The 85,464-nt window shown below is 71.4% G+C and carries 79 protein-coding genes, 2 tRNA genes and 1 pseudogene; 39 read left to right on the forward strand and 43 right to left on the reverse strand.

Annotation, left to right across the window (positions count from 1 at the left end; translation table 11 throughout):
* Nucleotides 1–613 precede the first annotated feature (613 nt).
* The 3 genes from ACFPFQ_RS19475 (at nucleotide 614) to ACFPFQ_RS19485 (ending at nucleotide 3,691) form a co-directional block, all read left to right on the forward strand.
* The gene (locus ACFPFQ_RS19475; RefSeq protein ID WP_379620772.1) at nucleotides 614–1,534 is read left to right on the forward strand and encodes a S1 family peptidase; all 921 of its coding nucleotides are present in this window, start codon (nucleotides 614–616) and stop codon (nucleotides 1,532–1,534) included.
* A gap of 329 nt (nucleotides 1,535–1,863) precedes the next feature.
* Complete coding sequence (locus ACFPFQ_RS19480; RefSeq protein ID WP_379620774.1) at nucleotides 1,864–3,357, forward strand: IS481 family transposase; 1,494 nt, start codon at nucleotides 1,864–1,866, stop codon at nucleotides 3,355–3,357.
* A complete protein-coding gene (locus ACFPFQ_RS19485) occupies nucleotides 3,341–3,691 on the forward strand; it encodes a hypothetical protein (RefSeq protein ID WP_379620776.1) in 351 nt (116 codons plus the stop codon). The genes ACFPFQ_RS19480 and ACFPFQ_RS19485 overlap by 17 nt, the downstream gene beginning before the upstream one ends.
* An 86-nt stretch (nucleotides 3,692–3,777) precedes the next feature.
* Here ACFPFQ_RS19485 and ACFPFQ_RS19490 read toward each other — a convergent pair whose 3' ends face one another.
* The 3 genes from ACFPFQ_RS19490 to ACFPFQ_RS19500 form a co-directional block, all read right to left on the reverse strand.
* Nucleotides 3,778–4,779 carry a hypothetical protein gene (locus ACFPFQ_RS19490; protein WP_379620778.1) on the reverse strand — a complete coding sequence of 334 codons (1,002 nt, stop codon included), beginning with the start codon at nucleotides 4,777–4,779 and terminating at the stop codon, nucleotides 3,778–3,780.
* A 68-nt stretch (nucleotides 4,780–4,847) separates the two neighbouring features.
* Nucleotides 4,848–5,516 (reverse strand): YdcF family protein, encoded by a 669-nt coding sequence (locus ACFPFQ_RS19495; RefSeq protein WP_379620780.1) that lies wholly within the window; start codon nucleotides 5,514–5,516, stop codon nucleotides 4,848–4,850.
* A 10-nt stretch (nucleotides 5,517–5,526) separates the two neighbouring features.
* Nucleotides 5,527–6,297, reverse strand: a complete 771-nt coding sequence (locus ACFPFQ_RS19500; protein ID WP_379620782.1) for a GntR family transcriptional regulator — start codon at nucleotides 6,295–6,297, stop codon at nucleotides 5,527–5,529.
* 173 nt (nucleotides 6,298–6,470) lie between these two features.
* On the opposite strand from ACFPFQ_RS19500, the gene ACFPFQ_RS19505 reads away from it, so the two are divergent.
* From ACFPFQ_RS19505 to ACFPFQ_RS19540, 8 genes are all read left to right on the forward strand, one after another.
* Nucleotides 6,471–6,905: a plasmid replication, integration and excision activator gene (locus tag ACFPFQ_RS19505; protein ID WP_379620784.1), complete on the forward strand. Its 435-nt coding sequence runs from the start codon at nucleotides 6,471–6,473 to the stop codon at nucleotides 6,903–6,905.
* A gap of 110 nt (nucleotides 6,906–7,015) precedes the next feature.
* Nucleotides 7,016–7,393, forward strand: a complete 378-nt coding sequence (locus tag ACFPFQ_RS19510; RefSeq protein ID WP_379620786.1) for a hypothetical protein — start codon at nucleotides 7,016–7,018, stop codon at nucleotides 7,391–7,393.
* Nucleotides 7,390–7,674: a WhiB family transcriptional regulator gene (locus tag ACFPFQ_RS19515; RefSeq protein WP_379620787.1), complete on the forward strand. Its 285-nt coding sequence runs from the start codon at nucleotides 7,390–7,392 to the stop codon at nucleotides 7,672–7,674. The genes ACFPFQ_RS19510 and ACFPFQ_RS19515 overlap by 4 nt, the downstream gene beginning before the upstream one ends.
* Nucleotides 7,671–7,991: a hypothetical protein gene (locus ACFPFQ_RS19520; RefSeq protein ID WP_379620789.1), complete on the forward strand. Its 321-nt coding sequence runs from the start codon at nucleotides 7,671–7,673 to the stop codon at nucleotides 7,989–7,991. The genes ACFPFQ_RS19515 and ACFPFQ_RS19520 overlap by 4 nt, the downstream gene beginning before the upstream one ends.
* Entirely contained in the window at nucleotides 7,991–9,571 is a 1,581-nt protein-coding gene (locus ACFPFQ_RS19525) for an FtsK/SpoIIIE domain-containing protein (RefSeq protein ID WP_379620791.1), read from the forward strand. Before ACFPFQ_RS19520 ends, ACFPFQ_RS19525 begins: the two co-directional genes overlap by 1 nt.
* Nucleotides 9,568–11,214 carry a replication initiator gene (locus ACFPFQ_RS19530; RefSeq protein ID WP_379620793.1) on the forward strand — a complete coding sequence of 549 codons (1,647 nt, stop codon included), beginning with the start codon at nucleotides 9,568–9,570 and terminating at the stop codon, nucleotides 11,212–11,214. Before ACFPFQ_RS19525 ends, ACFPFQ_RS19530 begins: the two co-directional genes overlap by 4 nt.
* Nucleotides 11,211–11,396 (forward strand): helix-turn-helix transcriptional regulator, encoded by a 186-nt coding sequence (locus ACFPFQ_RS19535; protein WP_379620795.1) that lies wholly within the window; start codon nucleotides 11,211–11,213, stop codon nucleotides 11,394–11,396. The genes ACFPFQ_RS19530 and ACFPFQ_RS19535 overlap by 4 nt, the downstream gene beginning before the upstream one ends.
* Nucleotides 11,396–12,760, forward strand: coding sequence for a tyrosine-type recombinase/integrase (locus ACFPFQ_RS19540; RefSeq protein WP_379620796.1), 1,365 nt, complete (start codon nucleotides 11,396–11,398; stop codon nucleotides 12,758–12,760). The genes ACFPFQ_RS19535 and ACFPFQ_RS19540 overlap by 1 nt, the downstream gene beginning before the upstream one ends.
* Before the next feature lie 129 nt (nucleotides 12,761–12,889).
* On the opposite strand, the gene ACFPFQ_RS19545 is transcribed toward ACFPFQ_RS19540, so the two are convergent.
* From ACFPFQ_RS19545 to ACFPFQ_RS19555, 3 genes are all read right to left on the reverse strand, one after another.
* Nucleotides 12,890–12,963 (reverse strand) — tRNA-Leu (locus ACFPFQ_RS19545).
* A gap of 50 nt (nucleotides 12,964–13,013) precedes the next feature.
* Nucleotides 13,014–14,393: an NAD(P)/FAD-dependent oxidoreductase gene (locus ACFPFQ_RS19550; RefSeq protein ID WP_379620798.1), complete on the reverse strand. Its 1,380-nt coding sequence runs from the start codon at nucleotides 14,391–14,393 to the stop codon at nucleotides 13,014–13,016.
* Between the two features lie 97 nt (nucleotides 14,394–14,490).
* The gene (locus ACFPFQ_RS19555) at nucleotides 14,491–15,201 is read right to left on the reverse strand and encodes a uracil-DNA glycosylase (protein ID WP_379620800.1); all 711 of its coding nucleotides are present in this window, start codon (nucleotides 15,199–15,201) and stop codon (nucleotides 14,491–14,493) included.
* Here ACFPFQ_RS19555 and ACFPFQ_RS19560 point away from each other — a divergent pair.
* A pseudogene (locus ACFPFQ_RS19560) lies at nucleotides 15,188–16,550 on the forward strand (S10 family peptidase); the annotation flags it as partial. The gene ACFPFQ_RS19555 and the pseudogene ACFPFQ_RS19560 sit on opposite strands and share 14 nt — an antisense overlap.
* On the opposite strand, the gene ACFPFQ_RS19565 reads toward ACFPFQ_RS19560, so the two are convergent.
* Together ACFPFQ_RS19565 and ACFPFQ_RS19570 are read right to left on the reverse strand one after the other, a co-directional pair.
* Nucleotides 16,532–16,957: a GNAT family N-acetyltransferase gene (locus ACFPFQ_RS19565; protein ID WP_379620906.1), complete on the reverse strand. Its 426-nt coding sequence runs from the start codon at nucleotides 16,955–16,957 to the stop codon at nucleotides 16,532–16,534. The pseudogene ACFPFQ_RS19560 and the gene ACFPFQ_RS19565 sit on opposite strands and share 19 nt — an antisense overlap.
* 102 nt (nucleotides 16,958–17,059) lie before the next feature.
* Nucleotides 17,060–18,013 carry an exopolyphosphatase gene (locus tag ACFPFQ_RS19570; protein ID WP_379620802.1) on the reverse strand — a complete coding sequence of 318 codons (954 nt, stop codon included), beginning with the start codon at nucleotides 18,011–18,013 and terminating at the stop codon, nucleotides 17,060–17,062.
* Between the two features lie 311 nt (nucleotides 18,014–18,324).
* On the opposite strand from ACFPFQ_RS19570, the gene ACFPFQ_RS19575 reads away from it, so the two are divergent.
* Complete coding sequence (locus ACFPFQ_RS19575) at nucleotides 18,325–19,968, forward strand: acyl-CoA dehydrogenase family protein (protein WP_379620908.1); 1,644 nt, start codon at nucleotides 18,325–18,327, stop codon at nucleotides 19,966–19,968.
* Between the two features lie 122 nt (nucleotides 19,969–20,090).
* On the opposite strand, the gene ACFPFQ_RS19580 is transcribed toward ACFPFQ_RS19575, so the two are convergent.
* From ACFPFQ_RS19580 to eno, 3 genes are all read right to left on the reverse strand, one after another.
* The gene (locus ACFPFQ_RS19580; RefSeq protein ID WP_379620804.1) at nucleotides 20,091–20,606 is read right to left on the reverse strand and encodes a DUF501 domain-containing protein; all 516 of its coding nucleotides are present in this window, start codon (nucleotides 20,604–20,606) and stop codon (nucleotides 20,091–20,093) included.
* Nucleotides 20,603–21,115, reverse strand: coding sequence for a septum formation initiator family protein (locus ACFPFQ_RS19585; RefSeq protein ID WP_379620806.1), 513 nt, complete (start codon nucleotides 21,113–21,115; stop codon nucleotides 20,603–20,605). Before ACFPFQ_RS19585 ends, ACFPFQ_RS19580 begins: the two co-directional genes overlap by 4 nt.
* An 81-nt stretch (nucleotides 21,116–21,196) precedes the next feature.
* Entirely contained in the window at nucleotides 21,197–22,483 is a 1,287-nt protein-coding gene (gene eno, locus ACFPFQ_RS19590; RefSeq protein WP_379620808.1) for a phosphopyruvate hydratase, read from the reverse strand.
* 196 nt (nucleotides 22,484–22,679) lie between these two features.
* Here eno and ACFPFQ_RS19595 point away from each other — a divergent pair, with 196 nt between their 5' ends.
* The 5 genes from ACFPFQ_RS19595 to ACFPFQ_RS19615 all read left to right on the forward strand — a co-directional run bounded on the left by ACFPFQ_RS19595 (nucleotide 22,680) and on the right by ACFPFQ_RS19615 (nucleotide 27,402).
* Entirely contained in the window at nucleotides 22,680–23,090 is a 411-nt protein-coding gene (locus ACFPFQ_RS19595) for a tetratricopeptide repeat protein (protein ID WP_379620809.1), read from the forward strand.
* 126 nt (nucleotides 23,091–23,216) lie between these two features.
* Complete coding sequence (gene efeU / locus ACFPFQ_RS19600; RefSeq protein WP_379620811.1) at nucleotides 23,217–24,074, forward strand: iron uptake transporter permease EfeU; 858 nt, start codon at nucleotides 23,217–23,219, stop codon at nucleotides 24,072–24,074.
* Nucleotides 24,075–24,089: 15 nt separating this feature from the next.
* The gene (gene efeO / locus ACFPFQ_RS19605) at nucleotides 24,090–25,247 is read left to right on the forward strand and encodes an iron uptake system protein EfeO (protein WP_379620813.1); all 1,158 of its coding nucleotides are present in this window, start codon (nucleotides 24,090–24,092) and stop codon (nucleotides 25,245–25,247) included.
* An 86-nt stretch (nucleotides 25,248–25,333) separates the two neighbouring features.
* Nucleotides 25,334–26,566 (forward strand): iron uptake transporter deferrochelatase/peroxidase subunit, encoded by a 1,233-nt coding sequence (gene efeB / locus ACFPFQ_RS19610; RefSeq protein WP_379620910.1) that lies wholly within the window; start codon nucleotides 25,334–25,336, stop codon nucleotides 26,564–26,566.
* A gap of 101 nt (nucleotides 26,567–26,667) precedes the next feature.
* Nucleotides 26,668–27,402 carry a lytic transglycosylase domain-containing protein gene (locus ACFPFQ_RS19615; RefSeq protein ID WP_379620815.1) on the forward strand — a complete coding sequence of 245 codons (735 nt, stop codon included), beginning with the start codon at nucleotides 26,668–26,670 and terminating at the stop codon, nucleotides 27,400–27,402.
* Between the two features lie 101 nt (nucleotides 27,403–27,503).
* On the opposite strand, the gene ACFPFQ_RS19620 is transcribed toward ACFPFQ_RS19615, so the two are convergent.
* From ACFPFQ_RS19620 to mfd, 3 genes are read right to left on the reverse strand one after another with little or no spacing between them, the layout of a single operon-like run.
* Nucleotides 27,504–28,427 (reverse strand): MazG family protein, encoded by a 924-nt coding sequence (locus ACFPFQ_RS19620; RefSeq protein ID WP_379620817.1) that lies wholly within the window; start codon nucleotides 28,425–28,427, stop codon nucleotides 27,504–27,506.
* 9 nt (nucleotides 28,428–28,436) lie between these two features.
* Complete coding sequence (locus tag ACFPFQ_RS19625) at nucleotides 28,437–29,339, reverse strand: SurA N-terminal domain-containing protein (protein ID WP_379620819.1); 903 nt, start codon at nucleotides 29,337–29,339, stop codon at nucleotides 28,437–28,439.
* Between the two features lie 29 nt (nucleotides 29,340–29,368).
* Nucleotides 29,369–32,956, reverse strand: a complete 3,588-nt coding sequence (gene mfd / locus ACFPFQ_RS19630) for a transcription-repair coupling factor (RefSeq protein ID WP_379620912.1) — start codon at nucleotides 32,954–32,956, stop codon at nucleotides 29,369–29,371.
* Between the two features lie 292 nt (nucleotides 32,957–33,248).
* On the opposite strand from mfd, the gene ACFPFQ_RS19635 reads away from it, so the two are divergent.
* Nucleotides 33,249–34,040, forward strand: coding sequence for an SAM-dependent methyltransferase (locus ACFPFQ_RS19635; RefSeq protein WP_379620821.1), 792 nt, complete (start codon nucleotides 33,249–33,251; stop codon nucleotides 34,038–34,040).
* Between the two features lie 183 nt (nucleotides 34,041–34,223).
* On the opposite strand, the gene ACFPFQ_RS19640 is transcribed toward ACFPFQ_RS19635, so the two are convergent.
* The 5 genes from ACFPFQ_RS19640 to ACFPFQ_RS19660 form a co-directional block, all read right to left on the reverse strand.
* The gene (locus ACFPFQ_RS19640) at nucleotides 34,224–34,952 is read right to left on the reverse strand and encodes a hypothetical protein (RefSeq protein ID WP_379620823.1); all 729 of its coding nucleotides are present in this window, start codon (nucleotides 34,950–34,952) and stop codon (nucleotides 34,224–34,226) included.
* Complete coding sequence (locus ACFPFQ_RS19645) at nucleotides 34,949–35,863, reverse strand: ABC transporter ATP-binding protein (RefSeq protein WP_379620825.1); 915 nt, start codon at nucleotides 35,861–35,863, stop codon at nucleotides 34,949–34,951. The genes ACFPFQ_RS19640 and ACFPFQ_RS19645 overlap by 4 nt, the downstream gene beginning before the upstream one ends.
* 187 nt (nucleotides 35,864–36,050) lie before the next feature.
* Nucleotides 36,051–39,434, reverse strand: coding sequence for a S41 family peptidase (locus ACFPFQ_RS19650; protein WP_379620827.1), 3,384 nt, complete (start codon nucleotides 39,432–39,434; stop codon nucleotides 36,051–36,053).
* A gap of 87 nt (nucleotides 39,435–39,521) precedes the next feature.
* Complete coding sequence (locus tag ACFPFQ_RS19655; RefSeq protein ID WP_379620829.1) at nucleotides 39,522–40,172, reverse strand: response regulator; 651 nt, start codon at nucleotides 40,170–40,172, stop codon at nucleotides 39,522–39,524.
* On the reverse strand, nucleotides 40,169–41,275 hold the full coding sequence (locus ACFPFQ_RS19660; protein WP_379620831.1) for a sensor histidine kinase: 1,107 nt from the start codon (nucleotides 41,273–41,275) through the stop codon (nucleotides 40,169–40,171). Before ACFPFQ_RS19660 ends, ACFPFQ_RS19655 begins: the two co-directional genes overlap by 4 nt.
* 131 nt (nucleotides 41,276–41,406) lie before the next feature.
* On the opposite strand from ACFPFQ_RS19660, the gene ACFPFQ_RS19665 reads away from it, so the two are divergent.
* Nucleotides 41,407–42,006, forward strand: coding sequence for a hypothetical protein (locus ACFPFQ_RS19665; protein ID WP_379620833.1), 600 nt, complete (start codon nucleotides 41,407–41,409; stop codon nucleotides 42,004–42,006).
* Here ACFPFQ_RS19665 and ACFPFQ_RS19670 read toward each other — a convergent pair.
* From ACFPFQ_RS19670 to ACFPFQ_RS19680, 3 genes are all read right to left on the reverse strand, one after another.
* The gene (locus ACFPFQ_RS19670) at nucleotides 41,994–42,263 is read right to left on the reverse strand and encodes a DUF2277 domain-containing protein (RefSeq protein ID WP_379620835.1); all 270 of its coding nucleotides are present in this window, start codon (nucleotides 42,261–42,263) and stop codon (nucleotides 41,994–41,996) included. The genes ACFPFQ_RS19665 and ACFPFQ_RS19670 overlap by 13 nt on opposite strands.
* A gap of 86 nt (nucleotides 42,264–42,349) precedes the next feature.
* On the reverse strand, nucleotides 42,350–43,021 hold the full coding sequence (locus ACFPFQ_RS19675; RefSeq protein WP_379620837.1) for a PIG-L deacetylase family protein: 672 nt from the start codon (nucleotides 43,019–43,021) through the stop codon (nucleotides 42,350–42,352).
* A gap of 143 nt (nucleotides 43,022–43,164) precedes the next feature.
* Nucleotides 43,165–44,118 carry an acyl-CoA desaturase gene (locus tag ACFPFQ_RS19680; protein ID WP_379620839.1) on the reverse strand — a complete coding sequence of 318 codons (954 nt, stop codon included), beginning with the start codon at nucleotides 44,116–44,118 and terminating at the stop codon, nucleotides 43,165–43,167.
* A gap of 204 nt (nucleotides 44,119–44,322) precedes the next feature.
* Between ACFPFQ_RS19680 and ACFPFQ_RS19685 the strand changes: the two genes are divergently transcribed.
* Both ACFPFQ_RS19685 and ACFPFQ_RS19690 read left to right on the forward strand, forming a co-directional pair.
* Nucleotides 44,323–44,393 (forward strand) — tRNA-Gln (locus ACFPFQ_RS19685).
* 235 nt (nucleotides 44,394–44,628) lie between these two features.
* The gene (locus tag ACFPFQ_RS19690; protein ID WP_379620841.1) at nucleotides 44,629–44,787 is read left to right on the forward strand and encodes a DUF6307 family protein; all 159 of its coding nucleotides are present in this window, start codon (nucleotides 44,629–44,631) and stop codon (nucleotides 44,785–44,787) included.
* Nucleotides 44,788–44,943: 156 nt separating this feature from the next.
* Here ACFPFQ_RS19690 and ACFPFQ_RS19695 read toward each other — a convergent pair whose 3' ends face one another.
* Together ACFPFQ_RS19695 and ACFPFQ_RS19700 are read right to left on the reverse strand one after the other, a co-directional pair.
* Nucleotides 44,944–45,384 carry an OsmC family peroxiredoxin gene (locus tag ACFPFQ_RS19695; protein ID WP_379620843.1) on the reverse strand — a complete coding sequence of 147 codons (441 nt, stop codon included), beginning with the start codon at nucleotides 45,382–45,384 and terminating at the stop codon, nucleotides 44,944–44,946.
* Between the two features lie 176 nt (nucleotides 45,385–45,560).
* Complete coding sequence (locus ACFPFQ_RS19700) at nucleotides 45,561–46,097, reverse strand: L,D-transpeptidase (protein WP_379620845.1); 537 nt, start codon at nucleotides 46,095–46,097, stop codon at nucleotides 45,561–45,563.
* Nucleotides 46,098–46,321: 224 nt separating this feature from the next.
* On the opposite strand from ACFPFQ_RS19700, the gene glmU reads away from it, so the two are divergent.
* The 7 genes from glmU (at nucleotide 46,322) to ACFPFQ_RS19735 (ending at nucleotide 51,571) form a co-directional block, all read left to right on the forward strand.
* Nucleotides 46,322–47,854: a bifunctional UDP-N-acetylglucosamine diphosphorylase/glucosamine-1-phosphate N-acetyltransferase GlmU gene (glmU, locus tag ACFPFQ_RS19705; RefSeq protein WP_379620847.1), complete on the forward strand. Its 1,533-nt coding sequence runs from the start codon at nucleotides 46,322–46,324 to the stop codon at nucleotides 47,852–47,854.
* A gap of 5 nt (nucleotides 47,855–47,859) precedes the next feature.
* Nucleotides 47,860–48,831, forward strand: a complete 972-nt coding sequence (locus ACFPFQ_RS19710) for a ribose-phosphate diphosphokinase (RefSeq protein WP_379620914.1) — start codon at nucleotides 47,860–47,862, stop codon at nucleotides 48,829–48,831.
* Between the two features lie 266 nt (nucleotides 48,832–49,097).
* Complete coding sequence (locus ACFPFQ_RS19715; protein ID WP_379620849.1) at nucleotides 49,098–49,361, forward strand: hypothetical protein; 264 nt, start codon at nucleotides 49,098–49,100, stop codon at nucleotides 49,359–49,361.
* A gap of 191 nt (nucleotides 49,362–49,552) precedes the next feature.
* A complete protein-coding gene (locus ACFPFQ_RS19720; protein ID WP_379620916.1) occupies nucleotides 49,553–50,170 on the forward strand; it encodes a 50S ribosomal protein L25/general stress protein Ctc in 618 nt (205 codons plus the stop codon).
* The gene (gene pth / locus ACFPFQ_RS19725) at nucleotides 50,167–50,757 is read left to right on the forward strand and encodes an aminoacyl-tRNA hydrolase (protein ID WP_379620918.1); all 591 of its coding nucleotides are present in this window, start codon (nucleotides 50,167–50,169) and stop codon (nucleotides 50,755–50,757) included. Before ACFPFQ_RS19720 ends, pth begins: the two co-directional genes overlap by 4 nt.
* Before the next feature lie 65 nt (nucleotides 50,758–50,822).
* Nucleotides 50,823–51,062 carry a helix-turn-helix transcriptional regulator gene (locus ACFPFQ_RS19730; RefSeq protein ID WP_379620851.1) on the forward strand — a complete coding sequence of 80 codons (240 nt, stop codon included), beginning with the start codon at nucleotides 50,823–50,825 and terminating at the stop codon, nucleotides 51,060–51,062.
* Nucleotides 51,059–51,571: a hypothetical protein gene (locus tag ACFPFQ_RS19735; protein ID WP_379620853.1), complete on the forward strand. Its 513-nt coding sequence runs from the start codon at nucleotides 51,059–51,061 to the stop codon at nucleotides 51,569–51,571. Before ACFPFQ_RS19730 ends, ACFPFQ_RS19735 begins: the two co-directional genes overlap by 4 nt.
* 3 nt (nucleotides 51,572–51,574) lie before the next feature.
* On the opposite strand, the gene ACFPFQ_RS19740 is transcribed toward ACFPFQ_RS19735, so the two are convergent.
* The gene (locus ACFPFQ_RS19740) at nucleotides 51,575–53,233 is read right to left on the reverse strand and encodes a fatty acyl-AMP ligase (RefSeq protein ID WP_379620855.1); all 1,659 of its coding nucleotides are present in this window, start codon (nucleotides 53,231–53,233) and stop codon (nucleotides 51,575–51,577) included.
* A gap of 257 nt (nucleotides 53,234–53,490) precedes the next feature.
* On the opposite strand from ACFPFQ_RS19740, the gene ACFPFQ_RS19745 reads away from it, so the two are divergent.
* Complete coding sequence (locus ACFPFQ_RS19745) at nucleotides 53,491–54,837, forward strand: dipeptidase (RefSeq protein ID WP_379620857.1); 1,347 nt, start codon at nucleotides 53,491–53,493, stop codon at nucleotides 54,835–54,837.
* Nucleotides 54,838–54,876: 39 nt separating this feature from the next.
* On the opposite strand, the gene ACFPFQ_RS19750 is transcribed toward ACFPFQ_RS19745, so the two are convergent.
* Nucleotides 54,877–56,343, reverse strand: coding sequence for a carboxylesterase/lipase family protein (locus tag ACFPFQ_RS19750; RefSeq protein WP_379620858.1), 1,467 nt, complete (start codon nucleotides 56,341–56,343; stop codon nucleotides 54,877–54,879).
* Here ACFPFQ_RS19750 and ACFPFQ_RS19755 point away from each other — a divergent pair.
* The 5 genes from ACFPFQ_RS19755 (at nucleotide 56,342) to ACFPFQ_RS19775 (ending at nucleotide 62,647) form a co-directional block, all read left to right on the forward strand.
* Nucleotides 56,342–57,547 carry a hypothetical protein gene (locus ACFPFQ_RS19755; RefSeq protein ID WP_379620860.1) on the forward strand — a complete coding sequence of 402 codons (1,206 nt, stop codon included), beginning with the start codon at nucleotides 56,342–56,344 and terminating at the stop codon, nucleotides 57,545–57,547. The two genes, ACFPFQ_RS19750 and ACFPFQ_RS19755, sit on opposite strands and share 2 nt — an antisense overlap.
* Before the next feature lie 124 nt (nucleotides 57,548–57,671).
* A complete protein-coding gene (locus ACFPFQ_RS19760; protein ID WP_379620862.1) occupies nucleotides 57,672–57,824 on the forward strand; it encodes a hypothetical protein in 153 nt (50 codons plus the stop codon).
* Between the two features lie 118 nt (nucleotides 57,825–57,942).
* Nucleotides 57,943–58,974, forward strand: a complete 1,032-nt coding sequence (locus tag ACFPFQ_RS19765; RefSeq protein WP_379620864.1) for a sensor histidine kinase — start codon at nucleotides 57,943–57,945, stop codon at nucleotides 58,972–58,974.
* The gene (locus ACFPFQ_RS19770) at nucleotides 58,926–59,453 is read left to right on the forward strand and encodes a LuxR C-terminal-related transcriptional regulator (RefSeq protein WP_379620866.1); all 528 of its coding nucleotides are present in this window, start codon (nucleotides 58,926–58,928) and stop codon (nucleotides 59,451–59,453) included. Before ACFPFQ_RS19765 ends, ACFPFQ_RS19770 begins: the two co-directional genes overlap by 49 nt.
* A 32-nt stretch (nucleotides 59,454–59,485) precedes the next feature.
* Nucleotides 59,486–62,647, forward strand: coding sequence for a BTAD domain-containing putative transcriptional regulator (locus ACFPFQ_RS19775; protein WP_379620868.1), 3,162 nt, complete (start codon nucleotides 59,486–59,488; stop codon nucleotides 62,645–62,647).
* Between the two features lie 14 nt (nucleotides 62,648–62,661).
* On the opposite strand, the gene ACFPFQ_RS19780 is transcribed toward ACFPFQ_RS19775, so the two are convergent.
* The 13 genes from ACFPFQ_RS19780 to ACFPFQ_RS19840 all read right to left on the reverse strand — a co-directional run bounded on the left by ACFPFQ_RS19780 (nucleotide 62,662) and on the right by ACFPFQ_RS19840 (nucleotide 78,174).
* On the reverse strand, nucleotides 62,662–63,438 hold the full coding sequence (locus tag ACFPFQ_RS19780; RefSeq protein ID WP_379620920.1) for an ABC transporter permease: 777 nt from the start codon (nucleotides 63,436–63,438) through the stop codon (nucleotides 62,662–62,664).
* A 47-nt stretch (nucleotides 63,439–63,485) separates the two neighbouring features.
* Nucleotides 63,486–64,460, reverse strand: a complete 975-nt coding sequence (locus ACFPFQ_RS19785; RefSeq protein ID WP_379620870.1) for an ATP-binding cassette domain-containing protein — start codon at nucleotides 64,458–64,460, stop codon at nucleotides 63,486–63,488.
* Between the two features lie 245 nt (nucleotides 64,461–64,705).
* A complete protein-coding gene (locus ACFPFQ_RS19790) occupies nucleotides 64,706–64,843 on the reverse strand; it encodes a hypothetical protein (RefSeq protein ID WP_379620872.1) in 138 nt (45 codons plus the stop codon).
* 93 nt (nucleotides 64,844–64,936) lie between these two features.
* Nucleotides 64,937–66,736 (reverse strand): ABC-F family ATP-binding cassette domain-containing protein, encoded by a 1,800-nt coding sequence (locus ACFPFQ_RS19795; RefSeq protein ID WP_379620874.1) that lies wholly within the window; start codon nucleotides 66,734–66,736, stop codon nucleotides 64,937–64,939.
* Nucleotides 66,736–67,707 carry a 4-(cytidine 5'-diphospho)-2-C-methyl-D-erythritol kinase gene (locus ACFPFQ_RS19800; protein ID WP_379620876.1) on the reverse strand — a complete coding sequence of 324 codons (972 nt, stop codon included), beginning with the start codon at nucleotides 67,705–67,707 and terminating at the stop codon, nucleotides 66,736–66,738. Before ACFPFQ_RS19800 ends, ACFPFQ_RS19795 begins: the two co-directional genes overlap by 1 nt.
* A 98-nt stretch (nucleotides 67,708–67,805) precedes the next feature.
* A complete protein-coding gene (locus ACFPFQ_RS19805; protein ID WP_379620878.1) occupies nucleotides 67,806–69,332 on the reverse strand; it encodes a DHA2 family efflux MFS transporter permease subunit in 1,527 nt (508 codons plus the stop codon).
* The gene (locus ACFPFQ_RS19810; protein WP_379620880.1) at nucleotides 69,314–69,883 is read right to left on the reverse strand and encodes a PadR family transcriptional regulator; all 570 of its coding nucleotides are present in this window, start codon (nucleotides 69,881–69,883) and stop codon (nucleotides 69,314–69,316) included. The genes ACFPFQ_RS19805 and ACFPFQ_RS19810 overlap by 19 nt, the downstream gene beginning before the upstream one ends.
* Nucleotides 69,884–70,541: 658 nt before the next feature.
* The gene (gene rsmA / locus ACFPFQ_RS19815) at nucleotides 70,542–71,435 is read right to left on the reverse strand and encodes a 16S rRNA (adenine(1518)-N(6)/adenine(1519)-N(6))-dimethyltransferase RsmA (protein ID WP_379620881.1); all 894 of its coding nucleotides are present in this window, start codon (nucleotides 71,433–71,435) and stop codon (nucleotides 70,542–70,544) included.
* 50 nt (nucleotides 71,436–71,485) lie between these two features.
* The gene (locus ACFPFQ_RS19820; RefSeq protein ID WP_379620882.1) at nucleotides 71,486–73,402 is read right to left on the reverse strand and encodes a transglycosylase family protein; all 1,917 of its coding nucleotides are present in this window, start codon (nucleotides 73,400–73,402) and stop codon (nucleotides 71,486–71,488) included.
* A 220-nt stretch (nucleotides 73,403–73,622) separates the two neighbouring features.
* Nucleotides 73,623–74,480 (reverse strand): TatD family hydrolase, encoded by an 858-nt coding sequence (locus ACFPFQ_RS19825; RefSeq protein WP_379620884.1) that lies wholly within the window; start codon nucleotides 74,478–74,480, stop codon nucleotides 73,623–73,625.
* An 82-nt stretch (nucleotides 74,481–74,562) separates the two neighbouring features.
* Entirely contained in the window at nucleotides 74,563–76,353 is a 1,791-nt protein-coding gene (metG, locus tag ACFPFQ_RS19830) for a methionine--tRNA ligase (RefSeq protein ID WP_379620886.1), read from the reverse strand.
* A gap of 28 nt (nucleotides 76,354–76,381) precedes the next feature.
* Entirely contained in the window at nucleotides 76,382–76,936 is a 555-nt protein-coding gene (locus ACFPFQ_RS19835) for a Uma2 family endonuclease (protein ID WP_379620888.1), read from the reverse strand.
* Complete coding sequence (locus ACFPFQ_RS19840; RefSeq protein WP_379620890.1) at nucleotides 76,933–78,174, reverse strand: FAD-dependent monooxygenase; 1,242 nt, start codon at nucleotides 78,172–78,174, stop codon at nucleotides 76,933–76,935. Before ACFPFQ_RS19840 ends, ACFPFQ_RS19835 begins: the two co-directional genes overlap by 4 nt.
* Before the next feature lie 99 nt (nucleotides 78,175–78,273).
* Here ACFPFQ_RS19840 and ACFPFQ_RS19845 point away from each other — a divergent pair, with 99 nt between their 5' ends.
* Nucleotides 78,274–79,020, forward strand: a complete 747-nt coding sequence (locus ACFPFQ_RS19845) for a TetR/AcrR family transcriptional regulator (RefSeq protein WP_379620892.1) — start codon at nucleotides 78,274–78,276, stop codon at nucleotides 79,018–79,020.
* Nucleotides 79,021–79,090: 70 nt separating this feature from the next.
* Here ACFPFQ_RS19845 and zwf read toward each other — a convergent pair whose 3' ends face one another.
* A complete protein-coding gene (gene zwf / locus ACFPFQ_RS19850; RefSeq protein WP_379620894.1) occupies nucleotides 79,091–80,476 on the reverse strand; it encodes a glucose-6-phosphate dehydrogenase in 1,386 nt (461 codons plus the stop codon).
* Nucleotides 80,477–80,540: 64 nt separating this feature from the next.
* On the opposite strand from zwf, the gene ACFPFQ_RS19855 reads away from it, so the two are divergent.
* Both ACFPFQ_RS19855 and ACFPFQ_RS19860 read left to right on the forward strand, forming a co-directional pair.
* A complete protein-coding gene (locus tag ACFPFQ_RS19855) occupies nucleotides 80,541–81,023 on the forward strand; it encodes a cation:proton antiporter regulatory subunit (RefSeq protein WP_379620896.1) in 483 nt (160 codons plus the stop codon).
* Nucleotides 81,024–81,029: 6 nt separating this feature from the next.
* A complete protein-coding gene (locus ACFPFQ_RS19860) occupies nucleotides 81,030–82,232 on the forward strand; it encodes a cation:proton antiporter (protein ID WP_379620898.1) in 1,203 nt (400 codons plus the stop codon).
* Nucleotides 82,233–82,258: 26 nt separating this feature from the next.
* Here the strand turns inward: ACFPFQ_RS19860 and ACFPFQ_RS19865 are convergent, their stop codons facing one another.
* From ACFPFQ_RS19865 to rsmI, 3 genes are all read right to left on the reverse strand, one after another.
* On the reverse strand, nucleotides 82,259–82,396 hold the full coding sequence (locus tag ACFPFQ_RS19865) for a hypothetical protein (protein ID WP_379620900.1): 138 nt from the start codon (nucleotides 82,394–82,396) through the stop codon (nucleotides 82,259–82,261).
* Between the two features lie 92 nt (nucleotides 82,397–82,488).
* Nucleotides 82,489–82,701, reverse strand: a complete 213-nt coding sequence (locus ACFPFQ_RS19870; protein WP_379620902.1) for a hypothetical protein — start codon at nucleotides 82,699–82,701, stop codon at nucleotides 82,489–82,491.
* A gap of 186 nt (nucleotides 82,702–82,887) precedes the next feature.
* Nucleotides 82,888–83,760: a 16S rRNA (cytidine(1402)-2'-O)-methyltransferase gene (gene rsmI / locus ACFPFQ_RS19875; protein ID WP_379620904.1), complete on the reverse strand. Its 873-nt coding sequence runs from the start codon at nucleotides 83,758–83,760 to the stop codon at nucleotides 82,888–82,890.
* 58 nt (nucleotides 83,761–83,818) lie between these two features.
* On the opposite strand from rsmI, the gene ACFPFQ_RS19880 reads away from it, so the two are divergent.
* Nucleotides 83,819–85,399 (forward strand): dolichyl-phosphate-mannose--protein mannosyltransferase, encoded by a 1,581-nt coding sequence (locus tag ACFPFQ_RS19880; protein WP_379620922.1) that lies wholly within the window; start codon nucleotides 83,819–83,821, stop codon nucleotides 85,397–85,399.
* Nucleotides 85,400–85,464: the final 65 nt, after the last annotated feature.

Here is an 85,464-nt window from a genome sequence, read left to right on the forward strand (position 1 = left end):
CCCCTCGAGCGTTCAGAGGGGTCAGTTTTCCGGCGCCGTCAGGGGGTCAGCCTTCACGAGTCGGCGACATGTGCCCCCGGTGGGAGTCGAACCCACACTGGAACCCTTTTAAGTGGGGGCACTCCCCCGTCGTGATCATGCTCGCGACCTGCCGCTACCCGGCCGCCAAGATCGCTTCGTTCGGAACTTTGGCGCGTATTCGGCACACGGACAGTCGGTCTGACCTCCAGCGATCCATTGTCAACCCAACCTTGACACTCCCACGCGCCGCCCGCCCAGTCCGCTCGCCCCGGGTGCCTACTCCCCTCCGGCTCCCCCTCGTACAGGCCGCTCTCCTCGTCGTGTCGGCTGGGTCAAGGGGGCCGCAGGCATCGCGCAGCGACGGCGCAGCCGCCCTTGACGCGGTCGGCACGGCGTGGACGATCGACGGTCGAGGGACCAGCCTCCCTCCGTAACCCTCAGTCAGTAGGCGGACGTGTGAAGGCCGCGCCGCAACTCATCGATATGGTCGGGCAGGCCCTGCACACTTGCCGGATGCCGCGCCCACCTCGCGCCACCACGGGTCCATCATTGGGCTTTGGCGTGTTCGGGGGTCGGGCATCGTCGTCGGGACATGGGAGGCATGACAGTGGGACGAGACTTTGATCCGCTGGACTTTATCGACGTATCAGACGGCCAGTTCCACGAGCTGCCAATCAACGTGCTGCAGAGCGCAATCTTTCCCGTCGTTGTGATGCGAGAATCAACTATTACCTTGGTTGGTACCGCATTCAACGTGTCACCGACAGGACTGTTCGTTTCTGCAAAGCACGTAGTCGAAGAGGCGATAAGAATTTGCCAGAGTGAGCCAAACTCCTGGATCGCCTTGATATGGATCAAATCGGGAGCAGGATACGAGGACGTTCCGGACCTACTAGGTGGACAACTACCGGTGAATCAGTTTTATGTCAATGACAACCACGATGTAGCGATACTGCACCCGCGACAGCTGCTCGAAGGTGGCCAACCTGTCACCTTCCCAATTGTCGGGCTGGACACTCGCGTGCCACCCATCGGAACTGCCGTTTTGGGCCTCGGCTACACGCGGATGACGATTCAGTCGCACGAGAACTCAGATGCACTCCGCAAGGTAACCACGGATCAAGCGTTCCACGCGTCACATGGCTTTGTAACCCAAGTCTTCCCTGGCGGACGAGATCGCGTGATGATTCCATTCCCAGCCTTTGAGAGCGACGCTCGGTTTGACCCAGGGATGAGCGGTGGTCCAGTATTTGCCGGTGACTCTACGTACGTATGCGGAGTCGTGTGCTCTGGACTGTCCTCCGACGACGAGGCAGCCGGATGGACATCGTTCGCATCAATGGCGCTCAACGCTCTGGTACTCAACGTGACAGTTGATCAATCGACCGACACTTCGGCCACCTTGTTTGAGTTGGCCAAACAAGGCTTCGTCCAGATGGACGAGAACTTCGACCGGCTATCACTGGTCGAGGATGGTGACGCCCCGTACTTGTCCTTCCCAGGACCGCAATAAGACCTGACTGTGCCGTGTGCCGGAATATAGACTCTGAATCTCGCCACCTCGATGGCCAGGCCGGGTGGCCGACCCCCGACGGCCACCCCGGGCCGGAGGTAGAGGGGTGGTCGTCGGGGGCCGGCGTGGCCGGCCCGCGCCGCCGGAGGCGGCGCCTTGATCTCATAGAGGCAGATTCGGCAGCGTAGTCCTCGTCCACCTTGTCCGGTCCCGGTTGATGCTTGACGTTGCGGTCTCACCTGATGCTTGACGTTCGGGCCTGATCGGCTTTCCTGCTCCTCGTCCTGGTGGACGGCGTGGGTGGGAGGCCGGGATTGGCCCTGGTGGACATGACCGTTGTCGAGCAGCGCTACCGCGCCGTGCTGGCTGTGCAGCGCGGTGAGACGAAGACCGATGTGGCCGCCCAGTTCGGGGTGTCGCGCCAGTCGGTGCACTCCTGGTGTGTCCGGTATGCCGCGGACGGGCTGGCGGGGTTGGTCGACCGCTCGCATCGCCCGCAGGCGTGTCCGCACCAGACGTCTGCGGAGATGGAGGCGTGGGTGTGTGAGATCCGCCGGGAACACCCCGGGTGGGGCGCGCACCGCATCGTCCACGAGATCGCCCGACTACTGGCCCGCCCTGAGGTGGTGGTGCCGTCGCGGAACTCGGTGCACCGGATCCTGGTCCGCAACGGCCTGATCGACCCGCGCCGGCGCAAACGTCGCCGAGAGGACTACCTGCGGTGGGAACGCGAGACACCGATGGCGTTGTGGCAGCTCGACATCGTCGGCGGAGTCATGCTGGTCGACGGCGCAGGGAACCTCACCGAGGCCAAGATCGTGACCGGGGTGGATGACCATTCCCGGTTCACTGTGATCGCCTCGGTCGTGACCCGGGCGACCGGGCGGGCGGTCTGCCTGGCGTTCGTCGAGGCGATGCGCCGCTACGGCATCCCCGATGAGGTCCTGACCGACAACGGCAAGCAGTTCACCGACCGCTTCGGGAAGGGAGGAGAGGTGTTGTTCGACCGGATCTGTCGCGACAACGGCATCACCCACCGCCTCACCCAGCCGGCCTCCCCGACCACGACGGGGAAGGTGGAGCGGTTCCATCAGACCCTGCGCCGGGAATGGCTCGATCACGCCGAACCGTTCGGCTCGGTGCTCGCCGCGCAGGCGGCGCTCGACACCTGGGTCACCACCTACAACCTCGACCGGCCGCACCGCTCCCTGGACATGGACTCTCCCGTCGACCGGTTCGCTGCAGGTCAGACCCACCGAGCCGACGCAGAACAGCTGCTGCCGCTGCGGGTCCCCGCGATCCTGGAGCCCGACCCCGCACCGGTCGAACCCGCTGGAGCTGCACCGCCGGCCCGCCCGGTCGAGCCAGTCGCGCCGCTGCGCGAGGACGGTGACGCCGCGCCCGCGCAGTCGGTCTATCGGGGCGGGGCGGTGGAGTTCGAACGGGTCGTTCCCGCTTCGGGGAACCTGGGGGTCGCGGGCAAGCAGTTCTGGCTGGGCCCGGTCCGCGCCGGGATCACGGTCACCTTCTGGGCCGACCACGAACTGATCCACCTCTTGGTGGCCGGGGCGCGGATCAAGACCGTCCGCTCCCACCTCTCCGCGAACGACCTCGCCGCGCTCGCTGCTTCCGGCGGCCGCCCGGCCGGGCCGTCCCCGTTGCCGCCGACCGAACCGGCCGGGACCGCTCTGGAGGTCGACCGCACCGTCAGCAAAGACGGCCTCGTGTCACTGGGGCAGCGGGCCATCCTGGCTGCGGAGATCCTCGGCGGACGCCGGGTCAGCATCCGGATCGAGGAACACGCTGATGTTCTTCGACCCTGAGACCCGCGAGCTGCTGCGCACCCGACCCAATCCGCTCACCTATGAGCAGGCGCGGAAGCTGCGCGGGGCCCGACCAGCAGGCGCGCCGCCCCGGCCCGCGGTCGAGCCGGTGACCGTCCAACGACGGGCGTCCAACAGCGGTGTCGTGATGGTCGTCGGGCAGAAGCTCGCGCTCGGCCGGGCGCATGCCCACACTGTCGTCACCGCCCACGTCGCCGAACACACCATCACCGTCGACTTCCTCGACGGCGGACGCCGCACCTTCCGCCGGACCACCAACCAACCGGTCCGCAGCTGGAAAGCCCAGAAACCCCGCACACCCTCAGTTTCCTAGCCCGAACGTCAAGGATCAGGTGAGAGCCAAACGTCAACCATCAGCTGGGACCAGACAAGTCCTCGTCCACCTTGCCCTCGTCCAGTTCAAACGTCGCCTGCAGCATCCACGATGAAATTCCGAGCCGCATCGATGAACCCTGGAAGCTCCTGCTTCAGGTCGAGCACGTGCACGCCGTACGAGATTTTGTCGTGCAGAATAAGGTCCTGGTAGTCAAAGATTTGAAGCGCAGAGGGATCAACCTTTCCGAATGACTTACCAACCGCGCGCTCTTCTATGTGTTCGTACGCGTCTCGAATTTCCTTAATTGCAGCGTGACTGCTCGTGATCACAGGCGACACCGGCGTCGGAATCTTTGCTATTTTGGCAGCCTTATCAATCATATGCGATACCCTACCGACTGTCACAATCGTGATTTCGACAGTTCGAATTAGGTCTAGCGCGACGCGACGGCGCTTGGCCGCCGTCAGCGTCGAAGGGTCCTCCAGCGAGGATCTCAGCTCCTCGACCCGGTCAAGCAGCGTGCGCGCGGCATCAAGCCGTCGAGCAGCCGCAGACAAGTACCTCGCCTTATCTTGATCATGCGATCCAATCGCGAACCATGAACCGAGCATCGGAGTCAACGGAACGTAACGCGCTCCCTCACTCATCGCCGCTTCGTGCGCATCCAGAGCAGCTATCTCAACGGATAATGCACCCGGCTCAATGGTTACGTCATCGCCCGGTCGGACATGGACCCTCCGGCCATCGTCCGCTTCGCCGTGAGCGAGAGTCCGCACGAATACGTGGCCTGGCTCGCGACGAACCGGGACAATGCGCTTGGCCAGAATCATCTCGTCACTCTCACCTGCCTCTTCGGCCGTGTTCACCGAAGCGTGCGAAAGCGCCGTCATGACGACCAGCTGATCGCCTTCATAAATCGGAACCCGCTCTACGTCGTGGTCACACGGATCCACCTGCCGCACGTACACAACCTGGCCTTCTCGGCCGTCGAGAACCACCCGAACCGGGTCCGGCGAGCCTTCAATCGTTACCGAAGCGAGCCACGCCGTCAGCCGGGAAGGGTCAATTGTCTCATCCGTCGGCATTGACAATACTTCCTTGCGAAGATTTGCAGAGAAAATGCGGACTATCTTACAAAATACAGTTTGCCACATCAACTGATCGCCGAGATGACGCGCTGAGTGAAGCCAGCGGCGACGAGATGGTCATATGCCGTGCGCACACTGGCGGGCACATCCTGGTCAATCGACCATCCGTTCTCGGCATAGACCCAGACGCGTTGGGTGTCGCCGACCAGCATGTTGATGACGCGGTCCGGGTCGCCAATGCCCGCGACATAGTCGTCGAGTGGCGTGCGCTGGGACGCGCAAATGACTTCGACCTCGGGCCAGCGGAGGCGGCACATCGCGTAGGCGCGGCGCTGTTGGTAGGGCCGTGAGATCAGCATGATGGAGCCGACGGTCAGGCCTGCCGCGTCGGTGAGTTCGCGGGTGAAGTCGATGTTCTCGCCGGTGTGTGTGGCTCGCGGTTCGACGAGGATGGCGTCGTCGGGAACGTCGAGGGTGAGTGCGTGCTCGCGGTAGTGGACGGCTTCGCCGCGGGGGAATCGTTCCACGGTTGTGGGTGCGTTGGCGCCGGTGAACGCGATCCTCGGGAACATGCCTCGGTGGTAGAGCTCGGCGGCGTAGGTGGCCACGCCGAGGTCGTGGCTGCCCAGTCCGATGCCGAGGTCGACCGGGTGCAGCTCGTGGTGCATCTGGTTGAAGTCCCACAGCGTGGCGATGTCGGCGCGGTACTCGTCGGGCAGCGTGGCGACTGGCATAGCTCGCTCCTCAGTCCGGAATGTCGAACGAGTAGGTCCAGGAGAACCGGGATGCGGCGTGGACTCCGCGTGCGACCTCGACGAGGGTTCCGTCGGCTGTGTAGGTGCGGCGCTGCAGGATCATCACGGGTTCGCCTGCGGGAAGGTCCAGTTGGGCGATCTCGTCGGGCGTGGGCATCCTGGAGTGGAACGACTCGGTCATGTGATCGGGTTCGAGACCCTGCAGGGTGAGGACTGCGAAGCCGCCGCCCCGTCCCGCCGGTCCTGGCGTGGGGTCGACGAGTGGCGTGTTCTCCACGTGCTCGGGCAGGTAGTAGCTGGTGAGCGTGTGGGTCGGCTGGCCGTCGTCTGTCACGAGCCGCGCGCGTTCGTAGACCGGTGATCCCGGCTCGACGCCGAAGGCCTCGGCGATCTCGGGGTCAGCTTCGACCTGCGCCACAGTCTGTGTCTGGTCGGTTGGCTTCCATGCCCGGCCGGAGGCCTCGCGGTCTGCCGCGAACGCGACGACATCGCCGAACTTCCACTTCTGCTTGCTGTAGCGGTCCACCCCGAGCCGTCGCATCGGCGGCCGCTGCCGCACGACGGTTCCGCGCCGCCGGATCGGTGTCACGAGCCCCTCGGCTTCGAGCAGTGCCACGGCGGTGCGCACGGTCTTGACGTTGACGTCGTACTGGCTGGCCAGCTCTTCCTGCTTGGGCAGGGTCGCGCCCGGCGTGTACTGCCCCTGCTGAATCGCCTCGCGCAGGATCCCGGCCAGTTCCCGGTATCCGGTCGTCCCCATGGCCACCTCCTGGCATCTCCGATAACGGTAGCGGTACCGGTCAGTAGAGGCATGAGTGGCAGATAGAGGTGGTTCTATTGACATGTCGCGTGCATGATGGCCTAATAGAGCTAGCGGTAACACTGCCGCGCTAGATCGGGTCCCAAGCGCCCGACGATGGAGGTCAGTCGCAGATGGCGATCAGTACGCGGTTCAAGGTCAGCCACGGAGACGTGTTCCCGCACGGGGCCTACGTGGTGTCGGAGGTGGAGCCGGTCCGCGACTTCGAGAAGTCCACGCGTGAGCGGCCGGTGCAGGCGGTGGACAAGGAGTCGGGGCTGCTCGTGTGGTCGGTGTCGGTGCTGGATCCCGACCCGGAGGCACGCAAGGACGCCAAGACGCTGACGGTGAAGATCTCGGCTCCGCATCAGCCGATCCCGCCGGAGGCAATCGCGGGGATGCCGTTCCGTCCGGTGGAGTTCGACGGCCTGACGATCACGCCCTACCTCAACGAGAACGGCGGCGGGCGTCCGCGGATCGCCTACAGCCTGCGCGCGTCGGGGATGCGTGCCCCGCAGGTGGGTTCGGCCAAGCCGACGCCGCGCACGAGTTCAGCGGAGGCCGCTTGAGTGATGCCTGCTGAGCGGAGGGGAGCACGGCGGCAACCGGGCTCCCCTCCTGATCTCCCCAACCCCAGCTCCTGGCAAGGAATCCGAGTTCCGGAAGGACACCGAGCGTAATGCTGACCGACGCTGAGCACACTGCTGCCCTGGCACGCATCACCTTCGCTATCGACGCCTGCGACGAGTACCGCCGCGCCGCCCTGGCGATGCCGCACACCTGCGAGATCGAGCACGCGTTCCGGGCGGAGCGGCTCGCGCTGATCCACGCCCGCCGGGCCGGGTGGTGGATCGTCCTGGCTCGCCTGACCCGCCGTGCGGGCAGCCCGTACCGGATCTACCGCACCACGGCGTTGATGGCCGCCGTACAGGACCGGGGCAGCGCGCGGTTCTGGCGGGACGCATCGGCGGACTGGTTCGCCCGGTTCGAGGACCGCCCCACCTCCGACGCGGCGGGTGCCCTGTCGAACTGGCACGAGCTGGGGGTGACGGCATGATCACCACAACCCCGGACGGGCGGGACTGGCGCCTCTCCGCGGTGTGCGCCGAGGTGGACCCGGAGGTCTTCTACCCGGTCGACCTGCGTCCGGACGCACCTGCCGTGCTGGTCGCGAAGCGGGTGTGCGCTGGCTGCCCGGTCCGCACCTCCTGCGCGGTTGACGTGATGGCCGGGGAGGACCCGGCACGCCGCTGGGGAGTCACGGCCGGGATGACCCCGCAGGAGCGCACGGCCCTCTACGCGGCGACGCGCACGGAGCTCGGGGCGGTGGCGGCATGAGCCTCACCAGCGGATCGACCGTCAAGGCCCGGTTGACACCCGACGGGCCGGGGCGGGTCGTGGAGAACGACGCCTTCACCGCATTCTCCCGCCGTGTCGTACGGGCCGCAGGACGCCGCGTGGCCTCCGGTGACGTGGACGCCCTGCCTGCTCTCGCGGCGCTGGCTTCCACGCTCGACGCCGCGATCACCGATGCCGTGACCGGTCTGCGGGCCGCCGGCTACTCGTGGGGCGAGATCGCCTCGCGGCTCGGCGTGACCCGCCAGGCCGCCCATCAGCGCTGGGCCGCTGACTCGACTGCGCGGGAGGTGGCGTGATGACCGAGGCACAGCTGGTGCTACTTCTCGGTGGTGGCGTGGGCGCGCTGTGGGTGCTGCACAAGATCGGGCAGATGCTGACCAAGGTCCTGGAAGCGCTCGCCGCTGCGGCGGTGGTGTTCGTGACCGCGTGGCTGCTGGTCAAGAGCGTGTGGTGGCTCGGCCGATGGGCGGTCCGACACTGGCGCACCACCTTGACCAGCGTCGCGGCCATGGCCTGGCTGTCGTGGCTGGGCTGGCCGTCGCTCGTGATCACGGTCGGGGCGGTCACAGTCGCGCTGCTGCTGTGGCGGGTGGTTGATCGCGGGACGTTCGAGCCGTGGGCCGGACGCTGGGTACGGGCGTGGTGGCAGCGCTGGATGGTCTACGCCCGGCGGATGCCCCGGTGGCTGCGTGCGTGCGGGTTGACCGTGCCGGATCGGGGCCAGCCGGTGACGGTGAACGTGAACCTGTTCCGGCGCTCCGCGGTGCAGCCGAGGGTGAAGGCTCGACCGGACCAGCTCCCGAAGATCGTTGGGGTGCGTGCCGGTCCCAGCTGGGACGAGGTCCGGGTCCGGCTGGTTCCTGGGCAGACCCCGGAGGACTTCGACCTGGCCACGCGCGCACTCGCGGTGGCTCGCGGGGTGTCGCGCTGCCAGATACGCGAGGTGGGCCCGGACCTGGTGTCGATCGACTTCCAGCGCCGCGACCGCCTGGCCAGCTTGGTCACCTGCCAGGACCTCACGGAGTTGGCGGCGGTCAAGGGCGAGCACATCGACCTGCGCAAGGTGTGGTCCGGGCGCACCGAGTACGGCACCGACTGGAATCAACCACTCGCGGGTGGTCACACCCTGACCGCCGGGGCGACCGGGGCGGGCAAGAACTCGGTGATGTGGTCGCCGATCGTCTCGCTCGCTCCGGCGATCCGTGACGGGCTGGTGCGGGTGTCGGGGATCGACCCGAAGGGGATGGAGCTGGCCTACGGGCGTCGGATCTTCGGCCGCTACGCGGTGTCGTCGAAGGACGCTGTGGCGCTGCTGGATGACCTGATCGAGGAGTTGGAGCGGCGCAAGGCCGAGTTCGCCGGTCGGCTGCGCGACATGCCGATCACCCGGGAGTTCCCGTTGGAGCTGCTGGAGTTCGACGAGATCGGCGCCTTGATGCGCTACGTCGGTGACCGCAAGACCCGCGAAGCGATGATCGACCGGGTCGCGGTCCTCAACACCCAGGGCCGCGCGCTCGGCTTCACCGTGCGTGGCTACGTCCAGGAACCGACGAAGGACACCGTCCCGGTCCGTGACCTGTTCCCGCGCAAGATCTGCCTGCGCGTCGCCTCCAAGTCCCACGTGGCGATGGTGCTCGGCGATCACGCATACGACCGCGGCGCCTGGGCCAACCGCATCGGCGAGTCCGAAGCGGGGGTCGGCTACCTGTTCGGCGAAGGAGTCCGCGAACCTCTGCGGGTCCGGGCCGGGTGGGTGCCCGACGAGGTCATCAAGCAGCTCGAAACGTTCGTCACCGGCGCCACCATGCCCGCACAGGCTGGGAAGCTCCTCGCCCTCCCGGCCCCGGTTGGTCAGCCTGCCGGGGGTGTCGCATGAGCACCGACGTCGTGGACCAGGACCAGCTCACCCGCGCACAGAAGGCACTCCTCGCGATCTCCGGGGACGTCGCCCGGCAGCTCGCCGAAGACCACGGCGTGTGCGTGCGCCCGTTGGCCATGCGCCGGATCGACCTGTCCAGCGGTCGGGTCGACGTCGTACCCGTGCCGTGCGGGTCGACCCGGGAGGACGTGTGCCGCCCGTGCTCGGAGAAGGCGCGCCGGTTGCGGATGGTCCAGTGCCGCGAGGGTTGGCACCTCGAGGAAGAACCCGTCCCACCGAACACCGAACCGAACCAGGCGCAGAAGGAGGCGATGGCCACCCGGGCGGACCTGCACGCCGCCTACACCCGCGCTCGCGGCGAGGGTGACGAGGAACTGTGCGATGAGATCCGCGACCTCGTCACACTCCTCGACGAGGACATCCGCGGACTCGGGGTACGCGGCCCGCTCGCTCCGTTGGACCCTCCCGGGCGGGTGGTGAAGCGTTCGACCCGACGTCGCCAGGATGCGCCGAACCTGCCTCGTCGGCCAGTGGAGAAGCGCACCGTCGGGGAGGTGTTCGCCGGGCGCTACCGGCCCTCGACCTTCCTCACGCTCACCCTCGACACCTACGGCCGTGTCGACGGCAACGGGGCCGCGCTCGACCCGGGTAGCTATGACTACCGCCGCGCCGCGCGGGACGCGATCCACTTTCCGCGCCTGCTCGACCGGTTCTGGCAGAACACCCGCCGCTGCGTCGGGTGGGACGTGCAGTACTTCGGCACCGTCGAACCCCAGAAGCGCGGCGCTCCGCACTTCCACGCCGCGATCCGCGGATCCATCTCCCGTGCCGAGCTGCGCGCGATCGCCGCCGCCACCTACCACCAGGTGTGGTGGCCCGCCCACGACCACCAGACCTACAGCGGCAACACAATGCCGCGGTGGGACGACCGCACGAAAGGCTTCGTCGACCCCGAGACCCGCGAGCCGCTACCGACCTGGGATGAGGCCACCGACCCCGACACCCTGCTGATGCCCGCCCACACGGCGGTGTTCGGGGCACAGGTGCACGTGAAGGGCATCCTCGGCGGCACCGAAGAGGCCGGGCGACACGTCGGGTACCTCACCAAATACCTGACCAAGAGCGTCGGCCAGGCCGCTGGGCTCACGGACGACGTCACCGGCAGGCAACGCGAGCACGCCCGCCGGCTCACCGCGGAACTCGCGATCACGCCGTGCTCGCCGACGTGTGGGGTGTGGCTGCGCTACGGCATCCAGCCCAAGGGGGCGCGGCTGTCGATGACACCGGGGCAGTGCAAGGGCAAGGCGCACAAGCCCGAGCACCTCGGCATCGCCGGACGCCGTGTCCTGGTGTCGCGGAAGTGGTCGAACAAGACCCTCGACGATCACCGCGCCGAACGCGCCGCGTTCGTTCGGCAACTGCTCGACAAGGCCGGAGTCCGGCCCGGCTACGCCGTCGACGACGGGCCGTTCGAGTGGGAACGCACCCAAGCCGGAGACCCCGACGTCCCCACCCGGCCGGTGCTGCTCCTGCACGCCATCTCCGAACGACAACGCTGGAAGGCCGACTACGACGCCGCACAGCTCGCGACCGGCGATGACCCGCTCGACCGTTCGGCAACTGCTGTGGAGGCGGCGTGAACAGGTCTGATCGGCTGACAGTGGCGGAGCTGTGCGCTGAGCTCGGGATCTCGCGCTCGACGTTCTACGAGTGGAGGGCGAAGAAGCGGGCGCCGCGCTGCATCAAGCTCCCGAACGGTGACCTGCGGATCCGTCGGGCTGAGCTTGACCGCTGGCTTGATGCGCACGAGGACGCGGCCTGATGGAGACCAGCTACGACGTCAAGGTCTGGAAGATCGAGACGTACCGTGGGGCGCGAGCGACGAGCTACCGCGTGCGCTGGGTCGTCGGCGGCCATCGGCACGGTGAGTCGTTCCTGACGATGCCACTGGCCGATGCCTTCCGATCGGACCTGGTTCGTGCGGCGCGGCAGGGTGAAGCCTTCGTCATCGAGTCCGGGCGACCAATGTCGATGGACCGGGCCCAGCGAAAAATCAACTGGCTGGTGTTCGCCCGGCAGTACGCGGCAGTGAAGTGGCCCACGCTCGCGCCCAACTCACGACGCAACACCGCGCACGCGCTGACCAGCGCCACCATGGCGATGATCTCCGACGGCCGTGGACGTCCGAACGATGCCGAGCTACGAAAAGCTCTCACGGCGTGGGCATTCAATCTCCGGACGAGCGCCAATGGGACTCCCCCGGACAACCTCGTGCAGGCCCTGACGTGGCTGGAACGGAACACTCGCGACGTCGGGGACCTCGACAACGCCGCGATCGCGCGTGCCGTCCTCGACGCGATGACGGTGAACATCGACGGCGGAGCTTCGGCCCCTGCGACGGTGCAGCGGCAGCGCGGAGTGTTGGTGAACCTCGCCGAGTACGCGGTCGAACGGCGCCTCCTGGCGGCCAATCCGATCACAGGGCTGGCGTGGAAGGCACCTCGGATCGTGCAGTCGGTCGATCGGCGGGTCGTGGTCAATCCGACACAGGCTCGCGCGTTGCTCGATGCAGTAGGGACGGTGAAGCCGAGTGGCCCACGTCTGGCTGCGTTCTTCGGGGCGATGTACTACGCCGCGCTGCGGCCCGGCGAGGCGGCGACGCTGCGCAAGACCAACCTGCTGTTGCCCACCGACGGCTGGGGCGAGCTGTTGTTGGAGTCGTCGACCCCCGAGTCCGGCGCGTCGTGGACCGACAGCGGTCGTCGGCGGGAGGAGCGTCAGCTCAAGCACCGTGCCCGCGGTGAGACCCGCCTGGTCCCGTCCCCTCCGGCCCTGACTGCATTGCTGCACAAGCACTTGGAATCGATCAGTACCGGTCCGGACGGGCTGCTGTTCAGTGGCGTGCGCGGGGGCCAGCTCGCCGAGAGCACCTACTGCCGTGTCTGGCGGACAGCCCGGAAAGCCACGCTGTCGACGGATGAAGCGGCGTCTCCGCTGGCCCGGCGGCCCTACGACCTCCGACACGCGGCGGTGTCGACGTGGCTCGGCGCGGGCGTCCCGCCAACGCAGGTAGCCGAGTGGGCCGGGCACAGCGTCGCCGTCCTGCTCCAGATCTACGCCAAGTGCCTGTCCGGCCAGGAGGACGCCGCCCGTCGACGTATCGACGCTGCGCTACGCGAGGACTGAACTTCGGGGCGTATTTGGGGCAGACGGCCGACGTGAGCGGATGCCGACCGGAGAGCACCGGATAGGGAGTGATCACCCGTGATCGACGTAACGCCTGGTCAGGTAGCGATTTTGCATGTCAGGCGCGGGTGCCCCCGGTGGGATTCGAACCCACACTGGAACCCTTTTAAGGGGCCTGCCTCTGCCGGTTGGGCTACGGGGGCGCCGCGCGATCTTACGACCGCGGGCACCCGAGCAGACCAGCCGTGTGGGTTCAGGCCACCGGACGGGTGGTGGTGGCCGGCTCGGCCGGTGGCGTTTCCACCGACGTGGGCAGCGGCCGGGGGCGGCCGCCTGCGACCCGGCTGAAGTCGGCCTTCGGGTCGTTGATCTGCCCGAGGGACACCACCTCGCGCTGCAGGATCAGCGCGCCGGTCCAGTCGAAGACGATGCGGATGCGGCGGTTCCAGGTGGGCATCCGGCTGACGTGGTACGTGCGGTGCATGAACCACGCCACGATGCCGCGCAGCTTGATGCCGTAGATCTCCGCGACGCCCTTGTACAACCCCAGGCTCGCAACCGAACCGGCGTAGCTGTGCTTGTAGGGCACCAACGGCTTCTCCCGCAGGTGCGCGACGATGTTGTCGGCGAGCACCTTCGCCTGCCGCACGGCGTGCTGCGCCGACGGGCTCGTCTTCGCCGCCGGGTCGTCCTTGGACAGGTCGGGCACCGACGCGCAGTCGCCAGCGCTGAACACCCCGGGCATGCCCTCGACCTGCAGCGCCGAGCTGCACTCGATCCGGCCGCGGTCGTCGCGCGGGAGATCGGTGTTGTCGAGCATCGGGTTGGGCTTGACGCCCGCCGTCCAGACGATCGTGTCGGCGTCGAACTCGGTGCCGTCGTCGAGGACGACGTGGCCGCCCTCCATCGACTTCACCCGCGTGTCGAGGTAGACCTCGATGCCCACGTCGAGGAGCCGCTTGACGGTGTAGACGCCCATCTTCGGTCCGACCTCGGGCATGATCCGCCCGGCGGCCTCGACCAGCACCCAGCGCATGTCCTCGGGCGCGATGTTCTCGTAGTAGCGCGTGGCGTAGACCGCCATGTCCTGCAGCTCGGCGAGCGCCTCGACGCCCGCGTAGCCACCACCGACGACGAGGAAGGTGAGCAGCCGCTGGCGCAGCTCCGGGTCGATCGTGGTGGCCGCCGCGTCGAGCCGCGACAGCACGTGGTTGCGCAGGTAGATGGCCTCGCCGACAGTCTTGAAGGCGATACCGACCTCGGCGAGCCCGGGGATCGGCAGCGTGCGCGCGACCGATCCGGGGGCCACCACGAGCACCTCGTAGCTCACCGTGGTGACGTTGCCCGCGGCCAGTTCGACGGTGACCTCACGCGTCGCATGGTTGATCTTCGTGACCCGCCCTGTGAGGTGGTGGCACTTCTTCAGCACCTTGCGCAGCGGAACGACCACGTGCCGGGGCTCGATCGAGCCGGCCGCCGCCTCAGGCAGGAAGGGCTGGTAGGTCATGTGGGGCTGGGGGTCGATCACGGTGACTTCGGCCTCGCCGCGGCGCAGCTTCTTCTGCAGCCGCAGCGCCGTGTACATCCCGACGTATCCCCCGCCGACGACCACGATCCTCGCGTTGCGCGCCATGCCTCAATGTTCCCACTGATACGGGGCTTTCATGCATTTTCAGCGGGTGACGCTGACTACCTGCAACCGATCTGGGTACCGCCAAAAAGCTGAACGCTCAACTCAATCCGGCCGCATCGCTCGCGGCGCGTAGCACGATCTCGAGCATGGCCGGGGTGAGGCGGCCGGTAAAGGTATTCTGTTGGCTGACGTGGTAGCTGCCGAACAGGTGCAAGGTCTTTCCGGTGCCTCCCGCCAGCTCCACGTGCGCGCCGTGGCCGAACCGGGGCCGCGGCCGCGGGATCACCCAGCCGGCATCGGCGAGCACGGGCAGCAGCGCCTGCCAGCCGAACGCGCCCAGCACCACCACCGCGCGCGGTGCGAGCAACATCAGCTCGGCACGCAGCCAGCCACCGCACGTGGCCCGCTCGGCGGGGGTCGGCTTGTTGGCAGGTGGGGCGCAGTGCACCGGTGACGTGATCCGCGTGCCGCGCAGCGTCAGCCCGTCGCCCGCGTGCGTGGCGGTGGGCTGGTTGGCCAGCCCGACGGCGTGCAGGGCCGCGAACAGGACGTCGCCGGAGCGGTCGCCGGTGAACATCCGGCCGGTGCGGTTGGCACCGTGCGCCGCCGGCGCGAGCCCGACGATCAGCAGCCGCGCGTCGACGGGCCCGAGCCCGGGTACCGGACGGCCCCAGTAGGTCTCGTCGCGGAACGCGGCCCGCTTCTCCCGCGCCACCTGCTCCCGCCACTCGACGAGCCGGGGGCACGCCCGACAGTCGATCAACGCGGCGTCGAGTTCGCCTACTGTCGTGAACGTGGCAGATGACACCCCGGCTCCCGATCGGCCCGCACCCACCGACGACCTCGTCACCACGTCGCACACGCTACGCACCCCCGGCGGCGAGCTCGCCTACACCGCGCAGGCCGGACGCATCGTGCTGCGGCACGAGAAGCACAGCGACGGCACGTTCGACGGCCACGCGGCCGCTGACGGTGGCGTTCAACGGCGGGCCGGGATCGTCGAGCCTCTGGCTGCGCCTCGGGCTGCTCGGCCCGCGCCGGGTCGTGATGGGTGACGCGGGTGCGCTGACACCGCCGCCGTGGGGCCTCACGGACAACCCGGAGTCGCTGCTCGCCTACTCCGACCTGCTGTTCATCGACCCGGTGTCCACCGGCTACTCGCGTGCGGTGGCGGGAGGGCGACCCGCCGACTTCCACGGCTACGCCGCCGACGTGGACACCGTGGGCGAGGTGATCCGGCTCTGGATCACCCGCAACCAGCGGTGGGGATCGCCCAAGTTCCTGGCGGGCGAGTCGTACGGCACGCTGCGTGCCGCCGCGCTGGCCGAGCACCTGCAGAACCGCTATGGGCTGTACGTCAACGGCCTGATGCTCATCTCGTCGGTGCTGGACATGGGCTCGATCCGCTTCACAGAGGGCAACGATCGCCCGTACCCCCTGTTCCTGCCCACCTACGCCGCGATCGCGCACTTCCACAGCCGCCACCCCGGCCGGGAGCTGCCCGAACTGCGCGCCGACGCCGAGGACTTCGCCGCGGGCGAGTACCCGTGGGCGCTGGCCCAGGGTGCACGGCTGGCGCCCACCGACCTGGACCGCGTGGTAGCCCGGCTGGCCGCGCTGAGCGGCCTGACCGAGGACTACGTGCGACGCGTGCGGCTGCGCATCGAGCACCAGCGGTTCTTCTGTGAGCTGCTGCGCGACACCGGCCGGACCGTGGGCCGCATCGACGGGCGCGGCAGGCACGTACGACCCCTCCATCGCGGCGATCACCGGCCCGTACGCCGCGGCGCTGCACCAGCACGTGCGCGGCGCGCTCGGCTACGCCAGCGACCTGCCCTACGAGGTGCTGACGGGACGCGTGCAGCCGTGGTCCTACGCCCAGTCGAGGGCCGGGCCGTGAGCGCGACGGCCCGGCTCGCCGCCGCGATGCGGGCCAACCCGCACCTGCGCGTGCACGTCGGGTTCGGCAACCACGACGGGGCCACGCCGTACTTCGCCGCCGAGCAGGTGCTCGCGCAGCTGGCGATCCCCGACGAGCTGCGCGACCGCATCGAGCGCCGCTACTACGAGGCCGGGCACATGATGTACGTGCACGAACCTTCGCGGATCGCGCAGTCGGCCGATCTCGCGACGTTTCGTCACGGCTCCACACTGAGGTCGACCCGCCAGTCGTTGCACCGCTTGAGCGACCCCTTCGGGTACTCGACATCGCACTCGCCCTGCAGCGTGAACCCGGCGCGGCGGCAGATCCCGTTGGACGCCCCGTGGTGGATCGACGGGAAGGCGTGCAGGTGGCGATGGTCGCCATGCTTCCGCGCCAGCGCGATGACCTGCAGCGCAGCGGCGACCGCGAGGCCACGGCCCTGGAATGCGGGCAGGACGGCCCAACCGGTCTCGTAGACCTGCCCGCTGTTCCAGCCCTGGTGCCAGAACCCGATGCTGCCCGCGGGCGCGCCGTCGGCGACGATGCGGAACATCCAGCCGGCGTCGTCGAGCGCGAGGTAGCGCCGATGCCGCGCGAGCACCTTCGCCTCGGTCTCCGGGCCGCCCAGGTGCTCGGTCATCGCGGGCGTGTTGGACTGCAGGAGCAGGTCGAGGTCGTCGACCGCCCAGGGTGCGAGTGCTACATCCACGCCGGTGACGCTACGGACCGGCACCGACAGGAATCAGGCGATCGAGCGCGCGATGCCGTCCAGGATGTCGTGCTCGCTGATCACCAGCTCCTCGATGCCCGCACGGGCCCGCAGCTCCTGGGCCAGCACGTCGACGATCAGCGCGCCACCGCCGATGACGTCGATCCGGCCCGGGTGGATGGCCGGGTGGGTGCCGCGCTCCGCGCGCGACATGCCCAGCAGCTCGTCGGCGATGCGGCGCAGGTCGTCGACCGACAGGCGCGACAGGTGCACGGCGTCGGAGTCGTAGCGCTGCAGCCCCTGCGCGTAGGCCGACAGCGTGGTGATCGTGCCCGCCACCCCCACCCAGGTGCGCACGCCGTCCATCGGGACCGCGGCGAACGCCTCGGCCAGCACCGACGACGCCAGCTCCCGGGCCTGGGCCACCTCCACGGCCGTCGGGGGGTCTCCCGCCAGCACGCGCTCGGTGATGCGGACGCTGCCGATGTCGACCGAACGGGCGAAACGGACCGTCGCCTTGCCGTCGGTGAGGTCGCCGACCACGAGCTCGGTGGAGCCGCCGCCCGTGTCGACCACGACGAACGGCCCGTCGTCGGGATCGAGGTCGCCGACCGCGCCGACGAACGACAGCGTGGCCTCCTCGTCACCGGAGATCACCTCGGCGTCCACGCCCAGCGTGTCGCGCACCATCCCGAAGAAGTCGTCGCGGTTGTTCGCGTCACGCGTGGCGCTCGTGGCCACCATCCGCACGCGCTCGGTGCCCTTGCGGCGCAGCGCGACGGCGTAGTCGACGAGCGCGACGCGGGTGCGCTCCAGCGCCTCGGGGGCCAGCACGCCGGTCGCGTCCACGCCCTGACCCAGGCGCACGACCCGCTGCTCGCGGTGCAGATCGCGCAGTGCCGTCGTGCCGTCGAAGCTCGTGGTGACGTCGGCGACGAGCAGCCGGATCGAGTTCGTCCCGCAGTCGATGGCGGCCACTCGTGACATGTAGTACTCCTCCAGCGGGTCGGATCGCGGCTGCCGCAACCGTATCGGGGCCGCCCCGACGAGGGAGAATGCCGCCGGAACAGCCACGAACGAGTGCATCTGGGTACTACCCTCATCGCGTGGTCGATCAGCGGGGGCAGGACCAGGACGGGGCGGCGGACGTCGCCGCGGGTCCGGCCGGGCCCGTCCCGGCCGAGCCGGTGGCGCCCGAGGCTCCGGCGGCCATCCCCAAGCAGGCCCGCAAACCGCGGCGCACCACCGCGGCCACGCGGGTGGCAGAGCCCGCCGCCGCGGCCCGCACGGAGGCGCCGGTGGCTCGGCCTCCGGCGCCCACCACCGCCGATGACGTCACGCACACCGTCGAGAACCAGCCGCCACCACTCACGGGCGCCGACCTCATGGCCTGCGATCCGGCGCTCGTCGACGCCGTCGGGCGGGAGGGAGCGGGCGACGCGCTGCCCACGCTCCGGCAGCTCGCCGCGCTCGTCTCGTCGGCCACGGCGCGCGAGCACGCGCGGCTCGCCGACACCAACCCGCCGGTGCTGCACACCCATGACCGGTACGGCCACCGCGTCGACGAGGTCGAGTTCCACCCGTCATGGCACTGGCTGATGCGCACGTCGGTCGGCTGGGGGCTGCACGGCACGCCGTGGGTGGCGGAGCCGGGATCGGGCGCGCACGTGGCCCGCGCGGCCGGCTTCTACCTCATGGGGCAGCTGGAGTCGGGGCACTGCTGCCCGGTGTCGATGACGTACGCGGCGGTGCCCGCACTCCGCCAGGACGCCGCGCTGGCTGCGGCGTACGAGCCGGGTCTGCGCGCCACCACCTACGACTTCGGGCTCGCCGAACCGTCCACGAAGGCCGGGCTGCTCGCCGGCATGTCCATGACGGAGAAGCAGGGCGGTTCCGACGTCCGCGCCGGCACCACGCAGGCCCGGCCGAACGCCGACGGCACCTACCGGCTCGTCGGGCACAAGTGGTTCACCTCGGCCCCGATGAACGACCTGTTCCTCACGCTCGCGCAGGCCCCCGGCGGCCTCACGTGCTTCGTGCTGCCGCGGGTGCTGCCCGACGGCAGCCGCAACGCCATCCGCCTGCAGCGGCTCAAGGACAAGCTCGGCAACCGGTCCAACGCGTCCGCTGAGGTCGAGTACACCGGGGCCACGGGCTGGCGGCTGGGTGAGGAGGGACGCGGCGTCCACACCATCATCGAGATGGTGTCGATGACCAGGCTCGACTGCGTGCTCGGCTCGGCGTCGATCACGCGGGCGGCGCTGAGCGAGGCGGCCCACCACGTCGCGCACCGCAGCGCGTTCGGCGCGAAGCTGGCCGATTCACCGCTGATGCAGGCGGTCGTCGCCGATCTCGCGCTCGAGTCCGAGGCCGCCACCGCGCTGGCGATGCGCTTGGCCGGCGCCGTCGACCGTGGTGAGCACGCGCTGCTGCGCCTCGCGCTGCCCGCTGCCAAGTACCTGGTCTGCAAGCGCACGCCCGCCGTCGTCGCCGAGGCGCTGGAGTGCCTGGGCGGCAACGGTTTCGTCGAGGACTCGGGGATGCCGCGGCTCTACCGCGAGGCCCCGCTCAACTCGATCTGGGAGGGCTCGGGCAACGTCACGGCGCTCGACGTGCTGCGGGCGGTGGGCAAGGAGCCCGACTCCGTCGACGCGGTGCTGACCGAGGTCGACGCCGCGTCCGGGGCCGACACGTGGTTCGACCGCGGCGTGCGGGAGTTGCGCACCGAGCTGCGCAGCCGGGAGCCGCGCCGGGCCCGGCGGCTGGCCGAGATGCTCGCGCTGTGCCTGCAGGGCAGCCTGCTGCTGCGCCACGCGCCCACCGAGGTGTCGTCGGCGTTCGTGAGCTCCCGCTTCCTGCCCGACGGCCCCTGGCGCACGGCAGGCACGCTGCCCGCGGAGGCGCACTCCGAGGCCCTGCTCGCCCGCGTCACCCCGCACTGACGATTTCGCCTTCTCGACACGCTGGTTTCGCCTTCTCGACACGGTGATTCGGCGATCTCGGCACGCCGGCCGCGGCCCGGACCGTGTCGGATCGGCGAGATCAGCGTGCCGGGGTGGCGAAATCAGGGCTGCTCGGCGCAGGCGCAGGGTCCCGCGCGCCACCATTCCCCCACCTCGGCGAGGGTCTCGTCACCGAACGGGTTGACGCCCGGGCCGGCCGCCAGCGCGTGGGCGACGTGGACGTGGAGGCACTTCACGCGGTCGGGCATCCCGCCCGCGCTGACCTTCGTGCCCAGTGACTCGATGGCGTCCCGCTCGGCGAGGTAGGACTCGTGCGCACGCTGGTAAGCCGCGGCCAGCTCGGGGTCGGCGGCCAGGCGCTCGGTCATCTCCCGCATCCGGCCCTCGGCCTCGATGGTGCCGATGCGCGAGTTCAGCCGCGAGCACGTCAGGTAGTACAACGTGGGGAACGGGGTGCCGTCCTCGAGCCGCGGCGCCGTCTGCACCACCGACGGCAGCCCGCACGGGCAGCGGTGGGCAACCTCGCGGACGGCCCGGGGCGGGCGGCCCAGCTGGGCCGCGACGGCCGCGGCGTCGGCGGGCGCGATACCGGCGGGAGTGGTCGGGCGGGACGTCATGGTGATCCTTCGGAGACTTCGCGCCAGAGCTGGCGATACCACGGCACACCCGTCGCGGCGTCGGGCGCCGGACCGGGGGGTGCCGCCGGGAACTGGACGACGTAGGGCGTCTCCCCCGGCTGGACGTACCCGAGCCGCGAGCGGGCCTGCGACGCGATCTCGGCGGGATCGGAGAGCCGGGCCCGCTGCTCGGTGAGATCGGCGACGTCGGCGGCGAGCGCGCGTTGCTGCTCGCTGACGCTGGCCAGCTCCTGGCGCTGCGCCACGTAGTTGCGCAACGGCACCGCGACGGTGAGCGCGAGCGCGCACACGACGACAGCCAGCACCGCCGCCCGACGGGTGGACGACAGGCCGAGAAGGCCCGTGGTGGCGGCGACGACACCACGGGTGCGCGTGCGGGTCAGCTGCGGCTCGCGGCCGCGGCGCCGGGAAGCTCCGGTACCGCTGCCACGCTGACGCGGGGTGCGGCGCGTCCGGCCGACCCCCGGCTTCGCTCGCTCCTCCGCCATGGCGTCTCCCACCCCCGAGTTCGTCGCGCCCGGTTTCCGCTCAGCGACGGCGACCGCAGCCGCTCGCGGACCTGCTCATGCTCAGGAGCCCGCCGTGAACCGCGGGAAGGCCAGGTCGCCCGCGTACCGGGCGGCGTCGCCGAGAGCCTCCTCGATGCGCAGCAGCTGGTTGTACTTGGCGACCCGCTCCGAACGGGCCGGGGCCCCGGTCTTGATCTGGCCGCAGCCGGTGGCGACGGCCAGGTCGGCGATCGTGGTGTCCTCGGTCTCGCCGGAGCGGTGGCTCATCATGCAGCGGTAGCCCGACGAGTGCGCGAGCGTCACGGCGTCGAGCGTCTCCGACAGCGTGCCGATCTGGTTGACCTTCACCAGCAGCGCGTTGGCCGCACCGCGGTTGATGCCGTCGTCGAGCCGCTCCGGGTTGGTGACGAACAGGTCGTCGCCCACGAGCTGGACGCGGTCACCGATCGCCTCGGTGAGGGCGACCCAGCCGTCCCAGTCGTCCTCCGACAGGGGGTCCTCGATCGAGATCAGCGGGTACTCCCCCACGAGCTCGGCGTAGACGGCCGACAGCTCCGCGGCCGAGAGCTTCTTGCCCTCGTAGGAGTAGACGCCGTCGGAGTGGAACTCCGTGGCGGCGACGTCGAGCGCGAGCCCGATGTCGCGGCCCAGCACGTAACCGGTCTTCTCGACGGCCTCGGCGATGAGGTCGAGCGCGGCGCGGGTGCCGGGCAGGTCGGGGGCGAAGCCGCCCTCGTCACCAAGGCCGGTGGCCAGTCCCTTGCTCTTGAGCACGGACTTGAGGGACTGGTAGACCTCGGCACCCCAGCGCAGCGCCTCGCGGAACGAGTCGGCACCGATCGGGGCGATCATGAACTCCTGCACGTCGACGGAGCTGTCGGCGTGGGCACCACCGTTGATGATGTTCATCATCGGCACCGGCAGCACGTGGGCGTTGGGGCCGCCGACGTAGCGGAACAGCTCCAGGCCCGACGACTCCGCGGCCGCCTTGGCCACCGCGAGCGAGACGCCCAGCAGCGCGTTGGCGCCCAGCCGGGACTTGTCGGGAGTGCCGTCCAGATCGACGAGGCGCTGGTCGACCAGCCGCTGGTCGACGGCCTCCATCCCGGACAGCTCCGGGCCGATCTCGTCGAGCACGGCCGCAACGGCCTTCTCGACGCCCTTGCCGCCGAACCGCAGCGGGTCACCGTCACGGAGCTCGACGGCCTCGTGCTCGCCCGTGGACGCCCCCGACGGCACCGCCGCCCTGGCCAGGGTGCCGTCGTCGAGGGCGACCTCCACCTCGACGGTCGGATTTCCCCGGGAATCGAGGATCTCGCGTGCACCGACCTGCTCGATAACCGCCACCAGTACTCCCGTCCAGCGAGTGATCCCTATTCGGTGGGCCAGCCTAACGGGCGGTGTCCGCGAACCCGGCGAGGTGGGCTCCCCGGATCGCCCGAGGTCATCGGCCGTTCGCCTGTTGGCCCCCTAGCGGATGCCGGGATCGGGCGCTGTCAACCCCTCGCAGATCGCGGCTCGGTTGCCTAACCTAGGTGAGACCATGACGAGTCAGCCTGCGTCCGATGACCTGTTCGAGTCGTTCCGCCGTGCCGAGATGTTGATCTCCCGCAGCCGTCCGCTCGATGCGCTGCAGGCGCTGGAGCCGGTGCTGGCCAACCAGCCGAACGACGCATCGGTCCAGCTGCTCGCAGGGCGCGCCTATCTCAACTCCGCCCAGCTCAAGCGGGCCGAGGCAGCCTTCACCCGGGTGCTCGAACTCGACCCGGCCGATCACTACGCGCGGTTCGCGCTCGGCAAGGCGCTGCAGCGGCAGAGCCGCCTGGCCGAGGCACAGACGCAACTGCAGATGGCGGTGGCGATGGACCCGCGGCCGGAATACCAGGAAGCGCTCGGCGAAGTGCGGGCCCGAATGGCCCTCAGTGCCTCGATGGACGACGCCGACCGCGACTGAATCGGGCATCGAGGCCGATCCGGGCGCCTCCGACGTCTCATGTTGCGCGCGACACTTCCGACTCCGGTAAGTGCAAGCTAGCCTGGCCCAGCTACTGATGAGGCTGGCCTAACGGCAGCACGATGGATGCTGGGAGTGGCCGTGCTCGGCAATGCACTGATCGGACTGCGCGAGGGCCTGGAAGCGGCACTCGTGGTGAGCATCCTGGTGGCCTTCCTGGTCCGCACGGGACGCAGATCCGTGCTGCCCAAGGTCTGGCTCGGCGTCGGCATCGCCGTCGCGGTCAGCATCGGCGTCACGCTCGCGCTCGCGCTCGCCGAGCAGGCGTTGACGTTCGAGGCCCAGGAGGCATTCGGCGGCGGCCTCTCCATCATCGCCGTGGGCTTCGTCACCTGGATGATCTTCTGGATGCGCCGGGCGGCCAGATCCATCTCGGCCGAGCTGCGGGGGCGGCTCGAGGACGCCATCCAGATGGGTTCCACCGCGGTGATCGTCATGGCCGCACTCGCCGTCGGGCGGGAAGGCCTCGAAACCGCGTTCTTCTTCTTCGCAGCGGCCCAGGCCGCGGGCCAGACCAGCCAGCCGCTCATCGGCTTCCTGATCGGCATCGCGCTGGCGATCGTGCTCGCGTACCTCATCTACAAGGGTGCCGTGCAGCTGAACATGGGCCGCTTCTTCACGATCACCGGCGCGCTGCTGATCTTCGTGGCCGCCGGCATCCTCGGCTATGGCCTGCACGACCTGCAGGAAGCCGCGATCCTCCCCGGCCTCAACACCCTCGCCTTCGACGTCAGCAATGCCATACCACCGGACTCCTGGTACGGCACCCTGCTGAAGGGGATCTTCAACTTCTCCCCGCAGACCACCGTGCTGCAAGCCGTCGCCTGGGTCGTCTACGTGGCCGTCGTACTGACGCTGTTCCTTCTTCCCCAACGCAGCGCGCGGTCCTCCGGAGCCGCCACCACCACCACCACCGCGTCCTGACCCCCGAGGAGAACGATGTCCCGCAGGACCCGTACCGGAATGGCGACCGCGACGCTCGCGGTCGCAGCAGCCGCCATGGCCGGCTGCACCAGCACCGCCCCGCCCGCTGCCGCGCCGGGGGCCCCGGCCGCAGGCGGCCCGATCACCGTCAAGGCCGCCGACACGGCCTGTGAGGTCTCCGCCACCACCGCGGCGGCCGGCAAGCTCACCTTCTCGATCAACAACGCCGGCTCGAAGGTCACCGAGTTCTACCTCTACGCCACCGGCGACCGGATCATGGGCGAGGTCGAGAACATCGGCCCCGGCCTCACCCGGCAGCTCATCGTCGAGGTGCCCGACGGCGGCACGTACACCACCGCCTGCAAGCCCGGCATGGTCGGCGACGGCATCCGGGCCCCGTTCACGATCACCGGGACGGCAGCGAAGTCCACCGACACCAACGCCCAGCTCGCCGACGCCACGACGAACTACACCCGCTACATCAGCAGCCAGCTCGACGCGTTGGTGCCCAAGACCCAGGAGTTCGCCGACGACATCAAGAAGGGCGACGTCGCCGCGGCCAAGGCCGTGTTCCCGGTCGCGCGCACCTACTACGAGCGCATCGAGCCGGTGGCCGAGTCCTTCGGTGACATCGACCCCAAGCTCGACGGTCGCGAGGACGACGAGCGCGACCCCGGCGTGAACTGGACCGGCTTCCACCGCCTGGAGAAGGACCTCTGGGTCGACGGGCTGAAGGCCGACTCGCCCGCGATCGCCGACCAGCTCGTCACCGACGTCAAGGACCTGCAGTCGCGCATCCCGGCGTTGAAGCTGACGCCCGCGCAGCTGGCCAACGGTGCCAAGGAGCTGCTCGACGAGGTCGCCACCAGCAAGATCACCGGCGAGGAGGACCGCTACTCGCACACCGACCTGTGGGACTTCAAGGCCAACGTCGAGGGCTCGCAGGCCGCGGTCGCGTCGCTGCGACCGGTGATCGACGCCAAGAACCCGCAGCTCGGCCCGACGCTCGACAAGACGTTCGCCGCCGTCGACGCCCTGCTGGAGGGCTACCGCGTCGGTGACGGGTTCAAGCTCTACACCGACCTCACCGACGCCGACAAGAAGAAGATGACCGAGGTCGTCGATGCGCTTGCCGAGCCGGTCAGCCAGGTAGCGGGTGTCGTGACGTCATGAGCGACGCGGCCAACGAGACGCAGGCACCGGAGCAGGCCCAACCGAGCCCGGTCCAGGCAGCCGGGGATCCGCCCACCGCCACCGGGATGTCGCGCAGACGGCTGCTGGGCTGGACCGGAGCGGGTGTCGCGTTGGCCGGGGCGGGGGTCGCCGCCGGGTACGCCGCGGGTTCGGCCCGCGGCGCACCCCCGCCCCCCGACGGCGTCGTGCCGTTCCGCGGCACCCGTCAGGCTGGCATCATCACCCCCGCGCAGGACCGCCTGCACTTCGTCGCGCTCGACGTCATCACCGACGACCGGGAGCAGCTGCGGGCGATGCTGCAGAAGTGGACGGCCGCGGCCGAGCGGATGACCGCCGGAGCCGAGGCCGCGCCGGGCGGCGCCGTCAACCTCAACCCGTACGCGCCACCGACCGACACCGGGGAGGCGCTCGGGCTTCCCGCGGCGTCGCTCACGTTGACCTTCGGGGTGGGGCCGGGCCTGTTCGACCGGTTCGGGCTGGGCGCACAGCGTCCGCCCGGGCTGGCGCCGCTCCCCGCGTTCACCGGTGACGAGCTGGATCCCGCGATGTCGGGTGGGGACCTGTGCATCCAGGCCTGTTCCGACGACCCGCAGGTCGCGGTGCACGCGGTGCGCAACCTCGTGCGGATGGGGTTCGGCACCACGGCCGTGCGGTGGTCGCAGCTGGGGTTCGGGCGCACCTCGTCGACGTCGACGGCGCAGGCCACGCCGCGCAACCTGTTCGGGTTCAAGGACGGCACCAACAACGTCAAGGCCGAGGACACGTCGATCCTCGACGACCAGGTGTGGGTGCAGCCCGGCGACGGCCCGGCCTGGCTGGCGGGCGGCAGCTACCTCGTGTCCCGCCGGATCCGGATGCACATCGAGGTCTGGGACCGCACGTCGCTGACCGAGCAGGAAGGCATCATCGGGCGGTCCAAGGGTGTCGGCGCGGCCATCGGCGCCACGGGCGAGTTCGACCAGGCCGACTTCGCCGCCAAGGACGCCGACGGCCTGCCCGCGATCGCCAAGGACGCCCACATCCGGCTGGCGTCGGCCCAGGCGCTCAACGGCGCCAAGATCCTCCGGCGGGGTTACAACTTCGTCGACGGCTCCGACGGGCAGGGCCACCTCAACGCCGGGCTGTTCTTCCTGGCGTACATGCGCGATCCGCACAAGCAGTTCGTGCCGATGCAGCGGGCGTTGGCGGGCGGCGACAAGATGATGGAGTACGTCCAGCACACCGGCTCCGCGCACTTCGCCATCCCGCCGGGACTGCGCGACGGCGCGTACTGGGGCCAGTCGCTGCTGGAGACCTGACCGCCTCCGGTCCGGTTTCTGGCAGTGTGGACCGGGTGCCCGTCCCGACAGCCCCGCCTGTTCCGAGGCCTCCCCGGGCTCCCCGGCGTTCCGTCGCGAAGGTGCTGCTGCTGGTCATCGTCGCGCTCGGCACCGTCGTGGTGCTCGGCTTCGGCGCGTTGGCGCTGCTCGTCCGCAGCATCGACAGCGGCCCACCGGCCCAGCACGGCGACGGGCTGACGCGGGCCGACGTCGAGCGCAACACGCCCGTCGTCCAGCCCGAGGCGCTGCCGGCAGGCCTCGACGTCGTGGCGTGGGCGGCCACCACCGCGCAGCGCACCGGCGTCGGCGCGCGGGCACTGCAGGCCTACGCGGCAGCCGAGATCGCGCAGCGGGCCCGCACGCCGAACTGCCGGCTGTCCTGGGTCACGCTCGCCGGAGTCGGACGCGTCGAGTCGCTGCACGGGCGGATCGACGGCTCCCGCGTCGACGCCGACGGTGGCGTCCGGCCGTCCGTCGTCGGGGTGCCGCTGGACGGCACGAGCGGCACCCGCCCCGTCCCCGACACCGACGGCGGCGCGCTCGACGGCGACGCGAGCCTCGACCGGGCCGTCGGCCCCATGCAGTTCCTGCCCGCCACCTGGGCCCGCTACGGCGCCGACGGCAACGGCGACGGTGTGCGCGACCCCAACCAGTTCGACGACGCCGCGCGTGGCGCCGCGGCCTACCTCTGCGCCGGGGGCCGCGACATGGGCAGCGGCAAGGGCTGGTGGGACGGCGTGCTCACCTACAACCGCTCCACCGCCTACGCCCAGCTGGTGTGGGCCGCAGCCGACCGCTACAGCAAGGCCCCGTAACCCTCCGTGCCCACCCGCGCCGTCGAGAACGACGTTGTCATGATCAAAAGGCCTTGTTGATCATGGCAACGTCGTTCTCGACGGGGGGTGGTGGCGGTGGGTCAGCGGGGCCAGTACTGCTTCCACGCCGCCGCGTCGAGGGTGTGGGGGTCGGCGCCCGCGGTCACCGCGGCGCGCTCCGCTTCCCGGACGTCGACGGCGAACTGCAGGGCGACGCGCCGCAGCTCGGCCTCGGGATCGACGCCGCCGAGCTTGGCGCGGGCGGCGAGCGCGAAGAGCTGATCGCCGATCCCCGACCCGGAGGGGAGGTGGTCGGCGGGCAGCCCGGCGCGCGCGGTGCGGCTGGTCAGCTTCGCGGCCAGTGCCACGGCGGGCTGGCTCGTGGCCACCCCGTCGACGCTGGACTCGCGCTGCTTCTCCGCCCGCTTGAGCTCCTCCCAGCGGTGCTCCTGCCGTTCGGCGGTCTCGATGCGCTCGGTGCCGGCGAAGACATGCGGGTGGCGCCCGACGAGCTTGGTGACCAGATCGCCGGCCACCTCGTCGATGCCGAACCGGTCGGTGGTCTGCTCGGTGGCGATGCGCGCGTGGAACAGCACCTGGAGCAGGACGTCGCCGAGCTCCTCCCGCACCGCGACGCGGTCGCCGTCCTCGATGGCCTGGTAGAGCTCGTAGCACTCCTCGACGAGGTACTGCAGCAGCGACTCGGGCGTCTGCTCCGCGTCCCACGGGCAGCCGCCCGGCGAGCGCAGCGTGTCCATGACAGCCACGGCGTCGAGCAGCGCGGCACCGGCGGGCGCCTCGGCCACCACCACGACGTCGGCCTCGACGGCCTGCGGATCGCTGGTGAGCAGCACCTCACCGTCGACGATCGGGCCGGGGCGCCGGATCGCGCCCGTCGCGGTGAGCACCTCGACGGGCACGGTCGCATCGGCGACGAGCGCGGTGGCGGCCCGCAGCGCGGGGACGGCGGCGGCCGGCAGCACACCGGTCCAGCGCAGCGGCAGTACGACGACGGTGCGCGACATCCGGCTGCGTCAGCCCGCTGCCGAGGGCAGGATCTCGCCCGCGGTACCGTCGGCGGCGACCACGCGCAGCTGGATCGGGTCCCAGACGCCGTAGCGCGGGTTGACGTCGATGCCCGCCTGCTTGCCCACCGGCTGCATCATCCGCTCGCCGATCGCGACGAGCTCGTCCTGGCTGATCTTGGCGACGGCGGCCGGGTCGACGGGGCCGTCGGTCTGCCGGTTGGTGATCTTGAAGACGATCCAGCTCGCCTGCTGCGGGTTGGGCTGGTAGTACACCGTGGTGCCGACGGGCGTGCCGAACAGCACGGCGGAGGCGGCGCCGGGGTTGGTGGCCGCCTGGTACGCCATGCCCTTCGCCGTGGTCTGCGGCCCCGCCTTGAACAGCGCGTCGGCCGCCGGGCCGCCCGCCGCGAGGATCTTCGCCTTCGCCTGGGCGTCCTCCTTGGAGGTGGACGCGATCAGGTCGGCGGTGACCGACAGGCCGCCGACGGCCCGCTTGGCCAGCTCGGCGGCGGTCAGGTCGTCGCGGACGCGGTCGCGCAGGCCGGTGGCATCGGTGAGGCTGGTGGCCAGCAGCTTGTCGAGACCGCCCTGCGCCGCGATGGCGGCGTCGACGGCCGCGTCGCTCACGACCACACCCGTGGCCGCCGCCTGGCGCTGCAGCAGCTGGTGCATCACCGAGCGCGTGACGACGTCGCGGGCGACATCGGCGGCGGTGCCGCCCTGCGCGGTGACCTGAGACATCAGGTCGGTGCGCTTGAGCACCGCGTCGAGCTGTGACTGCACGGTGGACACCGCCACCGCATCCGGGCCGACGATCACCGCCGCCCCGGGCTGCACGGAACCACAACCGCTGACCACGGCGCCGACGACCACAACAGCGGCCAGGACGCGCCCTACCTGCGTACGCACGCCGATCACCCTCTCACGCGTGCCCGAGCTCACCGTGCGGGGGCGCCCGCGGGCACCAGCGGGCGGGTCAGGATGTCGCGAAGGAGCTTCGTGCACCAATCGAGCAGCTCGGTGTCGCGCAGCTCCGCACCACCGATCCGGCCACCCTCCACCGGCTTCGGCACGATCACGGCCTGCGCCGCCGGGCGGTAGACGGACTTGGGGTGCAACCGCTTGAGCCGCATCTGCGCCGAGTCCGGCAGCTCCAGCGGACCGAGCCGGATGCCGGTGCCGGTCACGGCGACCTCCGCGACCCCGAGCTCCCGGCAGCTCTGGCGGAACGCGGCGACGGCCAGCAGGTTGCGCACCGGGGTGGGCGGCTCGCCGTAGCGGTCGTTCAGCTCCTCGACGATCGCATCGAGCGCCGCGGCGTCGCCGGCCTCGGCGATCTTGCGGTACACCTCCAGCCGCAGCCGCTCGCCGGTGATGTAGTCGTGCGGCACGTGCGCGTCGATCGGCAGGTCCACCCGCACCTCGGCGAGCGTCTCCACCTCCTCGCCCTCCCCGGCGCCCGCCTGCTGGCGGAACGCCGCGACGGCCTCGCCGACGAGCCGGATGTAGAGGTCGAACCCGACGCCGGCGATGTGGCCGCTCTGCTCGGCGCCCAGGATGTTGCCGGCGCCGCGGATCTCCAGGTCCTTCATCGCGACGGCCGCACCCGCACCGAGCTCGGAGTGCTGCGCGATCGTGGCGAGGCGGTCGTGCGCGGTCTCGGTGAGCGGGTGCTCCGGCGGGAACAGGAAGTAGGCGTAGCCGCGCTCGCGACCTCGACCGACGCGGCCGCGGAGCTGGTGCAGCTGCGAGAGTCCGAGGGTGTCGGAGCGCTCCACGATCAACGTGTTGGCGTTGGAGATGTCGAGCCCGTTCTCGACGATCGTGGTGCAGACCAGCACGTCGAACTCGTTGTGCCAGAACCCGTTGACGGTGCGCTCGAGCACGTCCTCGTTCATCTGCCCGTGCGCGACGGCGATGCGGGCCTCCGGCACGAGGTCGCGGATCAGCTTGGCGGCGCGGTCGATCGTCGAGACCCGGTTGTGGACGTAGAACACCTGCCCGTCGCGCAGCAGCTCGCGCCGGATCGACGCGGCCACCTGCTTGTCGGAGTAGGCACCGACGTAGGTGAGCGTGGGGTGGCGGTCCTCGGGAGGTGTGGTGATCGTGGACATCTCCCGGATGCCGGCCAGGCTCATCTCGAGCGTGCGCGGGATCGGGGTGGCGGAGAGCGTGAGCACGTCGACGTGGGTGCGCAACGCCGTGATGTGCTCCTTGTGCTCCACCCCGAAGCGCTGCTCCTCGTCGACGATCACCAGGCCGAGGTCCTTCCACCGCACGCTGTTCTGCAGCAGCCGGTGGGTGCCGACGACGACGTCGACGGTGCCGTCGGCGAGCCCCTCGATGGTCTTGCGGGCCTCGGCGTTGTCGGTGAACCGCGACAGCCCGCGCACCGTGACCGGGAACGCGCGCATGCGCTCGGTGAACGTGTCGAGGTGCTGGGTGGCCAGCAGCGTGGTGGGCACCAGCACCACCACCTGCTTGCCGTCCTGCACCGCCTTGAACGCGGCCCGCACGGCGATCTCGGTCTTGCCGAAGCCGACGTCGCCGGAGATCACGCGGTCCATCGGGACGGGGCGCTCCATGTCGGCCTTGACCTCGTCGATCGCCGAGAGCTGATCCGGCGTCTCGGTGTAGGGGAACGCGTCCTCCATCTCGCGCTGCCACGGCGTGTCCTTGGCGAACGCGTGCCCGGGCGCCGACTGGCGCGCCGCGTAGAGCTGCACGAGCTGCGCCGCGATCTGCCGCACGGCCTTGCGCGCCTTGCCCTTGGTCTTGGCCCAGTCGCCGCCGCCGAGCTTGTTGAGCGTGGGCACCTCGCCGCCGACGTAGCGGCTGATCTCGTCGAGCGCGTCGGTGGGCACGAACAGCCGGTCGGCCGGTTGCCCGCGCTTGGACGACGCGTACTCGAGCACCAGGTACTCGCGGGTGGCGCCGCTGACGGTGCGCTCGCGCATCTCGACGAACTTGCCGATGCCGTGCTGGGAGTGCACGACGTGATCACCCGGCTTGAGCGTGACCAGGTCGACGGCGTTGCGGCGGCGGGTGGCGAGCTTGCGCGTCTCGGTGAGGTTCGCGCGGTTGCCCGTCAGATCGGCCTCGCTCAGCACCACCAGCGCGCTGCTCGTGGCGGTGAAGCCCTCGGTGAGCCGCCCGCAGGTGACGGTGACGAGCCCCGGCTGCGGCACCGCGGTGAGCGCGTCGACCAGCGCGGCGGGCACCTCGGCCTCACCCAGCTGCTCCAGCGACCGCTTGGCCGTGCCCTGGCCGCCGACGACGAGCACCGCGGCGCCCCCGGTGGCGACGTGCGCCCGCAGATCCGTGAGCGCGCGGTCGGTGTCGCCGCGGTAGGACTCCACCTCGTGCACCGCGGGCGCGAGCGCCTCGTCGTCGCCGCTGATCAACGGGCTGAGCGTCACGACGCGGTGGCCGGTGGACGCGGCGTGCTCGAGCACCTCACCGAGCCCGCGGTACGCGGACGCGCCGACGTCGATCGGCCCGTGCGCCCCGGCTCCCGTGTCGCCCTCCCGGCTCGCCGCAGCGGCGAACCACGACGCCTCGAGGAACTCCTGGCCCGTGCGGACGAGATCGGCGGCGCGCTTGCGGATGCGCTCCGGGTCGGCCAGCAGCACGGTGGCGCCCGCGGGTAGCAGGTCGGTGAGCAGCTCCAGCTCGGCGCCGACGAGCACCGGCACGAGCGACTCCATGCCCTCGGCCGGGATGCCCTCCGCGAGGTGCTCCAGCAGCTCGCGCAGCGGCGCGTTGTTCTCGTGCTCGCGGGCGAGCGCGGCGGCGCGGGACCGGACGGGCTCGGTGAGCAGCAGCTCCCGGCAGCCCGGCGCGATCAGCTCGTCGACGGGGCCGACGGAGCGCTGGTCGGCCACGGAGAACGACCGCAGCTCGCTGACCTCGTCGCCCCAGAACTCGACGCGGACGGGGTGCTCCGCGGTGGGCGCGAAGATGTCGACGATGCCGCCGCGCACGGCGAACTCGCCGCGGGCGGTGACCATCTCGACGCGGGTGTAGGCCAGCTCGACGAGCCGCTCCAGCAGCCCGTCGAAGTCGTGGACGGTGCCGACCCGCAGCTCGACGGGGTCGAGCTTGCCCAGCCCGGGCGCGATCGGCTGGATCAGGCTGCGCGCGGCCGCGACGACGACCCGCGGGACGTCACCGGGCGTGCCGAGCCTGCGGAAGATCGACAGCCGCCGCCCCACGGTGTCCGGGCGGGGCGAGAGCCGCTCGTGGGGCAGGGTCTCCCAGCTGGGCAGCACCGCCACCGCGGCCGGGCCGAGCAGATCGGCGGCCGCGGCGGCCAGATCCTCCGCCTCCCGGTCGGTTGCGGTGATCGCGAGCACGGAGGAGTCGGCGCCGGGCAACGAGCCGAACGCGGCGGCGAGGAACGGGCGCAGCGCGGCCGGGCCCTCGACGCGCACGCTCGGCACCTCGCCCGCGCGGGCGTCACGGACGGCGTCGACCACGGCAGCGATATCGGGATCGGAGAGGACGGAACGGAGCAGACCGGACAGCTCGGCCACGATGACGGACACCTCTCAAGCGCACGCGGACAGACCCCTGCCCGGGACGACGTGCCCCGGGAGGGGTTGACCCGACCGAGCCTACGCCTGCGCCCCCACCGCGCTCAGGGCAGCGGGGGCGACCCCGGCCATGATCGCGGAGTGCTCCTCGCGGAGCCAGCCGGGATGATCGCGTTGACGGTGGCGCTGCAAGCGGTGGACCTACCGCGGGCGAGCAGGCAACATCAGCAGCTATGAGCGAAGTGTGCGGTTCTCCCCGGTTCTGCGGTCATGGGGACCGATCGTGACCGACCTTGCGAAGTTGCCGGCCGTCGACCCCGACACGCCCAACGCGGCACGCATGTACGACTACCACCTCGGCGGCTCGCACAACTTCGCCGCCGACCGCGCAGCGGGTGACCGGGCGCGCGAGGCGATGCCCTGGATCCGTGAGGCGGTTCGGGCCAACCGCAGCTTCCTCGGGCGCGCGGTGCGGTACTGCCAGTCCCAGGGCATCGACCAGTTCCTCGACCTCGGCTCCGGCATCCCCACCGTCGGCAACGTCCACGAGGTCGCGCAGGCGACCGACCCGACCGCGCGGGTGTCCTACGTCGACAACGAGCTCGTGACGGTCACGTCGAGTGCCGCGATGCTGGCGGACGACCCGCTCAGCACGATCACCGCCGCCGACATGCGCGATCCGGAGTCGGTGTTCGCCGCGCCCGGGGTGCGCGACCATCTCGACCTCTCCCGGCCGGTCGCGCTGCTGACCGTGGCCGTGCTGCACTTCCTGCACGACGAGGACGAGCTCAGCAGGCTCGTCGTCGACTACCGCAGCCGGCTCGTGCCGGGCAGCGTCCACGTGCTGTCGCACGTCACCGCCGACTTCGACCCGTCCACGGCGTCGGCGGCCACCGGGGTCTACCAGCAGACGGCGAACCCGATCCTGCCGCGGCCCGTCAGCCGGATCGCGGAGCTGCTCCACGGCACCGAACTGGTGGAGCCGGGCCTCGTGGACGCGAGCCGGTGGCGGCCCGACGGCGCGGCCGGTCCCGAGCACGTCGGGTTCGTCGCCGGCGTCGGGATCCTCCGGTGACCGCGCCGGATCCGGCGGCGCTCCCCGAGGTCGATCCCGAGATCCCTGAGGCCGCCGCATGCTCGGCTCCGGCATCCCCACGGTCGGCAACGTCCACGACGCCACCGGATCGGGCAACATCGGTTTCATCGCGGCGGTTGGCCGCGTGGGCTGATCCGCGATGCCGGACGGGCCCGGCAGCCGTCAGGCGTCGCGGCGGTTGGCCACAACGATCCCCACGCCCAGCAGGGCGGCGGCCAGCGCCGCCATGTAGGCGAGCGAACCCCAGGGGCTCAGCGGCATCTCGACGAGACCGCCGCCCAGGAAGTTGGACGCGTTGGCGAACGGCAACCACTGGTGGATCTGCTCGCCGACGTTCGGGATGACCGCGACGATGTTCTCCAGCAGCAGCGCCCAGACCAGCAGCAGCGCCACCGCACCGGCCGTCTGCCGGAGCAGGATGCCGACGGCGACGGCGAGCACGGCCGCCACCCCGAACACGAGCGCCGGCCCGAAGACGGCGCGGATCTGGGCGTCGGTGGTGAGCGCGAGCGCCGGGTCCGGCCGCAGGAGCAGCAGCGCGGCCCACGAACCGAGGCCCGCGAGCAGGCCCACCCCGGTGACGACGAGCACGACGACGCCGGTCTTGGCCAGCAGCGCGGCGGTGCGGTTCGGCACCGCCTGGAACGTGGTGCGGATCGTGGCGAAGCGGTACTCGGTGGTGACCGACACGGCGGCCATCACCATCACGACCACCATGCCGAACTGCACGAACTGCACGATCATCTGCGCCGGCAACGGCCCCATGTCCGCCGGGGCGACCGCGGCGACCAGCCCGATGGCGCCGACGACCAGCGCCACCGCCAGCGCGCTGCACCACCACGGCGAGCGCGTCGAGAAGAGCTTGATCCGTTCTGCTGCGACGAGGCTCATGCCACCGCTCCCGTCACGAACTCGACGTCCTGCTTCGTGATCTCCATGAAGGCCTCCTCCAGCGAGCCGCCGCGCAACGCCAGCTCGTGCAGGGCGAGGCTGTTGGCCGCGGCGATGTCACCGACGACGGCCGTTGTCGTGTCGGCGACGTGCAGCGCCGCCTCGCCCGGCACGTCGACGACCGCGAGCCCGGCCCCACGCAGCGCCGCTGCCAGCTCGGCCAGCTGTGGGCTGCGGACCTGCACCGTGGCCCCGCTCGCCCCGTTGACGAACTCCGACGTGGGGCCCTGGGTGATCAACCGGCCCCGGCCGATCACGACCAGGTCGGTGGCCGTGAGCGCCATCTCCGAGAGCAGGTGGCTCGACACGAGGACGGTGCGACCCTCCGCAGCCAGGTTCTGCATGAACCGGCGGATCCACTGGATGCCCTCCGGGTCGAGCCCGTTGACCGGCTCGTCGAACAGCAGCACCTCGGGGTCGCCCAGCATCGCCCCCGCGATCCCGAGCCGCTGCGACATGCCCAGCGAGAACCCCCCGGCGCGCTTGTTCGCCACCGCGGTGAGCCCGACCGTCTCGAGCACCTCGTCGACCCGCGCCACGGGCAGCTCGTTGGAGGCCGCCATCCAGCGCAGGTGCGAGCGCGCCGACCGGTTCGGGTGCACCCACTTCGCGTCCAGCAGCGCACCGACCGTGCGCAGCGGGTGCGTCAGTTCCTGGTAGCGCCTGCCCCCGATCCGGACCTCCCCTGCCGTCGGGCGATCCAGGCCCAGCACCATCCGCATCGTGGTGGACTTGCCGGCCCCGTTGGGGCCGAGGAACCCGGTGACGGTGCCCGGCCGGACGGTGAACGTCAGGTTGTCGACCGCGAGCGTCGACCCGTACCGCTTCGTGAGGCCCGTTGCCTCGATCATGGTTGCCCCCTTCTTCCGGGATCACTACACCGCAGATGCGACACCGGCGGATCGGGGACGACCCTGACGTCGCCCTGGGGGCGACCCTCGGAACCCGGACCCCGTCGAGAACGTGGTTACGGTGATCAACAGGGCTTGTGGATCACGACAGGTACGTTCTCGACGGACTCGGGGGGCAGCGGCCGACCTACGCGCGCGGGGGCAGCTCTGGGCGCCGCCGGGACTGACGGGTGGAACGATCCGGCGGCGCCACCGCCGGGCGGGCCGCCAGCGCCTCGAGCGCGATGTCGACCGCGCGCTCGAGCTGCGGATCGCGGCCCGCCACCCAGTCCTGGGGCGTGATCACGACCTCGACGTCGGGCTCGACGCCGAAGTTCTCCACATCCCACGCCGCGTCGTCGAACCAGAACGCGTAGCGGGGCTGCGTGACGCCGGTGCCGTCGACCAGGCGGTAGCGGCTGTCGATCCCGATCACACCGCCCCACGTGCGCACGCCGACGACCGGGCCGATGCCGAGGCGCTTGATGGCCTGCGTGACGATGTCGCCGTCGGAGCCGGAGTGCTCGTCGACGAGCGCGACCACGGGCCCGCGCGGCGCGTCCATGGGATAGGTCTCGGGCTCGTGGTGGCGGCCCACCTGCCAGCCGATGACCTTGCGCGCCAGCTTCTCGATCACGAGCTGCGACGTGTGGCCGCCGCCGTTGGCGCGCAGGTCGAGCACGAGGCCCTCGCGCACCGTCTCGCGGCTGAGGTCGCGATGCAGCTGGGCCCAGCCCGGCGCCATCATGTCCGGGACGTGCAGGTAGCCCAGCCGACCCGCGGAGCGTTCCGCCGTGAACGCGCGCCTGCCCGCCACCCAGTCCTGGTAGCGCAGCGCGGAGTCGCTGACCAGTGGCCGCACGACGACGCGGCGCACCTCGCCCGCGCCCTCGCGATCGGCCCCGGTGCGCACCGTCAGCTCCACGAGGTCCTCACCCCGCGACACCAGCAGCGGCGCCGGACCGAGCTCGGGATCGACGGGCTGCCCGCCCACCTCGAGGATGACGTCACCGGCCCGGACGTCGACGCCGGGGCTCGACAGCGGGCTGCGGGCCGCGGGCGCGGACGTCTCCGGGGGCAGCACGCGCACGACCCGCCAGCCGCCGTCCGGGTGCGGCTCCAGATCGGCCCCCAACAGGCCGGGGCGGCCGGAGTGATCACCGAAGCCACGCCCGTTGACGTACGCGTGGGACGCGCCGAGCTCGCCCTGGAGCTCCCACAGCACGTCGACGAGGTCGTCGTGGCTGCCGACGGCGTCGACGAGCGGGCGGTAGCGCGCCAGCTCACCCGCCCAGTCGACGTCGGCCATGTCCTCGATCCAGAAGTGATCGCGCATCAGCCTGCCGGCCTCGTCGAACATCTGCCGCCACTCCGCGGCCGGATCGACGGTGACGACGATCCGGTGCGTGTCGATCTCGAACTCGTCGGACGCGCCGTCGGCCGGGCCGTCGGGAGCGCCGGACCCGGAGCGGTCGGAGCGCAGCACCCGCAGCGAGCCGCCGTCGCGGACGACCAGGCGCGAGCCGTCGCCGCTCACGGCGAACCCGCTCGCCGCGTCTGCGATGACGTCGAGCTTGCGCCGGACGAGGTCGTAGCGCTCCAGCGCGGCACCCGCGCGCTTCTCCTCATCGCCTGCCCGGCCGTCGCCGAGCACACCGGAGACCGGCGTGCGGAACCACAGCAGGCAGTCCTTGGCCGCTCGCATGTCGCCGAGACGGCCCTCCGCCACCGGGATCGGGACGACGCGATCGGCGATGCCGTCGATGTCGACCACCACCTCCGGGACCTCGTCCCTGTCCTTCGCCTTGCCGTCCTTACCGGCCGCCTTGTCGGCTGCCTTCTCCGCCGACTCGACGGCCTCCTTGGCCGCATCGGCCAGCGCGTCGGGTTCGGCCGGGGGATCCTGCGGGCCCTCCTCGGCGGCCGAGACCGGCCGCCCGTCGGGGCTCGCCCCGAACGGTGACGGCGTGCGCGCGGCCAGCGGCACCAGGAACGGCCGCCACGACGCCGGGAACGTGAGATCGAACGAGTGCTGGTCGTAGATCGGGTCGAAGCTGCGCATCGAGAGGAACGCCAGGTAGCGCCCGTCGGAGGTGAACACCGGATCGGCGTCGGTGAACCGCGGCTCGGTGACCTGCACCAACGTGTCGTCGGCGAGCCGGGCGAGCATGATGCTGGTGAGCCCGACCTCCACCGGCTGGCAGAACGCGATCCACTTGCTGTCGGGTGCGAAGGAGATCCCGCTGATGTCGTCGGACGTGCTGCGGGCCAGCTCGCGCAGCACCCCGGCATCGGGCTCGGCGAGGTCGAGCACCAGCAACCGGCCGTCGTGGGTGGTGAGCGCGGCCGCCGAGGCGTCGGGAGCGACCTCCAGCTCGTGGACCCGACCCAGCTCCCCGACCCCGTAGCGGCGCGGCGCCTGCGCGTCGGCTGCGGTGCTGTCGAGCGGGGCGATGCAGACGGCCTCCTCGCCCTCGACGTCGTCGATCCAGATCACCCGGTCGTCGCCCAGCGGGCGGGCCAACCGCGCCCGCGCGCCCGGCTGCGCGAACAGGACCCGGGCCGGGCCGTCGCGGTGGGTGAGCCGGTGCACGGTGCCCCGGACGACGGCGATGCTCGTGCGGCCCGTGCGATCGGGCCGGGCCGAGTCGAGCCAGCGCCCCGCCGACACCCGCCGCGGCGCGCGGTCGGTGCGCGGCCCGGCGAGCTGCACCTCGAGCCGCTGCGGCACGGCGTCGGCCGCGAGGGACGGGAGCAGCCACAGCTGCCCGGCCGACTCGTAGACGACCCTGGTGCCGTCGGTGGCGGCATGGCGGACGTAGAACGCCGGCGCTCCCGGCGCGCCGTGGTCGGTGTGGCGGCGCAACCCGGCCCCGGCGCGGTCGAGCGAGTACAGGTTGGCCCAGCCCTCGTGATCGGCGAGGAACACCAGCCGGTCGCCGACGAGCAGTGGCGACCCCACCTGCCCGTTCAGCTCGGCGGCGACCCTCACGAACTCGCCGGACCCGTCGCCGTCCCACCAGAGCCGACCGGCCGTGCCGCCACGGTAGCGCTTCCACCAGGCCATCTCGCGGCTCATGGTGGACGTGAGCACCAGCGCGGCGCCGCTGCCGTCGAGTGCCAGATCCGACGCCGGGCCGACCGGCACCTGCTGCGGCGTGCCGCCCCCCGCCGGGATCCTGTACGCCCGCGGGCGCCGCGGGTTGGCCTGCCCGGTGGCGCTCACCGCGAGCACCTCCCCCGTGGCCGTCCAGTCGATCGCCAGCGTGCGGTCGTCGCCCCAGTAGCTCAGCCGCCGAGCGCCCCCGCCATCGAGCTCGGAGACGAACACCTCCGGCGCACCCTCGCGCCACGACGTCCACGCCACCTTGCTGCCGTCGGGCGAGAGGCGGGGGCGCGCCACCGGCACGTCGTCGCCGCTGAGCCGGTAGGCGCGGCCACCGGAGAGCGGTGCGGTCCAGACGTCGTCCTCCGCGGTGAAGACCAGTGTGTTGCCGCGCAGGTGCGGGTGGCGCAGGTAGCTGGGTGGCATGCCCCGACCGTAGCGACCGGATCCGACAGGTCGATGTGGCGATTCCCGATCGCAACACGGCAGGACCGTTCGGAGCCCCCCGGGGACTCAGGACCCGGGTGTGATCAGCCCGCACTCGTAGGCGGCGATCGCGGCGTGCACGCGATCACGCAGGTGCAGCTTCGCCAGCACGTTGCTCACGTGCGTCTTGACGGTGTGCTCGCTGACCACGAGCTCGGCCGCGATCTCGCTGTTGGACAACCCCCGACCCAGCAGGACCAGCGTCTCGCGCTCCCGCGCCGTCAGGCCCGCCGGAGCGATGGACGCCGGCGTGCGGGGCCGGTTGCGTACCACGTCGTCGATCAGCCGGCGCGTCACCGACGGGGCGAGCAGCGCCGCACCCGCCGCGACCACCCGCACCGCGTGCACCAGGTCGTCCCGGCGCACGTCCTTGAGCAGGAAGCCGCTCGCCCCGGCGCGCAGCGCGTCGAAGACGTGGTCGTCCTGGTCGAACGTGGTGAGCATGACGACCCGGGTGGCCGTACCGGCGCAGACGATCCCGGCCGCCTCGATGCCGTCCATGCGCGGCATCCTGATATCGAGCAGCAGCACGTCGGGGGAGTGCGCGCGGACGGCGGCCAACGCCTCCAGACCGTCACCGGCCTCGGCGACGACCGCGATGTCGGGCTGGGCGTCGAGGATCATCGCGAAGCCACTGCGGACCAGCTCCTGGTCGTCGGCGACCACCACGGAGATCATGGGCGAGCCACCGGCAGCCGGGCCGACACCCGGAAGCCGCGCTCGCCGGCGGGCCCGTAGGTGGCCGAACCGCCGCAGGCCGCGGCCCGTTCGGAGATGCCGATCAGGCCGTGGCCGCCCGCGCCCGTCGTGGACGGGCGCGCACCGTCGTCGACGACGGTGATCACGAGCTCGGCGTCGGTCCAGACGAGCCCGACCGAGGCCCGACCGGCGTCGGCGTGCTTGACGATGTTGGTGAGCGACTCCTGGATGATCCGGTAGGCGGCCACGTCCGCGGCGGGCGCGAGCGGGCGCGCCGCACCCGTCGTCGACAGCGCCACGTGCGTCCCGACGCCCGCGACCAGGTCGGGGACGGCGGCGAGGCCCGGCTGCGGGGCCGGTTCCCGGTCGGCGGTGAGCAACCCCAGCAGCTGCCGCAGCTGCACCATCGCGTCGCGGCCGGCGGCGGCGACGGCGTCGAACGCGGCCTCCGCGCGGTCGGGCGCGCTGCGCACCACCACGGGCCCGGCCTCGGCCTGCACGATCATCAGGCTGACGGCGTGGGCGAGCACGTCGTGCATGTCCCTGGCGATCCGGGCACGCTCCCGCTCCGCGGCGCGCTCCTCGCGCATCACCGTGTTGGCGCGGCGGAGGTCGGCGGCGCGGCCCAGCGCATAGGCCGCACCCCACAGGAACGCCTCGCGGATCCCGACGGCCACCGATCCGAACACGCCGCCGATCACCGCGACGCCCACCGCCGACGCGACGAGCGCGACCAGCCGCCTGCGGCGCGAGCACTGGTCGGCGACGGTGTACATGACGATCAGCGCTCCGAACCAGATCGGCTGCTCCGGGCCCGCCGTGCCGAGCAGCGAGTAGGCGCCGATCCCGGCGGCGACCACGACCAGACAGGTCATCGGCGCGACGCGGCGGAAGAACACCGGCAGCGCCACGACCAGCACCGGCAGGTACTGCAGGAGCGTCCACGGGTGACCGTCGCCGCTGCGGGTGAAGAGGAACGGCGCCGACTGCGCCACCAGCGCCGCGACCGTCAGCGCGCCGTCGAGCGCCTGCGGGGGCAACGTGCGCAGGCGCTCGGGCCATCGATCAGGCCATTCGGACACCGCGCCAGTATCCCCGCGTCCCGCCGGTGGCGACTCGCTCGCGCGAGCGAGATCCGGGATGGGTCGCAGCGGCGATGCGGCGCGCGATCCCGGACGAGACGCTCGGTGCCCCCGACACTCATGGAGGACCGATGTCGTCTCACCCCACAGGCTCCCGACCGTTCCCGGTCGTCATGGTGCTCGCCCCCGGCCTGATGCTCGCCGGGGTGGCGCTGATGCCCGCGCCGGGCACCTGGAACCTGTCCCACCTGCTGTTCCTGGCCGGCACGCTGCTGATGGCGCCTGCCGGGCTCGTCCTCTGGCGGCTGCTGGACGGCGGCGGTCCGCCGTGGCTGCGGCACAGCGGCCTGCTCCTGGTGCTGCTCGGCGTGCCGGCGCTGGCCGGCCAGCTGCTGATCGACCTGGTGGTGCTGCAGCTCGCGGGCGGCGACCGCACCGGCATGGGCCCGCTGTTCCGCGCGATCCAGGCCTCGCCGACGTTCGACCTGCTGCTCTACTCCTCGGGTCCGGCGCTGCTGTTCGTCGGGCTGGCGCTCAGCGGCGCAGCGCTGCTGCTGCGCGGCGGTGCCCCGCGACTGCCGGGCTGGGCGCTGATCACCGGCACGCTGGTGATGGGCGCCGCCCGGGTCACCGACCAGCACCTGGCCGAGATCGCCGGGCTCGCGGTCATCCTGGTGGCGTTGGCTGCGGTGGCGGCGCCGACCCGGGTGCGCGACCGTCAGCTGGCGTAGCGGGCGGCCGAGCGCTCGCGCGCCTTCGCCGCCTCCACCTCGCGGTCCTTCGGCGGGGCGGTGGTGACCAGCTCCTCGAGCAGCTGCCGGGTGACGGCGGTGACCGCCTCGACCGCCCGCGCGAACGCCTCGGCGTTGGCAGCCGACGGCTTGGTGGAACCGCTCACCTTGCGCACGTACTGCAGGGCGGCCGCCTCGACCTCGTCGAGGGTGGCGGGCGGCTCGAAGTTGTGCAGGGTCCGGATGTTGCGACACATGGCGACCACGGTACCGACGTCTCGGCGCCCCCGCCCCGAACGTCAGGAGGGACGCCCTCCTGACGTCGCCGCACCCGCGGGGGTGCTCAGTCGGTCGGGTCCATGCCCAGCAGCGGGGCCACTCCCAGCGTCAGCTTCGAGATGTGGAAGCCCTCCGCGTACCGCGCGTGGCACTGCACGCCGCGGATCCGGGCCAGGCTGGCGAACGTCTCGGCGTCGAACCAGCTGCGGTCGCGCTGAGAGCCGTAGTGCTCGTGCAGCTTCGCGATCTTCTCCCGCAGCACCGGCTCGGCCAGCGGCAGGAACACCGTGGGCTGGGCGAGGTCACCGTCCCACTTGAGCAGCTCGTAGCCGAGCGTCAGGTGATCGCGGAACACGGTGGGCACGATCGCGGCCAGCGTGTTGCGATCCTGGTGCGCGTCGTGCGGCGACGGCGCGATGATCAGATCGGGGTCGCCGTGCGCGCGCAGCTCCTCGACGGCGAGCTTGGCGCGTTCCCAACGGGTGGGGACGCGCCCGTCGGGCAGGTCGAGCACCACGATCTCGAGCCGGGCGCCGGGGCAGAACGCCGCGAGCGCGGCTCGTTCCTCCTCCTCGCGCAGCGACCCACCGCCGGTGAGCACCAGTACCGACACCGTGACGCCGGGGTGCGCCCGGCACAGCTCCAGCAGCGATCCGCCGGCGCCGACCGCGATGTCGTCGCAGTGCGCGCCGAGCAGCAGGATCCGGTCCAGACGCTCCGGCAGCAGGCTCAGCACGGACACACCCTCCTGGTGAGCATCGGCTCACGCCGCATCGGCGAGACCCCCGATCGTGTCCACACCTGATCAGTCTTCCACGAACGGTGCAGGGGAGGGTACGGGCCGATCACCCACCTGGCTCGCCAGATAACCCGTTCGGGTCAGTTGGTGGCGCGAATCCGCTCCAGCCTGCTGGTGGTGGGCCAGCGGACGTCATGTGCCCACCCGAACTTCTCGAAGATCCAGATCAGGCGCGCCGAGATGTCGATCTGACCGCGCAGGACGCCGTGGCGGGCGCAGGTGGGGTCGGCGTGGTGCAGGTTGTGCCAGGACTCGCCCATCGACAGGATCGCGAGCGGCCAGAAGTTGCGCGAGCGGTCCCGCGAGTGGAACGGACGCTCCCCGATCATGTGGCAGATTGAGTTGATCGACCAGGTGACGTGGTTGGAGATGGCCAGCCGCACCAGCCCGCCCCAGAAGAATCCCGTGACGGCGCCGGTCCACGACCACGTGATGAGCCCGCCCAGCAGCGCAGGCAGCAGGAGGCTCACCGCCACCCAGATGCCGAACGTCTTGCTCACCTTGACGATCGCGCTGTCGGCGAGCAGGTCGGGGATGAAGCGGCGGTGATTGGTCTCGTTCCGCTCGAAGAACCACGTCATGTGCGCGTGCAGGAAGCCCTTGGCCACCGCGAGCGGCGTCGTGCCGTGCAGCCACGGAGAGTGGGGATCGCCCTCGCGGTCGGAGAAGGCGTGGTGGCGGCGGTGGTCGGCCACCCAGTTCAGGACGTTGCCCTGCACCGCCAGCGAGCCCGTGATGGCCATCGTCACCCGCAGCCACGGCTTCGCCTTGAACGACTTGTGCGTGAAGTGCCGGTGGAACCCGACCGTGATCCCCAGCACCGCCGGGACGTAGAAGATCGCCAGCAGCATCAGGTCGTGCCAGCCGACCCCCCAGCCCCACGCGAGCGGGATGGCGGCGACCAGCGCCACCATCGGCACCGCGACGAAGATGTAGATCATCACGTGCTGGAAGTTCGTGCGCTGCCCCGAGATCACCGGTGTGGGACCTGAGGTCAACGGGTTCGCAGGACCTTCGGCGGCGGGAGCTGACATCGATCTCCTCGGACTCTCTGACGGCAACGGCGGGGATATCGGTTGACATCCGGGCCGGCCCAGGAGCGAGGCCCCTCGCGAGGTTAGGCGATGTTCACCCACGCCCACACCCCCTGGAGCCGAACATCCGGCGAATCGACCATCACACGACGGTGCCCACACCGGATCGGGGCCGCCGGACGCGCATGCCAGGATGGAGGCCTGTCCGCCGTGGTGTAATGGCAGCACCTCGGATTTTGGTTCCGATGGTTCAGGTTCGAATCCTGGCGGCGGAGCAGCGGCCGCGGGCACGCGCACGGTCCCCGGTCGGGAGTAGCGTGGGTGTGGTCGGAGGCACAGCGCACGCGGGTGTTCGAACTCGCGTCGTCCTCGATGACAGTCCACTCCGGCCGGTACGCCGCCCGAGATCCGGCGCACCCGTCGCCGCACTCCTGCCACCCCACGGCTGTCGTCCCACGGCTGTCGTTGCCGCGTGAGGCACCCCTCAAGCCCTCGAGAGAATGGATCCTCATGAGCTCCACGACCTACGTCACCCGTTACGACCAGCGTGTGCGCCTCGTCGCCGACGCGTTGGTGGCGAACTCGAAGAAGATCGACGACAAGACCGCTGTGGAACTGGCGGTGCACGTCCTGTTCGCCATCGACCGCATTCCGGAGAAGGTGCGCTAGCCGTTCCGCGACAGACATCGGGGCGGGTCCGCAGTGCGGACCCGCCCCGATGGACGTTGGTTCTTCGGAAAACGCGCTGAGCTCAGCGACCGTTCGGTCGCGGCTGCGGCGGCTCGGGCGGACGCCCGTTACCCGTGCACCTCATGACTACCCTCACTACCCCTCTGTAGCTGCGTCGAGCGTGATCGTGGTGCCGGTCAGTGCCTTGCTGACCGGGCACCCTTCCTTCGCCGCCTGGGCGGCCTTGACGAAACCGGCCTCATCGAGACCGTCGACCTCACCGCGGACCGTGAGCGCGATACCGGTGATCGCGAACCCACCCTCGGGGTCCGGGCCCAACATGACCTCTGCCGTCACGTCGAGCGCGATCGGAGTGCCCCCCGCCTCGGCGATGATCGCCGAGAGCTGCATCGCGTAGCACGACGAGTGCGCCGCCGCGATGAGCTCCTCAGGGCTGGTGGCGCCGCCGGCTTCGTCGGCTGCGCGCTTGGGGAAGCTGACGTCGAAGGTGCCCCTGCCACTGCTCGTGAGCTCGACCTGACCCGAACCCTCCTGCAGAGAGCCGTTCCACGCCGTACGCGCAATGCGTGTGGGCACGGTTCCTCCTGACGTTCCGCGGTGCTTCTCCCCTGACAACCCCTCAATCGTCCAAAGCATTCGCGGAATTTCACCCCAAGAGACGACCGGTGCGAGATCAACGGCGAGCGGTCTGTTACCACCGGTCAGCCGGATGGACGCAATCCGGACGGCCGCTCGTCGATCACGACAGGCGATCAGTGGACCTCCACCACATCGCCCACCGACAGGAAGTCGTAGAACGCCGACGCGTCCTCGAGCGTGAGATGCACGCAGCCCGCCGATGTGGTTTCGACACTGCCTTCGTGGAACGCGATGCCACCGGGCGCGAAGAACACCGAGAACGGCATCGGCGCGTTGTTGAACTCCGAGGTGTGGTGGTCCTTGTCCTTCCACTCCACCTGGAAGTTGCCGCGCGGCGTCGCCATCCCGGGACCCCCGGAACTGATCTGCAGCGGCCCGCGCACGATCGCACCCTTGTCGAACAGCCATGCCGTGTGACTGTCGAGATCGACGCACGCCCGCGTCGTCGGCGTGCACGGCGTGCCCTCGACCGTCGGGTCCGCCGCGGCCTGCGCGACGGTCGTGCCGGCCAGCGCCCCGAGTGCCACCACGCCCGTGGCGATCCCCATCGCCACCGCAACCCGCACCCGGCGCCCGGCCGTCCTGCTCTGCTTGCCCATCCACTGCCCCTCGGCGCGTACCGGACGTGCCGACGCCGAAACGGCGGGCACGCTGCGTTGTTCGGTGCGGACAACGAGTGACCGGATCCGGAGGTACTGCAGGTCGCCGGGTCGGGGAGTCAGGGTGAGGGCGGTGACGGCCGGGACAACGTAGGATTTCGGCGACCCGACGCCGGGCCGTCGCGCCCGTGGGCGTCGCCGCGCGGCAGCGGACAGACCGCCAGCCCCTCGAACCAGCCCCGCGAACCAGCCGTCGAACCAGGGAGTGGGCCTCAGTGCTCGATCGTCGCGAGCTCGGCAGCACCGGCGTACCGATCACCGCACGACCCGCCGCGGCGATCGTGCTCGCCGCCGGTGAGGGCACCCGGATGCGCTCCGCGGTACCGAAGGTGCTGCACCCGATCGCGGGACGCAGCCTGCTCGGCCACGCCGTCCACGCGGTCGCGGCACTCGAACCCGAGCACCTGGTGGTGGTCATCGGCCACGGCGGCGACCAGGTCGGCGCGGCCGTCGAGGCGCTCGCCGTCGAGCTCGGCAGGCCGGTGCTCACCGCGGTGCAGGACAAGCGGCTCGGCACCGGGCACGCCGTGCGCTGCGCGCTCGACGCGCTGCCTGCCGGGCTCGTCGGTCCCGTCGTCGTCACCTACGGCGACGTCCCGCTGCTCGCCGCCGACACCCTCACCCGGCTGGTCGGCGAGCACGCCGACACCGGAGCCGCACTCACCCTGCTCACCACGGAGCTCGACGACCCCACGGGCTACGGGCGCGTCCTGCGCGAGTCCGACGGCGTGGTCACCCGCATCGTGGAGCAGGCCGACGCCACCCCCGAACAGGGTGCTGTCCGCGAGGTCAACGCAGGCGTCTACACGTTCGACGGCGCCTTCCTCGAGTCCGGGCTGAGCCGGCTCAACACCGCCAACGCCCAGGGCGAGCTGTACCTCACCGACCTGGTCGAGATCGCGCGCGACGACGCGAGCCAGGTCCGCGGGGTGCGCTGCCCCGACACCTGGCAGGTCCGCGGCGTCAACGACCGCGTCCAGCTCGCCGAGATGCGCGCCGAGCTCAACCGCAGGCTGCTCGACGCGTGGATGCGCGCGGGCGTCACCGTGATCGACCCGCGCACCACGTGGGTCGACGTGCAGGTCCGGCTCGACCTCGACGTCGTGCTGCAGCCCAGCACCCAACTGCTGGGCACCACATCCGTCGAGGCCGGCGCCACGGTCGGCCCCGACACCACGCTCACCGACTGCACGATCGGTGCCGGCGCCAGCGTGATCCGCACCCACGGCAGCGAGTCCGAGATCGGTGCCGGCGCGTCCGTCGGCCCCTTCGCCTACCTGCGCCCCGGCACCCGCCTCGGGGACCGCGGCAAGATCGGCACGTTCGTCGAGGTCAAGAACTCCGACATCGGCGTGGGCTCGAAGGTGCCGCACCTGTCCTACGTCGGCGACGCCACGATCGGCGAGCACACCAACATCGGGGCCGGTGCCCTGTTCGCCAACTACGACGGCGTCCACAAGCACCACAGCGTGATCGGGAGCTACGTCAAGACGGGCTGCGACAACACCTTCGTCGCCCCGGTGCAGGTGGGCGACGGTGCCACGGTCGGGGCGGCCACGCTCGTCCGCGACGACGTCCCGCCGGGGGCGCTGGCCGTGTCGGCCGGGTCACAGCGGATCATCGAGGACTGGGTCGCCCGCAAGCGACCGGGCACGCCCGCGGCCGAGGCCGCGGCGCGTGCCACCGCAACATCCAGCAGATCAGATGACGACGCCGCCAAAAACGGCCATGGAGGCACATCCCGGTGAGTGCGATGTCGGCCACGCCCAAGAAGAACCTGATGTTGTTCTCCGGTCGGGCCCATCCCGAGCTGGCCGAGCAGGTCTCCAAGCACCTGGACGTGACCATCACGCCGCAGTCGGCGTACTCCTTCGCCAACGGCGAGATCTTCGTCCGGTTCGAGGAGTCGGTGCGCGGCTGCGACGCGTTCGTCCTGCAGTCGCACTCGGCGCCGATCAACGACCAGATCATGGAGCACCTGATCATGGTCGACGCGCTCAAGCGCGCATCGGCGAAACGGATCACCGTGGTCATGCCGTTCTGGGGCTATGCGCGCCAGGACAAGAAGCATCGCGGCCGCGAGCCGATCTCGGCTCGACTGATCGCCGACATGTTCAAGACCGCGGGCGCCGACCGGATCATGACCGTCGATCTGCACACCGCGCAGATCCAGGGCTTCTTCGACGGCCCCGTCGACCACCTGTTCGCCCTGCCCGTGCTGTCCGAGCACATCCTGCGCACCTACGCCGACCACCAGATCGCGGTCGTCTCCCCCGACTCGGGTCGCGTCCGGCTGGCGGAGCGGTGGGCCGAGACGCTCGGCGGCACGCCGCTGGCCTTCATCCACAAGACCCGCGACCCGATGCGGCCCAACGAGGCCGTCGCCAACCGCGTGGTCGGTGACGTCGAGGGCCGGCTGTGCGTGGTCATCGACGACATGATCGACACCGGTGGCACCGTCGCGAAGGCCGTGCAGGCGCTGCTCGCCCACGGCGCGGCCGACGTGGTGGTCGCCGCCACCCACGGCGTGCTGTCGGGCCCGGCCACCGAGCGCCTCTCCACCTGCGGCGCCCGGGAGATCATCTTCACCGACACCCTGCCGATCCCGGACGAGAAGCGGTTCCCGACGATGACGGTGCTGTCGATCGCTCCGCTGCTGGCACGCGCCATCCACGAGGTCTTCGACGACGGCTCGGTCACGAGCCTGTTCGACGGCAACGCCTGAGGGCACCCGGCCCCCTCGACGGCTTGCAGGAAAGCCACTTTGCCGCAACGTCCTTGCAGGAAAGTGGCTTTCCTGCAACGCGAGAGCCTGCCGTCCCCACCGCGCCAACCCCGTAGCCACCCCGCCGACGTCCCGACATCGGCGCCGAGGCCAATCGGTTGGCGCCGTCACCGGCGCACCCGGCCGCAGGCCATGGCGGACCTTCGGCAATGCCCTGCGTAGTTCCCCGCTCCCCCACCGCCCTACCCGGGTGCCATGCTGCTCCCATGAGCCGGTCCACGCGCTCCCAGCGCACCCCGCTGCCCGCACTGGCCGGCCTGGGTGCGGCCATGGTGGCGCTGGCCTGCCTCGGGGGCGCCGCGCTGCTCGTCGCCGCTCTCGTCGACGAGGCCGGCCGGCAGGTAGGCGACCACGGCCGCGGTGTCGGCGTCGCGCTGCTCGGGCTGCCCGTTGCGGCCGTGCTCGCGCTGTTCGCGGGCATCGGGGCCGCCGGTCGCGTCCGCACGCGGATGTTCCCGAACCCGCGGTAGTGGCATTACCGGTGGTCTCGCCCCGGCGCAACCCCTGACGGAGGGACGCGTCAGATCGTCGCGTATCGTTTACGCAAGTTCCGCGGCGAGGGCGGGTGCACGTCAGCCCGCCGTGATCGACGTGGCCCCGGCTCCCCCGGTGCCCCTCGCCGCGCGTCCACAAACGCAGCACTATCGAGGAGTTGTTCACCGTGGCCGAGGCCCGTATTCCCGCCGAGACCCGCACGGAGTTCGGCAAGGGCGCTGCCCGCCGCACCCGCCGTGCCGGCCGTATCCCCGCCGTCCTCTACGGGCACGGCACCGACCCGCAGCACCTCTCGCTGCCGGAGCTCGAGTTCAAGCGCATCGTGCGCGAGCAGGGCCGCAACGCGGTCATCACGCTCGACATCTCGGGCACGCCGCAGCTCGCGCTCACCAAGACCGTGGTGCAGCACCCGATCCGCCCGTACATCGAGCACGTCGACCTGCTGGTGATCCGCCGCGGCGAGAAGGTCGTGGTCGAGGTCCAGGTCATCATCGTCGGCGACCCGGTGCCCGACGCTCTCGTCTCGCAGGACCTCAACACCATCGAGGTCGAGGCCGACGTCTCGAGCATCCCCGACCACGTCGAGGTCTCCATCGAGGGCCTCGAGATCGGCACCCAGGTCCTCGCGGGACAGGTCGTCCTCCCCGAGGGCACCACGCTGCGCACCGACCCCGAGGCGCTCGTCGTCCAGGTCGCGCCGTCCAGCGCCGACTCCTCGTCCGCCGCCGACGAGACCACCACCGACGCCGACGAGGCCCCCGCGGCCGAGTCCTCGGACAGCTGATCGTGGCGCCGGGCCCCGCACTGGTGGTCGGGCTCGGCAATCCCGGGCCCGACTACGCCGAGACCCGGCACAACGTCGGCTTCGCCGTCGTCGAGATGCTGGCGGCACGAGCGGGTGGCGGCCGGTTCTCCAAGCACAAGTCGAACGCCGACGTGCTCGAGGGCCGGCTCGCCGGGCGTCGGGTCGTGTTCGCCAAGCCGCGCACGTACATGAACGTCTCGGGCGGTCCGGTCGCCGGACTGGTCAAGTACTTCTCGATCCCGCCGGCCGACCTGATCGTCGTCCACGACGAGCTGGATCTCGACTTCGGCGTGATCCGGCTGAAGCTCGGCGGCGGCGAGGGCGGACACAACGGGCTGCGCTCGATCAGCTCGTCGGTCGGCACGCGCGACTACCTGCGGGTCAGGTTCGGGATCGGGCGCCCGCCGGGCCGGCAGGATCCGGCCGACTTCGTGCTCAAGCGCTTCTCCGGCGCCGAGCGCAAGGAGCTCGACTTCGCCGTCGACCTGGCCGCCGACGCGGCCGAGTCACTCCTGGACGTCGGGCTGGAGGCGGCTCAGAACAAGTTCCACGCGCTCTCGGGCTGACGCCCACGGCCGCGACGAACGGCACTCTCGCTCGCGAGGGTGCCGTTCTTTCTTGCCAAGTTGTTGTGTTTTTGCAGCCCGTGCTGCGGGCCGAGCGGGGGATGACGCGCATCCAGCTCGCCGAGGCCGTGGACGTCAACCCGCAGACGATCGGGGCACTGGAACGGGGCGACCACTACCCGAGCCTCGACCTCGCGTTCCGCATCTGCGGCGTCTTCGGGCTCCCGGTGGAGGCCGTCTTCGGCCGCACACCGTTCGGCCGGCTGTCCGATCAGGTCTACAACGTTTCGGGGGAGACACGGTGAACAAGGCGGTGGAACGCGAGCAGCGCCGGCAGGCACTGCGCTCCGAGATGGAGCGAACCCGGGCGAAGGCGTTCCGGGCCGCGCCGACGTGGCGCACGCGGATCCGCAGGCGGCTGCTCGCCGGCGTGGTGCTGGCGATCATCGTGGCGTCGGTGGTGCTGCTCCACCTGCTGCCGGGCGCCTTCCTCCCGATCGCGCTGTTGTTCGTCGTCGGGTGCGTGGCGCTGGTGGGGCTGCGCCTGCTCACCCGCGGTGTCGCCGAGGGCCTCGACGCGCAGCTGGACGAGCGCGACCGGGCCCTGCGAGACCGTGCCGTGCGCACGTCCCACCTGCTGACGATCGGTGGTGTCGCGGCGCTCACGCTCTACGTCGCGATCACGCAGGGCCGTCCCGATCTCGCGGAGCGGACGATGAGCATGCTCGTCACCCTCGCCTGGAGCGCGGTGTTCGCACCGACGCTGGTGCTGGCCTGGACGCTGCCCGACGACGATCCCGAAGACCTCGCCTGACGGCTACTCCCGGCCCCGCAACAGCTCGCCGGTGGCGGCGCGGCGCAGCTTGCCCGACGGCGTCTTGGGCAGGCTCCCGGGGGCGAGCACCACGACCTCGGACGGGCGCACACCCACCGCGGAGACGACCTTGCTCGTGACCTCCTTGCGGATCACGGCCTCCGCATCGGCGTCGCCCGCCTTGCGCGACTCGACGGCCACCAGGAACGACTCGCGGTGGCGGGTGCCCTCGGCGAACTGCCGGACCGCCACGACGTTGCCGGCTCGCACGTCGGCCGCCTCGGCGGCGGCCCGCTCGATGTCGGTGGGGTAGATGTTGCGGCCACCCATGATGATCATGTCCTTGCGGCGGCCGCAGACGATCACCTGGCCGTCGGCGAGGTAGCCCTCGTCGCCGGTGTCGAGCCAGCCCTCGGCGTCCTGGGTGGCGACCGGACCGTCGACGGTCAGGTAGCCGGGCGTGACGGACGGACCGCGCAGCTGCAGCACACCGACCTCCCGCTCGCCGCGGACGGTGCCGTCGTCGGCCACCACTCGCACCTGCAGGCCCGGCAGCGGCGGCCCGAGCTTCGGGAACCGCCGCGTCTGTCCCTCGGTGGCCGGCACGGCGAGCCGATGGGCCTCGAGCTGGTCGGCGTCGATCTCGTCGACCTCGAGACCGGAGTCCATGGCGAAGGACACCCCGAGCACCGTCTCGGCCATGCCGTAGGCGCACACGATCGACGAGGCGGGCAGGCCGAACCGGGCGGCGGCGTCGGTGAAGGTGCGCACCGCATCCGGGTCGATCGGCTCGGCGCCGTTCATCGTGATGCGCATCTTCGACAGGTCGAGGGGCCCCTCGGCACGCGCGAGCTGCCGGCCGAGCACCGCGTAGGCGAAGTTGGGCGCCGAGGTGACGGTGCCGCCGTACTTGCTGATCAGCTCGGCCCACAGCAGCGGGCGGGACAGGAAGTCGACGGGTGTGACGGTGACCAGTTCGAGGCCGGTGGTCATCGGCACCGTCAGGAAGCCGACCATGCCCATGTCGTGGAACAGCGGCAGCCACGACACCATGACGTCGCGCTCGGTGTCGAGGTGGGCGGCCTCCATCATCGCGGTGATGTTGGCGTAGAGGTTGCCGTGGGTGATCCGGACGGCCTTCGGCTCGGCCGTGGAACCACTGGTGAGCTGCAGCAACGCGGTGTCGTCATCGCCCGCGACACCCGCATCGGGCTCGATCGAGCCTGCGGTGTCGAGCGCGTCGATGGTGCGGAACGCGATGCCGCGCTCCGTCAGCACCGGCGCGAGCGCGTCGAAGGGCGCTCCCAGCAGCACCAGCTCGGCGTTGATCATCTTGAGGACGGAGACGGTGTCCTCGGCCCAGGCCGCCAGGTCGGTGCGCGGTGTCGGCTGGTGCAGCATCGTGACGCTGCCACCCGAGAGCCAGACGGCCTGCGCGGCCGGTGCGATCGTGGCAGGTTCCCCGGCGAGCACGCCGACCGATGCCCCGCGGCTGAGCCCCGCGGCCCCGTCACCGCCGCTGCGCAGCCCGGCGGCCATGCGGCAGGCCGTGGCGTGCACCTCGGACCACAGCCGCCGCACCGGCGCGGCCGGCTCGCCGGTGTTCATGCCGTGATCGGACCCCTGGGCAGAATCCAGCAGCATCTGCAGAAACCTGGACATGCCCGAAGCCTACGGTGATCGTCGCCGGACGGCGCGGGGCTGAGCGACCAGCGCCACCCCCGGGGATGATTCCGCCGTTTCGACACGCTGATTTCGCCGTTCCGACACGCAGTGTGTGCGATCTCGACACAGCTCCGCGCGACGCGGGCGTGCTGGATCGACAAACACAGCGTGCTGGGATGGCCGAATCAGCGTGTCGGAATCGCGAAATCAGCGTGTCCGATCGGCGAAACCGGCGGCGCGTAGCATCGCCCGACGTGCCGCACCCTGCCGAAAACATCGCCGCTGCTGTGGACGCCGTCATGCCCGGTGCCCGCGCCGACCTCGAGCGCCTCGTGCGCATCCCCAGCATCTGGGCCGACCCAGACCGGGCCGATGACACCCGGCGCAGCGCCGAGGCCGTGGCCGAGCTGGCCCGCGCCGCCGGGGCCGCCGACGTCAGCGTGATCACCGCCGGCGGGGGCGCACCCGCCGTCGTCGCGCACTGGCCCGCACCCGAGGGCGCGCCGACGATCCTGCTCTACGCCCACCACGACGTGCAGCCCACCGGCGGCGACGAGCACTGGACGAGCCCGCCGTTCGAGCCCACCGAGCGCGACGGCCGGCTCTACGGTCGCGGTGCGGCCGACGACAAGGCCGGCGTCATGACGCACCTGGCGGTGCTGCGCGCCTACGACGGCCACCCGCCCATCGGCGTCACGCTGTTCATCGAGGGCGAGGAGGAGTCCGGCTCCCCCACCCTGCCGGCGTTGCTGCGCGAGCACCACGAAGCGCTGGCCTGCGACGTGATCGTGATCGCCGACTCCTCCAACCCGGCCGTCGACGTCCCCGCGCTCACCACGAGCCTGCGTGGCCTCGTCGACGTCGTGATCGAGGTGTCGATGCTGGAGCGCCCGGTGCACTCCGGCGTGTACGGCGGCCCGGTCGGCGACGCCCTCACGGCGCTGTGCCGCACGCTCGCCACGCTGCACGACGAGCACGGCGAGGTCGCCGTACCGGGCCTGGCCCGCGCGACGTCGAACGTGCCCGACTTCGACGAGGCCACGTTCCGCTCCGACGTCGCCCTGCTCGACGGTGTCGAGCTGATCGGCACCGGCACCATCCCCGAGCGCTCGTGGTTCAAGCCGGCGGTCGCCGTGCTCGGCATCGACGCACCGCGGGTGGCCGAGGCGTCCAACGTCCTGCTCCCGAAGGCCCGCGCGATGGTCAGCATGCGGCTGGCACCCGGTGACGAGGCGGGCAAGGCGCAGCAGGCGCTCATCGAGCACCTCGAGGCGAACGTGCCATGGGGCGCGCACGTGAGCGTCGCGCCCGGAGCGGGCGTCGCGGAGCCGTACAGCATCGTGGCGAGCGGCGCCGTCTACGACGCGGCCCGCACGGCGTTCGCCGACGCCTACGGCAACGCGACGGTCGAGATCGGTATCGGCGGCTCGATCCCGTTCATCGCCGAGTTCGCCCGCACGTTCCCCGGCGCCGCGGTGCTGGTGACGGGCGTCGGCGACCCGGCCAGCCGCTGGCACGGCATCGACGAGAGCCTGCACATCGACATGTTCGCCCGTGCCGTGCTCGCCGAGGCGAAGCTGCTGGCGGCGCTGGCGCCCTGACGCACCGGCCGCTCCTCGTTGCAGGAAGGGACGAGGGTGTCAGCCCCGCGTGACCGCCCGCCGTTCCGCCTCCCGCGGGGCCAGCACCAGCGCCGACTCCGGCGCGTCGAACGTCATCACCGGGCGCCGGTCGTCCCACTCCGCCCACCCCGGGTCGCCCTCGGTGGCGAAGCGGACCCAGGCCCCGTGCATCGCGTCGGCCACCGGCTGCGGGGCGTCCGGGCCGGCGAAGGCCCGTGCGGCGTCCGTGTCGAGGGTGTCGAACACGAAGCCCACCTCCAGCGCGTGCGCCGCACCCAGGTCCAGCACGGGCGACCGCCACGCGAACTCGTACATCCACGTGCGCCCGCCATGGCGTCGGCGGGCGTCGGCCAGCGCGTTCGTCGGCACCCGCAGCACGACGTCGGTGATGATCGCGCCGAGGATCTCCGCTGGGCTCGCCCCCGGCCGGCTCCGCCGGTAGAGCCCGGCGATCCGGCCCGGCAGCCGGGACTTCAGCAGCGCCGCGCGCAGGTGCCAGCCCTTGATCGTGCGCCACAGCCCGCTCGGCATGAACCACAGCCGGTACTCCTCGGTCGTGTACCCGAGCAGCAGCGGGATCCGGGCGCCTGCCCCCGCGCGCAGCGCCACCCCGGGGTCGACGGGCACGGGCTCGTCGCCGATCACGCCGCTGAACCCCGGCCCGCCCAGCAACGGGTTGCCTTTGCTGGTCACGCGCACCTGGCTGGCCAGCAGCTCGTCGGGTGACACGGCCGCGAACGCCGCGCGCGTCGGCGCGATGCCGAGGTCGGCCGCCATCGCCACCGTGATCTTGCGGGCCTCGGCCCGTGGCGTTCCCCCGATCGGCGCGCTCATCGCGATGGCGCGGGCGAACAGGCCGGACGTGTCGGGATGCGCCAGCAGCGCGATGACGCTCGCCCCACCCGCGGACTCCCCGAACAGCGTCACGCGCGCCGGGTCGCCACCGAAGCCCGCGATGTTGTCGCGCACCCAGGCCAGCGCGGCGGCCTGGTCGGCGAACCCGAGGTTGCCGGGAGCGTCGTCGAGCACGGAGAAGCCCTCCGCGCCCAGCCGGTAGTTGAGGCTCACCAGCACCACGCCGTCGCGCGCGAACGCGTGGCCGTCGTAGATCGGGATGGCGGTGGACCCGCGCGTCAGTGCGCCGCCGTAGAGCCACACCATGACCGGGTGACCCGCCCCGGCCGCGGGCGCCCAGACGTTGACGGTGAGCACGTCCGCACCCGCGATGACGACGCTCGGCAGCACCTGCTCCAACCCGCCCGAGTACGGGACCTGCGGCGGGGTCGGCCCGTACGCGTCGGCGTCGCGCACCTCGCTCCACGCGGGCGGCGGCTGCGGTGGCGCGAACCGCGCCGTGCCGTAGGGCGCCGCGGCGTAGGGGATGCCGAGGAAGCGGCGCACACCGCGGTCGAGCGATCCCCGCACCACCCCGCCGGTCGTGGTGACGACCAGCGGGTCGGCTGCGGTCAGCGTGTTGCGGTCCATGCCGTCGACTCTGCCGCACGGCGGCGTGACGCCGTCGCTCGGCGGGCTGCGAGCCTTCGCCGATCCTCGAACGATCGGGCCGAACCGGCTGAAGATCAGTAAGGTGCGGGCCCTCCCCGCTCCCCACGGTGAACTGGACATGATGCTCCGCCGCACCAGAACGACCCTGGCCATCGCAGCCCTGTCGGCCCTCTGCCTGACCGGCTGCTCCACCACCGTCGCCGGCACGGCCGTGCCGAGCACCGAACCCCCGCCGGCACCGGCACTGACCCACCAGAACGGCTTCCGCGAGTTCCTGCCCACGCTCACCACGATGCGCACGTGGGACCAGTGCGCCCTGCACGACATCGCCGCGGCCGAGGCGGCGACCGGCGGCATGCGGCGCACCATCGTGCCGACCTCCACGCTCAACCGGTGCACCCTGAGCCTCACCCATGCCGGGAGCGACCACACGTGGTCCATCGACGTCGAGTCGGTGTTCGACGAGACGCTGGCCACCGGCTACGAGCGCACCGACCTCGCCGGCACCGGCCTCTACCGCCAGAAGCCGCCCGACGAGGGCACCCCGGCCTTCGGCGTCTCCTGCAGCTACTTCTACCCCGTGCAGGAACCGCTGGGGATCAAGATCACGGCGCAGACGACCGACAAGGACACCCGCGACGCCGTCTGCGCGATCACCGAGAAGTACGTCACCGCGCTGCTGCCGAAGCTGAAGAGCCCGCCGCTGACCGACGCAGGGCTCACCACGCCGATGATCAGCCTCTACGGCAAGGATCCCTGCGCGGCGCTGCAGCCCGCCCAGCAGGCGCAGCCCAGGACCAAGCGGGGCCAACCCACCTACGTCAGCGGCCTCAACCCGTACAGCTGCACGCTGCGCTCCGACGGCGCGCTGGCCGCCAAGACCACCGTGCAGTTCGAGTCCTTCTTCGAGGAGGGCGGGTCGACGAGGATGCTCGGCACGCACAAGGCGTTCGTGAAGGACCAGTACGGGGACTGCGAGTACCGCGTCCCGATCGACCCGCAGATCATGTTCCGTCTCGACGACCCCACCCGGGAGGGGTACGCGCCCGGCGTGAGCATCGCGTTCGAGTCCGGGGCCTGCGACGACGCGCTGGCCGCGAAGGTCCTCGACGCCGCGCTGGCCCAGCCGGCGCCAAAGGTGGCGGGCGCGACACCGCAGATCACGTTGGGCAAGCTCGTCTGATCGGGCGACGGCGCCCGCGGGAATCGAGTGCCCGCATCCATCGACCGGTTGACCGCAGCACGTCGAACCGGGCGATGGAAACGATCATGGAACGCGTGACGTTCGACCCGTCGCGGCCCGCATCGTGCTCGGCAACGTCGAGGCCGCCGTCGACGACGCGCCGTTCAACGGGAACGGGCTGTGGCTCGGCATGGGCGTGACGCTCGCGGTGCAGCACGCCGCCCTGCTGTGGCGGGCGCCGCGGGTCCCGCTGCAGGCAGCGGCCGCACCCTCGTGATGGAGCCGCCCGTCCTCGGTATCGTCGGCACGGCGACGTCCGTCGCGATCGTGGGGTGGGGAGTCGGGCTGAGCGCGATGGCGGACCGGGAGCAGGCGGCGATCCGGATCGGCCCGCTATGGCACCTACTGCTCGCCGGATCATCGCCGCGGTGGGGCGTGCTCGGCCCCGCCGCCGCACTCGCCGCGTGGCACTGGGCCTTCCTCGTCCGCGGTCGCAGCCGCGCGGTCCGCCCGGTGCCGATGGCGGTCTACTGGGTGGGCACCACGGTCCTGCTCACCCTGCTCGCCGGCAACGACCCGACCTTCGTCGTGGTCCTCTACGGCTGCTACCCGCTCGCGTTCGTCACGCTCGGCTGGTGGGGAATGGCACCGGTGCTGACGTTGACAGCCCTCGTGAGCTGGCGAGTCGGGGCCTTCGAGCACGGCTCCGGCTGGGTCAACGTCCTCGCGACGGCGAGCCTGGCGCTCGTGATCACCGCGGTGATCCGCACGGTCGAGCGGCAGAGCGAGGAGCGTCGCGCCGCACTCGTAGCGCTCGGGGCCACCCGCGCGGAGCTGGCCGAGACGGCCCGACGCGCCGGCGTGCTCGAGGAGCGCCAGCGGCTGGCCCGCGAGCTGCACGACACGGTGGTGCAGGGCTCACCAGCATCGTCACCCATCTCGAGGCCGCCGACCAGGCCGTGCCGCCCGGACCGGGCACCACCCGCACCCACCTCGCCACGGCGCGCCGTGCCGCGCGCGACGGGCTCGGCGAGATCCGGCGCACCGTGCGTGCGCTGCGCCCCGACCTGCTCGACGGCGCCTCGCTCCCGGAGGCACTGCGCCGCACGGCAGCGCTCCTCACCGTCGACCACGGCGTGCCGACGCAGGTGCGCGTCACGGGCGTGCCGATCGAGCTGCATCCCGACACCGAGACGGCGCTGCTACGCATCGCGCAGGAGTCGCTCACCAACGTCGCCCGGCACGCCCGGGCGGGGCGGGCCGTCGTGACACTGTCCTACGTGGGTGACGCCGTCACGCTCGACATCAACGACGACGGCACGGGGTTCGACCCCGGCCGCGGCCGGACCTCGACGTCGTCGGCGAGGCCGCCGACGGGATGGCCGCACTCGATCAGGTGCGCGAGCTCCTACCGGACGTCGTGCTGATGGATCTGCGGATGCCGCGCCTCGACGGTGCGGGCGCGATCGCCGCGATCGCACGCACCCGTCCGGGAGTCCGGGTGCTCGTCCTCACCACCTACGACGAGGACCACGAGATCGTTCGCGCCGTCTCGGCAGGCGCGGTCGGCTACCTGCTCACGGACACCCCGCGCGAGGAGCTGTTCCGGGCCGTGCGCGCCGCGGCGCGGGGTGAGTCGGTGCTCGCCCCGGCCGTCACCGCGCGCCTGCTCGGCCGCATGCGGGAACCGGTCCCGGACGTCCCGTCCGATCGCGAGCTGGACGTGCTCCGGCTGGTGGCGAAGGGCCTGACGAACCGGGCGATCGGGCGCTCGCTGGCCATCTCGGAGGCCACCGTCAATACGCACCTGGTGCACCTGTTCGACAAGCTCGGTGTCACCGACCGCACCGCAGCCGTCACCAGGGCACTGGAACGTGGCCTGATCAGCATCGAACCCGGCCGCTGACGTTCCGACCAGCGGCAGGGCAGACTGGCGGGGTGCGGATCGGGCTGCTCGGCGCCGTCGAGGCGTGGCCGGACGCTGCCGGTGGTGCACCGGTGGCGCTCGGCGGTTCCCGGCTGCGCGGACTGCTCGCCCGCCTCGCCCTCGACGCCGGACGTCCAGTGGGCGCAACGGTGCTGGTGGACGACCTGTGGGGACACGCACCGCCCGAGAGCTCGACGAACGCGCTGCAGGCGCTCGTGTCGCGGCTGCGCCGGGCGTTGGGTTCCGCGCTCGTCGCCACGGTGCCGCACGGCTACCGGCTGACTCTGGATCCCGACGCGGTCGACGCGCTGCGGTTCGGCTCGCTCGTCAGCGCGGCCGAACGGCAGGCCGACCCGGCGGCGGCACTCGAGATGCTCCGCAGCGGCCTCGCGCTGTGGCGCGGCCCCGCGCTGGCCGATCTCTCCGACGTCCCGTTCGCGGCGGCGGTCACCGCCCGGCTGGCCGAGCGCAGGGCCACCGCGGTGGAGCACACCGCGCGCCTGGCGCTGCAGCTCGGCGACGCCGGCTCCGAGCTGGACGCGCTCGCCGAGCAGCTCGCCGCGGCCCCGCTGCGGGAGAGCACCGCCGCGCTGTACGCGCGGTCCCTGCACGCCGCGGGGCGCCAGGCCGACGCGCTCGCCGTGCTCGACCGCACCCGTTCGCTGCTCGTCGAGGAGCTGGGCGTCGATCCGGGCGCCGAGCTCGCGGCCACCCGGCTCGCTGTCCTGCGCGGCGAGCGACCACCGGTCGCGGCGCGCAACGGCTCCCGGCCCCCACCGCCGCGGCCGGCGGCGAGCGGGCTGAGCAGCTTCGTCGGCCGCGCACGGGACGTGGACCGGGTGCGCGACCTGCTCGGCTCGGCCCGGCTCGTCACCCTCATCGGCCCGGGTGGCGCCGGTAAGACGCGGCTCGCCACCGAGGCCGTTGCAGCAGCGCAGCGGCGCTGCCACGTCGCCGCGCTGGCCCCGCTCACCGACGCCGACCAGCTCCCGGCCACCGTCCTGTCCGCGGTCGGCGGTCCCGATCTCGTCGTGCGCGCCACCGACGAGGCAGGCCCCGACACCACCGGCAGGCTGCTGAACACGATCGGCAACCAGGACATCGTGCTGGTGCTGGACAACTGCGAGCACCTCGTCGGCGGGGTGGCCGCGCTCGCCGAGACGCTCGTGCAGGCCTGCCCGCGGCTGCGGGTGCTCGCCACCAGCCGGGAACCCCTCGGTGTCCCCGGCGAGGTCCTGCACCCGGTCGAGGCGCTCGCCCCGGCCGACGCGGCACAGCTGTTCACCGATCGCGCCATGGCCGTCTCCCCCGGCTTCGCCATGACCGCGGCCGTGATGCCCGTCGTCGCCGAGATCTGCCGCAGGCTCGACGGTCAGCCGCTGCCGATCGAGCTGGCCGCGGCGCGCCTGCGCACGTTGAGCCCCGCGGAGATCGCCGCCCGGCTCGACGACCGCTTCCGCCTGCTCACCTCCGGCGCACGCACCGCACTGCCGCGCCACCAGACGCTGCGGGCGGTGGTCGACTGGAGCTGGGACCTGCTCGACGAGCCGGAGCGGGCCGTGGCCCGGCGGCTCGGCGTGTTCGCAGGCGGTGCCACGGCCGCGACCGCCGAGCGCGTGTGCGCCGGAGCGCCCGGCCCCGCCGCCGACGGGGTGTTCGACCTGCTGGCATCGCTCGTCGACAAGTCGCTGGTCGTGGCCACCCCACAGCCGGACGGGGCACCCACCCGTTACCGCATGCTCGAGACGATCCGCGAGTACGCCGCCGAGCGGCTCGACGAGGCCGGGGAGCGCGCCGCCGCGGTCACCGCGCACACCCGGCTGGCAGTGGAACTGGTCGAAGCCGCCGAGCCGCACCTGCGCGGCGCGGCGCAGCTGCACTGGCTCACCTTGCTGCGCGCCGAGGCCGAGGAGATCGACATCGCGCTGCGCCGGGCCGTGGCCGACGCCGACACCGACACCGGGATCCGGCTCGTGGCGGGGCTGGGCTGGTCGCTGCTGATCCGCGGCCTGATGGACGAGGCCGTGCGCTGGGTCGATTCCGTGCGGTCACTCGACGGGCCGGCCCCGGCCCAGTCCGTCGCGCTGACCACCACGTTCATGGCGCTCGCCAGCGTGGTCCGCGGCGACTTCACGGGCGCGGAGGAGCACGCGCGGACGGCGATCCGGATCGCCACCGACCTCCCGAAGCCCATCCATCCCCTGCTCGCGATGATCGGGCCCGTACTGGCCCTGTTCGCCCGCGCCGATCCCGAGCCGGTTGCGCGGCTGTCGGAGCAGCATGCCGACCCGTGGGTACGCGGGTTCGCCCTGCAGATGCTCGCCCAGGTCGCCGAGAACGACGGCGAGATCGAGGAGCAGCGGCGCCTGGTCCGCGCTGCGCACGCGGAGTTCACCCGCACCGGGGACCGGTTCGGGCTGGGGATGGTGGTGCACTCGCTCGGCGAACTGGAGGACGTCGCCGCCAACTACGACGCCGCGGCACAGGCGTTCGACGAGGCGATCGCACTGGCGGGCGAGCTGGGCAACGGCGACGACCTGCCGCAGTTCATGACGCGCCGCGTGCTGCTCGACGTCCGCCGCGGTGACCTCGACGCGGCCCGGGCCCGGTTGGCGCTCGTCCCCACCGAGCCGGACGGGCCCTTCAACACCGGCGAGGCGCTCTACCTCGCTGCGGCAGCCATCGACCGCAGATCCGGTGATCTCCCGGCGGCGCGGGCCAACATCGCGGTCGCGGCCGGCCTGATCGAGAGCGGCGGCATCAGCGCCCCGCAACGGCGGGCGTACCTCGACCTCGCCCGCACCCTCGTCGAGCTGGATGCCGGTGCCACCGACGCGGCGCGGGCCGCACTGGCCGACGCCGTCGCCGTGGCACTGCAGAGCCGGGACGGGCCGGTCACCGCGGCCGCGGCCGAGGCGGCCGCGCAGGTCGCCCTCCACACGGGCGACGCGTCCTGCGCTGCCATGCTGCTCGGGGTGGCCACCGCGCAGCGCGGCATGCTCGACGTGGGCAACCACGAGGTGGTGGCCGCTTTGGCCGAGGTGCGCGCCGCACTGGGCCGGGCGGCGGCCGACGCCGCCATCACGAAGGCCGCCGAGCTACCGCGGGCCGACGGGCTGGTGCTCCTCGCCGAGGCGACGGGCGCCGCGCTGCCCGTCGCAGCAGGCGGCTAGCGCGGCGCATCCGGTCAGGTCCGGCGCCGGTAGAGCATCACCGCGAGCGGCGCGAAGATCGCCACGATCACCGCGGCGGTCAGCAGCGCGGCGGTCGCCGGTCCCGCGACGGGACCTCCGAGCAGCAGCCCCCGCACCGCGTCGGCGGTCTTCGACACCGGGTTGATGTCGACGAACGCCTGCAGCCAACCCGGCATCGTCGACGCCGGCACGAACACGTTGCTGCCGAACGTCAACGGCATCATCACCAGCATGCTCAGGCCCTGCACCGACCGCGGGCCCTTCACCACCATGGCGAGCGCGGTGAAGATCCAGCACAGCGCGAACGCGAACACCATCACGAGACCCATCGCGGCGAGGACGCTGAGGGGATCGGTGGCGACCCGGAACCCGAGCAGCATCCCGAAGACCAGCATGATCACACCGGACGTCAGGTAGCGCACGAGGTCGGCCCCGATCGCACCCAGCAGCGGGGCGCTGCGCGCGATCGGCAGGCTGCGGAACCGGTCGAAGATGCCCGTGTGCAGATCCTCCGCCAGCGCCACGCCGGTGCCGATGGACGCGAAGACGACCGTCTGCACCAGCACACCGGGCAGCGCGAACTGCAGGTAGCTGGTGGTGTCACCGGAGATGGCGCCGCCGAAGACGTACACGAACAGCAGCAGGAAGATGATCGGCTGCAGCGTGACGTCGATCAGCGCCTCGGTGGAGTTGATCGTCTTGATCACGCCGCGCCAGGCCAGTGTGAGGCTGTGGCGCAGGAAGGACGGCCCGGCTCGACCGCGGGTCATGGCCGGGTCCGGGGCGGCCGGGGTCTGCTTGGTCAGCGTCGCGGTGCTCACGCCGCCACCTCCGCGGTGTCGTCGATCGGGTCGGTGGACGCGGGGCGCCCGGTGAGGGTCATGAAGACGTCGTCGAGGCTGGGCAGGCGCAGGCCGAGCTCGGCCACCGTGATGCCCTCGGCGTCGAGGCGGGCACCGACCCGGGCCAGCAGCGCCGCATCAGCGGCGGCGACGACCAGCTCGCCGCTCGCGTCCATCTCGGGGGTCTGGCCCGTGGCCAGCTCGGTGACGAGCGCGGTGACCGCGTCCCGGTCGGCGCGGTGCATCGGACGGACGTGCAGCAGTTGCCCGCCCACCTCGGCCTTCAACGTGGCCGGGGTGCCCGCGGCGATCACGCTGCCGTGGTCGAGCACCACGAGGTCGTCGGCGAGCTGGTCGGCCTCCTCGAGGTACTGCGTGGTCAGCAGGACCGTCACACCGTCGGCGGTGAGGGCGCGGACGCTGTCCCAGACCTCGTTGCGGTGGCGCGGGTCGAGGCCGGTGGTCGGCTCGTCGAGGAACAGGACGTCGGGCCGCCCGATCAGGCTGGCCGCGAGGTCGAGACGGCGCCGCATGCCGCCGGAGTAGGTGCGCACCTTGCGCTTGGCCGCGTCGGCGAGTCCGAAGCGTTCGATCAGCTCGGCGGCGCGGCGGCGCGAGTCGGATCGGGAGAGGTCCAGCAGGCGCGCGATGAGGACGAGGTTGTCGGTGCCCGACAGCGCCTCGTCCACCGCCGCGTACTGGCCGGTGAGTCCGATGCGGCGGCGCACGGCGTCGGCATCGGCGACGACGTCGTGCCCGAACACGGACGCGCTGCCGCCGTCGGGGCGCAGGAGGGTGGCGAGCACCCGCACCGTGGTCGTCTTGCCCGAGCCGTTGGGCCCGAGCAGGCCGAGCACCTGGCCCGGCCGGGCGACGAGGTCGATCCCCGCGAGCGCGGTGGTCTCCCCGAACTTCTTGACCAGGCCATCGACCTGGATGACGGATTCCATACCGTCAGCGTGCGGGGCGGGCCTGACACGTCACCGCCACGGCGCTGATACGGCCCGACGGGCGGTGTCAGCGGTGGGAGTTCGTGGACCGGCCCATCATCCCGTCGAAAGATGACGGGCCGGTCACACTCCCCAGTGCGGGCTCCCCAGCGGGTCCCCCGACCCGACCACGCACCCCACGAACAGTAGGCGCGATCGAGCGGTTGCGGATCGGTCGAAAGTCTGAGCCGGCGATCTTTTCTGGATCACTTCGGAGGTCGGAGGCCGTCGCGAAGCACGGTGACGACACGCGCCCGCAGGCCGGTATCGTCGCTCCCGCCGAGCGTCAGCAGCAGCCCCTTCAGCATCGCGACCAGGTCGTCGACCTGGATCTCCGGTCGCACGCAGGACCTCGTCGCCGCCCTCACCTGACCGTCGAGAACGACGTTGCCATGATCGAAAGGGCCCTTTGATCATGGCAACGTCGTTCTCGACGGTTATTCGGCGAGTTCCGCGGCCTCGAGCCAGGCCTCTTCGACCTGCTCGCGCTCCACCCCGACGGCCTTGAGCTCGCGGCCCAGCTCGATCAGCCGGGACGGGTCGGTGGCGGCCTCGCCGAGCTGCGTCTGCAGCTTCGCCTCCTTGGCCAGCAGCGCCGTCATCCGCCGCTCCAGACGCTGGGCGTCCTTGCGGGCGGCGCGCTGGTCGGCCGCGCTGACCGTCGGCTTCGCGCTCGCGAACTTCGCCACCTCCGGAGCCGCGGTCAGCCCGTTGACCTGAGCTTCCGACACCGCCCGCCGTTCCAAGTACTCCTCGATGCCGCCGGGGAGGTGGGTGATCTTGCCGTCACCGAACAACGCGACGACCGTGTCGCAGGCGCGTTCGACCAGGTACCGGTCGTGGCTGACGACGATGAGCGTGCCCGCCCAGCCGTCGAGCAGGTCCTCCAGCCGCGCCAGCGTGTCGACGTCGAGATCGTTGGTGGGCTCGTCGAGCAGCAGGACGTTGGGCTCGGCCATGAGCAGCCGGGTGAGCTGCAGCCGCCGTCGCTCACCACCGGAGAGGTCACCGACGGGCGTCCACTGGCGCGCCGCCGGGAAACCGAGCCGCTCCAGCACCGAGGACGCCGTGAGCTCCAGCTTGCCCAGCCGCACGAACTTGGCCACCTGCTCGGTGGCTTCCAGCACGCGCATGCTCTTCGGGAGGTCGACGAGCTCCTGACTCAGCTCGGCGAGCTGCACCGTGGTGCCCTTGATCAGGCGCCCACCCTCCAGCGGCCGCTCACCGGTGAGGGTTCGCAGCAGCGTGGTCTTGCCCGATCCGTTGACGCCGACGATGCCGATGCGGTCGCCCGGCCCGATCCGCCACGTGACGTTGTCGAGCAGCGTGCGGCCCGGGATCGTCGCGGTGGCGTCCTCGAGCTCGAGCACGGTCTTGCCGAGCCGGTTGGTGGCGAACCCGAGCAGCTCGACGGTGTTGCGCGGCGGCGGGACGTCGGCGATCAGTGCCTCGGCGGCCTCGATCCGGTACTTGGGCTTCGCCGTGCGTGCGGGCGGGCCGCGCCGCAGCCACGCCAGCTCCTTGCGTGCCAGGTTCTGGCGACGCTGCTCGGCGGCGTCGGACTGCCGGGTGCGCTCGGCACGGGCGTAGATCCAGTCGGCGTAGCCGCCCAGGAAGCTCTCGACCCTGCCGTTCGCCACCTCCCAGGTGCGTGTGCAGACCGCGTCGAGGAACCAGCGATCGTGTGTGACGACCACGACCCCGCAGCGGCGCGACAGCAGGTGCCGGGCCAGCCAGCCGATGCCCTCGACGTCGAGGTGGTTGGTGGGCTCGTCGAGCACCACGAGGTCGGGATCGCCCACGAGCGCGGCCGCGAGCGCGACGCGGCGCTTCTCGCCGCCGGACAGGCCCTCCACCGACCGTTCCAGATCGCCGATGCCCAGGCCCTCGAGCACGTCGCGGACGCCGGCGTCGGCCGCCCACTCGTGATCGGCGGCACCCTTCCAGGCGGCGAGCACGACGTCGCGGACGCGGGCGCCCGGCGGGAGCCGGTCGCCCTGCGCGAGGTGCGCGAGGTTCAGCCCCCCGACGCGACTGACGCGGCCGCCGTCGGGAGCACGCTCCCCGGTGATGATGTCGAGCAGCGTGGTCTTGCCGCCGCCGTTGAGACCGACGACGCCGACGCGCTCACCGCTCTCGACGCCGAGCGAGACGGCGTCCAGCAGCACGCGGGAGCCGTCACCGGGCACGTGCGCGGTGACGCTCTCGAGGTTGACGAGGTTCTGCGGCCGGGCCATCAGGCACGCACCGGCGGCCACGACGTGGGCGGGTTGGGCGACGACCCGGGCGGTTCGTGCTGGTCGACGACGCGCGCGCCCGGCACCGGGCCGTGTGCGACGCGCACCGTGCGGCACACGCCGACACCGGCGAGCTGGGCCGCCACGTCGATGGCGGACTCGGCACTGGTGCACAGGAACGCGCAGGTGGGGCCGGAGCCCGACACCAGCCCGGCCAGCGCACCGGCGTCGACGCCGGCACGGAGCGTGCGACGGAGATCGGGGATCATGCTGACAGCAGCCACCTGGAGGTCGTTGCCCAACGAGAGCGCGAGCTGGCGGGGGTCGCCTGCGGCGATCGCCTCCAGCACCGGCTCGACGGGGCGGGGTGTGGGATCGGCACCGGCGCGGAGCCGGTCGAGCTCACCGAAGACGGTGGGGGTGGCCAGGCCACCCCGATGGAGCGCGAGCACCCAGTGCTGCGGGTGGCGCGAGAGCACCGGCACGATCTGCTCGCCGCGGCCGGTGCCGACGGCGGTACCGCCGTAGAGCGCGAACGTGACGTCGCTGCCCAGCTCCGCGGCCAGCACCGAGAGCTCGTCGCGGTTGAGGTCGAGCTTCCACAGCGTGCACAGCGCCACGAGCGCTCCGGCCGCGTCCGCGCTGCCGCCCGCCATGCCACCCGCGACCGGGATGCCCTTGCGCAGCACGAGCTGCACGTCGGGATCGCGGTCGGCGCGCTCGGCGAGCAGCTGCACCGCGCGCCAGGCCAGGTTCGTCTCGTCGGCGGGCACCTCGGAGACGCCTTCGCCGAACACCTCGATGCCGGGTGCGTCGCTCTGCGAGACCGACACCTCGTCGAACAGGCTGACCGCGTGGAACACCGTGACGAGGTCGTGGAACCCGTCCGGGCGCTGCGGACCGACGGCTAGATGGAGGTTGATCTTGGCGGGCACCCGCACGGTGACCGGGGGCGGAACAGCGGCGAGCACTCGACAACCCTACGTGCGTGGGCGGCGGCGGTGTTCAGGACGTCCAGCGGGGTGACATCGCTGACGTTCGACGTCAGTGATGTCACCCCGCTGGAAGATCACTTCTCGACCGCGCCCACCGGCTCCGCCGCCCCGGAGCGTCGCACCATGTGCCGCGGCCGCTGGAACGCCAGCACCGCCAGGAACCCGATGATCAGCACCACCCCCGGGAGCACCAGCGACTGCGCCATCGCCGCGGAGAACCCGTCGTGCAGCGCGGGCGGCAGGTGGGAGATCCCGGTCTCGGCCGAGCCGCCACCACCGGTTCCGGGCAGGTTGGCGGTGATCCGTGCCTGGATCAGCACCGCGATGGCGGCACTGCCCAGCACGGCACCGATCTGCCGCGTGGTGTTGTAGACCCCGGAGCCCGCACCCGCGTGCTCCAGGGGCAGGTTGCGGGTGGCGGTCGAGGAGATGGGCGCCCAGACGAACCCGTTGGCCACGCCGAGCAGCGCCATCGGCAGCAGCAGCTCCCAGATCGGTGTGGTCGGCGTCATGATGCCGGCGAGCCACAGCACCGCCACCGAGAAGCACAGCAGCCCGAAGCCCGCGATCCAGCGGGGGTGCACGGCGTCGGTGAGCTTGCCGACGAACGGGGCGAGCCCGCCGGAGATCACGGCCATCGGCACCGTCAGCAGCGCCGCGTTGGTCGGGCTCAGGCCCAGCACGCCCTGCGCGTAGAACATGAAGGGGAACATCATCCCGGTGATGGCGAACCCGACGGAGCTGATGGCGACGTTGGCCAGGCTGAAGTTGCGGTCCTTGAACAGGCCCAGCGTCAGCAGCGGTTCGCGGCGGTTGCGCGCCTGCCAGAAGAGGAAGGCGGCGAGGACGACCACCCCGGCGATGATCAGGGACCAGACCGAGATCGGGCCGGCGATCGTGCCCCAGTCGTAGGTCTGACCCTCCTGGATGCCGAACACCAGCAGGAACATGCCGATCGCGCTCAGCGCGACACCGAGCAGGTCGAAGCGGCGGGCGGACGTCGGGAGCGACGGCACGAGCCGGATCGCGAGCACCAGGCCGACCACGCCGACCGGGACGTTGATGAAGAAGATCCACTGCCAGCCGACGGTGTCGACGAGCACGCCGCCCAGGATCGGTCCGACGAGCGTCGCGACGCCGGCAGCGGCACCCCAGAGCCCCATCGCCTGGCCACGGCTCTGCGGGGGGAACGTCCGCGTGATCACGGCCATCGTCTGCGGCGTCATCATGGCGGCGCCGAGGCCCTGCACGACCCGGGCCGCGATGAGCCCGCCGATGCTGTTGGTCAGGCCGCACCACAGGGAGGCGAGCGTGAACACCGTCAGCCCGACGAGGTAGACCTGGCGCGGTCCGAAGCGGTCGCCGAGCCGGCCGGTGATCAGCAACGGCACGGCGTAGGCGAGCAGGTAGGCGCTCGTGACCCAGACGACCGCGTTCACGTCGGTGTGCAGGTCGGCGAGGATCGCCGGGGTCGCGACCGAGACGATCGTCGAGTCCACCAGGATCATGAAGAAGCCGAGGACGAGCGCCCAGAGCGCCGGCCACGGGTTCGTGGGGAGGGCAGGCGGACCGCTCTCGTGGGTCAGTTGTCCAGTGGCCATGCCAACTCCTCGGTCTCCAGCCGGTTCACCAGGCGGCGCAGCCAGCCCAGCTCGGCAGTACGGATCTCGACGGTGAACTGCACCGCCAGCAGGTGTGCTTCCACGGTCTTGGTCAGCGCGTGGTCGAGATGTCCCTCGGTCTCGGCGAGCTCCGACTCGAGCACCCGGATCCGGGCCCTGAGCTGCTCGACGGCCTCGGCCCGGCTGAGGTTGTGCGCCTCGCTCAGCGCGACGGGGAAGCGCGGGTACTCCGGGACCGGACAGGCCAGTTCGGCGCTGATCCAGCGCTGGAGGGTCTCGCGACCGGCCACGGTCACCTCGTAGGTGGTGCGCTCGGGGCGCGCCCCCTCGCGGTCCGTGCTGACGGCCTTGACCAGCTCGGCACCGGCCAGCCGGTCGATCGTGTGGTAGAGCGAGCCGGGGCGGACCTTGATCATCTCGTCCTGCCTGCGCAGGATCAGCAGCCGGTAGATCTCGTAGGGGTGCATCGGCTGCTCGCAGAGCAGCGCCAGCGCGCTGACCGCGAGCGGCGTCAGGGAGACGGCCACCATTCACCCACCTAGATCATTCCGTTCGGATTACTCCACGCGGAATAATACGTGGACGCGGGCCGATGCCGTCAAGGTGAGGCCGAGCACGTCCGCGGTCGCACAGCAGTGGCCCGGCAGGCCCTCGCCTTGCAGGAAAGTCCGTCATGGCCGGAGGCCGCCATGAGGGATGAGAATCGGCGCTCTCGGGTGCGGTTGGGCAGTGTGCCCCGGCTTCAGGGCGCCCTCGCCGGGCGGGCAGATCAGCAGGAGGGCACAACAACCACCCGGCGTGGACGAGCCGAACACCACCGTCCTCGGGACGGAGCCGTGGTGCGGTTCGCGCGGATCATGCTTGCCGAGGCGCACGGCAGGGGCCCGGTGTGGGGCGCTGCGGTGCGGCTGGGGTGATCAACGCCCACTGGTTCGGTGTTGACCATGACCCAGTAGGCGTTGATCTTCGTGCCGGTGGTCGAGCGCGCACTTGCTCATGATCCAACCGGAACCCGTGGGCGTTGATCACTCGCCCGGCGCGGCAGGCTCTCGCAACGGGGCCGGCGCGGGGCGTCGGATGCGCTTCCCGGTAGGTCCCGCTGGCAGGCCGCGTTCGGATGGGGATTCTCCTGACAGCCACTCTGCCGCAACGACGTTGCGGGAAAGTGGCTTTCCTGCAACGGCGCGCTCAGGTAGCTGCGGGCACCCGAGCCGCCGCCAACCGGGCGAAGGCTGCGATGTCGAGGCGCTCGGCGCGCTCCAGCGGCTCGATCCCCGCCGCACGCAGTGCTACCTCGGCCGCCGCCGGGCCACCGGCCCACCCCGACAGCGCCGAGCGCAGGGCCTTGCGGCGCTGCGCGAAGGCGGCGTCGATCACGGCGAAGACGGCCACGCGGTCACCGGGGGGCGCGTCGCGGCGGTCGAACGCCAGCAACCCCGAGTCGACGTTGGGCACCGGCCAGAACACGGCGCGCGGAACCGAGCCGGCGCGGCGGGCGGCGGCGAACCAGGCGAGCTTCGCGCTCGGCACGCCGTAGGTCTTGTTGCCCGGATCGGCCGCGAGCCGTTCCGCCACCTCGGCCTGCACCATCACCAGCCCGCGCCGGATCCCGGGCAGCTCGGCCAGCAGGTGCAGCACCACCGGCACGCCGACGTTGTAGGGCAGGTTCGCGACGATCGCGGTGGGCGGCGGACCCGGGAGATCGGCAGCGCGCACCCGCAGGGCGTCGGCCGTGGTGACGACGAGCCGATCGGCCAGCTCCGGGGCCCGCTCGGCCACCGTGCGGGGCAGCCGGGCCGCGAGCACGGGATCGATCTCCACGGCGTGGACGCCCGCGACCGCGGGGAGCAGCGCGAGCGTCAACGAGCCCAGCCCGGGCCCCACCTCGAGCACCACGTCGTCGGGATGCAGCTCCGCGGCCTTCACGATCCGGCGCACCGTGTTGGGATCGTGGACGAAGTTCTGACCCAACCGCTTCGTGGGACGGATGCCCAGCTCCGCGGCCAGCTCCCGCACCTCGACCGGGCCCAGCAGGCGCGACCGCCCGTCGGTCACCGGCGGCGGAACGGTGGGATCGCTCATGGGGACGAACGCTAGTGGTTGCCGGTGGAGGCGCCGGTCGGCGGAGCCTCCTACTGCGGCAGCCCCAGCTTCGCCGAGCACGCCGGCCATGCGCCGTAGCCGCCGCCGCGGTCGTCGCGGACCTTGGTGGCCACGGCGATCTGCTGCTCGCGGGTGGCCTCGTGGGGCAGCGGCGCGTAGTCGGTGCCACCGTAGGCGCGCCACGTGCCGGCGTCGAACTGGAGGCCACCGTAGTAGCCGTTGCCGGTGTTGATGGCCCAGTTGCCGGTGGCCTCGCACTTGGCGATCCGGTCCCACACGCTGCCGTCCTCGATGAACGGCACGGCCGGGATGTTGTCGTTGGAGCCGACCTTCACGATGCGCGGGCGCGGCGGGGTGGTGCTGCCGGCGCGGACCTGCTCGCGGCGCACCTCCTTGCCGTTCTGCACGTAGACCCGCATGATCGCCGTCTGCTCGCCCGGCTTGCCGGGGTCGACCACGACGCGCTTGCCGCGCGCCAGGTCGGGGGCGTCGACGATCTGCTCCGGCGGGTTGATCGGGTGGGTCTCGACGACCTCACCGACACCGTTGCGCACCACCTGGATCGACGTTCCCGGGCTGACCGGGGTATCGCCGCTGGGGATCGAGACGTCGTCGGGGCCGAGCTGGATGCCGCGCTCGGTGAGCACCCCGGCCACCGTGCCGGCGAGCGTGGTGACCTGGGTGGGCGCCTCGGTGCCGTCGGCGAACGTGATGGCGCGTGGAACGCGCAGCACCACCGACATCCCGGTGAGCGGGATCCCGGCGGCGGGCGCCGCGGACATCTGGATCGGCGTGGCCTCGACGCCGAGCCCGGTCAGCGCCTCGCTGACGGACGTGGCCGTGGTCCAGATCTGACGCTCGGACGGGCCTTCCACGAGGGTGAGGCGGCGGGCCCGGTTGAAGATGATGTGATCGCCGGTGGCGAGGTCGGTGGGAAGCGCGGGCTCCACGCGGTCCTGCGGCGCCGGGGTCAGGCCGGCCGCGGTGAGCGCCGTGCCGACGTCGGTTGCGAAGGTGTGCAGCACGCGGTCCTGGCCGTCGACGGTGATCGTGACGCGCTTGTCCATGGCCAGCGCGGTGGCACCGCCGCCGAGCAGCACCGCGATCACCGCGAGCACGGTGGCGCGCACCAGCGTGGACGCGGGCGCGGGACGGGTGGCGGCGCGACGGGCGGCCCGGCGGGGTGCCGGAACGGCCTCGACGTCGCGGTCGAGCTCGGGGGCCGCCGTGGGCAGCCCGACCGGCTCCGCGACCGTGGTGGCGGTGATGACCGGCAGCTGGTCGGTGTAGGTGTCGGTGAACAGCGCGGCGCCGTCGAGCACCTGCAGCGGGCCGGTCAGCGCCTCGTCCACGCCGGTGACCGCCGCTCCAGCGGACGCAGTGACGACGGGGATGCCGGCGGTGCGGTCGACCGCGAGGTCGAGCACGCCGAGGTCGGCGGTCTCGTCGGCGCGCGACCGGCGGCGCACGGCGCGCACGGTGGCGGTGTCGAGCACGGTGTCGGCGGGGGCGACCGAGGTCGCTGGGGCCACCAGGGCCTCCACGGCGCGGCCGGCGGTGGTGTGCCGCGACCGGGTGCCACGGACCTTCGGGATCGGCCCGGTGAGCGCCTCGACGGGGATCGGGCTCGTGGTCTCCACCGCCGGGACGGCGGGGAACTCGCCGGTGTGCGGATCCGCCGCAGCGTCCTCGGCGAACGAGTCCGCGGCCGGGTTGGTCTGGATCGGCCGGGCCCGGCGCCTGCCGGCGCGGTGGGACTTCGGCGGCTCGATCGTCGCGATGGTCTCGATCGACGGCGTGGCCGACGGTCCGGGTACGCCGTCGGCGTCACCGCCGCCGTACCAGTCGGCATACGGATCAAGGAGCTCGTCAGCGACGGTGAGCTGGCGAACCTGATCGCGTGCAGCACGGCGCTGCGCGCGCGCAGTTACGTCGACCACGGGCATCCAGACTTCGTCGGACCGGGCAGGGGAGGAGGCATCGATCACGGTGGCCCGGAGGCAAATGGCGCTGGGGAGCGTCCCGGGCCACCGTGATCGCTGTGCTGGGGAGCGTTCCCCACCCCGGCTTTGCGATCACGGAACCGTAACGGGCTGTAAGCGCAGAGTCCGCGACACGACACGCCGTGAGCGCCGAACGGCGCATTCGCTACGCCGAACGAGACCGTCACACGCCCGGCGCGACACCTTGCGCGACGGGTGGCAGCTCGTCGAGCCGGAAGACCCGCTCAGCGTTGCGCCTGGCGCACTCCGCCACCCGCTCGGCGGCCACGCTGCGGAGTTCCGCGATACCGCGAACCGTCCACGGCAGGACATAGGGCTCGTTCGCCCGGCCGCGGTGCGGATGGGGCGTCAGGAACGGCGCGTCGGTCTCCACCAGGAACCCGTCATCGGGCACCAGCACGGCCGCTTCGCGGAGCGCGTGGGCGTTGCGGAACGTCACTGTTCCGGCGAACGACAGCACGTACCCGGCGTCGACGCACTCGCGCGCCATCGCGGCGTCACCGGAGAAGCAGTGGAACACCACCGCCTCCGGAGCGCCCTCCTCGCGCAGGATGCGCAGGACGTCGGCGTGCGCGTCGCGATCGTGGATCATCAGTGGCTTGCCGAGCCGCTTGGCGAGGTCGATGTGGCGGCGGAACCAGACCTGCTGCGCGTCGGGCGGGGAGTGGTCCCAGTAGTAGTCGAGCCCCGTCTCCCCCACCGCGACGACGCGCGGATCCGCGGCGAGGCGCTCGATCTCCGCGAACTCGTCCTCGGTGACGGCCGCGGTGCGGGTCGGGTGCAGCGCGACGGCCGCCGCGACGCGGGCGTCCCAGTTCGCCGCCAGTACGGCCCAGCGGGCGGCCGGCAGGTCGTCGGCCACCGTGACGGCGCGGGCCACACCGACGGCCTCGGCGCGGTCCATCGCGGCCGTCACATCCGCTGCCGTGACGCAGCCGCAGGCGTCGAGGTGGGTGTGGGCGTCGACGGTCGGCGCGCCCAGCGGCTCCGGCGGGGGTGGCCGCTCGCCGCGGGGGCTCACCGGGCCCTCTCGCCGATGGCAGGAAAGCCACTTTCCTGCAACGTCGTTGCGGCAAAGTGGCTTTCCTGCAACGGAGCGCGGGTCACTTCTTGATCGGAGCCCACTCCGGGCCGGTCTCGCCCAGCTCGGGGTCGAGCTTGGTGAAGATCGGGCTCGGCTTCGCCAGCGGGCGGCCCACCTCGATCGGCGTGCTGCCCCACTTCGCCTGCTCCACCGTGTAGTCGCCGGTCAGCACCGGGTACGCCGGACCGTCGCCGAGATCCTCGACCTCGCGGATCTCCGGCTGCGCCGCCCAGACCCCGGTGCCGCCCAGCGCCTCGTGCACCTGCTGCGCGGAGTGCGGCAGGAACGGCGTGAGCAGCGTGTTGGCGTCCTGCACCACCTGCAGCGCGGTGTGCAGGATCGTGTCGCGGCGGTCGGGGTCGTCCTTGCGCTTCCACGGCTCCTGGTCGCTGAGGTACCGGTTGGCCGCCGTCACGACGCGCATGGCCTCGCCGACCGCCTGCTTGAACCGGTTGCGCCCGAGCAGCTCACCGACGGTGTCGAAGCCGGCCCGTGAGATCGCGAGCAGCTCGTGGTCGGCGTCGGCGGGCGCCACCGGCTTCGGGATCGAGCCGACGTTCTTGTGGGCCATCGAGATCGAGCGGTTGACGAGGTTGCCCCACTCGTTGGCGAGCTCGAAGTTGGTGCGGCGCACGAACTCGTCCCACGTGAAGTCCGTGTCCTGGTTCTCCGGACCGGCCACCGAGATGAAGTAGCGCAGCGCGTCGGGCCCGAACTCCTTGAGGAAGTCGGTGACGTAGATGACGGTGCCCCGCGACGTGGAGAACTTGGAGCCGCTCATCGTCAGGAACTCCGACGACACGATCTCGCTGGGCAGGTTCAGCGTGCCGAAGGCGCCCGGCGTGCCGCCCTTGTCGCCCGCGCCGTTCTGCCCCAGCAGCAGCGCCGGCCAGATGACGGAGTGGAAGACGATGTTGTCCTTGCCCATGAAGTAGAAGCCCTGGGCCGACGGGTCGGTCCACCACTGCTTCCAGGCGTCGGGGTCGGGCCCGCGCCGCGCCCACTCCACCGACGCCGACAGGTAGCCGATCACCGCGTCGAACCAGACGTAGAGCCGCTTCATCGACTGGTTGCTCCAGCCGTCGAGCGGCACCGGCACGCCCCAGTCAAGGTCGCGGGTGATGGCGCGGGGCTTGAGGTCGTTGACGAGGTTGGTGGCGAACTTGATGACGTTGGGCCGCCAGTCCGACCGCGTGGACAGCCACGACCCGAGCGACTCCGCGAACGCCGGCAGGTCGAGGAAGAAGTGCTCGGTCTCGCGGAACACCGGCGTCTCGCCGTTGATCTTGGAGCGCGGGTTGATCAGATCGGCCGGGTCGAGCTGGTTGCCGCAGTTGTCGCACTGGTCGCCACGGGCGTGCTCGTAGCCGCAGATCGGGCAGGTGCCCTCGACGTAGCGGTCGGGCAGCGTGCGTCCGGTGGACGGGCTGATCGCGCCCATCGCCGTCTTCGGTACCACGTAGCCGTTCTTGTACAGCGCCAGGAACAGCTGCTGCACGACCTCGTAGTGGTTGGTCGTGGTGGTGCGGGTGAACAGGTCGTAGGCCAGTCCCAGCCCGTGCAGATCCTCGACGATCACGCGGTTGTACTTGTCGGCCAGCTGACGGGGGGTGAGCCCCTCGCTGTCGGCCTGCACCTGGATCGGGGTGCCGTGCTCGTCGGTGCCGCTGACCATCAGCACCTGGTCGCCGATCATCCGGCGGTACCGGGAGAAGACGTCGGAGGGCACACCGAAACCGGAGACGTGGCCGATGTGCCGGGGACCGTTGGCGTAGGGCCATGCCACGGCCGTCAGCACGCGCGAACTCATGGTGACCAGCCTATGCCGGAGCACCAACTCAGATGTCGGCGGAGCCCTCCGGCCAGCCGATGCGGAGCTTGCCCTCGACGGTGCGGAGCTCGATACCGAGCACCTCGGACTCGACCGAGCCGTCGGGCTTGGGTTGGACGGAGACAAGGCTGCCGCCGACGGCGCGCAGCAGCTCGACCCGCCGGTCCTCCGGATGAAGGATCAGCACCTCCTGGACACCGACCGCCGAGTAGAAACCGATCTTCTCGTACGTCTCATCACGCGGCGAGCGGATCTCGATGACCATTTCCGCGCGTTCGACGCCTCGCTCCGAGAGCTGATCCGGCTGGAAGACGACCAGATCCGGGACCCGGTAGTCCTGATCCGCCCGGAAGACACCTGTCTCGTACAACACATCCAGCTCACGCTGCTCCGCTCTCGACACGGCGAGTCGGAAGAACCGGGCACCCAACACCTGGTGCGCCCCCCCGGGCGGTGGAACCACGTGGACGTCTCCGTCCCACATCTCGTCGCGGCCGTCGATACCCAGCCGACGCCGCTCGTCGAGCATCTCCTGTGGAGCGTCGAGCCAGACCACCCTCATGCGCCCAGGGTAATGGGCCGTGCACCGTTCGCGGGTGCGTAGTCCTTCAGCGAGATCGCCGTCGCAGCCTCGTGGATCGGCCCGATCATCTTCTCGATCATGGCGTTGCGCCACGGCACCACCTTGAGCATCCTCATGATCTGCACGCCGAGGAAACTCTGGAACCGGCTCCTCGCGACCATGCGCCCGATGGAGTTCTCCCCCAGCTCCTGGTTCGTCGCCACGAACGTGCGCATCGCGCGGTCGTAGGCGGCGAACGCCACGACGTGATCGCCGCCGGCGGCCGCCAGCTCCCCGGCCAGCACGTAGGCGCCGACCATGGCCAGCGAGGTGCCCTGGCCCGACGCGAAGCACGGGCAGTACCCGGCGTCGCCGACGAGCGCGACGCGGCCACGCGTCCAGCCGTCCATCCGGACCTGGCTGACGGAGTCGAAGTAGAAGTCGGCGGTGGTCTCCATGGCGGCGAGCAGCCGGTCGGTCTCCCAGCCCGCACCGGTGAACGTGTTGCGCACGTGCGCCTTCTGCGCGGTGACGTCGTGGCGGTCCACCGGCTCGGCCGGGGCGGGGAACAGGAACAGCGCCTTCGCGCCCGCGGTCTGCTTGGTGCTGTACAGGTTCACGGTGCGGCCGGTAACGGAGTAGACGAGCTCCTCGCGGTCGAGGCCCAGGTGGTTGGGCACCGCGAAGATCGAGACGTTGTAGCCGAGGTCGCGCACGAACTGCGACTCCTCGCCGAAGGCCAGCGCGCGGACGTTCGAGTGCAGCCCGTCGGCGCCCACCACCAGGTCGAACGTGCGGGGCGCCGCGTTCTCGAAGGTGACCGCGACGCCGGCCGGCCCGTCGATGAGCGAGGTGATGGAGTCGCCGAAGAGGTACTCGACCCCCTCGGCGAGGTCCACGATCATGCTCGACAGGTCGCCGCGCATGACCTCGACGTCGGCCTCGCCCCGGCCCATGAACAGGTCGGCAGGCATCGAGACGAGCCGCTTGCCGGCGCCGTCGACGAAGGACATCGACTGCATCTCGGTGTCGGCGGCGCGGGCCGCTTCCAGGATGCCCATGCGGTCGGCGACCTCGATGGCCGCGCCGCGCAGGTCGATCTTGTAGCCGCCGGTGCGCAGCTCGGACGCCCGCTCGACGACGGTGGGGACGAAGCCGTGGCGGCGCAGCCAGTAGGCGAGCGCCGGACCGCCGATGCTGGCGCCGGAGATCAGAACGGTTCGGGTGTTCGTGCTCATCGGGAGCTCCTCAGGCCATCACTGCGTACGCCTTACGCTGTTGTGCGTAAGTTATACGCAGTACGTAGGATGGGCGTCAACCCCGGGAGTTGAGACCGCATGAACGAGACCGACACGGGCCTGCCTGCCAGCCTCGAGATCGCCTGGGGCCTGCGCGAGCGCCCGACCAAGGGCCCCAAGCGCGGGCTGTCGATCGACCGGATCGTCGAGGTCGCGGTGCAGGTCGCCGGCACCGACGGGCTCGGGGCCGTCGCCATGGGCCGGATCGCCGCGGAGCTCGGCGTCGGCACGATGTCGCTCTACCGCTACGTCGGCGCCAAGGACGAGCTCTACGTCCTCATGTCCGAGTCGGTGTTCGACGCCGCCCCACCCGAGTCCGGCGACGCGGGCTGGCGCCCCGACCTCGCGGCATGGGCGCGGCGGCTGTTCGCCGTGCTGCTGGCGAACCCGTGGGTGCTGCGGATGCCCATGACCGGGCCGCCCGCCACCCCCAACCAGCTGCGCTGGATGGAGAGCGGGCTGGTGGCGCTGCGCGACAGCGGGCTCTCCGAGAGCGCGAAGATCTCCGCGATGCTGCTGCTGCTGGGCTTCGTCCGCAGCGAGGCCACCGTGTCGAGCGAGGTCGGGGCGGCCGCGGCGGCCACCGGAAGCACCGAGCAGGACGCCGCCGCGGCGTACGGGCGCCTCATGGCCCGCCTCGTCACGCCCGAACGGTTCCCCGCGATCGCCACGGCGTTCGCCGCCGGCATCACAGAGGAGGAGGACAGCCCCCAGATCCGCTTCGACTGGGGCCTCGAACGGATACTCGACGGGATCGCCGCGCTCGTGGCGCGACCGAGCAGCTGACGCACATCACGAGCAGGCGGCGCACACCGTCGACGGTATGCGCGAGCCCCCGACGGTGTGCGTCAGCCGATCACTTCTCCGGCACCCGCCAGCCGCGCTCGCCGGGCAGGTCGAGCGCGGCCTGCGGGCCCCACGACCCCTTCGCGTACGGCTGGGCCGTCGGCTTCGCCGCCAGCACCGGGTCGCACAGCTCCCAGAGCCGCTCGACCTCGTCGGTGCTGGTGAACAGCGTGTGGTCGCCGCGCATCACGTCGAGCAGCAGCTTCTCGTAGGCCTCCAGCGGCACGGCGTCGCCGAACGCGGTCTCGAACCGCAGGTCGAGGATGGCGTGCCCGATCGTGAACGTCGCACCGGGCACCTTGGCCCGCATCTCCAGCGAGATCTCCGGCTCGTCGGTGAGCTCCAGCACCAGCTCGTTGGGCGTGCCGTCGGCCTCGCCCGGGAACATCCGCAGCGGCGGCTCGTGGAACCCGAGCGTGATCGTGCGCCTGCCCTGGCCCAGTGACTTGCCGGTGCGCAGGTAGAACGGCACGCCCTTCCAGCGCCAGTTGTCCACGAAGACCTCGAGCGCGGCGAACGTCTCGACGGTGCTGTCGGCGGCAACGCCCTTCTCGTCGCGGTAGCCCTCGTACTGTCCGAACACGACGCGGTCGGGGTCGAGCGGCCGGATCGCGCGGAAGACCTTGAGCTTCTCCTCGTGCAGCGCGACGGCGTCGATGTGCACCGGCGGCTCCAGCGCGACGAACGCGAGCAGCTGGAACAGGTGGGTGCTGATCATGTCGCGGAACGTGCCCGTGGCCTCCATGAAGGCGGCGCGGCCCTCGATGCTGATCGCCTCCGGCACGTCGATCTGCACGTAGGCGACATGGTTCTTGTTCCAGATCGGCTCGACCAGCCCGTTGGCGAAGCGCAGCGCGAGGATGTTCTGCACGGCCTCCTTCCCGAGGAAGTGGTCGATGCGGAACACCTCGGTCTCGGCGAAGACCTCCAACACCGCGGCGTTGAGCTCCTCGGCCGAGTCGAGGTCGTGGCCGAAGGGCTTCTCCAGCACCAGGCGCGACCGCTCGTCGAGACCGGTGTCGTGCAGCATCGCGATCATCGGCTGCATCGCGGCCGAGGGCACCGACAGGTACAGCAACCTGCGCACCCCGGAACCGCCGAGGTCCTTCTCCGCGGCGGCGACGGCCGCGGCGAGGTCCGCACCGTCATCGGCCGAGGAGACGACGAACCGGATGCGCTCCGCGAACGCCGTCCACTCCGGCCCCGCGTCCTCGGGCGCGATCTTCGCGCGGAACTCGTCGTCGGTGCCCGGCGAGTGCCGCCCGGTGCCGATGATCCGGATGTCGGGCAGCAGCCCCGCGCCGTGCAGGTGGAACAACCCGGGGACCAGCTTGCGATGGGCGAGATCACCGCTGGCGCCGAACATGACGAGGACGTGTGGGGCGAGATCGGTCACCCTCCCATGATCGCCCTCATCCGGCCCCGCGTCGCCCGCGAGCCGCTCGTCTACCCTGAATGTCGTGAATGTCGAGGTGACGCCCCTACCCGGGATCGGCGTACGGAAGGATTTCGCGCTCCGCAGCGGCCGCCGGATCGGCGTGGTGACCCATCGCGACGGCAAGATCGAGCTCATCCTCTCCAAGCCCGACGATCCGGACGCCTGCCTGGCGGAGCTGCCACTGTCGGCCGACGAGGCGAGCACGCTGGCCAACCTGCTCGGGGCCCCCCAGCTCGTCGCCCAGCTCAACGAAGAGCACCGGGACCTGCCCGGCATCCACACGCGGCAGATCCCGATCGGCAGCGGCTCCCCGTTCGACGGCCGCACGCTCGGCGACACCGCGCTGCGCACCCGTACCGGAGTGTCGGTGGTCGCGGTGATGCGCGCCGGCCAGGTGCACCCGAGCCCCACGCCCGACTTCACCCTGACCGCGGGCGACCTCATGGTCACCGTCGGCACGTCGGAGGGGCTCGACAACGCTGTCAAGATCCTCAATCGGGGCTGATCCCCGGTGGACCACACCGCGCTGGAACTGATCGAGCTCGGGGCCGTCTTCTTCGGACTCGGCCTGCTCGGCCGCTTCGCCGGCAAGATCGGCCTGTCCCCCATCCCGCTCTACCTGCTCGGCGGCCTGTTCTTCGGAGCGGGCGGCTTCGTGCCGCTCACCGGCATCGAGGACTTCACCGGGCTGGCCGGCGAGATCGGCGTCGTCCTGCTGCTCCTGCTGCTGGGGCTGGAGTACTCGGCGGCCGAGCTCGTCACGGGGCTGCGCCGTTCCTGGACGGCCGGGCTGCTCGACATCGTGCTCAACGCCGCGCCGGGCGTCGCCGTCGCCCTGATCCTGGACTGGGGCGTGATCGGCGCGCTCGTGATGGGCGGGGTCACCTACATCTCATCGTCGGGGATCATCGCGAAGGTGCTCGGCGACCTCGGGCGCCTCGGTAACCGCGAGACGCCGGTGGTGCTGTCGATCCTCGTGTTCGAGGACCTCGTCATGGCCCTCTACCTGCCGATCCTCACCGCACTGCTGGTGGGCGTCACGTTCGTCGGCGGGCTCACCGCCGTCGGGATCTCGGTGGCGGTGCTCGCCGTCGTGCTGCTGGTGGCGCTGCGCTACGGCCGTTTCGTCTCCGCGGTGGTCGACTCCCCCGACCGCGAGGTGTTCCTGCTCAAGGTGCTGGGGGCGGCGCTCCTGGTGGCCGGCTTCGCGTCCGCCATGCAGGTGTCGGCCGCGGTCGGTGCGTTCCTGCTCGGCATCGCGATCAGCGGGTCGACGGCGGAGAACGCCACCAAGATGCTCGAGCCGCTGCGCGACCTGTTCGCGGCGATCTTCTTCGTGGTCTTCGGGCTCAACACCGACCCGGCGTCCATCCCACCGATGCTGGGCTGGGCCGCGGCGCTGGCCGTCGTCACCACGTTCACCAAGATCGCCACCGGGTGGTGGGCGGCGCGGCGGCAGAAGATCGGGCCGCTCGGGCGCGCCCGGGCCGGGGCCGCACTGGTGGCGCGCGGGGAGTTCTCGATCATCATCGCCGGGCTGGCCGTCGGTTACGGCGTCGTCGACGAGCGGCTGGCCGCGCTGGCCACCACCTACGTGCTGCTGATGGCCGTGATCGGGCCGGTCGCCGCGCGGGTGGTGGAACCGTTCGCCCGGGCTGTGCAGAGCCGCCGCGGGGTCACGAGGACCACCCCGGCGCAGACGGCGGGATCCTGACTCCCGTTCCGAGGTGTTCGCGCCACTCAGGGACGCGCGACCCACAGCTCGATCTTGCCGATGTTCGGCAGACACGCGTAGTCGTACCACCAGCCGTACGCCTTCCCGAGGTTTCCCCAGGCCTGGCAGTCCTGATACGTCGGGAAGGTCCCGTAGCGCGTCAAACCTGATGCTGACACCGCGGCCGATCCACTCTTTAGCCCACGCTTGATCCCACCCGCAACCGACCGAACCGTCGAGAACGACGTTGTCATGATCAGAAGAGCCTGCCGATCATGGCAACGTCGTTCTCGACGGACTCAGCCACCCACTCGCCGCTGCTGGTGACCGCTTCACCGCTGGCAACATCCATCCGCACCGTCTCGGCAGAGGCCGTTCCCGACCCGATACCGACAGCCAGCGCAAGGATCGCGGCCAAGGCCACCAGCATCGCACCAATTCGTCGGGCAACCTTCTGAACAGCGCGCACACCGCCACCTTCTCATGAATGATTCGCGAGGATCGAACATCGGCGATCCGTTATCGGCAGCACCGGTTCGCCGCCACACAGACCGCGTGACATTCGGAAGTTATCAGCAGTACATTGGTGCTGACCCACCATTTAGGACACGCTTGATACGTGATTCGGGAACGACTCAGAGCACCCCGCGGGTCGTCATCCTGCGGACTGCTGCGCCGCCAACGACGCGGCGTACAGATCCCGTTTCGGCACCCCGGCGGCCGCGGCCACGACCGACACGGCGTCCTTCATCCGCTCCCCGTCGGCGACCCGCTCCTGCACCGCGCCGACCAGTGACTCCACGGTCGGTGCCGCCGACGGCGCCGCCCCGGCCAGCACCACCGTGATCTCGCCCCGCACCGGACCCTCCTCGGCCCAGGCCGCCAGCTCGGCCAGCGTGCCGCGCAACACCTCCTCGTGGGTCTTGGTCAGCTCCCGGCAGACCGCGGCCGCCCGCTCGGCACCGAGCACGTCGACGGCCGTGGCCAGCGTGTCGGCCAGCCGGTGCGGCGACTCGAAGAACACCGTGGCCCGCGCCTCGGTGCGCAGCGTGTCGAGCCAGCGGCGCCGCTCACCATCGCGTCGCGGTGCGAAACCCTCGAAGCAGAAGCGCTCGCAGGGAACCCCCGAGAGCACCAGCGCCGTGGTCACCGCCGACGGGCCCGGCAGGCAGGTGACCGGCAGGTTCTCCGCTGCCGCCGCCGCGACGATCCGGTAGCCGGGATCGGAGACGGCGGGCATGCCGGCGTCCGACACCACCAGCACGGTGCGCCCCTCGCGGACGTCCTCGAGCAGGCGCGGCATCCGGGCGTCCTCCACCGCGTCGTAGTGGCTGATCACCTTCCCGGTGATCGTGACGCCGAGCGCGGCGGCCAGTGCGCGCAGCCGCCGGGTGTCCTCCGCGGCGATCACGTCGGCGGTCGCGATGGCGTCCACCAGCCGCGCCGACGCGTCGCGGGACTGGCCCAGCGGGGTGGCCGCGAGCACGAGCCGACCGGTGGTGGAGCTCGGTGCCGACGAGGAGGTCACGCCCCGCAGCCTACGATCGTGCGTCGTGACCTCCCGCACGGTCGTCCCACGGCCCGAGATGCCGAGCCGTCCGGAGCAGGAGGACGAGCCGGGCACCGGCAACCTCCCGGTCGGCGACGTACCCCCACCACGCCGTCCGGCCACCGGTACGGCGCTGCTGGGATCGCCGCCGCCCACCGACCGGCTGCGCGGCTGGCTCGTCACGATCGTGCTCGGCGCCATCGCCATGGCCGTCCGGTTCGCCGGGCTGGGCCACCCCACCGACGGCGGCACCCCCGTCTTCGACGAGAAGCACTACGTGCCGCAGGCCTGGCAGATGCTGCGCAACGGCGGCGTCGAGGACGACCCCGGCTTCGCGCTCGTGGTGCACCCGCCGCTGGCCAAGCAGCTCATCGCGGTAGGCGAGTGGCTCTTCGACTACAACGGTTTCGGCTGGCGAGCCTCGGCGGCGTTCGCCGGCGTGCTGACCGTCGTGCTGCTGATCCGGGTCACCCGCAGGCTCACCCGCTCCACGCTGCTGGGCGGCATCGCCGGCATCCTGCTGATCTGCGACGGCCTGTCGCACGTCCAGTCCAGGATGGGGATGCTCGACGCGTTCCTCGCGCTCACGGTGACGGCCGCCTTCACCACGCTGGTCCGCGACCGCGACGACGTGCGGGCCCGGCTGGCCGTCGTCATGCTCGAGGGCCGCATCGCGGACTCCCCCTACGGCCCGCGGCTGGGCTTCCGCTGGTGGCGCCTCGCCACCGGCGTGCTGCTCGGGCTCGGCTGCGGGGTCAAGTGGTCGGGGCTCTACTGGGTGGCCGGGTTCGGCGTGCTCGTGGTGCTCTGGGACATGGCGGCCCGCCGCGCCGCGGGCGTCGAGCGGCCGTTGCGCGGCACGATCGTGCGCGACCTGGGGCCCGCGCTGTGGGCACTGCTGCTGGTGCCGCTGCTGGCCTACCTGTCCACCTGGTGGGCCTGGTTCGGCAGCGAGACGGCCTACGACCGGCACGCGGTCGGCGAACGCCTCACCGGCACGTCGATCATCCCGGACGCGCTGCGCGGGCTCTGGTCCTACGGCGGCGAGGTGCTGGCGTTCCACGACGGCCTCACCACCCAGGCGGCGGGCGTGCACCCGTGGGAGTCCAAGCCGTGGGCCTGGCCGATGGGGCTGCGCCCGATGCTCTACTACTACGCGTCCGGGTCACAGGTCACCGGCTGCGGTGGCACCGAGTGCGTCAGCGCGGTGATGCTGATCGGCACCCCGGCGCTGTGGTGGCCGGCGCTGGCGGTGCTGGCGTTCTCGCTGTGGCGCACGTTCGCACGGTTCGACTGGCGCTACGCCGGGGTGCTCTTCGGCTACGGCTCGGGCATCCTGCCGTGGTTCATCAACATCGACCGCCAGATGTACTTCTTCTACATGGCGCCGGTGGTGCCGTTCCTCGTGATCGCCACCGTGCTCGTGATGGGCGAGGTGCTCGGCAGGGCCGGTGCCTCGAAGGAACGCCGCCAGACCGGCCTGCTCGTCGTCGGGCTGTGGATCGGCGTGATCGTCGCCAACTTCATCTGGCTGTGGCCCATCCTCGTCGGCCAGCCGATCACCCCCGCGATGTGGGAGGCGCAACTGTGGCTGCCGTCGTGGCGGCAGCAGTCCTAGTGTCGCGTGCCGGAAGTTGATTGACGGTGGGCTTTCGCGATGATCGTGTCGGCGTCTTTAGTCCA

It is taken from the genome of Pseudonocardia sp. GCM10023141, from assembly GCF_042653605.1.

Bases quoted from the DNA above. Each gene is read 5' to 3' on its own strand.
- ACFPFQ_RS19490 (WP_379620778.1), bottom strand. From the start codon at position 4,779: ATGCCGACGGATGAGACAATTGACCCTTCCCGGCTGACGGCGTGGCTC.
- ACFPFQ_RS19680 (WP_379620839.1), bottom strand. From the start codon at position 44,118: ATGTCAGCTCCCGCCGCCGAAGGTCCTGCGAACCCGTTGACCTCAGGT.
- ACFPFQ_RS19840 (WP_379620890.1), bottom strand. From the start codon at position 78,174: ATGAGCACGAACACCCGAACCGTTCTGATCTCCGGCGCCAGCATCGGC.
- ACFPFQ_RS19655 (WP_379620829.1), bottom strand. From the start codon at position 40,172: ATGATCTCCGTGGTGGTCGCCGACGACCAGGAGCTGGTCCGCAGTGGC.
- ACFPFQ_RS19510 (WP_379620786.1), top strand. From the start codon at position 7,016: ATGCTGACCGACGCTGAGCACACTGCTGCCCTGGCACGCATCACCTTC.
- ACFPFQ_RS19750 (WP_379620858.1), bottom strand. From the start codon at position 56,343: ATGGACCGCAACACGCTGACCGCAGCCGACCCGCTGGTCGTCACCACG.
- ACFPFQ_RS19525 (WP_379620791.1), top strand. From the start codon at position 7,991: ATGACCGAGGCACAGCTGGTGCTACTTCTCGGTGGTGGCGTGGGCGCG.
- ACFPFQ_RS19880 (WP_379620922.1), top strand. From the start codon at position 83,819: ATGCCGAGCCGTCCGGAGCAGGAGGACGAGCCGGGCACCGGCAACCTC.
- ACFPFQ_RS19505 (WP_379620784.1), top strand. From the start codon at position 6,471: ATGGCGATCAGTACGCGGTTCAAGGTCAGCCACGGAGACGTGTTCCCG.
- ACFPFQ_RS19650 (WP_379620827.1), bottom strand. From the start codon at position 39,434: ATGCCACCCAGCTACCTGCGCCACCCGCACCTGCGCGGCAACACACTG.
- ACFPFQ_RS19640 (WP_379620823.1), bottom strand. From the start codon at position 34,952: ATGAGCCTCGTCGCAGCAGAACGGATCAAGCTCTTCTCGACGCGCTCG.
- ACFPFQ_RS19570 (WP_379620802.1), bottom strand. From the start codon at position 18,013: ATGTCACGAGTGGCCGCCATCGACTGCGGGACGAACTCGATCCGGCTG.
- ACFPFQ_RS19495 (WP_379620780.1), bottom strand. From the start codon at position 5,516: ATGCCAGTCGCCACGCTGCCCGACGAGTACCGCGCCGACATCGCCACG.
- metG (WP_379620886.1), bottom strand. From the start codon at position 76,353: ATGAGTTCGCGCGTGCTGACGGCCGTGGCATGGCCCTACGCCAACGGT.
- ACFPFQ_RS19595 (WP_379620809.1), top strand. From the start codon at position 22,680: ATGACGAGTCAGCCTGCGTCCGATGACCTGTTCGAGTCGTTCCGCCGT.
- ACFPFQ_RS19785 (WP_379620870.1), bottom strand. From the start codon at position 64,460: ATGGAATCCGTCATCCAGGTCGATGGCCTGGTCAAGAAGTTCGGGGAG.
- ACFPFQ_RS19765 (WP_379620864.1), top strand. From the start codon at position 57,943: ATGGCACCTACTGCTCGCCGGATCATCGCCGCGGTGGGGCGTGCTCGG.
- ACFPFQ_RS19520 (WP_379620789.1), top strand. From the start codon at position 7,671: ATGAGCCTCACCAGCGGATCGACCGTCAAGGCCCGGTTGACACCCGAC.
- ACFPFQ_RS19835 (WP_379620888.1), bottom strand. From the start codon at position 76,936: ATGAGGGTGGTCTGGCTCGACGCTCCACAGGAGATGCTCGACGAGCGG.
- ACFPFQ_RS19710 (WP_379620914.1), top strand. From the start codon at position 47,860: ATGTCGGCCACGCCCAAGAAGAACCTGATGTTGTTCTCCGGTCGGGCC.
- ACFPFQ_RS19580 (WP_379620804.1), bottom strand. From the start codon at position 20,606: ATGACGTCCCGCCCGACCACTCCCGCCGGTATCGCGCCCGCCGACGCC.
- efeU (WP_379620811.1), top strand. From the start codon at position 23,217: ATGCTGGGAGTGGCCGTGCTCGGCAATGCACTGATCGGACTGCGCGAG.
- ACFPFQ_RS19755 (WP_379620860.1), top strand. From the start codon at position 56,342: ATGCCGTCGACTCTGCCGCACGGCGGCGTGACGCCGTCGCTCGGCGGG.
- ACFPFQ_RS19585 (WP_379620806.1), bottom strand. From the start codon at position 21,115: ATGGCGGAGGAGCGAGCGAAGCCGGGGGTCGGCCGGACGCGCCGCACC.
- ACFPFQ_RS19500 (WP_379620782.1), bottom strand. From the start codon at position 6,297: ATGGGGACGACCGGATACCGGGAACTGGCCGGGATCCTGCGCGAGGCG.
- ACFPFQ_RS19550 (WP_379620798.1), bottom strand. From the start codon at position 14,393: ATGGCGCGCAACGCGAGGATCGTGGTCGTCGGCGGGGGATACGTCGGG.
- ACFPFQ_RS19515 (WP_379620787.1), top strand. From the start codon at position 7,390: ATGATCACCACAACCCCGGACGGGCGGGACTGGCGCCTCTCCGCGGTG.
- ACFPFQ_RS19740 (WP_379620855.1), bottom strand. From the start codon at position 53,233: ATGTCCAGGTTTCTGCAGATGCTGCTGGATTCTGCCCAGGGGTCCGAT.
- ACFPFQ_RS19475 (WP_379620772.1), top strand. From the start codon at position 614: ATGGGAGGCATGACAGTGGGACGAGACTTTGATCCGCTGGACTTTATC.
- ACFPFQ_RS19670 (WP_379620835.1), bottom strand. From the start codon at position 42,263: ATGTGTCGCAACATCCGGACCCTGCACAACTTCGAGCCGCCCGCCACC.
- ACFPFQ_RS19780 (WP_379620920.1), bottom strand. From the start codon at position 63,438: ATGACCCGCGGTCGAGCCGGGCCGTCCTTCCTGCGCCACAGCCTCACA.
- ACFPFQ_RS19480 (WP_379620774.1), top strand. From the start codon at position 1,864: ATGACCGTTGTCGAGCAGCGCTACCGCGCCGTGCTGGCTGTGCAGCGC.
- ACFPFQ_RS19665 (WP_379620833.1), top strand. From the start codon at position 41,407: ATGTCGTCTCACCCCACAGGCTCCCGACCGTTCCCGGTCGTCATGGTG.
- efeB (WP_379620910.1), top strand. From the start codon at position 25,334: ATGTCGCGCAGACGGCTGCTGGGCTGGACCGGAGCGGGTGTCGCGTTG.
- ACFPFQ_RS19845 (WP_379620892.1), top strand. From the start codon at position 78,274: ATGAACGAGACCGACACGGGCCTGCCTGCCAGCCTCGAGATCGCCTGG.
- ACFPFQ_RS19565 (WP_379620906.1), bottom strand. From the start codon at position 16,957: ATGACCGAGCACCTGGGCGGCCCGGAGACCGAGGCGAAGGTGCTCGCG.
- ACFPFQ_RS19530 (WP_379620793.1), top strand. From the start codon at position 9,568: ATGAGCACCGACGTCGTGGACCAGGACCAGCTCACCCGCGCACAGAAG.
- ACFPFQ_RS19715 (WP_379620849.1), top strand. From the start codon at position 49,098: ATGAGCCGGTCCACGCGCTCCCAGCGCACCCCGCTGCCCGCACTGGCC.
- ACFPFQ_RS19770 (WP_379620866.1), top strand. From the start codon at position 58,926: ATGGCCGCACTCGATCAGGTGCGCGAGCTCCTACCGGACGTCGTGCTG.
- ACFPFQ_RS19690 (WP_379620841.1), top strand. From the start codon at position 44,629: ATGAGCTCCACGACCTACGTCACCCGTTACGACCAGCGTGTGCGCCTC.
- ACFPFQ_RS19485 (WP_379620776.1), top strand. From the start codon at position 3,341: ATGTTCTTCGACCCTGAGACCCGCGAGCTGCTGCGCACCCGACCCAAT.
- ACFPFQ_RS19540 (WP_379620796.1), top strand. From the start codon at position 11,396: ATGGAGACCAGCTACGACGTCAAGGTCTGGAAGATCGAGACGTACCGT.
- ACFPFQ_RS19620 (WP_379620817.1), bottom strand. From the start codon at position 28,427: ATGTCGCGCACCGTCGTCGTACTGCCGCTGCGCTGGACCGGTGTGCTG.
- ACFPFQ_RS19810 (WP_379620880.1), bottom strand. From the start codon at position 69,883: ATGGTGGCCGTCTCCCTGACGCCGCTCGCGGTCAGCGCGCTGGCGCTG.
- ACFPFQ_RS19805 (WP_379620878.1), bottom strand. From the start codon at position 69,332: ATGGCCACTGGACAACTGACCCACGAGAGCGGTCCGCCTGCCCTCCCC.
- ACFPFQ_RS19820 (WP_379620882.1), bottom strand. From the start codon at position 73,402: ATGCCCGTGGTCGACGTAACTGCGCGCGCGCAGCGCCGTGCTGCACGC.
- ACFPFQ_RS19795 (WP_379620874.1), bottom strand. From the start codon at position 66,736: ATGGCCCGGCCGCAGAACCTCGTCAACCTCGAGAGCGTCACCGCGCAC.
- rsmA (WP_379620881.1), bottom strand. From the start codon at position 71,435: ATGAGCGATCCCACCGTTCCGCCGCCGGTGACCGACGGGCGGTCGCGC.
- ACFPFQ_RS19645 (WP_379620825.1), bottom strand. From the start codon at position 35,863: ATGATCGAGGCAACGGGCCTCACGAAGCGGTACGGGTCGACGCTCGCG.
- efeO (WP_379620813.1), top strand. From the start codon at position 24,090: ATGTCCCGCAGGACCCGTACCGGAATGGCGACCGCGACGCTCGCGGTC.